Source organism: Aquimarina sediminis (genome assembly GCF_002895435.1).
GTDB classification, from domain to species: domain Bacteria; phylum Bacteroidota; class Bacteroidia; order Flavobacteriales; family Flavobacteriaceae; genus Aquimarina; species Aquimarina sediminis.
This window is the reverse complement of sequence record NZ_POYJ01000009.1, coordinates 115,343-230,685: the sequence shown is the minus strand read 5'-3', so window position 1 is coordinate 230,685 and position 115,343 is coordinate 115,343. Positions and strand designations below refer to the sequence as shown.

Below are 115,343 nucleotides of genomic sequence, written 5' to 3'. Positions count from 1 at the left end.
TTACGATTTCCATCATCTGTAAAGAAAATAATAATTTCTGTTTCATCTCCTTCAAACAGAGTACCATCTCCTTGTATAACTTTATCAATAGGAACACTTGGCATAAGTTGACTATCGGCAATATAAGTTTCGTTATTATAGATCACCGTAAGTTGATATGAGGTATCAAATTCTGGAATAAAACCTGTAGCATCAGGAACATAAAATCCTGACTCCCCCGATTCGACAAAATTAATCACCGCATTGGTCGTAAGATTAGTGATAAAAACAGTGGCATTACTTACAGTAGGAATATCTGTATCAAAAAAAGGAGCTGATAATGTGAGTTTTACACCGCCTTCTATAGTGGCTGGATTTTCATTTAGATACAACTCGAAAGAAGCATCAATTACTAATTTGGGTTTTCCATTAGGGACGTCTACATCAACTGTATCTTCACAACTTGTTAATGTGATAAATGCTAGTAGTATATAAATTAGCTTCTTCATTTTTTAGAATTTAAAATTGTAAGTTACTGCAGGTATGATCCCAAATATTGAAGTTCTTACAGCTTCATTTACATAGGTGTCTTTATTTCTGGTAAAGTTAATTGATGCAGCGTTTTTACGATTGTATAGATTATAAATGCTAAAGACCCATTCTCCCTGCCATTTTCTGTTTTTATTTTTTCTGGGTGTTAATGTAGCTGAAATATCTATTCTGTGATATGATGGCAAGCGCTCACTATTTCTTGGTCCATCAAATATAGGAACAGTGAGTCCTCTGTATTCAAATTGCCCGGTAGGATAATTGGTAGGTTGCCCAGTCTGAAATAGAAAATTTGTAACAAATTTCCATTTCTTGTTGAGTTCATAACTTCCGTTAAAAGATATGTCGTGAGTTTTATCGTATGGAGTACTATACCATTGGTTATTATTAATCCCAGGTTCCTGTGGGGTTCTTCCTGGGGTTTTTTGTTCTGATTTGGATAATGTATAGGCTAACCAGCCTTTAAACTTTCCTTCATTTTTTCGTAATAGAAGTTCTAAACCATAGGCACGAGCTTTTCCGCTTAAAATATCTTGTTCGATAGCATTATTAGCAATTAGATTAGCACCGTCTATATAATCGATACGGTTTTTAATATCCTTATAAAAAACTTCGGTCTCTAATGTATATTCATCATTGTTAATACTTTTGAAATACCCTAATGCATATTGATTGAGTAATTGGGGTTTGATATATTTTCCACTAGGAGTCCAAACATCTAAAGGAGTAGGGGAACTGGTATTCGATAGTAAATGTAGGTACTGCGCCATTCGATTATAACTGGCTTTTATAGAGGTGTTATCATTAAGCACATATGCGAGAGCTATTCTAGGTTCTAGATTCGTAAAAGTCTTAATTTTATCACTTCTACTAAAACTTTCTGTGCCTATAGGTTCTGCAGCTTCATAGATTTGAAGCTCTTCATTAAACAGAAGTGGAGTATCATTCTGGTAGCTATTGAGTTCATTTTGCCCAAGCCTGATAAAATTACTAAGCCTTAAACCATATCGAAGTGTTAGATTGTCTAAGATACCATGCTCTGCATCGATATACGCTCCAAATTCATTAGCGTATTTATCAATAAGTTTTTCTCTATTGATTCCAGAATCTTCTCTATTGGGTTTTATTTCTCCGGGATTAAATCTAAGATAAATGTTATTCACCCCATAATTAAGCTGAAAATTATCGCTTAGATAGTGTTTCAGGTCATATTTTAGATTAAAATTTCTGATGCCAGAATCCCATTCGAAGCCTACAAAATCGAGTTCTAAGCCATAAAAGTAATCAGAGTATATCATTGAGAGATTAGAGAATAGTTTGTCTGAAAAAAGATGATTCCATCTTAGATTTAACACTGTATTTCCGTAGATGTTTTCAAAACTTTCATTTATGCCAAATACATCTCGTCCAAAATATCCTGATAGATAAAGGTTGTTGTTTTTATTGATTTTATAATTTAATTTTGTGTTCAGATCATAAAAAAAAGCGATGTTATTATTATCAAATAGCGGTAAAAATAGATGTGCATAAGAGGCTCTTCCACCTATTAGGAATGCACCCCGATTTTTTACAATAGGTCCTTCTGCCAATAATCTACTGGACACAGCTCCTAATCCTCCATTCATTCTAAAGTTTTTGCTATTCCCTTCTTTTTGATAAATATCTAATACAGAGGATACCCTGCCTCCATATTTTGCAGGGATTCCTCCTTTGTATAGTTTAATATCCTTGATTGCATCTGGATTGAAAACCGAAAAGAAACCAAAAAGGTGAGAAGAGTTAAAAATAGTTGCTTCATCAAGTAAAATAAGATTTTGGTCAGCCGACCCTCCTCTTACATTAAAACCAGAAGCTCCTTCACCACCACTAGTAACTCCGGGTAATAGAATAATTGATTTAATAACATCCGCTTCTCCCAAAACAACTGGAATTTGTTTAATGGTTCCTGCAGTAAGCTTATTAATACTCATTTGTGGGGTATTGATATTTAGCTTTTCCGGTTTTTTTGTAATAACTACTTCATCAAGGGTTTCTGAGGATTCAATAAGTTGAATATTTAGCTTTTTGTCTTCTTGTAGATCGATCTCTTGTATATTGTCTTTGAAACCTAGATAACTAGCTTGCAATTTGTATGTTCCCTTAGGTAAAGTTATCGAGTAAAAACCATATTCATTAGAGACGACACCTTTTCCTATTTCTGGAAATAATACTGTTACTCCAATCAGTGTTTCGTTACTGGATTTTTCAGAGATGACACCACTTAGAGTAAATTTTTCCTGACCAGATAGAAGGGAAGAGTACCCTAAAAATAGAGTACATACAAGTACAGTACTTCGAGAAATATATTTTTTCAAAAGCGAGCTTTTTAATAATTAGCACCAATAATGTAGACTGTAAAGGAAGAAATATGTTATGAGTTCTACAATTAATTTATTGTTAATTCTCAGCTACTATATTAATTGCATTAAGAAAGTTTATATTTCTAATATCTTTTTTGGCTTTAATTTTTGTACTGATCAAAACTCTATTCTGTAATTTAGAAGAGGTATTAAATTTAATTGATACTCTAGACGATATGTTCTTGTATAGGGATCAAATACCTGCCTGTCTACATTATTTCTGTTCGTTAGGTTTTGTACATCTAATGAGATAATATGTGCAACTTTGGGTCTATTAATTCGATAGTAGACACTGGTATCTAGACGCAGGTAGTCTTTAAACTGAATTGTATTTCTTTGAGTTTCCAGCAATCTAATGGATCCTGATTGATCAAAAACTTCTAGATCCACAGGTGTTCCTCGCTTTCCTCCGTTTAGAAGTACTTTGGCATTAGCTCCAATGATATTATTGCCTGTATTTCCTACAGAAAATTCTTTACCTCCAACCACATTAAATGTATAATTATAGTTATATCTACTATTGTACCAATTGCCGTTTGCAGCTTTATATTTGGAATTAAAGAATGAAGCTGTTGTTAAAAAATAATATTGTTTGGAGAAAAACTTTTCAAAAGTTAGTTCTAGTCCATAATTTCTTCCTTTACCAGTATCAGTCAAAGCCCGATCAATGAATTCTCCATTAATAAAGGAATCTGTACTATTTGGGTCGGCTACGATAGCTACTTTATTAAGATCTTGGTAATACGCTTCAATTTTGATATGTCCATTTTTAATGATACGCCAGTCATATCCAAAGATGTAATGAGTAGCTCTCATCAAATCGAGTTCTTCATTGGGGGTTATTATATTCCCTTGGTTATCTTCTGTTTTTACAAAATACTGGTTTAGTGGCATTCGTCTAGAGTGGATACCTACTCCTGCGCTTAGTGTATGCTTTGGGGTTATTTTATACTCTATTCCTGCTCTTGGTTCGATTGTAAAATCTTCGTTGATGGAGAAATATGTACTATGAAACCCAAAGGTCGAAGATAGTTTTTTATTAAATCTGTATTTAGCTTGTGCAAAAGCTTGGATCATAGTACCATTGCCTTCTTCATTTACCATAATATCCTGTATGTTATTTCTGACATTGTCTCCAAATACATCATAATTCAGGTAACTTAGAATAGCTCCTGTTTTGAGTGTTGCTTTTGGATTAAACTTATTGGTAAGGTTAAGGTTGAAACGCAAAGCGTTGTTTTTTAATAAATCTCTGTCAATTGATGAGATGTTAGTATCTGTATTTGTTCTGGTAAATTCATAATCACTTTCATTACCGGAGTAGGATAATGCGGCATCAAGAGTACTTTTGTTGCTTAAGAAGTGTTTTAGGTTTATTCCTCCCATATAGGTTTTGGAATTGAATTGTTCATTTTCTGTTAAGGTAAAAGAAACTTGTTCTTTGTTATCCTGGTCATCATTGCTAATCCCTCCTATACCCCAGATAGATACATTTGTTTTACTGCTTATTGGCAGATTTATTTTAAAGGATAAATCCTGAAATTCGGGAACACTGTTATCTGATACTTCTATAACTTCATTAAGAAGTGTAAGTGTAGAATATCTATAATTTACAAGATAGGATCCTTTGTAATTTTTACTGAAAGGACCTTCCAGAGAAAGATCAGCGCCCAAAACACCTAATTGGAATGCATATTCTCCTTTGTTGGTATTACCACTACGTAAGTTTATATCAAAAACACCAGATAAAGCATTACCATATTCTGCGGGGAAGGCTCCAGTAAAAAAATCTGATTTCCCTAGCATATTAGTACTAAGCAAGCTCACTGCTCCAGGGGAATAGCCTTCTTCAGAGAAATGGTTTGGCTCCGGGATTTCTACTCCTTCAATTTTCCAGAGTAATTGATTAGGAGCGTTTCCTCTAATTATAATTTCATTTGTAGCATCATCAGAATTTGTAACTCCTGCAAATGATAGCGCCATACGACCGGGGTCACTAATACTGGCAGGAAAACGCTTTGTTTCTTCGACGCTAAAGGAGCGTGCACTCACTGTAGCTAATCTATTATTGGGTTTTATATTATCCTTTGGAGCAATCAACAGAACCTCATTAAGTTGCTCTAATGATTCTACCAGACGAATGGTTAGGTCAATTTCTTTTGCTGATCCGACTAGTACTTCTGAAATAAAAGAGTCTTCATAGCCCAAAAAGCTACAAATAAAGGATTGACGCCCTACAGGCACTTTCTCTAAGGTAAAGAAGCCTCCTTCGTCTGTAATAGTGCCTTGCACAGGATCAATATTTAGTAATGTAATGGTTGCGCCTAATAATGGTCTGCCTGTAGTTGCATCAAGAACTTTTCCTTTTACAGTCTGAGTGAGTGTTTGTGCGGTTGTAGAAATTGTTAATGATAGTAGTATTAGAAAGAAATAGTTTTTTTTGAGTATTGGTTTCATACAGAGATATTTAATTGTTGGTTTTACTAAAAATCATATTTTTAATTAGGATTTTGATTAATTAACGTGTCCCATATCTCTTCTATTGAGTGATTGATTTTATTATCAAAATCACCACTAGTATTGGTCATAAAATAGTATCCTCTGTTTTTTATGGGATCAAAAAGAGAGATAGTTCTTATTCCTGGATCTCCGCCATCATGACCAATTGTTCTATTATCATAAATATCCCAAAAAATACCGCCTTCGGCTTCCTTAATTTCATTGTGTTTTGTTTGAAAGCTAAACATCTCTTTGTAGGATGCTTTAGATAATAATTTGCCATTACCATGATATCCCTTTAGCATTTCTATTAGGTACTTGCTAAAATCAGAAGTATTGGTTATTAACCCGCCATCTGCTTTTGTGATCAAAGAATATTGAGGAACTTCAAAATCTTTAGCGTAATATAAGGTAGCGTGATTTTGCATATTTACTTCGTTAAATCTCCATCCTGTTGCATCCATTCTTAGGGGGTCAAAGATGTATTTTTTAGTATATTCTTCATAAGATATACCAGTTGCACTTTCTACTACAAAAGCTGCAAGTGCCGCTCCGATATTACTATAGTTATATTTTTCTCCTGGAGGATTTTCTAAGAAATTTCCTTCAGAATACCATTTGCCCGATGAAGATAGTACATTTTCAAAAAAAATGGATTCATCTAATTTTATATTAGTTTTAATTAACTCTATAATAGGCTGGTAATCTTCTGGATAAATAGTAGGATCTACTCCGGTAGGGTTTTCAAAAACATAACTTTTATAATAGACTTCTCCGTCTGTAATCCCAGAGGTATGAGTTGCCAGATGGCGTACTGTAATAGGTTTTTGAGGATGATAAGGATGTATGATGTCAAAAGGTAAATAGGTATTGATATTTGTATCCAAATCGAGTTTGTCTTGTTCGACAGCTTTCATTACGGCCAAGGCGATGAATGTTTTGGATATTGATCCAATGTTTTGGATTGTATGTTTTGAGAATTTTTTGTTTTTTTCGATATCTGCATATCCAAAAGAATTTTGATAACGAATTTTATTATTGTCTACTATTGCTACAGAAAATCCAGCTAATTCTGATTTTTCATATAATTCTTTTAATTCGATATGAGTAGTTAGTATATCATCATCTATTTGGCACGAAAATAATAGTATAAGAATCAGTAAAGAACTTACTTTTTTCATTTGTTTATGGTTTAAAGGTTTTAAGAATGTATTTTTTATAAACGTCTCATAGTCAAAGACAATAAAAATTAATAAGGGTTGCTTATGGCATAATTTTTTATGATTTTTTTTGCAAATAGAAAATTGGTATGAATATTATATAATTTAAGAGAAGAAGTGATTTGATATGAGCTTAACGTCTAGCAATACATTCAGATCTACTACAGTAACCTCGGATACTCTACAGCAGATTTTGAACTCTTCGCAGTAACTATAAATTAACTGCAGTAACTTCAAATGTTTCACAGAAACTTCAGATCGATGACAATAACTTCGTACATGCGACAATAATTTCGGACTAGCTACAGTAACTTATAAATGGGCAACAGCTGCTATGGATGTTTCACAGTAACTTCGAGTGTTTTACAGTAAGTTCTAAATGCACCACAGGAGGTTCTAATGCATAATTTGGATAAAAAAAGAAGCCACACCTTTTATATAAAAGGCATGGCTTCAGAAGTATAGAAGAAACACGTACTCTCCTAAAAAAACATTGCTTTGTTATTGAAACGTATAACTGGTAGTATTTACCTGGGTTAATCTAAAATATCCAAAGGCATAGTTACTTGGTTTTGTGGTATTGGTACAGTTACCTTTTAGTGGGGCTGGGATAGTACTAAAGGGACCACCATCACTTTCTGCCTGATCAATTAACAAGCTGATGTAGTTGTAGTATCCTTTTGATATTCCGAACAACTTAATATCTACAATATCCCCTGGCTTAAACTCATCTTGATTTATATCTTCATCTTCATATTTTGAATATTCAAGACTCATTCGGTTTCCGTTTGTAAATTCATCAGAATCATAATACAATTCTGGTAAAAGATCTCCACGTTCTCTAAACTTGGCGAAGTAATAATTCTCTTCGTCTTCGGGGTCATCATATTTTAAATTAACTTCTAATATTTCGTCTCCATCAAACTCTTCTATAGATTGAAATACTTCTGCAATATCGGTAACGGGCATCATTGTTTCTTTGGCAATGTAGACTTCGTTATTATAGATTACTTCTAGTGTATACGATTGGTTTAATACTGGAACAAAATTAGTAGTGGTATATTCTCCATTATTTTGATCTATAAATATAAATTCTGTACCATTATTGTCATTGGTCACTTTTACTGAAGCTCCTGTTACATCATTATTGATTACTTTATCAAAGTACTTGGTTGATGTGGTTAGTTTTATGGTTTGATTATTTCCAATTGTTCCTTTTTCCCAATCTAATGAGGCCTCTATAACTAATCTAGGTGGTGCATCTGGAACATCTACATCAATAACATCTGTGCAGGATGTAAAGGATATGCCTATTATTGTTAATATGATTTTTATATATGTTTTCATTTTTTTAGAATTTAAAGTTGTAGGTTATTGATGGTACGATTCCGAAAATAGCTGTTCTTGTAGCTTCATTAGCTCCTGTTTCTGCATTTTGTCCAAATGAGATAGATGCAGCATTTTTTTGATTGTATAAGTTGTATATACCAAACACCCATTCGCCTTTCCATCTTCTGTTTGGTTTATTATTAGGTCTATAGGTTGCTGAGATATCTAACCTGTGATACGCTGGCAATCTATCAGAATTTCTTTGAGAATAACTGGCTATTGATAATCCTTCATATTCATACTGTCCATTAGGGTAGGTAACAGGTCTACCTGTCTGGAACACTAGATTAGAGCTAAATGTCCATTTGTCATTTAGTTTATATATACCTGTAAGTGAAACATCATGTGTTCTATCGTGTGGGGTATTGTACCAATCACCATCATTGATCCCTGGTCCTTCGACATTATCTCCCAGAGTTCGTTGTTCTGATTTAGATATTGTATACGCTAGCCAACCGGTAAAATCTCCTTTGTTTTTACGTAGTAATAATTCTACGCCGTAGGCTCGAGACTCACCATTAAGTATTTCGGTTTCTATGTTATTTTGCCCTATTAGATCTGATCCGTCTATGTAGTCTATTCTATTCTCGATATCTTTATAGTACGCTTCTACTTCTAATGAATAGACATCGTCGGTAAAATTTTTAAAATACCCTAGTGCGTATTGATTGGATAATTGAGGTTTTATGAATTTTCCACTGGGTGTCCAAACATCTAGTGGAGTTACCGATATTGTATTTGATAAAAGGTGTATATATTGAGCTGTTCTGGAGTATCCAGCTTTTAAGGATGAGTTTTGCGTTAATTGATATGATAATCCTAAACGTGGCTCGAAATTTCCAAAACTTTTTATAGTCTCACTTTTTTTGTAAGATGTAGTTCCTATTTCTGTTCCTTCTTCATAAATCCCCAAAGCACTGTTATACACTACAGGTTGACCATTTTGATAATTAGACATTGCTTGTCCTCCTAATCTAGAAAAAGTACTATAACGCAAACCGTATTGGGCAGTAAGTTTTTCTGTTATTTTGTGCTCAGCGTTTACATATGACCCTGTTTCAAAAGCTCTTTTTTCATCTAATTTTAGAGGATTAATTGGCGAGGTTGGGCTGGTAGGTTCTACTTGTCCTGGATCAAAATTGTAGTATACACCACTAACTCCAAAATCTAATTTGAAATTATTGCTTACATAGTATTTAAGATCATACTTAAGGTTATAATTATTAATAGAAGATACCCAATCAAACTCGGCAGATTCTATAGTTAAATCATAATCATATTTGCTGTATATAAGTGATAAATTAGAAAAGAGTTTATCATTAAAAATGTGATTCCACCTTAGGTTACCAGATAAGTTACCATAACTACTTTTGAAGTTTTTTGAGAAGTTAAAAAGGTCTCTTCCAAAATACCCTGAGAGATATAGTTTGTTTTTTTCACTTAGTTTATAGTTTGTTTTTAGGTTGAGGTCATAAAAATTAACTTTACTGTCTTTGGTGTCTTCTGATAACCCCATGAAGAGATGTGCATAAGATCCTCTACCTGCCACTAAGAAAGATCCTTTTTTGTTAAACATTGGTCCTTCTATAGCTAATCTACTGGATATTAAACCAATACCTCCTGTGAGTCCTATTTGCTTACTGTTTCCATCTTTTTGGCGAACGTCTAGGACAGATGATACTCTACCTCCAAATTTTGCAGGGATTCCTCCTTTATATAATTTGACATCTTTTATGGCATCTGCATTAAAAACAGAAAAGAATCCTAATAAGTGAGAGGTATTGTAGATTATGGCTTCATCTAATAAAACAAGATTTTGATCTACAGCGCCTCCTCTAACATTAAATCCACTGGAGCCTTCTCCAGTATTGGTTACTCCAGGTAATGTTTGTATAGATTTTACAATATCTACTTCACCGAGTACAACAGGAATTTTTTTTATGGTTTCTGATTTTAGTTTGGCAACACTCATTTCGGGCTTTTTGATATTGATTCGCCCGGTTTCTTCTGAGGTAATTATTATTTCATCTAGTTGTTCTGATGATTCGGATAGTTCAAAATTTAATTTTTTATCGCTGTTCAAAGTTATTTCTTTGGCAATATCAATATACCCCATATAAGAGATAATAAGTGTATATACTCCATCTGGAGCGGTGATAGAGTAAAAACCATATTCATTGGTTACTACTCCTATTGAGGTGTCTTTAAGAAAGACAGAGGCTCCAAATAATGTTTCTCCATTACGTACATCATTTATGGTTCCGCTAATGGTATGCTTTTCCTGAGCGGATAAGAGTGATGTAAAAAAAATAAGTGCAAAAAATGCTTTTTTCATTTTGATTATTAGTTAAAGGTTTTTTGATTTAGTGATGTAAAAGGTTTGATCTAATTGATTAAAAAAAATAAAAATTAAGCAATAAGAGTCCTATCAAAGTATTTTAAATACCTGATTATTAGTTTCTTGTGTATTGTTGTAAAATGTGGTTTATTTAAAAAATGTAAAGAAGTAGTCTTTACTTAGTGGTTGATATTAGCTTTGTTTTTAGATCATTAGTTTATCCTATAGGGGATCCCCACTGAAAATTAACAGGAAGCCATTCTTCATTGGATATCGTATCATTTTTTGTTAGCGTGTTTTTCTTGAGGTATACCTGATTGTCTTCAGAAAACACATATATAGCGTTCAATTTTTTCTTAAAGTTATGTTTTGGCTTATTCATGATTTGGTAACTTTTTTTTATAGCGATTTCTTCCCAGGTTAAATACTCCTAATTTTAGACCAAAACCGGCAGAAAAACCATTAATATTTGTAATGGTATTAGCAAATGGGAAATTTACTTTGCTCGAAAATCTATATTTTATTCCGGCTTCTATTTGAACATATCTAGAGATATTATATAGTGCATTTATACCAGGTTCTAAGACAAATATGGCGTCCCAGTGTTCATCCTGGTAGCTTTCGTATTCTTCATCTTCCCACTCGGTATTAATATATCCTGTTGCACCACCACCTATTAATACGGGAAATGAAAGGTTGACTTTTGCTTTACTAAAGAATATTGGCTCTAAATGAAAACCTGAATAAACAGCTGCTAGATCTGCAGTATTTGAAGAAAAAACTCCAGGTGTATTTTGATCAGAATACAATCCTTTTGTTACAAGTCCGATTTCAAATTGTTGATTGGCTACATAAGCGACTTTGAGTCCTATGATAAGAGCGTCTTCATCTTGGATTTCTCCATATCCGGTATGTAGTCCTACATAAACACCATGTACGATGTTTTTGCGGTCATTAAATTCTATATAATCTTTAGAATCCTGTGCTATTCCCAGATTAACACAGCTTACTAGGGTAATAAGTATTATAGTTTTTACGTGTTTCATTATACTTTATTTGTTGTTTTCATTGACAAGTTAAACTTGCGATAGTTGCATGTACTATGCTTTTATAATGTTAAATTTTTCATAATAAAGATTAGTTAAAGAAAAAAATAGTGAATTGTTACTCTTTTAAAACAATAACTCCTTTTTTACCTGTGATCTGAAAAATTCCTAAAGAATTACTAGTGCCATAAGTTGCACTGATATTTCTAATTCTTCTTCTTTTGTCGATTACATCTGTTTTTATGTTTGCAAATGATTTTGGTACTCGTAATAGTCCTTGTTCTAATGAGGCATTAAAATCAAATGATAAACCGGTAATATTTATACTTAGTTCAGATGATTCTTGGTCTATAGTAATATTGGTGTTAGCTTTTTCAATTTTGGATATCCAAACATCTGCTACTTCCATAGAAAGGTTAATGTTGTCATATACCGTACTTAGATTCATATTACTAAACATTAGTTCTCCATTGATGCTTCCTGTCTTTTCGATAGCTATCTGATCTTTACTAGAGTGTATCTCTAATGATGCTACATCTTCAATTTTTACTAGTGTTCCGCTGCTACTTATTTTAAGGTCTTTGGATTTTTCGATATCTATTTCTCCATTTTTGGAGCGTATATTTCCGTAAGTGATAGATTTAGTTTTCAGTTTTCCAAATTTCATCTCTATACTGGCATTATTAAGGCTTTTGTTTATCCACATATTTCCGTGTTGTATATTGGCTTTTAATTTACCATCCCAGTTGCTTATTATAATATCTCCAAACTTGTTTGTGATATTTATCTCGGCATTAGAAGGTAGGTAGACAGTATAGTCTATTTGGATATTGCCTTTGTCAAAATCAAAAGGATTTGCCTTATTAAAGAATTTGGTAAAGACACTATTATCCTTTTCTTCAATTATAGAGATAATGCTTATAAAATCTTCTGTATTTTTAAACTCTGGATGAATTCGTTTTAATAGCTCGAGAGCATCTTCTTTTTTCTTTTTAGTAACTTGTATTTTTACATCAATTTGTGTGTGTTTTTTCTCCCATCCATTGATAATAACATTTCCGTATTTGTTTACTAAATGTAATTCTCCTGCATTGGTTAAAGAATATGTTTTTTCAATCTTTTTTGATACTTTTTCCTGTGCCCATGAGTAATTTATGGACAGTAGCGGTATAAGTATGAATAAAAGATATTTATAAAATGTAACTTTCATTATCATTGGATTTTTTGGAATCATTAATCTGTTTCAACAAGTTCTCGATCAACTCGATTCTCTTTTTGTAGTTATTAACAATGGCTTCTAGAATAAATTCATTGTTGAGGTTTTTTGCCATTTCTAGTTTTAGAGTATTGTATTCTTCATCTAACTCATCCATAAAGGACAAGAACTCTTCTTTATCTTCGGGTTGTAGTTTAGGATTGTTTTTTACTAATTGTATTTGAAAAGATACTAGGTCTTTATAGTATGTATCAATATCTCGTAGTTCTTGATGAACAATGTTGTTTTTAGAGTTATGATTAAATGTTGCTGTAATAAAAAGATTTATAGTAGTATACGTCCCTATTAAGATTAATATACTAGCTGCTAATTTTAACAATGGAGATCTCCATAGGCGAATGGTCTTAGGATCTTTATCTAAACTAGACTCGATATTATTCCACATTTTGGATCTATCCGCTTTATGTTCATCGAATACATCTTTGTTTTCTACTATGTATTTTTCAAAATCGTCCATATTTATAATGTATTTACAATTTCAATTAGTTTTTTCTTTGCTCTATGGTATTGCGACTTAGAGGTAGAGGTGGTAATACCTAATATCTCTGCGATTTCTATATGATCGTATCCTTCAATAAGATAGAGGCTAATTATTTGCCGATATCCGTTTGGAAGAATTTTAATACCATCTTTTATTTTATTAATATCATTTGATACTACCGGATCATTTACTTCTTCACTAATGTGATATTCGTGCTGATCAAGCGGTGTGATCGGTATTTTTTTTAATTTTAGATGATTTATACTTTTGTTGATGACTATTCTTTTTAGCCAAGAGCCAAAAGTGCTTTCATATCTAAAAGATTTTATATTCTTAAAGGCTTCAATAAAACTTTCTTGTACAACATCTTCTGCATCTTCTTTTATACCTAGCATACGCATACTAATATTGTACATGGCATCTACATAGAGCTCATATAGCTGGTATTGCGAATTCCTATTGCCAGACTTGCTTTTTTCTACAAGATCTTTATGCGTATAAAGAATATTGGTTTCCAATTAGTTTTACTTGATTTTGAATTTCCTTAAATGTACTTTTCTTTTCTAGTTATTACTATTGACAATTCAAAAATAAAAGGGTTGCATGAAAAGAAAATTATATTCAAAATTTATTGAAGAAATGTGTTTTTTACTTAAAAAGCCTGTAAAATTAAATCTTACAGGCTTTTTTTATAAGGTTATAAAGCTATTTAAGCTTCAATAATGGTATTTAGTGTTTTGCTAGGGCGCATTGCCTGAGAAACCTTGTCAGCGTCTGGCCAGTAATATCCTCCCATATCAACAGAATTACCTTGTGCATCATTTAGCTCGTTAATAATGGTTGTTTCATTATCCGCAAGTTGTTTTGCCACAGTTGCATACTCGTCTTGTAATTCTTTGTCTTGAGATTGTTCTGCAAGTGCCTGTGCCCAATAAAGTGCTAAATAAAAATGACTACCTCTGTTGTCTAGTTCATTTACCTTTCTTGAAGGAGATTTTTTATTTTCCAGAAATTTGATAGTTGCCTGATCCAATGCTTCTGCTATTAAAGTAGCTTTTGCATTGTTGTTTACTTCTCCTAGATGTTCCAGAGATACAGCAAGAGCTAAAAATTCTCCCAAAGAATCCCATCTTAGGTGCCCTTCTTTATTGAATTGTTGTACGTGTTTTGGAGCAGATCCTCCTGCACCAGTTTCAAATAAACCTCCACCATTCATTAGTGGTACTATAGAAAGCATTTTTGCACTGGTACCTAATTCTAGAATTGGGAAGAGATCGGTGTTGTAATCACGCAATACATTTCCTGTTACAGAAATAGTATCTTTTCCTTCTTTTATTCTTTCTAAAGAAAAGCGAGTAGCTTCAATAGGAGACATGATTCTAATATCTAATCCTGTGGTATCATGCTCTGGTAAGTATGTATTTACTTTTTTAATCAACTCGGTATCATGTGCTCTGTTTTCATCTAACCAGAAAATGGCTGGGGTATTGGTAGCCTTTGCCCTGTTTACAGCAAGTTTTACCCAGTCTTTTATGGGAGCATCTTTAGTCTGGCACATTCTCCAGATGTCACCTTGCTCTACAGAGTGTTCTGTTAAAACATTTCCAGAAGCATCTACAACACGAACAGTTCCATTTCCTTGAATTTCAAAAGTTTTATCATGAGATCCATATTCTTCGGCTTTTTTGGCCATAAGCCCTACATTAGGAACGGTTCCCATTGTAGTTGGATCAAAAGCTCCGTGTTTTTTACAAAAGTCAATAGTTTCCTGATATATTCCGGCATAACTACTATCAGGGATTACGGCTTTGGTATCCTGTGTATTACCTTGTGCGTCCCACATTTGACCAGAGTTACGAATCATTGCAGGCATAGAAGCGTCAATGATAACGTCACTAGGAACGTGTAAATTGGTAATTCCTTGATCAGAATTTACCATAGCCAATTTTGGACCTTTTTCGTAGCAAGCTTGGATATCAGCTTTTATTTCTTCTCTTTTGGCGTCAGGGACTTTCTTAAGCTTATTGATAAGGTCTCCAAAGCCATTATTTATTTCAACTCCGATTTCTTCAAGAACAGCCGCATGTTTTTTAAACACATCTGCGAAAAACACTTCTACTGCATGTCCAAATATAATAGGGTCAGAAACCTTCATCATTGTAGCTTTCATATGTAAAGAAAACAATACATCTTTTTCTTTGGCATCTGCGATTTGCTCTTTTAAGAAAGTAATAAGAGCTTTTTTGCTCATTACCGTTGCGTCTATTACTTCACCTTCTAGTAGGGAAATTTTTTCTTTTAAAGTAGTCGAACTTCCATTTTGATCTATAAATTCGATTTTTACATCTCCTGCATTAGTGATAGTAACAGATTTTTCGTTAGAACGAAAATCACCACTAGCCATAGTAGCAACATGAGTTTTAGAATCCGAACTCCAAGCTCCCATAGAGTGAGGATTTTTTCTTGCATATTGTTTAACAGGCTTAGGGGCTCTACGATCAGAATTCCCTTCTCTTAAGACAGGGTTTACAGCACTACCTTTTATTTTGTCGTATCGTTTTTTGGTTTCTTTTTCTTCATCATTTTCAGGATCTTCTGGGTAATTAGGTAAGTCAAATCCTTGAAGTTGTAACTCTGCGATAGCAGCTTTTAATTGTGGAATAGAAGCACTGATATTAGGGAGTTTAATAATATTAGCCTCTGGCTTTTGAGCAAGTTGCCCTAATTCTGATAGTGCATCTGTTTGTTTTTGTTTATCTGTTAATTTTTCGGGAAAACTAGATAAAATTCGAGATGCAAGAGATATATCTTTTGTCTCAATATTAATATTTGCTGTTTTTGTAAATTTCTTGACAATTGGAAGAAAAGAATATGTAGCTAAAGCAGGTGCTTCATCAGTTTTGGTGTACACAATTTTTGAGTTATCAACTCCCATATTTTTGGTTTTTGGATTAGGGAGCTTAAGGTTTTTTGTAAACCAGATAAGTAGTAGGCGCCCTAATTTTGTTATACTATATTATGTAAGGAAATAATTAGTCGTTTAATTTTTCTTAGACAAACAATATTGAGTGATCTTATTGAAGATGTACAATATTAAGAATATCATAGAATTTCCGAGCGCGAATATACAAATATAGGAGCCTAAATGCAACCTGTTGATTGTTAGTTTTGAGTTAAAGGATGCTGAATTATAATTTCTTAAAAAAAGGGGTAGAAAAAATATAAGATGAAAAAAAAATAAACTTTTTTTGATGATATTCTTAAAATAAAAAGCCATATCAAGAATACGAGTATTTTGATATGGCTTCATCAGAAATAACTTTTTGCGTTAGCTGTTTTACCCGCTATTAAATAAAAACTTTCGTTGTTTATAACGTAATTGTTATTTCCAATCTAAGTAGATTTATATTTACCAAACAATAATCTGAATAAATATAATTTCTACTCATACGACTATTTCGAATAAATGTGTTTCTAAATTACCTTGGTAATTTTTCAGTTTTTTACTCAGATAGTCTAATACCATTTACAATTAAAAAGGTGTCAAAACTTAATTTTTTCTTTCAAATTTCATTTTGAAATGATTCCAAAGTAAAGCCCTTAAAGTGATTTCAAGGATGTATCTAAAAAAATAACTTTCGTCTTATATTTATTTTAATTATAAATAGAATTTAATATGTTCAAAGAACGTTTGTTTAGATCATATAGCTAGGAATCCTTGTGTCACCCTATTACTATATGTAATTCTATATAAATATAAGAAAAATTGACTAGTTGACCTTTAAATCTTATTGTATTAGTTATCAACCTGTTGTAAACAAAGGTTGTTAACTTTTGTTCATAAAAAAGACCGCCATTTGGCGGTCTTTTTTGACTTGTAAAAAGAAATCGGAAATTAGCTTCTTTTTTCTTTGATACGTGCTTTTTTACCTGTAAGTTCTCTAAAGTAGAATATACGAGCTCTACGAACTTTACCTCTTTTGTTAACTTCAATTTTTTGAAGCGCTGGTAAGTTTACAGGGAAAATACGTTCTACACCAACTGTTCCAGACATCTTTCTGATTGTAAATGTTTCAGTAGATCCAGAACCTCTTCTTTGGATTACAACTCCTCTAAAGAACTGTGTACGTGTTTTGTTTCCTTCTTTAATCTCGTAATAAACAGTAATAGTATCACCTGCAGCAAATTCAGGTAACTCTTTTCTTGTAACAAATTCGTCTTGTACGAATTTTACTAAATCTTCCATTTTTGATATAGTTTCTGAGTTTTATTAAAGCAACATTCACGATTTTCGCCAGAGGTTGGTCTAATCAGGATGCAAAAGTAATTATTATTTAATGATTTACAAGCTTTATTCAACTAAAAATTAAGAGTTATTCTTTTGCCAAAATATAAATTGAATATCTAAAGAAACTATATAGTTTTGAAAAGAGATTAAGGGAACTATAAAAAAAAGATACTTGCATTTTCTTTTAAAAAACGAAGCGCTTTAGAAATTTGAACCTCTACTGTTCTAATAGAAATATCTAGTTCTAAAGCAATATCCTTATATTTCTTTTTTTCAAATTTACTTTTTATAAAGATTTCTTTGCAACGTGGAGGAAGTTTTTTGATGAGAGCATTTACTTTTTTTAAGTTGGCTTCATACTCATTTTCTTTATCAAAGTGTATCTCAAATATGAGATCCCACTGTATTTTGTCTAAAAAATCTAATCTAACTTTTTCTTTTTTTATGTGTTGTAAGAATCGATTATAACAGGATTTGAATAAGTAACTTTTTAATGAAGTGGTAATTAAAATTGTACTTCTTTTTTCCCAGATATAAATAAAAGTCTCCTGAACGATATCCTCAGATAATGAGTAGTCATTACTTAGTTTAAAAATATAATTGCATAGCCAATTGTAGTATTTAGAAAATAAATACTGGTAGGCAATTTCATCTCCTTTTTTTAGTTTTTTAAGTAATTTTTCCTCAGACATTTACTAATGAATAGTTGTCAAATCTAATAAAAATTTAAAATTACATAAGGGTTTTTTGTAAAAATGTTATCTAAGAGTTAAAATGATGATATATGTTCAAAATGAACTTTTTGATAGATAAATACATAAAAGAAGAAATCTCTACTGAAGAAAGGAGGGAGCTAAAGAGGTGGGTTGAAGAAAGTGAAGATAACTTAAGTTACTTCAGAAAATACTTAATTGAAAATAATGCTTATGACTTAAAAGAGTTTGATTCTGAATTGGGATATCAAAGGTTTTTGAAAAGAATAGAGGAGAAAAGAAAAAGCAAAAATAAGTTTGTGGTATTTTATAAATATGCCGCTATGTTTATTGGACTTGTAGCTGTTGGATATTTAATTAGAACGGGGTTTTCGGATACTACTAATACGAAAACAACTCTTACCAATATAAGTACAGATAAATTAAATAATGAGAAAATCAGAATAAAACTTGCAGATGGTAGTATAAGAACATTTAATGATGGTGATGATGAGGTTCTAACGAATGACAAAGGTGAGATTGTAGCCTCTAAAAATGAAGAGACTATTGATTTCACTTCAGATATTATTTCTGAAACTGTAGAATTAGTCTATAATGAAATATCTATACCAAAAGGTAAAACTTTCAAGATAAAGCTATCAGACGGAACTATGGTGTGGCTAAACGCTGGTTCAAAACTACGTTTTCCGGAAAACTTTGCTAGTGCTTCGGGCGAAAGAGTTGTGTATTTGGATGGAGAAGCTTTTTTTGATGTAACTACAAATAAAAACAAACCGTTTATCGTAAATACGAATGAAGTCAATATTCAGGTTTTGGGAACTCAATTTAATGTGTCAAACTATGATACTGATAATGCTATAGAAACGACACTTGTAGAGGGTGCAGTAAAAGTATATGAAATTGATACTCCAGAACATCAACTTCAACTTACGCCAAGTTATCAGGCTTCATTTAATAAAGTGAATAGCTCTCTGGTAAAAGAAAAAGTGGATACTTCAATATATACCAGTTGGATGAAAAATAAACTAATAGTAGATGGGTTAACATTTTCTCAAATCTTGAAAAAACTGGAACGAAGCCATGATGTTGCCTTTATAAATAATGCTAAAAACTTAGATCATGAAATGTTTAAAGGAGAATTTAGAAATGATCAAAACATAGAAACTATTTTAAAAACAATATCCTTAAGTACACCTTTTATATATGAGATAAATCAAAATACTATTACAATATCAAAATAAAGAAAGGAAAGTGCAGCAACACTTTCCTTTTGGATGACCATTAAAAATTAAATTTTAACAATCACATTACATTTCAAAATTATGAAAAAAAGTAATCATTATTATGGTTTTCTGTGTGAAAACTATGATAAAAAAATGGCAAGCTTAAGAATGAAATTATCTTTGATTTTCATTTTTCTACTAATTTTGCAACTTTCTGCAAATACTGTATGCTCACAGAGTAAGATTGAGTTTACTTACAAAAAAGTTCCGCTAAAGAAGGTTCTAGACGAAATCAAATCTCAATCAGACTACGATTTTTTTTACAATGTTAAAGAAGTTAATGACTCTAAGAGGGTGTCGTTTAGGGCTAATAATGAAACCATTATTGTTGTTTTAAAAAGATTGACACTACAAGAGGGTTTGGTATATAAGATAAATGGGAAACAAATTATTTTGACCAAGAAGCCTTTATTTGATAAACTTTCTAAACCAGAAATACAAAAAAGAGAAATAAAAGGTACTGTCAAAGATAATAATGGAGCACCGCTGCCAGGAGCTAATATTTTGATTAAAGGGACAGATATAGGAACACTTACAGATTTTGACGGAAATTTTTCTATAGAAGTACCCGAAGGGAATACTATTTTGGTTGTTTCTTATTTAGGCTTTGCTACAGCAGAAATTGATATTACGGGTAAAGATACTATATCGGTAAGCTTGAAAAATGAGGCAGATCAATTAGATGACGTTGTTTTAATAGGATCCAGGTCTAATGTAGCACGAACCAATGTAGAAAGAGCAGTTCCTGTAGATGTATTGAGAACAGAAGATCTGGTATCAACTGGGCAGACAGAGTTAGCTCAACAAATTCATTTTCAGGCGCCTTCGTTTAACTCTACCAAGTACGGTATTGTTAATGTAACGTCTTATGTAGATCCTGCCACACTTAGAGGATTAGGAACAGATCAAACTTTGGTGTTGATTAATGGAAAAAGAAGACATCAATCTGCTGCATTAAATGTGAACCGTGTGGTGGGTAGGGGCTCTGTAGGAACAGACCTTAACGCCATACCATCTGCTGCAATAGAGCGTATTGAAATTTTAAGAAATGGAGCTGCTGCTCAATACGGCTCTGATGCAATAGCGGGTATTGTTAATTTGGTACTGAAAAAAAGTACAGAAAAGAACTCTCTGGCTGCCAAAAGTGGAATTTCGTCAAGAGGGGATGGTGCTGTTTATGATGTTTCTGTTAATCTCGGAAATAGGATAGCAAATAAAGAAAATAGTTATTTGAATACTACGTTTTGGTTTCATCATAATGATGAGACAGATAGAAAAGACAGATATACAGGGTTTGTTTTTGACAGAGATGATGCTGCAAATGATGAAATTCTAATTCAGCAAAATGGTTTTGACAGGGATAATGATGTTGAAACGCAGTTTGGTCAATCACGAAACACCATGGGAGCAATCTTTTTTAACGGAGCTTATCCTATTAGTGAAAATTGGGAAATTTATGGATATGGAGGATTGTCTCATAAAAAACTATTGTCATTCGGTTTTTTTAGACAGCCAGGGCGAGTAGAAAGAGCAGTTCCAGAAATTTATCCTTTTGGATATTCCCCTTTGTTTCCGGCAACTTCTACAGATGCACAAGCAACTATGGGAATTCAAAATGACCTTAGGGATGGATGGAATTTTGATTTAAGTATTACGTATGGAAAAAACTGGCTAGCTACCTATGTAGAAAATGGTGCAAATGCTAGTTATGGGATTTTTACTCCAACCGAATTTTACTTAGGTAATAATAATTTTGGTCATACTTCTGTTAATTCTAGTATTTCGAAAACATACCATGATTTGAACTCATTAAAATCTTTGACACTTTCCTTTGGTGCAGAGTATAGAAATGAAGAGTATCAAATTACTACTGGTGATAGAGTGTCCTATTCTCAAGGTCCTTTTGCAGATGTAGGAGAGTTTTCGTCAAGCGGTAAAATAGGTTTTTCTCCCAGAGAAGCTGTGGATAAGAATCGTTCTAGTTTTGGAGTGTTTGCAGATATAGAGTCTGATATTTCTGATATTTTGTTAGTAGGAGCAGCCGCCAGATTTGAAAATTATGATGGTTTTGGGTCGAATATTTCTGGAAAAGTAAATGCAAGGGTAAAATTTACAAAAAATCTATCGTTAAGAGCTTCAGTAAACAGGGGGTTTAGAGCTCCTTCTTTACACCAGTTGAATTTTAGTGCAAATGATCCCCAATTTGGAATTAATGCAAGTGGAGAGGATGATTCTATTAATATTTTGCATATTCGTAATGATGACCCTGTAGTTGCACAACTTGGTTATGGCGATCTGGATGCAGAAACTTCATTAGATTTTAATGTTGGATTAACAGCAAAGCTTGGTCGTAAGTTTTTGTTTACACTCGATGCATATCAGGTACAGGTAAATGATCGTATTATTATTTCTGAGTCATTAGATGTCAATGATGTTGGGCTCCCTGAGTTGTTTACTGAAGAAAATATAGCTGAAATACAGTTTTTTACCAATGCTGTAGATACCAAAACCGCAGGGGTAGATTTTGTAGGAACATATACCGAGAAGTTTGGAGCTGATAATGATAAAACGCTTAATACCACACTTTCTGCAACTTTTAATCAAACAGAATTTGATAGTGAAATTAGAACTTCGACACAACTACAACAATTAGGAGTGACAGAAGTAGTAGGAGATAGGATGCAGGGGTTGGTAGAAGTGGCGCAGCCAAAGAGTAAAATCATTTTATCTCTTGATTACAAGTCTAAAAGATTTTTTACCAATCTAAGATTTACAAGGTTTGGAGAAGTGTCTGATGTAGATTCTAGAGATGATAATGGCGATTTTCAGGTTAAAGATCCTAAAATTGTAACTGATTTGTCTTTGGGTTTTAATTTTTCTGAAAAAATAAGCTGGAATGCTTCGGTAAACAATATTTTTGATGCCTTTCCAGATAGGAACGAGTTTGGGGGTACGTTTAATGGTCTTTCTCCTTATGGTCGATCTACAAGCCAGTTTGGGGTTATGGGTACATTTTTTAGTACAGGTTTTAATCTAAACTTTTAATACAACTGTAATTTAAAGAACTAATATTCTGACTCATGTAATCTGTCTAATGATTTTTGAGTCAGGGTATTTATAAATACTATTTTATGAATAGAAAAAAAATAGGGTTGTTTTCTGGGATAATTATTTTTATTGTTTTTTTGATACTTCCTATACCTGAAGAATTAAGTAGAGAAGCTATGATAGCCGCAGGTACGGCACTCCTAATGGCAGTATGGTGGCTTACAGAAGCAATTCCGGTTTTTGCTACTTCTTTTGTACCACTAGTATTGTTTCCATTATTTGGAGTTTTAAAATCGAAAGAAGTGGCATTAAGCTATGGGCATAATTATGTACTTATGTTACTTGCGGGTATCATAATAGCAAAAGCTATAGAATCGCAAAATTTACATAAACGAATTGCTCTTTTAACAATTAATCTAATAGGAGTAAACAAGAAAAAAATAATATTAAGTTTTATGATTTCTACAGCTTTTTTATCCATGTGGATAGCAAATGTGGCTGTTGCACTTATGATGCTTCCTATTGGTTTATCAGTAATTAAAAAAGAAGAAACAGATGATAGAGACTCTGGGTTTGGATTGGCATTAATGATATCTATAGCTTATGCAGCAAGTATAGGAGGGATAGGGTCATTGATTGGTACTCCTCCCAATTTGGTTTTTGCCGGCATTATAGAATCTTTGTATCCTGAAGCACCACAAATAACATTTTCTGACTGGATGCTTATTGGTTTGCCGCTTACTATAATTTTATTGCCTATTACATGGTTATATGTTATTAAGTTTTTTAAAATAAAAGGGGAGATTCCAGGATCTGTAGGTATAATCAAGGATGAGTTAAGTAAACTAGGGAAGATAACATCTGGAGAAAAACGGGTTATTATTGTTTTTCTAGTTACTTCTATCGGATGGATTTTTAGAAAAGACTTACTATTTGGAGATTTTATACTTCCTGGTTGGGGGTCTTTATTAGGAGTTTCTTCTTATGTGCACGATGCTACTATAGGAATGCTGGGGGTTTTGCTTTTGTTTTTAATTCCTAATGGAAATGAAAAAGAAGTTAATATGCCTAAGAAAGCTCTAATTTCTTGGAAAGAAGCCGAAAGTGTACCTTGGGGTGTAGTGATTTTGGTTGGAGGTGGTTATGCAATTGCAAAAAGTTTTGTGAGCACTGGATTGGCAGAGTGGATTGGGGGGCAGGTAACAGTTTTAGAAAATACGCCTACTTTACTTATTGTTTTTTTAGTAGTACTGGCAATAACATTTCTTACAGAAATAAATTCTAATACTGCAACGGCAAATATATTTATGCCTATTCTGGCAACTGTAGCGATAGCAAATTCGACACATCCATTTTTGTTAATGATTCCGGCAACATTTGCCTGTTCATGTGCTTTTATGCTTCCTTCTGGTACCGGTACTAATGCTGCTATATTTGCTAGTGAGAGAATTACAATTCCGCAAATGGCTAAAACTGGGTTTTTGATGAATTTTATAGCGATACTTATAATTACCTTAATTTCATATTTGATAGTGGTACCATTACTTGATCTTGGGCAGTTGCCAGAATGGGTGAAATAATAGGCTATAAGTTTTGTCTAATTGTTTGAATAAGATCTAAAAAGCAAACCTTTTTATCAAACTAAGCTTGTCGAAGTTGTGTACTACAATTAATCTTTGACAGGCTAGGTTGGTAATTTAGTTTTGAATCTGATTTTTAGACTTTCTATTTGGTATAAATCTATTTAATAGCTGCTATAATTTTGGTTTAACCATTACTACTTTATTTCAGATAAGATGGTGAAAGTGGTATGAATTAAAACATTATTCATCTAGCAAATCGGGTCTTCGATCTTTTGTTCTTTGATAAGCTTGTTCTTCTCGCCAAGTTTCAATTTTAGGAAAATTACCCGAGGTTAATACTTCTGGTACCTTCCAGCCTTTGTATTCGGCTGGTCTTGTATAAATAGGAGGTGCTAATAAATTATCTTGAAAAGAATCGGTTAGGGCAGAAGTCTCGTTACCCAAAACCCCAGGGATAAGTCTTATGATTGCATCACATAGAATTAGCGCCCCAAGTTCTCCACCAGATAATACGTAATCTCCAACAGATATCTCTTTGGTTATAAAATGATCTCTTACTCGTTGGTCTACTCCTTTATAATGACCACAAAGAATAATCAGATTTCCTTTTAATGATAATTGATTAGTGATGCTTTGGTTTAGAGTTTCACCATCTGGAGTCATGTATATTACTTCATCATATTCTCTTTCAGACTTTAGTTTAGATATACATTTATCGATAGGTTCTATCATCATAACCATACCTGCTCCTCCACCAAATTGATAGTCATCAACCTGTTTATAGTTGTTGTCAGTGTAATCTCTAAGGTTGTGAAAATGTACTTCTACTAATCCTTTTTCTATAGACCGTTTCATTATAGAGGCTTCAAAAGGACTTTTTAGAATATCAGGGACTACTGTAATAATATCTATGCGCATCTTGTGTTAATTCTTTGTAGGTGCAAAGATGCAAAAGAATATAGTAAAAATCTAGAAAATTGGCTTACTTAGCTCCAGCTTTACGTTGTTTGTTGATTTCATCTTGTAGCTTACGCATTACTTTTTGTTCTCGCTCTAAAGCTCTACGTCTATGTTCTTCAAATTCTGCTTCAGTTTCTGCTAGTGCTTTTCGAGCTTGTACTGTTATTGCGTTACTGTTTTTATATTTATATACAAAAAAGCCAAACAAAGCTAAAAGAATACCAATAATAGACCACATAATAGTTTTATAGCTGCCTTTGGTTAATGCTGCTATTCCTAAAAAGTTAATACTATCTTTCTCTTGAGTAACGGTAGAAAGGTCGCCATTTGTTTTGGCAAGTGATTCTTCTAATCCAGAGATAGTTTGTTGTTGTTCGGCAATCTTTAGATTAGTAGTATTTAATTTAGATTCTAGTGTTTTAAGAGTGTCTATAGTATTGGATTTAAGTTTGTTTAACCAAACAAGTTTAACTACTTTATACTCTTGGTATTTTCCTGATTTTTTTATCACCACATCAAATTGATCCTGGATCTTTTCTTGCCTTAAAGCCTCAGTTACGGTTACATTATCCTCTTGCGCATATGTAGTTTCAAAAATGGATATGATTAGGGTTAAAGCTATTAGGTATTGTGATAATTTCATGTTATTATTCTTAATTTAATGGTTGGATACGGTATCCTTATGATATCGCGATAGTTAGTGGTTAATGAGTAACTAAGTTATTTTATAGTATAAGGAATTATGTATATCGTTTCTTTTTGGTTATTATTTTCTTCTGTAACGGTAATAAATGTACGATATTGTGGCTAATTTGAAAGTTTTTTTTACAAGAATTTCAGTAAAAGCAGATTGAAGGTTAATTGATTGATAATTAATTTTTTACATGTTTGTAAAATGAATTTCGAAAAGACCATTTTTGATTTACATAATATCAATATAACAAAAAGTCGTTATTATATAAATAACGACTTTTTTGTTTTTGTAAAAGTAAGGATACTAGTAGTATGTAAAACGCCTTACTTTGGCGATATATTTTGATAACCTTATAACTTGATGACTATACCCATATTCATTATCATACCATACATACAATACAGCGTTGTGTCCTTTTGGATCAACAATTGTTGCGTTACTGTCATATATAGAAGGGGCAGAAGAACCTACAATATCACTAGATACCAATTCATTGTCTAATGAATATTTGATTTGTTCTACAAGGTTTCCTTCAAGTGCATATTTTTTAAGTATGGCGTTCATACTTTCTTTAGAAGTTTTCTTTTCTAAGTTAAGGTTTAGAATTGCCAGAGATCCATTTGGTACAGGAACTCGAATTGCATTTGAGGTTAATTTTCCTTCAAAACTTGGTAAAGCTTTAGAAACAGCTTTTCCTGCTCCAGTTTCTGTAATTACCATATTTAGAGCTGCAGCACGACCTCTTCTGTATTTTTTGTGCATGTTGTCTACCAAGTTTTGATCATTGGTATATGCATGTATAGTCTCAAGATGACCATCAACTACACCAAAACTTTCATCTACAGCTTGTAAGATAGGAGTAATAGCGTTGGTGGTACATGAAGCAGCAGAAAAAATATTTACCTTATCAGGGTCATGTTCTTTATGGTTAACACCATGTACGATATTAGGAATGCCTTTTCCTGGTGCTGTAAGTAATACTTTGTCTATTCCTTTGGCAGCCAAATGTCTGCTTAATGCTTCTTTGTCTCTAAAAGCCCCAGTATTATCTATAAGTAATGCATCTTGGATGCCATAAGATATATAATCTATATCTTCTGGGTTATTAGCGCTAATGATTTTAACGGTGGTTCCATTTATAATAAGTGAACTGTTTTCTAAGTCTGTTTCTACTGTGCCAGCAAAATCTCCATGTACAGAATCACTACGTAGTAACGAGGCTCTTTTTTCTAATACATCTTGCGTTATAGCTCCACGAGTAACAATTGCTCTAAGCCTTAATTGACTTCCTTTTCCAGTAATGGTCATTAATTCTCTGGCTACCAAACGTCCAATTCGTCCAAAACCATAAAGTACCACATTCTTTGGAGAAATAGGTTTAAACTTCTTGGCGTCTTTTAGTTTGTCTTGCACAAAACCATTGATAGAACTGTACTCGTCACTTGCTAAGTGATACTCATAGGTGAGTTTACCGATATCTAATTTTGATGGCGGCAAATTCATTAGTTTAATTGCCTGTGCAATTTCTACAGAATCAAAAATTGAAATTGGTTTTTGTACAAATTCACCTGCGTACTCATGTAGATTGATAATCTCACTTACATTTTTATCAATTAACTGATTACGGAAAAGTACTAATTCGATAGAATTATCATACCATAGATCGCTTACAGTCTTTATAAATGCTACTGTTGCACGACGTCTGTCTGCCTGAAAGGCTAATTCTTTCTCATAAACTTCGTTAGAGCTCATAGTGTGTTGTGTTTAAAAGTCTTGAAATTTCGTGCAAAAATATATATTTCAAACGTTTTCGTGAAACCTTTTGTGAAAAAAAATCCCATTACTTTTATAATGTAATGGGATAATGGTGTTGTGCCTATATTTTTTAATGACTATTGAAAAACAAATTCTCTTTTCTGACCATTTCTGTCTACTAAACTAATAGTAATATCCTCGTCTTTATATTTGCTTTCAATGATGTTTTTTACATCAAGAACGTCTTTTACTTTTTTACCATCTATTTCACTTATAATAAGACCTTCAAGATTATATCTTTTCATTCTGGAACTTAATGCCTTACTAATAACCACCCCATGATCAAGTTTAAAATTCTTTAAGTAACCTTTTTTGGGGTTCATAACTTCTACTCCTACATCATCAATGTTATACTTCTGAATTTCATATTTGGTCAACGTGACAGGAAGTGTTAATTCTTTTTTCTTTCTTAAGATTTTGACATTAATAATATCTTTTGGTCTTTTACTATTTACATAACCAGTAAGATCTGAAAATTTTCTTATTGGTAGACCGTCTATTTCTTTTATAACATCTCCTTCTAAAATCCCAGCTTTTTTGGCTCCACTATTTTCTGTTACAGCGGCTACAAAAACACCTTGAGAAACAGAAATGTCATATTGTTCCATCACTTTTGGGTTTATAGTTCCTCCTTGTATGCCAATAATTCCTCGTTGTACACCTCCAAATTCGATAATGTCATCTATTATCTTTTTTGCATTATTAGAAGGAACTGCAAAGGCATACCCAACATAGCTTCCTGTTTGAGAAGTTATAGCAGTATTAATACCTATCAATTCACCTCTTACATTTACCAATGCACCTCCACTGTTTCCTGGGTTAATTGCAGCATCAGTCTGTATAAAAGATTGAATTTTATTATCTAATTCATTTAAATCTCTTGATTTGGCACTAATAATTCCTGCGGTAACTGTAGATGTTAGATTAAAGGGATTACCTACTGCCAATACCCATTCTCCAATTTTTGCAGAATTAGAATCTCCAAAAGGAATATAAGATAACTTTTCATCCGCATCAATTTTGATTAATGCAATGTCGGATTGTGGTGCGGTGCCAACTACCTCTGCTTTATAAGATTTGTTGTTGTTTAGTGTTATTTCTAAGTCGGTTGCACCTTCAATAACGTGGTTGTTTGTTACAATATAACCGTCCTCAGTAATAATTACTCCAGATCCTGCACCTTGAATTCTTCTTTCCTGAGTTCCTCCATTTCTAAAAAACTCCATTAAATTTCTAGGTGTACGCGAAACTCCGTATTGCTTAACATGTACTACAGCATTTACTGTTTTTTCTGCTGCTACTGTAAAATCAATACCTGCGTTAGATGCATTTGTATTGGAGTTGGTAAGTGTATAATTTGTAGGAACTAGGTTCGGTTTGGTTTCAGTTTCGTGAACCACTATGGCTTCAGGCTCTAAAAACATTTTATATGCTCCTAGAGTAAATACTCCAGCCAGAATAGCTACGACCATTAAGCTCAAAAATCTTTTCATTTTCTTCTCTTTTTTTGTTTGATTTAACTAATACTAGTCTAATAGACTGTCATTAACTTTTAAAATTACAATTATAGTATACTTTTTTTATGTTATTTAACTCACAATTAACAACGGTTTTATGTTTACATTCTTTGTACCTTTGTCGGTATAATTGAAAGAATAATGACCCTTACTTTTTATAAATACCAAGGCACCGGGAATGATTTTGTAATCATTGATAATAGAGAGTCTATACTCTCCAAAAATAATACCAAATTATTTACCAAGCTTTGTGACAGAAGATTTGGAATTGGAGCAGATGGTTTAATGCTTTTAGAACTTCCTGAAAATGAAGGAGATGATTTTACTATGGTGTATTTTAATGCCGATGGTAATGAAAGTTCAATGTGTGGTAATGGGGGGAGATGTTTGGTCGCTTTTGCTGCCTTTTTAGGTGTTATTGATAATAAAGCAACTTTTACCGCGATTGATGGAAAACATCAGGCGGAGATCAAAAATGGTCTAGTGCATTTGCAAATGCAAGATGTTTCAGAAATAGAAAAATATGACACCCACCTTTTTCTTGATACAGGTTCTCCTCATCATGTTGCTCTGGTAGAGGGACTTGATGATTATGATGTTGAAAATATCGGTAGAAAAATCAGAAATGACGCCCCCTATTTTGAGGAGGGAAGTAATGTTAATTTTGTTGAACATAAGAATGAGGATGTATTTGCTGTACGTACTTATGAAAGAGGTGTAGAAGATGAGACATTATCCTGTGGAACTGGAGTTACGGCTGTTGCACTCTCAATGCATGCCACAAAACTAACAGATAAAAATGTAATTAATATTGATACTTTGGGTGGAGAGTTAAAGGTTACTTTTGAGGAAGGGGAAAAAGGATATGAAAATATTTTTTTAATAGGCCCGGCAGAACAGGTCTTTAAAGGGGAGTATACATGGTTACACTAAAAGGAGAAAATATTTACTTACGTGCCCTTGAGCCAGAAGATCTTGATTTTATTTATATTGTAGAAAATGACGAGCAAATTTGGGAAATGAGCTCTACTCAAACCCCGTATTCAAGATTTTTAATTAAACAATATCTGGAACAAGCTCACAGAGATATTTATGAAGTGAAACAGTTAAGAATGGTTATATGTTCTAATGACCATGCTGCCTTGGGGTTGATAGATTTGTTTGATTTTGACCCTAATCATAATAGAGCTGGAGTAGGGATTTTGGTAGCAGAACAAGAGAATAGAGGAAAGGGGTACGGGGCAGAAGCTCTGGAGCTTATTACTAATTACAGTTTTACACATCTCCATTTGCACCAATTATATGCGAATATCTCTGAAGATAATATAACAAGTATTAAATTATTTGAAAACAAGGGGTTTAGCAAGGTGGGAGTAAAGAAAGAGTGGAATCTGGTGAAGGATACTTATAAAGACGAATTTTTATATCAATTAATATATGTACATTAAAAAAATACTATTAGCTATAGCATTATTAGGTTTGATTGCAGGAGGTTTCTTTGCATATTATATTTATCAAGCCGTTTTTTCTCCTAATACTAGTTTTGAAACAAAGACGACTACGGTATATATACCTTCAGGAGCTACTTATACAGAGCTTATCGAAATTGTTAGCCCAGTGGTAAAAGATATTTATAGTTTTGATAGAGTAGCCAGAAAGAAAGGGTATATTGATAATATCAAATCAGGGCGATATATTTTGTCTAAGGACTTAAGTAATAATGAAATTGTAAATGTCTTGCGTAGTAAAAATTCGCCTATCCAGATTAGTTTTAATAATCAAGAAAGGTTAGAAAATCTAGCAGGTAGAATTGCTACACAGATCGAAGCAGATAGTCTTTCCTTATTAGAAGAGTTTCGTGATGAGTCATTTTTGAAAACAAATGGTTTTACGATTGAAACTGCTTTGGCAATGTACATTCCAAACAAATATGAGTTTTTTTGGAATACATCTGCAAAACAATTTAGAGAAAGAATGTTGAAGGAGTATAATAGGTTTTGGAATGATTCGCGCATTAAAAAGGCAAAAAAAATTGGTTTGACTCAGAATCAGGTTACTACTATAGCGTCTATTGTACAAAAAGAAACCGCAAAAGTTGATGAGCGACCCAGAGTTGCAGGAGTGTATATGAACAGATACAATAATAATTGGAAGCTAGGAGCGGATCCTACTGTTATATATGCGCTTAAAAAACATCGTAATGATTGGGATATAGTAATAAAACGAGTTTTGTATAAAGATTTAGAACTTGATAGCCCATATAATACTTATAAATATGCTACACTTCCTCCTGGCCCAATAGCAATGCCGGATATTTCTTCGATAGATGCTGTTCTTAATTATGAAAGGCATGAATATTATTTTTTTGTAGCTAATGTTGAGAATTTCGGATATCACAAATTCGCTAAAACACTAAATCAGCATAATCGTAATAAAAAACAGTATATAGACTGGATTAATAAACAAGGCGTAAAACGATAATCTCGACTTCTTTTTTTGTAGGAAAAAAAGAAGCTTTTATTCTTTATTTGTGCAAAATAATATGAACTTATTAACAAAAAGGTGTATTCTTGTGTTAATTATCTACTAGTTTTTCTTTTCATTTTTGATCGACAAAGATGCTTAGTTTGACGTTTAAGTGTCTTTAAGTTGACTTTTTTAGCGAATTTTAACTGTTTTTACCCTCTTTAATCTGTGTAAATTGCTGTAAAGCAGTGTTATAATTATTTTAACACTTAAGTCTTTTTGGTTAAAAAAAAAGACGTATATTTGCACCGCAAAAATTTAAGTAGTGGGGGACATCTTTTTTGATGACTACTTAGAAATTTTTTATATGATAAAGAGGATAATAGGATTATCTATATTACTTACAATTGGGGGCGTGCTCCTAGTGAGTTTTACAACAAAAAAAAGTATAGATCTTGCTTCTTATAGCACGGCTGGATTAGATCTGTATTATGTAGCACCTAATTTTAATGAAATAGAGGATGGAGGTACATTTGTTTCTCCAGAGCTAGGAAAATCTTATGTAGGGTTCAAGGAGGCAGTTGCTTTTAAAGAATCTCGAGGTGATTATGGTGTTGTTAATCAATTTGGTTATTTGGGAAAATATCAATTTGGTAAAGGAACATTAGATTTGTTAGGTGTTAGGAATATTAGTAAGAATGATTTTCTTAATAATCCTAAACTTCAGGAAAAAGCGTTTTACGCGAACTTATCTAGAAATAAATGGATTTTACGTAGGGATATTAAATGGTCTGAAGGAAAAAGAATAAATGGAGTGGTAGTGACGGAGTCTGGTATTCTTGCTGCTGCTCACTTGTCTGGTCCGGGTGCGGTAAAAAAATATTTGCGCAGCGGAGGTGTAGAAGGGTTTTCTGATGCTTTTGGTACTACGATTAGATATTACATGAAGCGATTTGGTGGCTATGATACTTCTTTTGTGGTTCCTGACAGAAAGGCTAAAGTAGTTTTGTTGTAAAATTTATTACGTTAGTCTCTTTGGATAATGTAGATTGTAGGTCTTTTGTGTAGGTCTATTTCTGCTTTTTTCCATTCTTCGATAGTCTTAGTGACAATGAATTCGGTAGTTAATGTGATATCACATGCGATACATAATCTTGTATTCGTGTTTAATATTGATTTGAGGTCTTCGAACATTTTGTCGTTCCTGTATGGGGTTTCGATAAAAATCTGAGATTGATTTTTTTCTAGAGATGTTTTTTCTAAACGTTTAATGGTGGATTTTCTTTCATTTTTGTCAATAGGGAGATAGCCGTTAAAGGTGAAATTTTGTCCATTCATTCCGCTACTCATCATGGCAAGCAATATTGATGAAGGTCCAACAAGAGGGGTTACTGGGATTCCTTTTTCATGAGCTATTCTAACTACTTCTGCGCCAGGATCAGCAATTCCTGGGCATCCTGCATCTGATAGTAAACCTATAGATTCTCCATTTAGACAAGGTGTTAGGTAGTCAGGTATCTCAGAAGGGTCAGTGTATTTATTAACGGTGTTTAAGATGATGGAGCGTTGTGATTTGCTTGGGCTAACCTTTTTTATAAATCTTCTTGCAGGTTTTTCATTTTCTACAATATAATGGTTCACTTGCTCTAATACCTTTTTGATTGATATTGGAAGTACTTCTAAGGGGACATCATCTCCTAATCGAGTTGGGATTAGGTATAATTTTCCTTTGGGATCTAGGGGTTTAAACTCCATAGGTTTATTTTATGACTAGTTTTTAAGTTTTTTTAGGTTAATGTAATTATCAATCTTAAAACTGATTTTAAGATCTAAGAACGCTGTTTTTTTTGTGTTATTGACTAAAATAGCATTATTTTTTTTATTGATGTACATTATAACGCTATTATTTGTGATGATATTATCTGCTTTGAAAAAAGAAAAATAGGTGTTATTGTTTTAAAATGATTTTTGGACTCCAGCAAAACTTTTAGAAGTTATTTGCTTTCTTTAAGTTTTAAAACAATGTTGTCACAGGCTTTGTCTAGCATTTGGAAAACGTCTTCAAAACCTTGATCTCCACCAAAATAAGGGTCGGGTACATCAAGATTGCTATTAGGGTGAAGTTCGTTAAGGATTTGTTCTACTTTATTTTTGTCTTCGCTTTTGTCCGTGAGGGCTACGATATTTTGATAATTGGATCTATCCATTGCATAAATGTAGTCATACGCATTAAAGTCACTTGTTTTGAATTGAGCTGCTCTTTGATCAGTGATATCTATACCATTTTTTTTTGCAATATCGATAGAGCGTGGGTCGGGTTTGTTTCCTATGTGATAGCCGCTGGTGCCGCATGAATCGATTTGATAATGATCTAAGTCAAGTTTGGATTTTAGTATGCCTTCTGCTAGGGGGGATCTGCAGATATTACCTAAACATACCATTAGTATTTTGATTTTCATGTGTGTTTGTTTTTATGGAAATCACATGTAACCTTAAGAAGATAAAAATGGTTATTTTATGTATTCTGTTATTTTGTCTTAGTTAAGATTATAGTGTAAGCTTTTTTCCAAGGTCTTCTACGTATTTTCTAAATTGTTTATCTGTAGATGATAGGTTGTCCACTGTTTTACAGGCATGAAGAACGGTGGCGTGATCTCTTTTTCCTATTTGTGTTCCAATGCTGGCTAGCGATGCTTTGGTTAGTTTCTTGGCAAAGAACATAGCAAGTTGACGAGCTTGAACAATGTGGCGTTTTCTGGTTTTGGATTGTAGGGTTTCTACGTCCATTTGGAAATAATCACTTACTACTTTTTGGATATAATCAATAGAAACTTCGCGCTTAGTATTTTTTACATAGTTGTCTACTATGGCTTTGGCTAAATCTATAGTGATATCCTTTTTGTTAAAAGAGGAATGAGCTATTAATGATATGATGGCTCCTTCTAGTTCTCTAATATTGGTCTTAATGTTATTAGCAAGAAACTCTACTATTTCTTCTGGCATTTCAACACCATCTCGATATAGTTTATTTTTTATAATAGAAATTCTGGTTTCAAAATCGGGTTGATGTAATTCAGCCGATAATCCCCATTTAAATCTAGAAAGTAATCGTTGTTCGATGTCCTGCATGTCAACAGGAGCTTTATCACTAGTAAGGATTACTTGTTTCCCGTTTTGGTGTAAGTGATTGAAAATGTGAAAAAAGACATCTTGTGTTCCTGCTTTACCTGATAATAACTGAATGTCATCAACAATAAGCACGTCTATAATCTGGTAAAAATGAATAAAATCATTTCTGTTGTTCTTTTTTACAGATTCTATGTATTGTTGAGTAAATTTCTCAGCAGAGATGTATAAAACAGTTTTTTCTGGGTAATTGTCTTTGATGTTTACTCCGATTGCATGGGCTAGATGCGTTTTTCCTAAACCAACACCTCCAAAAATAAGTAATGGGTTAAACGAGGTGCCGCCAGGTTTATTGGCTACAGCCATTCCTGCAGATCGAGCAAGTCTATTAGAGTCTCCTTCCAGAAAATTTTCAAAATTATAACTAGGGTTTAGTTGAGATTCTATTTTGACATTGCGTATTCCAGGAATAACGAATGGGTTTTTTAACTCAGGGTTTTTGCTTTTTATAGGTACATCAACCTCTTGCGAGTTAACAGGAGTGCGATTAGCACTTGGTATTTTTTCTGTAAACGGCTTTTTGTTGCCGTAGGTGTTTTCCATTTTGATTACATAAACCAATTTAGCACTTTCTCCAAGTTCTCGTGTAAGAGATACTTTTAGAAGGTTTACATAATGTTCTTCTAGCCATTCATAAAAAAATTTACTAGGAACCTGAATGCTCAAAGCGCTATCTGTAAGTTTTACAGCTTTAATTGGTTCAAACCATGTTTTAAAAGCTTGAGGTGTTATATTGTCTTCTATAAAAGATAAACAACTGTCCCAAACTGATTGCGCGGTTACATTCATTCTTACGGTTAGATTTACTTTTTTTTCTGTTAAGATACTAAAAAGAAATTGTTGAAAAACTCCTTACTGATTTTGCTTGACAAATATGTGAACAAAAAATGTAAAAAAAAAACGATTTAGGGGTTGAATATTAATTATTTTTTTTGCATAATTTGATCTTTCGATATCCAATTCGAGAAATAATAATTTATTTTTAAGACTATGCCAATTACCTCAGAAACCTCCTTAAAAGTTCGATACTCAGAAACAGATCAAATGGGGGTGGTGCATCACGGTAACTACCCACAGTACTTAGAGTTAGCTCGAATTGACTGGTTGTCTAAATTAGGGGTCTCATATAAAACAATGGAAGAGAATGGTGTAATGCTTCCGGTGTTTACATTAGATCTTAAATTTAAGAAATCAGCTTTCTTCGATGAAGAACTAATTGTCAAAACTACACTAAGGAAAATTCCTACAGTTAAGATAATTTTTGACTTCGAAATTTTTAATAACATGCAAGAATTGTTAACAATTGCATCTGTGACCTTGGTTTTTGTTGATAGTAAAACAAGAAAACCAATTCAATGTCCTTCCTATTTAATTGACAAAATAAATAACTATTAATTCTCTAATTGTTTAATTTCTATTTCATACAACGGGGAAAAAATGCCTTTTATTTTATCTACGATCTTTTTTCTTACAGAAATATAAATTTTACAATTTAATGAGAGGTCCTGTTTGGTGATAGAAAGGTTATTTTCTTTGATAATTCTCATCACCTTATTCATGTCTTTGTATTCAAAAATAACCACAAAATCAATGTTGATGGTTTTTTCGATTATAGTGGATGCCTGTATTGCTAGACTTGCAGTTGTACGATATGCATTGATTAAACCTCCGACTCCTAGTTTTACCCCACCAAAATATCGTACGACTACAATTAAAACATTGGTTATGTCTGATGATTGAATTTGTCCATATATAGGTTGACCTGCAGAATTAGACGGTTCTCCATCATCATTACTGCGATACTTTATGTTTTCTGTTCCAAGTTGCCATGCATAACACCAGTGTCTTGCAGAATGATGTTGCTTTTTAAGCCTTTCTATAATGGATTTAACTTCTTTTTCTGATGTTATAGGGAAGGTGTATCCAAAAAATTTACTGTTTCTGTCTTTAAAGAGAACCTCTTCTCCGGGAGAATCTATTGTTTTATATGTGTCTTTGATATCCAAATAAGAGTGGTTTATATCGAGAAAGCTACTAAAATAATACTTAATACCGCTAAAGAAATACCGATCCAGTTTTTTGGGATCAATTTTTCTCTAAAAAAAATGATTCCGGCTAAGGTAGAAACCAAAAGCACAGCTACATTATTAATAGTAAAAACTGTAGAGCTGTCCATACTATCATGACGTAATGCATTTATCAAAAAATAGATTGAAAAATAATTTGGGATTCCTAATCCTATCCCTGCAATAATGTTTTTTAATGAAATTTCAAAAGTTCCTGTTATGGCTTTATATAGTAAGGTGAGAATACCTATTAAGGCTGCGAATCCAAAAACAGAGGCAGAGAAAATAGGGATGTCATTTTTGGCTACATAGTGTGTTTCTAAAAATTTAATACTAGTGTCAATAATTCCACTTCCAATAAAAACTAATATTGGGAATATTAGGTTCTTTTTTGTTATGGGAATTCCTGAAGTATTTTTGGTAGAGGTCAGGTACACCGCTACAAGTGCAATGAGAATACCAATTACCTTGATAACACCTGTGCTTTCATGGTAAGCTATGATTCCGAAAACAATTGGTATGACCAAGCTCATTTTGGTAGCAACAGCTGCTACAGAGAGACCATTTTTTTGTGTGGTTATGGCCATTAAATTAAATACGGATATAAAAACCACTCCCAAAATTATAGTGCCATAAAACCATCCTTCTTTGGGTATGGATATTATATCAATAGGTTCTGAGTACGCTATTATCCCAGAAAAACAAGCTACTATATAGTTAATGATAATGGCTTGTAATGTATCTATGTTATATCTGTCAAATAGCTTGAAGATGACAAAAATCAAGGAGGAAGCTAATATGCTAAGAACCAAATAGATCAAAATAAATTAGATTTTGTAGTGAACAGATTTGTAACGTCTTCTGTTTTAGGATCATTGTTCCAGGTGTGAATCCCTAATGCTGCTGCTGTATCTGTGTTTTCTTTTGTGTCGTCAATAAACAGTGTTTCTGTAGGGTTGAGTTTGTTTTGTTGGAGAACAAAATCAAAAACGCTGGTTCCTGGTTTTCTTAAGCGTATTTCGTGCGAAAGATAAAAAACATCAAAGCAAGATTTAAACTCTTCAAAAAACGGCACATTTTCTTTTATCCATTTAATGTGCAATTCGTTGGTGTTACTTAATAGAATTAGTTTATACTGTTTTTTGGATGCTAGCTTTTGAATAAATTTAAGTCGATGTTCTGGAAAATCTAATAAAATAGCATTCCAGGCATTAATTATCTCCTTTTCTGAAGCTTCTGGTAGTAGTTTGTGAAAAGCATCAATAAATTCTGGGGTAGAAAAGTTTCCTACCTCATATCGTTTATTGATTTTTTGTATTTCTGAAACAGGAGAGATTTCTCCAAGTTTTAAAAATTCTCTTTCTGTAGCGGGTTTATCTAAATTGATAAAAACATCTCCAAAATCAAAAATTATAGTCTTAATCATTATGATATGTCGTTAAAGTATCTTTTTTAAATTTTTCTTCTGAAATTAAATGTCCTTGGTGGGTGGGGGCTTTTATTCCGGATCCAAAAATAATACTTCCTTTAAAAACCCTTGCCTCATCCCAAATGTTTTTATCAATAAAAGATTGTAGGGTGTAGCTTCCACCTTCTATAATTACAGATTGGATATTGTGTTTGTAAAGAATATCGCAGATTTCTTTTGTGATATCATTTCTATAATCCACAATTTCGTAGATAAGATTTTGGTGATTTTCTTTTTTGAATTTTTCTTGGGTAATCACAATAGTCTTTACTGTATTGTCTAGTATATTAGAATCAACAGGGGTTTGTCCTGATCTATCTATGAGAATTCTTATTGGTTGTTTCCCTGACCAATCTCTAATGGTAAGCTTAGGGTTATCTTTTATTGCGGTTTGATTGCCTATCAAAATAGCCTGTTCTTCTGCTCTCCATTTATGGACAAGTTGTCTGGAGTATGTGTTAGTTATCCAAACCGGTTCTCTTTTTTGGGTAGAAGCCGGAGCGATATAGTTATCAAAAGTTTCTGCCCATTTTAGAATAACATAAGGACGTTTTTTGTTGTGAAAAGTAAAAAAACGCCTATTTAGTACTAAACACTCTTTTTCTAATACACCTACAACTACGTCGCAACCGGCATTTATTAATCTTTGAATCCCAGCTCCTGATACCTTTGCAAAAGTGTCTATAGTGCCGATAACGACTTTTTTGATTCCCTTTTCTATGATGAGATCACTGCAAGGAGGAGTTTTTCCATAATGACTACAAGGCTCTAGGCTTACATATATTGTAGCTTCTTTTAAAAGAGAGGGGTTGCTTACAGAAGCAATAGCATTTACTTCGGCATGAGGTTTTCCTGATTGATAATGCCATCCTTCTCCAATAATACTGTTGTTGTGTACTATTACGCTGCCTACTAAAGGGTTGGGGTAAGTTGTTCCTAGCCCGTTTTTGGCAAGTTGTATGCAACGTCTTATATATTTTTCGTGTATTGTCATTTTTGCAAATAGCAAAAATAAGTAAAACTATGTGTTTTATGAGGTATTGCTAATGTCTAGTGTTGATTAATTATCTTTCTAGTTCAAACACATATTTTATAGTTCCCTTTTTTTGAACTTTTTTAGGATTCCATTTGATACGAACTATTTGAGTTTCATCCGAAGGGAATATTTTTTCATTTACACCATGTATTGCAATAAAAACTACACATTTGGAGAAATAACCTTTTTCTACATGATCATCAATTGAAGATATTTTAAGAACGATTTCATTGGTGCCGTTTTTGATAAGCTTTTGGGCTTTATTATTGCTTGTGCTGCTTCCTGGTTTTGTAAATTCATGAAGCTTTTTGCCGTTTAAATAGATTTTTCCTTCTACTCCTTGACTTGTTTTGGCTTCAAGTTGGTAATATTTGAATGGTTCTTTTTTTATTGGAGTAATTTCAATAATTTCAGGTTTGCTTTGACTAAAGGAATTTGTGGTGGGAACAAAAAACATTATCAAAATAAAGTGTTTAATCAATTTTTTCATTTTGTTTTCAGTTTATCTAATAGGATAATGATGCGTCCTGACTAGAGGTTGTGTTGTTGATTGACTATGGGGTATTCAAACTTTTATGTTAATTACAAATATCTTTACTATCAATAGGAGTTGAATCACTGTTTTCAGTGAAAAATTACCAAGTTGCAGGTGGGATTGTTATTTTAATCTCACCATTTGTTCTTTGTCGATTGAGTAAGGGTAAGAGAAACTTCCTAAGTGGTATTTTATAGCGCCTTTATATCTTATTTTTAGTGAATCGGTTTGCACTACTTTTAGGATGCTACCGAGAAGATTATTTTTATTTTCTTTGTATACTTTGGAGAGTGAAATTGTGCCTTCTAAGGGGATAGAAAATTCGCTTTTTTGAGGAACCTTAAATTCTTGAGAAGAAACCGTTCCTACATCAATGTTATCCACAAAAATATGCATATCATCTATTGAAAGTGTTCCTCTTAAATTATTTGGATTGTTAAAAACAGCATCTGCATTGAGGGTTATATTATTGAGGTCGATATTTTTAACTTCAATGTTGTCAACGTATTCGAATTTTAGTTTTTTAGAAACAGAACAGTTTGTGGTAAGTATAAATATTGTTGATAATAATAAAAACTTCTTCATTGATTTCTGATTAGATTTGACGTATATTTCAATACCCTTTTTAGAACTAATTTAATACTCAAAACTAAAATCATAGAAATAGTCAGATTTGTGTTTTGTAGTAAAACAAAAGTAAGGTTTTTAATATAATGAGCGATCTGAAAATCCGACCAATACAGTTAGAAGATAATAAAGCAATTGCTAAGGTGATACGTGATGTTTTGATAGAAATGGGAGTCCCAAAAGTTGGTACTGCATATGAGGATAAATCGTTAGACAGCATGTTTGAAACATATAAGCAACCAGGGATGGGGTATTATGTTGTTGAAGAAGGTGGTAGGGTTTTAGGAGGAGCGGGTATAGCGCCTTTAGATGGGGTAGAGTCTATTCGGGTTTGTGAGTTGCAAAAAATGTATTTTTTACAAGAAACTAGAGGTAAAGGGATAGGTTTTAGAATGATCAATAGATGCCTTGACTATGCAAAAAAAGAGGGGTATACTAAATGCTATCTAGAAACGATGCCTTATATGGAAGCAGCTAGGAAGTTGTATAGAAAGGTAGGTTTTAAGTCGCTAGAGGAGCCAATTGGGAATACTGGACATTATAGTTGTCAGGAATGGATGATCAAAGATTTGTAATTTAAAAATAAACTTCACATTGAAGATAAAAGATCTTAGAGATAGTTTTGTAAGCTCATTGTCAGGGATTTATGATTCTGAAGAAGTATTATCTCTTTTTTATATGTTAACAGAAGAAATTCTGGAGCTTAGAAGAGTCGATGTAGCTATACATCTTAATAAAAAACTTTCGGCTGAAGAGAAAAAAAAGTTTGATAAAGCAGTAAAACGTCTCAAGGATCACGAACCAGTTCAATATATAATTGGTAAAGCTGATTTTTATGGAGTAACTTTTAGGGTGACCCCTCATGTGTTAATTCCCAGACCTGAAACTGAAGAGTTAGTGGATTGGATTATAAATGATCAAGCTAATGCTAAAGATTCAATTTCGATATTAGATATAGGTACCGGAAGTGGTTGTATTGCAATCTCATTGGCTAAGAATTTGCCTAAAGCAAAGGTGTATGCAATTGATGTTTCTGCAGAAGCAATAAATGTTGCTAAGGAAAATGCAAGTAAAAATGAGGTAGATGTAACGTTTGTTTTGACAGATATTTTGAATACAGAAGAGCTGTTTCTGAAATTTGATATTATTGTTTCTAATCCTCCCTATGTAAGAGAATTGGAGAAAAATGAGATGAAAGCTAATGTATTGGATAATGAACCTCCACAGGCTTTATTCGTTTCTGATGATGCTCCATTGATTTTTTATAAAAAAATCACCCAATTGGCAAGAAAAAAGTTAAAGGAAAACGGTGTGTTGTATTTTGAGATTAACCAATATTTGGGTGAGGAAACTAAGAGTATGATTGAAGCTAAAGGGTATACGACGGTTATAGTGCGTAAAGATATGTATAACAATGATAGAATGATAAAAGCTTCGGTGAACTAAAAAAACTAAATATGAATAGACTTACATCGATATGTGTATTTTGTGGAAGTAGTGAAGGAAATGATACTAAGGTTATTTCTGAAGCAATATTATTGGGAGAAAAATTGGCAAAACAACAGATTACTTTAGTGTATGGAGCCGCCAAAATAGGGATAATGGGTAAAGTAGCTCAAGGGGTATTACAACATAAAGGGAAAGTGATTGGAGTGATTCCTGATTTTTTAAAACAAAAAGAGGTTGTTCATTTAGGATTACATGAGTTAATTACTACATCAAACATGCATGAGCGCAAAATGAAAATGCAGGAGTTTAGCGATGGTTTTATTACATTACCAGGTGGGTTTGGGACATTAGAAGAATTGTTTGAGATTATAACATGGTCGCAATTGGGCTTGCATCAAAAACCAATCGGGCTTTTGAATATAGGAGGGTTCTATGATGACCTGTTGGCGATGTTAGAAAATATGGTAAGACGAGGTTTTTTGAAAATGGATAACTATGAGTTACTTCTTGTTGATAATGATATAGATCGATTATTAGAAAAGATGAAAACCTTTAAGCCAGCACAAGTTCCAAAATGGTTGAAGCTAGATAGAACTTGAAAATTAAGTCAGTTATACGATCAAAATATTACAAAAGAATAAGACATATTGTTTAGATGAATACAGAACAACATATTAATCAATTAAGAGAAGAATTAAGACAGCATAATTATAATTACTATGTGCTTGATGCAGCAGTAATAAGTGATTATGAGTTTGATATGAAGCTTAAAGTATTACAAGAATTAGAAGAAAAACACCCGGAGTTTTATGATTCTAATTCACCGACACTCAGAGTAGGTGGTGAGGTAACCAAGAACTTTGAAACCGTAGTGCATGAAGAACGAATGTATTCTTTGGATAATTCATATTCTCGAGAAGATTTGACAGATTGGGAAAAACGAATTAGGAAACTAGTTGATGGAGAGATAAAATATACTTGTGAGCTTAAGTATGATGGAGCTTCTATAAATCTTACTTATGAAGAAGGTGCTTTGGTAAGAGCTGTAACTAGGGGAGATGGTATTCAAGGAGATAATGTGACTACTAATGTAAAAACAATCAATACGGTTCCATTAAAGCTAAAGGGAGATTTTCCGGCGAAGTTTGACATTAGAGGAGAGATAGTCCTGCCTCATGAGGGGTTTATAAAAATGAATGAAGAGCGAGTTGCAGCAGGAGAAGAGCCTTATGCTAACCCTCGTAACACAGCTTCAGGTAGTCTTAAGTTACAGGATAGTAGTGAAACTGCTAAACGCCCTCTGGATTGTTTATTGTATAGTATAAAAGGAAATAAACTAGGGATTACTACTCAATACGAAAGCTTAGGAAAAGCAAGAGATTGGGGGTTTAAAGTTCCATCAGAATCTAAACTGGTAAGCTCAATTGATGAAGTTTTGGAGTTTATAACCTATTGGGATGTCCATCGTCATGATCTGCCTTATGAAACCGATGGTGTGGTGATAAAGGTAAATGATCTTCAGCAACAAGAAGAACTTGGGTATACAGCAAAAGCTCCTAGATGGGCGATGGCATACAAGTTTAAAGCAGAACAAGTGTCTACTGTTCTTCAAGAAATAACATACCAAGTAGGTAGAACGGGAGCGATTACTCCTGTGGCTAACCTAGAACCTGTATTACTTGCAGGAACTACTGTGAAGAGAGCTTCTTTGCATAATGCAGACCAGATAGAAAAACTTGATATTAGAGTTGGAGATACTGTTTTTGTTGAAAAAGGAGGAGAAATAATCCCTAAGATTATAGCGGTTGATTTTCAAAAAAGAGCTCAAAGTCTACAACCAACTTTATATATAACCGAATGTCCAGAATGTCAAACTACCCTTAAGCGTAAAGAAGGTGAAGCGCAACATTATTGCCCTAATTACAAAGGGTGCCCTCCTCAGATAATAGGGCGTATTCAACATTATATTTCGCGAAAAGCAATGGATATCGAAGGGCTGGGTGGAGAAACAGTGGCTTTATTAGTTAAAGAAGGTTTAATAATGAATTATGCTGATCTCTATGAGTTAAAAAAGGAGCAGGTGATTCCTTTGGAGAGAATGGCGGAAAAAAGTGCAGAAAACCTTGTTGCGGGAATAGAAAAATCTAAAAAAATCCCTTTTGAACGTGTTCTGTTTGCATTAGGAATCAGATATGTTGGAGAGACTGTCGCCAAAAAATTAGCAAAACACTACAAGTTTATTGATGCAATTATTACTGCATCAGAAGAAGAATTAGTAAATGTTGATGAAATAGGTATTAAGATTGCACAAAGTGTAACAGAATTTTTTGCTTCTGAAGAAAATAAAATTTTGATCGATAGGTTAAAGCAGTATGGTGTGCAGTTAGAAGTTTCTGCAGAAAAACTGGCAAATCAAACCGATACTTTACAGGGGCAAACATTTGTGGTTTCGGGAGTGTTTGAAAAAGTATCACGTAACGAGCTTAAGAAATTGATAGAAGATAATGGAGGGAAAATATCTAGTTCAATTTCTTCAAAAACTTCTTTTATTGTTGCAGGTGATAAGATGGGACCTAGTAAATTAGAAAAAGCAAAGGCTTTGGAGATTCCTCTTATAAGTGAAGATGAGTTTCTTGATAAAATAAAATAAAGATCAGTTTTTTTGGGTTAGAGTGTATTTTTTTGCTTCAGAAAGATAGGTCTGTGTTGATTGAATTCAAAGTGTAAATAGCATCGTAATAATTCTTTTTTTATTCTGATTAAAATTTCGACATTTTGAACTTGATGCAATAGCGCTTGTTTAATCTATCATTTTTTACTGTTTTTTCTTTTAAAATATTTGATTTTCAATTTTATCTCTTTGTTGCTAGTTTTTTTGTAAAACGTGTATAGGACAATTTTCTGTTATTCTAAAATTTAGTATCTTGTCTAAGGGAAAAAAGTTATTTAATTGTTTGATAAAAATATATAGAGGTAGTTGTATAATTTCTGAATAAATACCTGGTGTAAAGTAGGGCAATAGAAGTTGTTGCTATGCTTCAGTTTGTTATGCCTTTTGCTTGATAGTTTTTGTTCTTAATTAGTGAATTTGTGCAAAATCTAATACGATTATTACTTTCTGTATGAGGCAATATGTCACTGTGATTTTTTTTGTGTTATCACAGAATACATTGTTTGTTTTTGATTCAAAAGATCTGACAGTTTTTGATTTGTATAAAAAAGAAGTAACTCTTGAGCGTAGAGAAGTTAGTATATCAATTGTTTTACATTACAGGGATACTTACTCTGATGACTTCTGTTTTTGCAGATAGACTTATTGTTGTTTTTAAACCTCTCGTTGTTGTTGCATTATGTGTTATATATCTGATAAAGACAAAACAAAAAAACTATTTGGTAATAGTAACCATGCTTTTGATTATGGTTATAGAGGTGCTGACTGCTAAAGATTTTGTGAAGTATTTTAGGGTGCTTAATATTCTTCTTTCTGTTTATTATATCCTTAATATTGTTTTGTTATGGAAAAGTTTTAAAAGAATTAAAGTTCGTCTTAAGAAAATTTTTACAATTCAATTGCTAATTACAATGGTACTGATTGTTTATGTTTTGTTTTCGGTGGCAGATTTGATTTTACCTCAAGTGCATGATGATGGAGTATATCTGTTTATTCTTATTGTTTGCTTTACTGTCTTTATAGGAGTGTGTTATTATATTTATCTGAATAGTAAAACAGTAGTGAGTTCTTCTTTAATGGTGGCAGCTTCTTGTTTTTTGATTGTTAATATTATTACAGCACTTAATAGTTTATATGTTTTTTTAGAGGTATTTGTTCTAATAGCTAACTTTCTTCAGATTTCCGGACAATATTTTTTAATCAAATTTTTTATCGAACAACAATCTTTAACTCCTGTTAATGATGATTACTTGTGAAAATAAAATATATTATAGTCAAAAAAACCTGCCTATCTATGGCTCTTAAATACTTTAAAATCTTTTGAAAAAAACAGATTTCACATACTTGTTTTTCTATATCTCTTTTTTAGCAGTTATATGTGCTGTTTTGTTTTTTGATAAATGGGTATTAGTGTATGTCAAGCCAATTGTACCTCTGTCATTAGTTTTTATATATTTAAAACATGCCAAAAAACCTGCTTTTTTGTTTGTAGTATGTATGCTTTTAATTATTGTCACCGACATTTTTATATCTCTGGACTTTGCTAAGTACTATACGGTTATTGCCCTGCTGATTTCTCTTTTTTATGTACTATGTATTCTTTTGTTAAAGAGGTTTATCTCAAAAGGAGATGTAAATTTAAAAACACTATTGGCAGTGCCGGTCATACTGAGTACAGTTTTGATTGGGTATTTAGTTTTTTCAATTGTAGATTTAATTTTGCCCAAAATGACTAATTCTATTGGGTCTATGATTTTAATAATAGTTAGTCTTCTGATGTTTGTTGTTGTTTGTTTCTTTGTTTATGTCGCAGATAAATATGAGAAGTTGATTTACCTTTTTATTGCAGCTTGTTGTACTTTGTTTGTAGATGCACTTTTGCCAATAAATGAATTGTATTATTATAGTACTGTGTTTACTGTGCTCATAAATATCACAGAAATATTAGGGATTTTCCTGTTTACCGTTTTTTTTATTGAAACAAAACCAAAGAATAAAAAAGAATTTGACGATAAATATTTTTAGATTTAACAAAAATTACTATGTTGTTTAATTATTAAACTTTTCTCTTTTTCTTGAAGAGTACCAGATGATTTTAAATTGTAAAATAGCTACATTTGTGGCTTATTAATTTTTTTAATAAATGATTTTAAAAGGCCTTAAGAGGAATGCAATAAAAAAAAATATAGAAACGCATTTAGGAAAAAGAAATACTGATCAAAAAATTTCTAATCTTAAAACACTTGCTGTTCTTATTGACGCATCCCAATCTATTAATATTGTTTCGTTATTGAAACTAGCAAATGAATTAGGGGTTAAGTCAGAAAAACTAAAAGTATTAGGCTATAAAGAAGATCATAAAGACGTTGTAGATGATAAGGATGCTGCTTATTACAGCGACAAAAGCTTTGGAATGAGCGGTGCTGTAAAAAGTAATTCTTTACTTGATTTTATAAATGAAGATTACGATGTCTTGATTAACTTTTATGAAGAAGATTCGATAGAGTTAAACTATGTAGCTGCAGCATCAAAAGCCAAATTTAAAGTTGGTTTTGCGGCTGTAGACAACCGTATTAATGACTTAATTATTGGAGCTACTACTAATGATACAAATCTTTTTATATCAGAACTTAAGAAATATTTAAAAATTTTACAGATTATATAGCATGAGTGATTTTCTTAGAGGAACAGGAGTAGCATTAGTAACTCCTTTTAATAAAGATGGATCGATAGATTATAAAGGAGTTACATCATTAGTTGATTTTTGTATAAAAGGAGGAGTAGAATACCTTGTGGTACTTGGAACTACTGCTGAATCGGCTACAATTACTAAAGAAGAGAAAAAGAGTTTAATAGCACATATTATAGAGGTGAATGATAAAAGACTTCCTCTTGTTATAGGTGTTGGTGGAAATGATACTGCAGCGATTATTGATGAAATTAAAGAAGTGAGTTCTTTAGATTTTGCGGCAATATTATCTGTGGTTCCTATGTATAACAGACCTAGTCAAGAAGGGATTTTTCAGCATTACAAAAGTATTAATGATATCACACCATTACCTGTTTTGTTATATAATGTACCTTCGAGAACAGCTACGAACATGACTGCAGAAACGACATTGCGCCTTGCCAAATTAGACAATATTATCGGTATAAAAGAGGCGGTTGGAGATTTTACCCAAGTTCTTAGAATAATAAAAGATAGACCAGAAGGGTTTTTGGTAATTTCAGGTGATGATGCATTGGCATTACCAGCTGTGGCTGCTGGTGGAGACGGTGTAATAAGTGTGATAGGGCAAGGATTTCCAGAAGAGTTTTCTGAAATGATACGGCTTGGGTTGTCAGGGCAAACAAAAAAAGCATTCGATACTTTTTATAAACTTCTTCCTGTTTTGGATTATGCTTTTGAAGAAGGGAATCCTGCCGGAATAAAAAATATTTTAAAGGTCAAGGGAGTGTGTGAAGATAATCTTCGTTTGCCGTTAATTCCTGTTTCTCAGGATTTAGCAAAAAGAATAGAAGAGTTTGTTCAGAATTAATAGCTTTCAGAAGAGATGGCTAAAAAAGTAAAAGATCCAGGAGTAGGTAAGTCTTCAAATAGATACGCCAAACGGTTTATCAATCAAGATGGTTCTTTTAATATAAAACATGTAAATAGACCAAGCTCCTTGTCAGAAAGTTATAACTATTTAATTAGTATTAGTTGGACTAAGTTTTTCTTGTGGGTAATCCTAGGGTATACTCTGATTAATTCTTTATTTGCAATAATCTATACATTTTTAGGAATATCAAATATAACAGAATCAACTGGAGATGTTTTTAAGGATTTCCTTAATGCTTTCTTTTTTTCTGCTCAGACAATTACCACTGTAGGGTATGGTGCGATGGCTCCCAAAGGTGTTATTTTTGGAATTATATCTTCTTTTGAAGCACTTATAGGATTATTAAGCTTCTCATTTATTACAGGGCTATTGTATGGTAGGTTTTCTAAACCAAGAGCAAATATTAGGTTTAGTAGTAGTGTAGTAGTAAGAAAGCATAATGGGATGGATTGTATTATGTTTAGATTGATGAGTAGAAGTGCTAATGTGATGATTCGTCCTAAAATAGAAGCTACATTAGCGCTATCTCAGGAGGATAAGGGTAAAAAATTTGTGAACAACTTCTTTAGTCTTAAGTTAGAGCGAAATTCAATCACATATTTGCCAACTACTTGGACTGTTGTGCACCCTATAGATGAGTTGAGTCCGCTCAAAAAAATTGATAGAGAAGAGTTACAAAACTTAAAAGGAGAAATATTAATATTAGCAAGTTATTATGATGAATCCTTTGCTCAGGAAGTTCATCAAGTACATTCATATGTTTTAAAAAATCTAAAAATTGACCAACGTTTTGTTCCAGCATTTCATTATGATGATGAAGGGCATACAATTCTGGATCATAATAACCTTGATAAAACTTTTGCCAGTAAATCCAGTTGATACAAAAAGACAACTTTTAAGAATGTTAAAAATAATTAGATCCTGCAACACCTTCCTAATTGTGTAGTTATTGAAATGAACCTGAATTGATGTGGTAGATGTATACCAAATTATTAATGAGGGTAATTCTACCTGTTTATACGGATAATAAATAAAGACAGATGAATTGAATGAACTAAAGTTTTTGTAATACGGCAGAAATATATACTTTTGCCAGATGTTTTTTTAAGATATGAAGAGATTATTGTATTTGCTTGCTGTTGTATTATTATTAGGCTCTTGTAGTGAGTATCAAAAAATAGTAAGAGGCGAGGATATAACTGCAAAGTATAAGACTGCTGAGGATTTGTATAAAGAAGGAAAGTACAAAAAGGCTTTACGGCTTTTTGAACAGATAGTTCCTTTGTATAGAGGTAAGCCACAGGCAGAAAGAATTATGTACTACTATGCTGATACATATTATCAGTTAGAAGATTATTACTTGTCTGGATATCAGTTTGAAAGATACGCTAAGTCCTATCCCAAAAGTGAGAAAAGAGAGGAAGCATCATACAAAGGAGCCAAAAGTTATTATCATCTTTCTCCAAGATATAGTTTAGATCAAGAAGAAACAACTAAAGCTATAGAAAAGCTTCAGGCTTATATTAACGAATATCCTGAAAGTGAAAACTTAGAAGAAGCAAATAAATTAGTAGCAGAACTTAGAACGAAGAAGGAGAAAAAAGCTTACGAAATAGCAAAACAGTTTCATCATAGAGAGAACTATAAAGTTGCGATTTCAGCATTTGACAATTACCTTGTAGACTATCCTGGATCATCCTTTAGAGAAAAAGTATTATATTACAAATTAGAGTCTGAGTATTTATTGGCTATAGGTAGTTATGAAAGTTTGGTAGAAGAGCGATTAAATGTAGCTCAAGGGTATTATAATAGTTATAAGAAATACTACAAAACAGAAGGAGAATATCTAGAGAAGGCAGATGAATTAGGAGAAGATATTAAGACAAGATTAGAAGAATATAAATAGAAAATAAAGTAGAAGATGGATTTGAAAAAAAGCAATGCGCCGGTAAACACAACTACTATTGATAAGAACCGTATTGATCAGCCAACAGATAATATATATGAGGCTATATCGGTAATATCAAAAAGAGCAACTCAGATTAATACAGATATTAAGAAAGAGCTTCTAGAAAAATTAGATGAATTTGCTACATATAATGATAGTTTAGAAGAGATTTTTGAAAACAAGGAGCAGATCGAAGTTTCTAAGTTTTACGAAAGATTACCTAAACCTCATGCCTTGGCTGTGCAAGAATGGTTAGAAGGTAAAATCTATCATAGAAATACGAAAAAAGACACAGAATCTCTATAAGTTTATGTCTGTTTTAAGCGGTAAAAAAGTTTTAATAGGTATCACCGCTGGAATTGCTGCTTATAAAACAGCAAGTTTGGTTCGTTTGTTTGTTAAGGCGAGTGCAGAAGTAAAAGTCATAATGACTCCTGCTGCCAAAGATTTTGTAACACCGCTTACTTTATCTACTTTGTCTAAAAACCCCGTGCACTCATCTTTTTATGATGAAAAAGATGAGAATGCTGTATGGAATAACCATGTGGATTTGGGGTTATGGGCAGATATTATGGTTATAGCTCCTGCTACGGCAAATACATTATCTAAAATGACTGCCGGGGCTAGCGATAATCTGTTGTTAGCTACATATTTATCTGCAAAGTGTCCTGTGTACTTTGCTCCAGCAATGGATTTGGATATGTACAAACACCCATCAGCTAATAATTCTTTTGAGAAGCTACAAGAGTTTGGAAATATTATGATTCCTTCAGAATCGGGTGAGCTGGCAAGTGGTCTTGTCGGGCAAGGACGAATGGCAGAACCAGAAACTATTGTAGAGTTTATAGCAAAAGATATTTTAAAAAAACTACCATTAAAAAATCAAACCGTTTTAATAACCGCTGGTCCTACTTATGAAGCAATAGATCCTGTTAGGTTTATAGGTAATCACTCTAGCGGAAGGATGGGTATAGAGTTGGCAAAAACTGCGGCCAATTTAGGAGCCCAGGTAAATTTGGTTTTGGGGCCATCTTCTCTTAAGGTTGATCATGCACTTATTAATGTCGTTAATGTGTTTAGTGCAAAGGATATGTATGAAGCCGTTGTATCACTGTATGATAATTGTGATATAGCAATCGCATCTGCAGCTGTTGCAGATTATAGACCTAAAAATATAGCAAATCAAAAAATAAAAAAGAAAGACACAGAGTTTTCTATTCAGTTAGAGCGAACCGATGATATCCTGAAATGGATGGGAGGACAGAAGCAAAAACAATTTTTGGTAGGCTTTGCTTTGGAAACTGAAAATGAAGAAGAGAACGCTAAGAATAAATTAAAAAGTAAAAATTTAGATTTAATAGTCCTTAATTCTCTTAATGATAAAGGAGCAGGCTTTAAAGGGAAAACAAATAAAGTAAGTCTAATTAATCATAAATTGGAGATTAAAGCGTTTGACTTAAAAGCAAAGTCAGAAGTTGCACAAGATATATTTAATGAAATTAACACATTAAAGGATGAATAAGTTATTTCTTGTCATAATACTTATAGTTGGTTTAAATGGTAATGCCCAGGAGTTTAATGCTACTGTGGCTGTAAATGCGGAGCAAACAGGAAATCCTAATTTGCAAGTATTTAAAACCTTAGAGCGTTCATTAACTGAGTTTATTAATAATACAAAATGGACCGCTGTAGATTATCGTACCGAAGAAAGGATCAATTGTAGTTTCTTTATTACAATAAGTAGTTATGATAATGATGCTTTTTCAGCAACTATTCAGGTGCAAGCATCTCGACCTGTATATGGATCTGGTTATTCTACTACTATCTTTAATGTAAACGATAAGCAATTTAACTTTGATTATTTGGAGTTTCAACCGTTAAACTATAACCCAAATAGTTTTGAGTCTAATTTGATTTCTGTAGTCGCATTCTATTTATACACAATTTTAGGGGTAGATGCTGATACTTTTGAGTTAAATAGTGGAACTCAGTATTATCAAGAAGCCAAAAATATTGTTAGTAATGCACAAGGTAGTAATACCTTGGGGTGGGCAAGAGAACAAGATCCAAATAGATTTAGACTTAATGACGACCTTCTGTCTGGAACTTATGAAGGGTACCGAAAAACAATGTACACATATCATAGAGAAGGATTAGATGTGATGCATAATAACCTTAAAAAAGGTAAAGAAACTATTACTGAGGCAATGAAGCCGCTTCAGGAAATGCATAATACAAGACCTAATTCGTATATAATGAGAGTATTCTTTGATGCTAAAGCTGATGAGATTTCTAGTATCCTTTCTGGTGGACCTTCAGTGAATATTGCCAAAACCATTGAAATTCTTAATAGAATAGCACCTACATATGCAGAAAACTGGAAAGATATAAAGTTCTAGGAAGGTTTTACTCCTACAATAGTATGAAGGTGTTGTTAGTTAAAAAAAATTGAAACTTACAGATGTAATCTTTTCAAAACTATAGTATCTTTACTTTTTTAAAAACTTTTAAATTTTTTCTATCCTTTGTTAAGAGGTCTTTCTATAAAAAACTTCGCTTTAATAGAAGAGTTACAAGTATCATTCGATTCTGGTTTAATTACCATTACAGGAGAAACTGGTGCAGGTAAATCTTTATTGTTGGGTGCTTTAGGATTATTAATAGGAAAAAGAGCAGATCTTAGTAGTGTAAAGGATAACTCTCAAAAATGTGTAATAGAAGGGGTTTTTGAGATACAAAAATACGATTTGACTTCTTTTTTTGAAGAAGAATCACTTGATTATGAAGATCAAACCATAATCAGGCGAGAAATTCTTCCTTCAGGGAAATCAAGAGCATTTATAAATGATACTCCTGTTACTTTGCAATCACTCGCTTCATTAGGAGTTAGATTAATAGATATTCATAGCCAACATCAAACATTAGAAGTTACTTCTAATGATTTTCAATTTGAAGTATTAGATGCACTGGCAGGAGCAGATCGAGAGATTAAATCATATAAAAGAGGTTTAAGTTTATTAAAAGAAAAACAAAAAGAAGTAGATAAACTTATTGCTAGTCAGGAAGAATTTACAAAGGAGTATGAATACAACGCTTTCCTTTTGAAAGAACTTGATGAAGCAAAACTTAAACCTGATGAGCTTCCTGCGCTTGAAGAGCAATATGAGCAACTTAATAATATTGAAGAGATTCAAGAACGATTGTCGAGTTCTATTTCAATTGCTTCAGGAGAAGAAATAGGAGTTTCTGATCAGTTAAATACTATTAAAAATAATATATCCAAAATAGAAACGTATTCGGGTCAGTTAAAAGAGCTTTCTCAAAGAATACAGAGTATTTATATAGAATTAGATGATATAAATGTATCATTAGTAGATGAGTTAGAGAAGTTAGAGGCAGATCCAGAGCAATTGGAGCGTACAGGCGAACGGATACAATTATTACATAATTTGCAGGTAAAGCATAGTGTTTCTAGTGTAGAAGAATTGATCGTTTTACAAGGTGTATTACAAGACAAAGTTTCTAAGACAGAATCTCTCACTGAAGATATAGATAAGCTTAAGAAAGAAATAGCTACTATTCAATTGCAGTTGGATGAAGTAGCAGAAAAGATTCATAAAAAAAGAAACAAAGCTCTTCCTCGATTAATAAAAGAGTTAGAAAGTATTCTTAAGGCTTTAGGAATGCCAAATGCTACATTTCAATCTTCTTTAGAATTGCAAGAAAAATATTTATCCAACGGGAAAGAAATATTAGAATTTTTATTTTCTGCTAATAAAGGAGGAACCTACGGAGAGCTTAAGAAAGTAGCGTCTGGAGGAGAGTTATCCAGAATTATGATTGCTATAAAGTCTATTCTATCTGGATATGCACAATTACCCACCATCATTTTTGATGAAATTGATACTGGAGTATCTGGAGAAATTGCGCATAAAATGGCAGATTTGATGATGAGTATGAGTAAAAACTTACAGGTTTTTAGTATTACTCATTTACCACAGATTGCGGCTAATGGGCAGAATCATTATAAAGTCTATAAAGAGGATGTGCAGAATACTACTGTTACTCAACTTAGATTGTTAAGTGATGAAGAACGAATCAAAGAAATAGCCGAAATGATAGGTGGTAAAGATATTTCTGATTCTGCGTTAACTCATGCAAAATCACTATTACATTCTGCATTGGATTAAGAGGTGAAAGAACTTGCTTTCTTATATCAGTAACCCAAATTTATCTAAGTAAAGTACTTATCATAGATAGAGTTAAAGGTTAAGTTCGTATTTGAGGTTTCTTGATTTTATAACTGAGTATTTTATCGATTAATAGCAATATAATACGACAAAAGGTGTGTTTTTTTATCGATTTTAACACTTTTTGCCAGATTTGTGAGTTTTTATTTTGTAGTTTGCGTCAGTAGTCCCAAATCTACAGCCCCCAAATTATGAAATTACCTATAAGAGTTGTCTGTATTGCTTATGTAGCAATACTATTGTTTTCGTGTTCGCCAGAAAATATTGAAGATAATATAAGTTCTACGGATAAGGAATTTGTCGTTCCTGAAGTTAAATCAATTGAGATTGAAATTTTAGAATTAATAAACAGCTATAGAGTTTCTCAAGGTTTGAATGTTTTAGAATCTTTAGATATTGTAAAATCTCAAGCATATACCCATACAGATTACATGATCAAACAGAATAATATGTCGCATGATTATTTTCATGAGCGTAAATCATATCTTATTGCTAATGCTGGAGCAAGTAAAGTAGCAGAGAATGTAGGGTATGGATATTCTTCGGCTGAATCTGTTGTTAATGCTTGGCTAAAAAGTGATAGCCATAGACGTACTATAGAAGGAGATTATACAGAATTCGATATTTCTGTAGAACAGAATAAGGAAGGAGTATTATTTTTTACTAATATTTTTATTAAAAGGTAGTGTTGGTTATATTGATTTGAGGTGTATTTTGATTATAGGTAGTCATTAAGGATTAAAAACACCGATCGCCTATTTTCTTCATGCTCTTTTTCTGTGCAGGGTTGTCCCTTCGTAATTCCACATTTGTTTAATAATTGAGATTCTCCATAACCTATAGCATTGGGTATTCTATCAGGAGAAATTCCTCTCGACAAAATATAATCTCTAGTAGATTTAGCTCGCTTATTAGATAGTTTTAGATTGTATTTATTGCTTCCTCTACTGTCTGTATGCGATTCGATATTTATAACCATTTTTGGATTGTCCTTCATTACGTTAACAATATTCTCTAATTCATATGCGGCATCCGCACGGATATTATGTTTGTCAAAGTCAAAAAAGATAGGATTGACCACTATTTCTTTTTTTATGATTAAAGGTGTTAGATGCATATCTATTTTTACTTCATTTTTATCAACTGCTGTTGTAAAAAAAATCTTAGAATCTGATCTATAGTTGGATTTTGTAGCAAGTAAGGAATATTTTTTACCACAGGATATTTCTTCAAAAGTATATGTGCCATTTTCATTTGATGTTGTAGTAGCAATAATTTTACCCGTTTCATCAATAAGTTTTACGACGACCTTTGGTAGTATTAGTAAGGTTAGTTTATCATATGTTACGCCAGTTAGTATTTGTTTGCATTTATACCAATCAAAAGCGTAAATATCATCACCTCCTTTGCCTTCAGATCTATTAGATGAGAAATAACCAGAATGATCAGAAGGATCTATAAAGAAAGCAAAGTCATCACTACCACTATTAAAAGGTGCTCCCATGTTTTTAATAGTCACTTTTTCATTCGTTCTTTTTTTTAGGATATTAGATTTGTAGATATCCAAAAAACCAAGATTAATATGACTATCAGAAGAAAAGTATAACGTAGAATCTTCGGCAACAAAAGGAAATACTTCTCGCCCTGGGGTGTTGATTTCACCTCCCAAATTTTTAATTTCCCCAAAAGTACCATTATCATTAATAGCTACTTTATATAGATCAGACTGCCCAAACCCACCTTTTCTGTCAGATACAAAATATAGAGTCTTTTCATCTGGGCTTAGTGCGGGGTGACCTGTAGAGAATGCTTTGTCATTAAAAGGTAATTCTTCAATTGCGGACCATTGGTCATTTTGAAGTTTGGCTCTGTACAACTTTAAGTTAGAGTTACCTCCTTTGTCATAGGATGTTTTTTTTCTTTTGTTAGTATTGTTTCGGGTAAAATAGAGTGTTTTTCCATCCTTTGTCATTGCCAGTGCTCCTTCATGTTCGTTTTTTAAATTTATAGTATTCGATACAAGAGGAATGATGTTGCTAACTACAATAAGAGAATCGATTCTATCAATTTTTGATTGGTATATATTTAGGTAAGGCTCTCCATTCCATTTGTATATTTTCTTTTTTCCTGTAGTACTGTCATCTATTCTTGATGATGAAAAATAAAGGTTTCTGGTTAACTCAAATCCACCAAAATCTGAATATTCACTATTTGATTCTAAATTAGTCACACGAATATGAATATCTTTTGGGGTAGATAGTTCTTCAAATTTTTCTAGGCTTATATCTTCAAAATCGTTAGCGTATCTACTGTCTTTCTGTAGGGATTTAAATTTTTGAAGCCATTTGTTGGCTTCAGTGTACTTGCCCATACTACGTAAAATCTGAATGTATTTGAAAATATACTCTGGATGTGTTTTGTTGTGTTTAGTTACGGCTTTGGTATACCAAAAATAAGCCTCTTTAGAATTAGAATTATTATAATAACAATCACCGATTCTAGATAAGATATGTTCTGTACTGTCTTCTTTTTTCAAAGCTTCTTTGTATAACTCTGCTGCTTTTATGTATGCAAAGTCTCTGAAATACTTATCGGCAACTTTTACTTTTTGGCAATAAACAAGAGAGGAGAATAATAATGTGAGTATTAAAGAAGTTCTATTTGTCATGCTAGTATAATTAAAAATACCGAGGAGATTTAACGCGTTTTTCGTTGAATAATTCATACAAAAGTAATATTTCATGAGTACCCCCTAGATAGGGTCTTATGTCAGATATAAAATGTTCATAGGCATAACCGACTCTAAATTGCTTTGATACCTGAAAATCTGCTAAAGCTCCAATTGAGGAAGTATATTCGTTGTACCTGTACGATCCACCTAACCAGAATTTTTCATAGAATAGGAAGTGGGCATTTAAATCAATAGAAATTGGTGCGCCATTAGTAGCTTTTAGAAGAGTTGATGGTTTTAGTTTAGTGTTAGTAGAGAGGTTAAAAACATACCCTCCTGTGAGGTAGTAGCTTATGCGTTCTAAAGCCACGTATTCTACAGAAGATGTTTCGGTAGTATGGTTGTTATCAGTGTTTAGTATTCTGGGGGCAGATACCCCTAAGTACCATTTGTTTGAATGAAGGTATAAGCCAGCTCCAATATTAGGATTCCATCGATTGGAATAATTTCCAAAAAAAGGATCTTGGGTAACTTCTGGGTCATTTAAAAACTCCTGATCCAGATTATAATTGGTAACTCCACCTTTTAGTCCAAAAGCTAATTTAGAACTATCGGTAAGGTTGATAGAGTAAGAAAAATCACCATAGATATATAAGTAGTTTTCAAAACCAGGAGCATCTCGTATTATGGATAATCCAACTCCTACTTTTTCATTCTGTAACGGGGAGTGTATTGATAATGTTTGTGTTTCTGGTCCTCCTTGTATAGCGGTCCATTGACTTCTATGTAGACCTACTATGCTCAATGTCTCTCTGCTTCCTGCATAAGCAGGGTTTATTGATACGGTGTTAAACATATATTGTGTAAACTGAGGTAACTGTTGCGCTAAGCCGATAGAGCTAATGCATAGTGTTAGTAGTGCTGTTATTTTGTTTTTTACAATCCCCATCATCAATTCCTTTTTATTTTGTTCCAATGTATAGTGGTGAGCTAAATGGTTTTAGACCGCTATTATTAATGGTTACTATATAATAGTATGTACCACTTGGTACTTGATTAGCTGACCCTAAAGAAGATCTATGTACGGTTCCGTTCCAATCGTTTTGATAATCATTAGACTTGTATACGATTGCTCCCCAGCGATTAACGATTTTGACATCTACGACGTATCCACAATTTTCAATACCATTCACCGCAAAGTATTCGTTGTACGAATCTCCATTAGGGGTGATAACTTTTGAAATTTTGATAGTATCTTCGCCACAGGAAAACACTCCACATCTATTGTGTATTTCTATCGTTGTTTCTAGAGATGCTATACAAGCCGAACTATCATTGGTGTAACGTAGTGAAATGATTTCAGAATCATCTTCATTTCTTAGTTCTATGCTTAAGGGATCAAAAAAATGATCATCAAGTATAGTTGCGTTTCCTGATGTAATTTCCCAGGTACCGTTAATATCAAAATCACTCTCAAGTAGATCAAATAGGTCAAAGATTTGTGATTCTGTTTCATCAAGAATACATAGGCTTATATCGTTTATAATTTCGATATTGTTTTCTATTGTTACTTTGGCAGATAGTTTAGTTTCATTGTTACAATCATCAGTTACGATGTATTCTACGATTAGGATACCTTTGTTTATGTTGTTTGAGTCATAGTCAGAAGTAATTACGACTGTTGTACCATCATTGCAATTGTCGATTGCACAGCTTTCTAATAAAATAATGTTATCATCATTCCATTGATCAACAATTTCTTCAATGTTTGTTGTAGTACACTGTAGTGTTATATCTTCAATTAGACACAGAGTTAGATCTGGAGGAGTAGAATCCTTAAGTGTAAGAGTGGCTGTTAAAGTTGTAGTATTTTGACCGTTATCAGTAATGGTATATACTACTTCTATGTCACCACCCAGACCACAGGAGCTATTAAAATTATTAAAATCATAATTAGATGTTATTTTTCCAGTAAAATCTGAGTTACAGATGTCAGTAATACAGGATTCTAATTCTGAAATATTATTTGCATTCCAGATGTCGGCTATAGTTTCATTGTCTGTTCCATTACATTCGATTATTTGATCTGTAACATTGCAATTTGTCAAATCAGGAGGGGGGCTGTTAGAAATGGTTATATAAACTGTAGCTTGGTCACATGCTGAAACAGGGGAGTTGTCATCACATACTGTATATACAAAACTATCTGTGCCTGAATATCCAGAATTAGGGGTGTAAGTAAAGGTTCCATTTGTATTAAGAATTAAGGTTCCATTATCAACATTATTTTGAGGAGTAGTATTTACAATTTGTGCGTCATCTTCTGGGTCAAAATCATTATCTAATATGTTTCCATTTATTTCCTGACATGCAGAGAAATATGCATCATCATTAGCAAAAGTGGTGTTACACTGGTTGTTGAGCACTGTGATGACAACAATCGTTGCGTCGCATAAGGCAGGGGTGCCATTATCACAAATGGTGTATAAAAAAGTGTCATTACCAATAAACCCATTAGGAGGAGAATAGGTGTATTTGCCATTATAAGGATTTATAGTCACTAAAACCCCTTCAATGGAGCTTACAGTTGTTGTTGTAACTGTGATTGGATCGTTATCCGGGTCAAAATCATTTATTAATACATTGCCGTCTACTGCAATATTCATCTCGGTAATTGCAGTGTCTGGGTTAGCAATTGGAGGTTTGTTTTCAGGATTTTCTACTGGTAGTACTTCTATATAGACATTTGCCGTGTCGCAGGCAATAGGGGTGCCATTATCACATATGGTATATTCAAAAGAATCCTCTCCTATAAAGTCTAGAGGAGGAGTATAAGTGTATATTCCTGTGTTTGGTTCAATAGTTAGAATAACTCCTTCTGTTGTCGTTATTGTTGTGGTGGTTACGGTTTGCGTATCTCCTTCAAAATCTTTGTCATTGGTCAATACATTGCCTGAAACAGGAGTGTTGATAAAAGTATTATTAATATCTGTTATGGCGTTGGTACAATTAAAAGAAATTGTTGCGCATGCCGTAGAGGTACAATCATTAGCATCCTTAATAAGGATAGTATAGTTTCCTTTAGTAAGATCAGCAAAAGTTTCACTTATTTGATAATTGACACCATTATCTATAGAATACAAATAGGGAGGGGTGCCACCAGTACCTGTGGTTGTAAATTGCCCTGCACCATTACAACTAATATTTGTAACAGAACTAATAGAAACAGATAGGGGCTCAATAGGTTCGTTAATAGTAATAGAACTTGTAGAAGTGCAATTTGAAGCATCTGTAACAATTACTGTGTATGTTCCGGCGGTCAGGTTGGTTAAATCTTCACTGGTAGCGCCATTACTCCAGGCAAAAGTATAAGGAGGAGTTCCTTGGTCGACTGTTAAATCAATTGCTCCTGTAGCTTCACCTTTACACAAAATATGAGTTGTAGTATTGGTAGTTTTGAGGTTACATGTATTTAAGCATTCAATATCAATACTCTTGGTTATTTGTGCTCCGCTGGCATCGGTTATGGTCACGCTATGTGTACCGCTAACAAGAAATTTTGCTATGGCTGTATTTTGATTAAATGCGGATGGGCTCCATTGATATGTGTAACCAGGTTTACCTCCTGAGGCAACTGCTTTTGCTTTCCCATCGCAGCATTTTCCAATAATGGTGGCATCTTGTATTTTAATGATGGTAAGATTTAGTGGAGAAAGAGGTGTGGGATTTGTACTCAGGGTTATTGTATCCTTTTTTAATGCAGAGTGGCTATAAGCACATGTGCAACAAGAAAAAAATATGAGAATACCTATAACAAAGATGATTCTCTTGGTAAAGAGACTTGATAGAATAGATTTCATACGCAACAAGTTTTTATTAGTTTATTAGAAAAAGCCCAGTTTTTTTACTTTAATAATTCAAAAAATAAAAACATGTGATGGTTGTGGTTAAGTAGTCTGGTAATTTTGTTTTCATAATAGCATAAATTGATCAATTGTTGACTACATACTAAATTCCTTCTAACGTCCGAAAAGAATATTGTTATGTTCTTGATGATTAGCAACCTAATTGCATCAATCAAGAAACAAGGGTATTCTTTTTAGACAATCAAAAAAAATCATCGTAGAACAATCTTAATTAATTATTTAAAAGATTCTAAGGGGGGACGATATTTGCTACACAATACTTTTTCTAAGGGGAGAAATAGTATACTACATCTTGGGGAGGTTTATTTTTAGTAAAATACAATTACTAAAGTTTACGTCAAATCAAGGGGATTGTAAAAAAAACAAACTTGATGTATAATGTATTATATCAAATATAGGTTATATATTAATAAAAATCAACTAATTAGCTTCTTAATTTGAGTTGATTGAATTTTTAATTAAAATCTATTTTACTCTTAATTTATTTATATTTTTTTGTTAAAATATTCTTAAAACATAACTTGAGATTTATTTTAGGTATTTATAAAAATCAGGAGAATCGAGATGTTTTATTATGGAAACAATTAAATGTATTTAGTTATTTATAATGCATTATAAGATTAGAGGAGTATAAAGTTAAAAGGCTTTCTGTAATTTAGATTTTATAAGAGCTAAACTAAATTCTATTTTGATTGGTTGTGATTTGGGGCGTTTTATTATCTTTACCGCTCGTATAACCATACTTTAATTTATAATTAAATGTCATACAATTTATTAAAAGGTAAAAGAGGAATTATTTTTGGGGCACTGGATGAAAACTCCATAGCCTGGAAAACAGCAGAGCGTGTTCACGAAGAAGGTGGAAGCTTTGTACTTACCAATGCTCCAGTCGCTATGCGAATGGGAGCCATAAATACTCTTGCAGAAAAGACTAATGCTCAGGTTATACCTGCGGATGCTACTTCATTAGAAGATCTGGAAAACCTTATAGAAAAATCAATGGAAATTTTGGGAGGTAAATTAGATTTTGTCCTTCATTCAATCGGGATGTCTGTAAATGTAAGAAAAGGACGTCATTATACAGATCTTAATTATGACTGGAGTCAAAAAGGATGGGATGTATCGGCTCTTTCTTTTCATAAAACAATGCAAACCTTATATAAAAAGAAAGCAATGAATGAATGGGGAAGCGTTGTGGCATTAACCTATATGGCTGCACAAAGAGTCTTTCCTGATTATAATGATATGGCTGATAACAAAGCATATTTAGAGTCTATTGCTCGTAGTTTTGGATATTTTTTCGGAAGAGATAGTAAGGTAAGAGTAAATACAATTTCTCAATCCCCAACGCCTACAACTGCAGGAAAAGGAGTAAAAGGCTTTGATGGATTTATAGAATATGCAGATAAAATGTCACCGCTAGGAAATGCAACTGCTGCAGAATGTGCAGATTATACGCTGACATTGTTTTCTGATCTTACGAAAAAAGTAACACTTCAAAATCTATATCATGATGGAGGTTTCTCTAACATGGGAGTAAGCCAGCTTGTTATGGATAAGTTTGTAGAAGAAGAATAGTAAGAGCTATAAAAAACTAATAGTATAAAATATAAAAATCCCATTCTTAATTGGTAATGGGATTTTTTGTTATCTACCTTTGTGATATGGAAATGTATTTTTCTTTTATCGTACCCGTGTACAACAGACCAAATGAGATTCGGGAGTTGTTAGAAAGTATGATGGCAATGGATTATGCTAAGGCATATGAAATTGTTATTGTAGAAGATGGATCCTCTAGTACTTCTGAAGAGGTTATTAAGAGTTTTGACAATAGTTTGTCTATAAGCTATTATCAAAAAGAGAATACAGGACCAGGTGATTCTCGTAATTATGGTATGCAAAAATCAAAAGGAGATTACTTTATTATTTTGGATAGCGATGTCATATTGCCAAAAAACTATTTGTCTAAAGTAGAGCAGTTTTTATCCACTACTTTTGTACACTGTTATGGTGGTCCTGATGATGCCCACCAAAGCTTTACAAATCTTCAGAAGGCAATAAGTTATAGCATGACATCTTATTTAACTACGGGAGGGATTCGAGGAAGGAAAAATACATTGGGTAAATTTCAGCCCAGAAGTTTTAATATGGGATTGTCAAAAGAAGCTTTTCATGCTTCAAAGGGATTTGGGAACATACACCCTGGAGAGGATCCTGATTTGACTATTAGATTATGGAAATTAGGATATGATACTGCCTTAATTCCTGATGCTAAGGTGTACCACAAAAGAAGGATTTCTTGGAAAAAATTTTATATCCAGGTTAATAAGTTTGGACTCGTTAGACCAATTTTAAATCAATGGCATCCTGAGACCGCTAAATTAACCTATTGGTTTCCTGCTTTGTTTTTAATCGGTGTATTGTTTTCGGTTTTATGTTTGCTTTTTGGTATTTGGTATTTTATAGCTTTACTTGTTGGGTATTTAGGGTTGATATTTATAGGAGCAACTTTAGAATATAAAAACATTTCTATCGGCTTTCAATCAATTCTGGCAGTCTTGATACAATTTTATGGTTATGGAAAAGGATTCCTAAAATCTTATTATTATATTCATCTATTGAAAAAAGAGCCTGAAAAACAGTTTAAAGCATTGTTTTTTCAAAATAAATGATATGCCAAACAGGATAAAGAATAAATTTTCTCTAAAAAGGAATAACGTTAAAACCTTTTTATTTTTTCTATTATTTACTTCATTGCTCTGGTTGTTTGTTCAGTTTTCTAAAAACTATACTCAAGAAGTAGAAGTCGCTATACGGTATACTAATATCCCAAAGGGTAAGATTTTTAATAACGAAAGTGACCAAACTTTACGAATGCTTCTTAATGGAAATGGCTTCAGGTTAATGAGTCATAACTGGGAAAAAAGAATGTTGGAGTTTGATGTTACAGAAGCAGTACTCAATACAGAAAATCAATATTATTTTTATGTCAATAAAGAATCTTCTATTTTGAAGAAAAAACTGGATTTTAAAGGAAGAATATTGTCATTGCAGAAAGATACCTTAAGACTAAAGCTGGATCTGAATCTTGAGAAAAAAATCCCTGTTGTTATAAAGCAAGAAATTCAATATGCCATAGGGTACGGAAGTGACAAAGGGTTAGTAATTTCTCCTGATTCTATACTAATAAGTGGTCCTTCTCAAGTAATAGATACAATTAGTGATATAAGAACAGAAAATCTTAAGTTAGAAGGGTTAAATGTTAATTATGATTCTGAACTAAATATCAATATAGAAGAATTACCAGTAACAGCAAAAGTGGTTCCTTCAAAAGTAAAAGCTAATATCTTAGTTAGTAAATTTACAGAAGGAAACCAAAGAATTCCTATAACTATAAACAATGTTCCCGAAGGAGTGGAAATTAAGATTTTTCCGAAGGAAATTTCTATTGTTTATAGAGTAGGGTTGGATAAGTATAATGAAATAAGTCCTAGAGATTTTATGATAGTTGCCGATTATGCAAAAGTTTCAGAAGAGAGTTCTTTTTTAACTTTAGAATTAGTTGATCAACCAAAATCGATTCATGATGTACGTTTGCAGGTAAAGCAGGTTCAATTTGTAGTTCTAAAATAGTGTACAATATGAAAGTAGTAGGTCTAACAGGAGGAATTGGTAGTGGTAAATCTACAGTAGCCAAAATTTTTGAACAATTAGGGGTTGCTGTTTATATTGCAGATGATGAGGCAAAACGTCTAATGAACGAAGATGAATCAATAAGAAAACAGATTATTACATTGCTTGGTCCCAAAGCTTATAAAGAAGGAAAACTAAATAGAGCTCATATAGCGAGTATTGTTTTTAATGATAAGATAAAGCTAGAACAGTTAAATGCAATAGTTCACCCTGCCGTAGCTACCAATTTTAATTTATGGAAAAAAGAACAAAAAGGAGATTATGTGGTGAAAGAAGCTGCAATACTCTTTGAGAATGATGGTTATAAACAGTGTGATTATACAATTCTTGTTTCGGCACCATTAGAAATAAGAATTCAAAGGGTTTTAAAACGAGATAATACAACCAGAGAAGATATTCTTTCAAGAATTAGCAACCAATGGGAAGATGCTCAAAAAATTTTATTAGCCGATTTCGTTATATATAATATAGATTTGAAAGATACTAGTAGTCAAGTGTATAGTATTCATAATGAAATATCCTCTTGATACCTTTGTAATCCTTGTCTTTCATTTTGTTAACATTTGGTTAAACCCTAAAGTAGCTAAATGTTAAAGTCTTATTTTTGATTTATGAATAAAAGGTTATTCGTGTTGCTAATAATCCTGATGAGTTTGTCGTTAATTGGGATTATTTTTGTTCAGGGATACTGGATTAACAACACAGTAGAGAATAATGAAGAACAATTTTCTTTTAATGCTAAACAGATACTGATCTCTGTATCCAATAGAATTCAATACAGAGAATTTAAAGAAATGTTTTATCCATTACAAGAAGTTTTGGATAGTGTTGATGAACTTGATAATAAAACAATACGTCAGCTCCTAAATATTAGTATAGATAATACGACAAAATCATTTGCTTATGCAAATGGTATATTAGATGAAGATTATAAACTATCCTCATCTTTTATAAACTTAAATATTGATACGGTACGATTAAAAAATATTTTGAATCGTAATACCGATTCATCATCTGGGGATAGAAGAAGTACTTTTGTTAAAAAGAATTCTAAATCCAAATTGGAAAGATTGAGAGGGTTAACCGATCTTCAAAGAAGAGATTATGAGATATTAATAGGAGATATTGCAAGTTATATACCTATCCATAGAAGAGTGCAAGAGAGAGAGGTAGAATTCTTATTAAGAAAAGAATTAGAAGAGAGAGATATAAAAGTAGACTTTGAATATGCTATTTATAGTAATGCTTTAGCAACCAAAGTACGTTCTGAAGATTTTAGTTTGGATTATCCAACAACATATGCGATACCACTTTTTGTTAATGAACAAGGTGTGAGTGAGTATCAACTGTATGTTAATTTTACTGGAAAAAAGCAATATGTGCTTTCAACCATCAAAGGAATGGCCATATTATCGATAATATTTACATTGATTATCGTTGTAGCTTATTCTAGCGCTCTGTCACAGTTAATGCAACAACGACAGATATCCCAAATTAAAACGGATTTTATTAACAATATGACACATGAACTAAAAACTCCAATTGCTACAATTAACTTAGCGTTAGATTCTATCAAAAACCCTAAGATAAGTAGCGATCCAGAAAAAGTTCAACGTTATATGTCTATGATCCGCGAAGAAAATAAGAGAATGCATGCTCAGGTAGAAAATGTATTAAGGATATCTCAATTAGAAAAGAATGAACTTAATATTAAAAAGGATAGACAAGAGTTACATGATATAATTGAAGATGCTGTAACACATGTGTCTCTGTTAGTAGAAAACAGGCAGGGATATATAAAAATGCATCTGGGAGCTCTTAAAACATCTGTATTAGCTAATGATAGTCATTTGACTAATGTGGTAGTGAATATTCTGGATAATGCAATTAAATACTCAGAAGGAGAACCTAAAATTGATGTATATACAGAAAATGTAAAAAATAGTATAGTCCTCAAAATTCGTGATCAAGGAATTGGAATGAGTAAAGTAGCACAAAAAAAGATTTTTGAAAAGTTCTTTAGAGAACATACAGGAGATCTTCATAATGTAAAGGGGCACGGATTAGGACTAACTTATGTAAAAAGAATTATTGATGACCATCATGGTCAAATATGGGTGGAGACCGAAAGGGGAAAAGGTTCCACATTTATTATTAAATTACCGTTAATATCTTAAAATATGGAAACAGAAAACAAAAAGATTTTGCTTGTAGAGGATGATCCAAACTTCGGAACAGTTTTGAAGGATTATCTAGTAATGAATGATTATGATGTTGTGCATGCTAAAAATGGTATGGAAGGCTTCGAAAAATTTAAAAAGGATGATTATGATATGTGTATCCTTGATGTAATGATGCCTTATAAAGATGGATTTACATTAGCAAAAGAGATAAGAGAAAAAAATGAAGAAGTGCCAATCATTTTCTTAACAGCAAAAGCAATGAAAGAAGATGTTTTGAAAGGCTATAAAGTTGGAGCTGATGATTATCTTAATAAACCATTTGATAGCGAAGTTTTATTGATGAAAATACAGGCGATTATGCAACGTAAGAGCACGGAGTCTGTAGCTGATAGCAAACAATTCGAATTTAAAATTGGAGGTTTTCATTTGAATTCAAAATTACGCTTCTTAACATTTAAAGAAGAAGATCCAATTAAACTCTCGCCAAAAGAAAATGAACTTTTACGTTTATTAGCATTGCATCTTAATGATTTGATGCCTAGGGAGCTAGCCTTAACAAAAATATGGAGAGATGATAATTATTTTACTTCTCGTAGTATGGATGTATATATTGCAAAGCTTAGAAAGTACTTGAAGAAAGATGAAAACGTAGAAATCCTTAATATTCATGGAGAAGGATTTAGATTAGTAGTAAGGAACGAAGAGTCCTAAAACAGTATAACGGTAACTAAACACCTTATAAGTTCACTACGATTGTTTTCGTAGTGAACTTTTTTTTATATGTTTTGCAATAGTTTGAAAATCCTCTTTGTAGTCAAACCATTTGATCTCTGTGTCTTTCTTAAACCATGTGAGCTGTCTTTTGGCAAAACGACGGGTGTTTTTCTTTATTTCAGAATAAGCAAAATCTATATCCCATTCATTATCGAGATATTTAAAGATTTCTTTATAGCCAACAGTATTCAAGGCGTTTAAAGATTTATATGTATAAAGGCTTTTTACTTCATCAATAAGACCTTCTTTTGCCATTAGCTCTACTCGCAGGTTGATTCTGTCATAAATGATCTCTCTTTCTGCTGTAATTCCTATTTTAATAATATTAAAAGAGCGTTTCTTTTTTGGTTTAGTAAGAAATGAAGAATAAGGTTGCCCACTGCCAATACATACTTCTAAGGCTCTCATTACTCTATGTGTGTTTTTAATATCTACTTCATTGTAATATGTAGGATCTAAAGATTTTAATTGTTCTTGTAGATGTTCAAGCCCTTTGTTATGGTACTCCTCAAGGATTTTTTCTCTAATTGCAGGGGCAATTTCTGGGAAATAATCTAATCCTTTGGTCACTGCATTTATATATAAACCAGATCCTCCTATAAGAATTGCATAATCATTAGTTTTAAATAAATCATTGAGTTTATTTAAAGCATCCTTCTCAAAATCACCTACACTATAATCATCTTTGATACTTCTATGTTGAATAAAATGGTGCGTTGCTTGTTCAAGCTCTTCTGGAGTTGGAGCAGCAGTGCCAATACTCATTTCTTTATAAAATTGCCGACTATCTGCAGAAACAATTTCACAATTAAAATGTTTTGCAAGCAGAATGCTTAAACTGGTTTTTCCAATAGCGGTTGGTCCAACGATTACAATTAAATTTTTATTCATTGTCGATCTGTAAATCTTCTCCACACTTATGACAGAATTTAGCATTATCAGCATGCTCACTTTCGTTACAATGGCTACAAGATTGGGTATTTAGATGAATTTTGTTGTTTTCGAAATGATTAGAGTATTCCGCACTTACTATGCCTGTAGGAACAGCTATAATCCCATAACCCATAATCATAATAATTGCTGCAAGAAACTGTCCAAACGGAGTAACTGGGGCAATATCACCATAACCAACAGTTGTCAAGGTTACTATGCACCAATAAACACTTATAGGAATACTTTTGAAGCCGCTTTCTTCACCTTCTACAATATACATAACGGTGCCTAAGATGATGCATAAAACTAATACAGCAAATAAAAAGACCAAGATCTTTGCTCTACTATCTTTTATTGCTTTAGCTAGTTTGTTGGATTCTCCAATATAACGCGAGATTTTTAAAATTCTAAAAACCCGAAGTAATCTTAATGCTCTAACAGCAAGAAGAGCACTTGTGCCTGTAATAAAAAATGAGAGATATAATGGTAAAGTTGACAAGAGATCTATGATGCCATAAAAACTAAAAATATAAGAAGAAGGTTTTTTAATAGAAACAATTCTGGCAATATATTCAAAAGTAAAAAAAATCGTAATTACCCATTCTGCATAATTTAGAAACTTGTATGTGTTTTCAGATAAGCCTTTTACGCTTTCGGTCATCACAAAAATGATACTTAAGACAATTAATATTAGAAGAACGATATCAAATATTTTTCCGACAGGAGTGTCAGCTTCATAAATGATACTGTGTAGTTGATCTTTCCAGGTTTTGTTTGATAAATTTTTGCTCAATTTTATTGATTTTGAATAAAAGTACTAAAAAAACTAATGAATCCTTTTTACGGCGATTAATGAGTCATTTCCTAAAGTGACTATAAGATTGAAAAACTCTTTTAAAACATCATAATATTCAGATGGGTAATAAGAGGAATCAAATGTTATTCTATGATTGATAACTAATTTATTATTACCAATTTTTTGAAAACTAATCACTGCTAGTCCTGAATCTTTTGGTAACGTATATGCTTTTTTTTGAGGGATATCAATAAAATCAAATTTTTCTGATAATTCTATAGTAACGAGGTAGTTGTACGAATCTTTATAGCCGAAATCCACAGGGTATGTTCTTTGGTTTAGTTTAAAAGGGTTTTTGTTGAAAAAAGCAGTTGTAAAGGGTTTAATGTAAAAAACACTATCGATTTCGGTAATACTTCGAGTAAAATTGAACTTAATCTCAATAGGTTTTTCAAAATTGGTCTGATTATTAATGTTGATATCACTTATAGATATTTCAGGGTTTTGATTTTTAATTTTGTCTAAAAAAGCACCACTTCCAGATTGATCTATTTCTTTTCTTTTGGAGTAAGCGTGATATCCAGAATAAACTTGTTTTGATTTACCTATTAACTCTAATTTATCATTTAATACGAGATCTTCTTTAAAAAAATGAACAGACCGCTTGCTAGGCGTTATATCGATCCAAGAACTCCCGTTTTTAAAATCTAATAACCTTCCATATTGATTCAGGCATCTAAAAGGGATTTCTCCAAAGGCTAAGCAGTTCTCAGTAGCATCCAGAAGATAAGAGTTTTTACCAAGTGATAATTGTACTATAATATAATTGAAATCAGAAATTACAGGATGAATTTTTGTAGCATAACCATTTTCTCTTGTTGATAATAAAACAGGAAGGACTTTGAATTTTTGTTGTTTCAGAGTGTTGTGTAGTAGTATATTGATATCGTTTACATTACCCACTTTTTCTTTTATGACCTTGCTGATATTACCATTTTTAAAAATCCTATTTTTCTTATTCCATTTATAGTTATTTGTAATATATCTATATATTAATTTTGCTTTAGAGATGTCGTTTGGCATACTTTGTATGGTATCAGGGAGAATGTCTTTAGCAGCGCTTACTTTTTTTAGTTGTATACCAATTGTAGCTTCCTTTTTGAATTTAGCATCGACGTTTTTCCAGGTCTCAGTGAATTTTTTGTTAATCCCATCAAAACCTTTAAATTCCTTCAATTCATAATCTATTCTAGAGAAATAATTCTTTTTTGCCGTCATGTATTTTTCCTCTTTAAAAGCAGGGATGTTTTTCATAATATATTTACTATGTGAGCAGTCAGCATAACCTCCTCTAGATACTTCCAGGCATTTTTTAATAATATTGTTTTCTTGATATTCTAGTTTTAGAACTCCTATTAATTTTATGTTATATAAATAATTTCCTGGTAGGTCAGCAATATATTCACTATATAATTTTGGAATATCGTCTTGAAAATCCCATCCATTAAACTTGAACATAAAAGGAGATTCTATTTGATATTGGTAAGTAAGAACAGACCCTGGTTTTAGATTAGGGAAAGTGAATTTTACTAAAGTATAATTCTCATTGTATTTTTCGGTATAAATATTTTTATTTTCAATTTTTGTTTTGGTGATCTTACCGTTTTCTAGGTTATAGGTATACGCAATTAATTTCCTAAATAATTCTTTGTCATTTTTGTTTTGATACAGAAATACATTTATGGTAGCATTGTCAAACCCTTGTTCGTTAATGATTTTTACTTTGGCTTCATAATCGGTAAGTAGGTTATAGTTTCCTCCGTTTTCAACTCTGCTATATCCTTTTTCGTAGATAAAGAAAGCGTTAGCAGTACTGTCTTTCTGATATGTGTTATTTTTTAAGTCCAAAAGACTGACTTTCATGTCAGGATTAATCTTTTGGGCAGAGGTAATTAAAGAAAAAGAGATTAAGATTAAAAAAGTAATGGATTTAATCATTTTTTGGTAGTTTGATAACCTTTAGTCTTTTGTGTGTGCGTACATAACTTTGAATAATATGCTGAGCGTCCCTATTATGGTTCATGGGGGTAATGATAGAGCGCAAAATATCAATATTATTGATTTGGTGATTGAGATTAAAATACCCAATACCTTTAAACCTTCCTTCTTCAATCAAGATAAAGCTTTGTTCATCAATATCTCTTCCTTGATCTGTAATAATCATATTTTGGCTTTGAAAAGAATTATTAGAAATAAAATCTTGTGCCCTAAAGTTATATTCTTCTACAGGTTCGTTATAAATACAAGCGCCTAAGCATTGTTTTATGGTATAATTAAAACAATGACTTTTACTACTATCTAGACCCATTAATTTTTGACATAGATTGTATTGTTCTGCCCATCCATGCATACAAGATTTAGCTTGTTGTCTATTAGAAAAAGTGGTAATACTTACTTTGCGATTATCAGCTTTTTCTACTTTAAAGTTTATATAGCCATTTTGGTCAATAAACTGATATAATGCATGGTCAAATTTGGTTTTACGCAATGCTCTGTTGTACCTAGGTTTATTTCGTTTTATTTCTTCACTCTCTTTGAGTAAGGCTAAAAGCTCGCTTCCAGTAATTTCATAGGTTACACTTACAACTTCTTCCTGTATTCTCTTAGACTTTCTATTGTCGTTTGTAAAATGTTGGTTGAGGCGTTTTTTTATGTTTTTGCTTTTACCAATATATATGATTTTTCCATCTTCGCGATGCATATAATATACTCCTGTAGCTATTGGAGCTTCTTCAATGAGTTTAAGAAGTTTATCGTCTACCTGCCTTTTGGTTTCTGTACGAACGGTTTCAGTAATTATCGTTTTTTCTACGTCTTTTGTAAGTAATAATTTAAATAACTTTACTGTAGCCAGAGCGTCACCATTGGCTCTGTGCCTATCAGAAAGAGGAATGCCAAGTCCTCTAACCAGTTTGCCCAAACTATAAGATTGTTGGTCTGGGATTAATTTTTTGGAGAGCTCAACAGTACACAAAGATTGCCGTTCGAACTCAAATCCTAATCTAGAGAATTCGGTTCTTAAAATTCGATAATCAAAACTAGAGTTATGAGCTACAACTACACAGTCTGTTGTAATCTCAACAATTCTTTTGGCTACTTCATAAAATTTGGGTGCATTGCGAAGCATTTGATTGTTTATCCCAGTAAGATTAGCTACAAAAGGTTGTATTGGTCTTTCGGGATTGATAAGGCTTATAAATTGATCAATAACATTGTGACCATCAAACTTATATATAGCAATCTCGGTAATCCCTTCTTCATTGTATTTTCCTCCGGTAGTTTCGATATCTAAAATTGCGTACATATATAATGTCTGTATCTCTATTGTTGTTTTTTTGGGGTTTTAAGGGCTTTAGGTTATTAACTAACTATAATTTCTAGCTCCAAATATAGAACTTCCTATTCTAACCATTGTACTTCCACATTCAATAGCTGTTTTATAATCTCCACTCATACCTATCGATAGGGTTTTGAGTTGAGGGTATTTTGGTTGCAACTTATTAAAAAAAGTTGATATTTTGTTAAATTCTGCTTGTATCTGCTCCTTATCATTAGTAAAAGTAGCCATCCCCATAAGACCTTGAATGCTAATATTTGTCAAGGTTTTAACTTCTTCATTATCCAATAGAGTTATTGCGTCTTGTTCGGATAAACCAAATTTACTTTCTTCTTTTGCAATTTTGATTTGTAAAAGACAGTTAATAATTCTGTTGTGCTTTTTAGCTTGCTTGTTGATCTCTTTCAGTAGTTTGTAACTGTCTACTGCATGAATGAGATCTACAAATTCGGCCATGTATTTAACTTTATTGGTTTGCACATGTCCGATCATATGCCAGCTAATATCTTTTGGCATGATGTCCCATTTTTCTGTCAGCTCCTGAATTTTATTTTCACCAAAAATACGTTGACCAGATTTGTATGCTAGCATCAAATCAGAAACAGGTTTGGTTTTGGATACAGCTACAAGTGTTACTTCTTTGGGAATAGAAGATTTTATACTGTGAAGGTTTCTCTCGATATCATTCATAGTTTGCAAAGATATCTAAAATCATTTTTTATTGTTATTGATAATGTATATTTAGTTTATCTAACAGAACACTTAATCATAGAAAGGAATTAATTTCAACTATCTGTTAAATAGGTGTCTAAAAAGTAACAAGGATTTTAAAATTCATAAATAGTAATTCCACTTCTTAATTTAGGTTCAATATACGTGCTTTTGGGAGGCATGGTTAATCCTTCATCTGCTATTTTTTTTATTTCTTCGACAGAAGCAGGAAAAAGACCAAAGCCTACTTTAAACTCTTTATTATCTACTCTGCTCTTTATAGATATAATATCATTCTTGCCGTGAGAATATTCTATACGAGTATCAGTACGAAGGTCTTGGATACTTAGAATAGGTTTTAATACAGTTTTATATAAGATCTGTGCATCGAGCTCTTCTAAGGCATTTGTAAATTCATAAGACGTTTTTCTTAGGTATAAAGAATAGAATTCGCCATCTAGATACATACTAAAATGATGTGATTTTGAAGGTTTGTACGCCTCGATCCCTCTGTTTTCGATTCGGAACCATTCATCCAATTGTATAAGAAACTCTTCTTTAGTTAGTCCATTAAGATCTTTTACTAGTCTGTTAAATTCATAAATTTTTAGATCAGATTCCGGTATTAAATAGCTCATAAAGAAGTTGTAAGCTTCATCTCCTTGATGATTGTTGTTATTTTCTTTTAGATCTTGAGATAATAAATATGATGAAGCAGAGCGATGATGACCATCTGCAATATATATCGTTTCTATGGCAGAAAAGGCATTTTGTATACTAAGAATAGATTTTTCATCATCTATTTTCCAAAGATAGTGTGTGTCCCGATTGGTGGTAGTGAACTCATATTCTGCTCTAGCCTGGACAGTTTTTGATATAATTGCTGCAATCTCTTCATTGTCGGGATAGGTAAGTAATACAGGTTCTGCATTAAATCCTACAGTCTTTAAATATTCTTTAAAAGTATTTTCGCGATATTCAATAGTATCTTCATGCTTTTTTATAACATCATTTTCATAATCTTCAGTACTGGCAGCTGCTATAATTCCACAAAATGTTTCCTGTTCTCTATTTACAATCTTGTATACATAATATGATGGTCTATCATCTTGCATAAAAATATGATCTTCTTTAAACTCCAGATACCTATTGCGAACTAGTTTATATCGTTCTTCTCCTGCTATTTGTTTTTGGTATTTATATCCTGGATTTACAATATGTAAGAAAGAATAGGGATTATAATCCATTCTTGAGTCTCGCTCAAAAGGAGTGTAGCTCTGGTATGATCTGGATGCAACCAGATTTACTTTATCTCTTGTGGGGCGAATAGCCTTGAATGGATTAATTTTTGCCATTAATTTTTGTTTATAAATTTAGTAGGATCTAGATACCCATTAGTATTTTTGGAATAGCCAGCGCCAATATCCATAAAGATATTATCTCTAATTTCGAGATGTAGGTGAGCTAAATAGATCCCGTCAGCATTACCAATAGTAGCAATTAAAGCTCCTTTTTTTACAAACTCGCCTTCTTTTATTAGAATTGATTGACAATGAGCGTATAAGGATTCATAATAGTTGCCCTTGTATTGATGTATAATTCTAACCACTTTGCCCCAGCCTCCTTTAATATCTTTGGCAGAGGAAATATAACCATTAGATATCGCATAAATAGGGTCTCCTAGGTCTGTATTACCGCCATTGAGCCCATTCCAATCATCGCCCAAATGATCATTCTCTCTAAATTCTTGGGCATTATAGTAACCTTTGGCATTTGGTTTCCCTACTGGATAATCAAAACTGGTTGAAATGAATTGTGAATTTTTCTCAAAAAGAGAGTCATATTTCTGATATCGATTTTGGGTTTCGTTACTATTTACGCTAGATTTTATAGTGTTATCTATTAAGCCAGGTGTCTTACCTCTATTTTGACAAGACAATAGAGTCAAAAAAGCGACCAATACCAGAAATCTACTCATCTAAAATACAATTTTCAAAAAATTACATTCTATAAAAACTGTTGAGATACCTTTTCTGCTTTTCTGCTTTCAGAATAATCATAAAATCCTTCACCACTTTTTACACCAAGCTTACCAGCCATAACCATATTGACAAGTAGTGGGCAAGGAGCATATTTAGGATTTTTGAAACCGTCATACATTACCTTAAGAATAGAAAGACAAACATCAAGACCAATAAAATCAGCTAATTGTAATGGTCCCATTGGGTGAGCCATGCCTAATTTCATTACCGTGTCTATTTCATTAACTCCTGCAACGCCATTATATAATGTCTCTATAGATTCATTAATCATTGGCATAAGGATACGATTAGCTACAAAACCTGGATAATCATTTACTTCAACTGGAACTTTTCCTAAAGTCTTAGACATTTCCATAATGGTATTGGTTACTTTATCAGAAGTATTGTATCCTCTAATAATTTCTACCAACTTCATAATAGGTACAGGATTCATAAAGTGCATTCCGATTACCATTTCAGGACGATCTGTAACTGCAGCAATTTGAGTAATTGATATAGATGAGGTGTTAGAGGCTAAAATAGTATCTTCTGGACATGCATCACTAAGTTCTTTGAAAATTTTTAATTTTAAATCTATGTTTTCGGTAGCTGCTTCTACTACAAGTTCAGCATACTCTACACCATCTTTAATATTAGTAAAAGTAGAAATATTAGACAGTGTTGCTTCTTTATCAGCTTCTGATATTTTTTCCTTAGCAATCATTCGATCCAAGTTTTTGGTGATTGTTGCTAAGCCCTTATCCAAAGACTGTTGAGATATATCTATAAGTTGAACCTTAAAGCCTTTTTGAGCAAAAGTATGAGCAATTCCATTTCCCATCGTTCCTGCGCCGATTACTGCTATATTTTTCATATGTGTATTGTTTATTTGGATGTGTTTGTATGAATGAATTTAGTTTTTAATGGGCAAAGCAATCAATAATTTTTAACGCTACCTCCAGTGCTTTTTTTCCTTGTTTTAAGGATACGATAGGTATAGTGTCATTTTTTATAGCCTCAGCAAATGTGTCTAATTCATCTAATATGGCATTGTTAGATGGAACATTTGGATTGTCAAAATAAATTTGCTTTTTAACCCCTTCTGCATTTTGAAGAATCATCGCAAAATCATCTGGTTTCTCTGGAGCATCTTTCATTTTTACAACCTCACATTTCTTCTCAAAGAAATCTACAGAGATATAAGCGTCTCGTTGAAAGAATCTCGATTTTCTCATGTTCTTAAGCGAAATTCTACTAGCAGTAAGATTGGCTACACAGCCGTTTTCAAATTCGATACGTGCATTTGCAATATCGGGAGTTTCACTAATTACAGAAACACCACTGGCACTGATGTGTTTAACCTCTGAGTGCACAACACTTAGTATCGCATCAATATCATGAATCATAAGGTCAAGAACAACAGGAACGTCGGTTCCCCTTGGATTAAACTCTGCAAGTCTATGCGCTTCAATAAACATTGGATCGTCTATTTTGTCAGCAACGGCAGTATAGGCGGGATTAAATCGTTCTACATGACCTACCTGTCCTTTTACATTATAGGTGTTTGCTAAATCAATCAGTTGTTCGGCTTCTGCTACAGTATTTGTAATCGGTTTTTCGATAAAAACGTGTTTCCCTGCAGATATTGCTTGTTTAGCAACTTCAAAATGAGCGAAAGTTGGGGTTACAATATCCACTACATCCACGGCATCGATTAATTCTTCTACAGAGCTGAATAGTTGGTAACCAAATTCTTCAGATATAGACTTCGCTTGTGTTTCACTAGCATCATAAAAACCAACTAGGTCATAGTTTTCTGATTGTTCTAGAAGACGTAAATGGATTTTTCCAAGGTGTCCCGCACCGAGTACTCCGGCTTTGAGCATAATTCAAGATTTTACACAAAAATAGTATTATTTATAAATTTTGAATCTTAATTGTATCTAAAATGCAAAATTTTAGTTTTGTAAAGAAAATTGTTTGCTAATCTTTAAAATGTTTATGTAATTTTATCGACCTAAATAACCCTTAGAAAAGTGAAAGATACCCTTAGACATGCCGGAAAAAGAAAACAATTAGTAGATATCTTGATTCAAAAAGGAATTAAGAATAAATCTGTACTGTCAGCAATAAACAAAATACCGAGGCACTTGTTTATGGATTCTAGTTTTGAAGATCATGCATATCAGGATAAAGCATTTCCTATTGCTGCAGATCAGACTATCTCTCAGCCGTATACTGTAGCGTTTCAAAGTGAATTGCTAGAGGCTAATAGGGGAGATAAAGTCCTTGAGATTGGAACTGGTTCTGGATATCAAACGGCTGTTTTGTGTGAATTGGGGTTTAAGGTGTATAGTATAGAGAGACAAAAGGAATTGTTTAAAAAAACCAAACTGTTTTTGTCTAAACTTGGATACAGACCAAAACACTTATCTTTTGGAGATGGGTATAAAGGATTAACAGAACATGCTCCTTATAATGCTATTATAGTAACCGCAGGTGCACCATATGTTCCAAAACCACTATTAAGTCAATTGCAAATCAATGGTCGTTTAGTGATCCCTGTGGGGGATAATAAGCAGATTATGACACTTTTTATTCGTAAAAGTGAAACAGCATTCGAAAAGCATGAGTTAGGAGAATTTAGATTTGTTCCTTTGTTAGAAGATAAGAATTAATAAAAGATTTATATTGAAAAAGATTGAAGTTGTTTTGATATTAGGTGCAGTTTTGGGCATTTTGTTTTTTGTCTTAAATTATCCGTTTGGTGCTATTATTACAATAATTTCTCTTTTAACACTATCATGTATATACTTCTATTTTGGTTTTGCGTTATTTAATAGGGTACAATTTCTAGATATATTTAAAAAAAGTTCGTTTACAGGAATTTCTACTGTTAGCATTTTGGGGGCTATTGGAGCAGGGGTTGCGCTGTCAATTGTTTTGGTGGGTATACTTTTTAAGATATTTAGATGGCCCTTTGCAAGTCAAAACCTTTTAATTGGAGGAATAATGATATCTGTTATTTCTATATTTAGTTTTGTTAGGTTCTTAAAGAATGGGAAAAGGGTTTATAAAGAAATACTTGTAAGGTCTCTATTATTCGGGTCGATTTGCGGAGTATTGTTATTTCAACCTAACTATTTGTTTATAGAATTAAAATATTCTGATTACCCCGATTATATAGAAGCGCTAAAAAAATCAGAAGCAGATCCTGATAATGTTATTTTGCAAAACAAAGAACAGGAAGAGTATGACAAAATGAAAGAACAATGGATGGTCAATAAATAAAGCTACAATCTTTTTTATTTATAATCCTTTTTTATACGATCCAAGGCTCTTTTATTATCTCTATCCTTAATAGCTTCCCTTTTATCATACATTTTCTTACCCCGAGCAAGAACAATATTAAGTTTAGCCAATCCACGATCATTTATAAATAATCGAGTTGGTATAATTGTTAATCCAGAATTTTTTACTTCTTTCTCTAGTTTTTTTAACTCCTTTTTATTCAGTAATAGTTTCCGTTCACTTTTTGGATTGTGATTAAAATAGGTCGCATGAGAATACTCTTCAATATGCATATTGATCACGAAGAGTTCGTTGTTATTAAACTCACAAAAACTTTCTGCAATGTTGGCTTTGCCTTCTCGTATGGCTTTAATCTCGGTGCCGGCAAGTTTAATTCCTGCAGTATATTTATCAAGAAATTCGTATTCGAATTTAGCCTTGCGATTTTGGATGTTTATTTTATTTGGATTCATGTGTAGATATTCGAAATACTTTAAGATACAAAAATACAAAGCTTTCCTGAAAGAAAGCTTCGTGATAAAAACGAATATTTAAATACTTTTAAAGTTCTTGAAATTGTATTGTAGAAATCTTACCGTTAGCATCGAGTTGCAAATCCATTCCTAAATTCGCTTTATCAAATACTGCAGTATAGCTATTAACTCCTTCTGCGGTCTCAATAAAGGTTATGTCGTTTAGATTTCCAAATTGCTTATAGCAACCTTTTACAAAACGAGCGACACCTTCTTTGGTCATAGTTTCCTGCATTTCTGTGGTGTACATGTCAAAAATTGCATCTGTATCTTGGGCATTAAATTGTTTTTGAAAAGCTTTGGTAGCATTTTCATACGTAGAAGCATCTTGAGCTAATACAAATTGTGTTGTAAAAAAAACTAAAAGCAGGACTATATATTTCATAGCATTGATATTGAGGTTAGGAATTGCAAAATAATTATCTTTTTTTTAATTCTAGAACATTATTTGCTAATTGATGATAGTTTTGGGTATAAAACCAGACTAGTTTAGTAAGTAAAAGATCAAATTCTCATCTGATAAATAGGTAATTATGTTTGTTGTTTAGTTTAACAAAATTGTTACAATTATTGATAAGAGAAATATTATTTTCGTTTTTTAAAGCTATTATTATGCAACGTTATTTTATAATTATACTGTTTGTTTTTGCTTCTTTTACTATGACCTTTGCTCAGGTTTCTACTCAGGAAATAGTGGATAAAGTAATAGAAACAGCAGGTGGATCCAGATATGATAATGCAATTATGCATTTTACCTTTAGAGGCAAACAATATAGTAGTAAAAGGGGGGAAGGAGTATATCAATTGGCAAGGACTATTGATGGTCCCAATGGATTAACTTATGATGTTATAAGCAACTCAGGGTTGAAACGTACTATTGAAAATTGCCCAGTTGAAGTTAAGGATTCTTTAGTAACAAGAATTAGTGATGGTGTAAATTCGGTGCATTATTTTGCAAATCTACCTTATGGTCTTAATGCTCCCGCGGTACGTAAAGAGTTAGTTGGAGAATCAGTGATTAAGGGCAAATCATATTATAAGATTAAAGTAACCTTTGATCAAGAGGGGGGAGGTACAGATTTTGAAGATGAATTCTTGTATTGGATACAGAAGGAGAATTTTACAGTAGATTATCTTGCTTATAAATATGCAGTTAATGGAGGAGGAATACGATTTAGAGAAGCTTATAACCCAAGAATAGTGAATGGAATACGATTTGTAGATTATAAAAACTATAAGACAGATGATCTAAGTATACCATTATATGAACTCGATAAATTGTTTGAAAAACAACAACTAAAGCTACTGTCAAAAATTGAACTAAAAGATATTTACGTTTATCTTCAAAGAGATTGTTGTTAACCCGCAGTATGATCTTTTGTCCCTGCGTGCAAATCAAGAGATTTAGGTGCTGTTATAAGCCCCATAAAGTTCAAGTTAATTTAGTGTTCTCAAGCAATTCATATTGAATTAGTTTAAACTTTATGGAGCTGTCTCTTTTTGTAAAAGAAGAATTATTTATTTATGTTATTAATTGTTTTGATTAAAAATAATAGAATTATTTTCTCCTGATTGTAGTAATGTGTTGGACAACCCTTTGCCGGATTGAGAGTTAATAATGCTATTAGAGTTTCCGATTTGGCTGCTGTTAATAATATTTAGTTCACCATTCTGATTACTCTCAATATTGTTTCCTGTTCCCTCTTGAGTATTAAATATCAAATTACCATTTCCTTCTTGACTTTGGGTAATGGTATTATTAGCTGACAAGAGACTGTATCTGCCTTCTTGTAACGCCTCTGCAGAATTGTTGTCTCCGATTTGAGTTTGTTTAATTACATCATTAGTCCCACCATATTGTGTAGCTTTAAGGGTGTTTTTTGACCCATTTTGAGTTTGTTGAACTACGTTGTACATGCCACTATATTGTTGTGCTATACTGCTGTTTTTTTCTCCACTTTGAATTTGATCTATTTTATGACCATAGCTATCTTCTTGAATCGCATGAATGCTATTGTTATTTCCTTCATTTTGAGTTTGACTGATATAATTTGCTTCTCCGATTTGTACAGAGGTAGCATTATTTTTTTCACCTCCTTCCTGTGTGGTAGAGATAGTGTTTTTTTGCCCTGTTTGAGTTTGTGAAATAACATTAAAAACTCCAAGATTTTGTTTTGCTGTTGCAGAATTGTTGTCTCCGGTTTGAATTTGAGAGATTGTATTAGCACTTCCGCTATTTTGCTCGATCTTTAATAAGTTTTCTTTGCCGTCTTGTATTTGAGAAATTTGATTCGTATCCCCGCTTTGTATTATTGTAGAGGTGTTAGATATACCAATTTGTTGTGTATCAATGTTATTAGTGAAACCTGACTGAGTTAGATTAATGGAATTGTATTCACTTATTTGATTTGTTGTTACATTATTAAAACTTCCGGTTTGTAAGGTGTTAATAGTATTCTTTCCTCCATCCTGATGTTGGTTAATAGTATTAGAAAGCTCACTCTGTGATACAACAGCAGTATTATCCCAACCTTTTTGTTTTTGAAAAATTTTATGATTACTACCATTTTGGATGATGTCTGCCTTATTGAAAACATCATTTTGAATTTGAGAAACAGTATTTGTGTTTCCATTTTGCATAATACCTGCTATATTACCTGTACCGGTTTGGTTTTGCCTAATATCACCTAAGTTTCCAGAAGAGTTGATAGTAGCTATATTGGTTACGCCATCCTGCGTTTGACTAATAAAACTTGTACCAAAACTAATTGCTTCTGCACTATTAGCTTCTCCATCCTGATTTTGTTTAATAATTCCACCTACAGAAAAGTTTTGAAAAGTAGCGGTAGCAATATTATCTACTCCATTTTGTGTTTGTTCAATGTGATTATAATAGGAACCAAAGCCTTGCGTAGCTTTTACAGTATTTTGATTTCCTGTCTGGATCTGGTTGGTTTTATTGTAACCTCCCATTTGTAATACATATGCATTGTTTCGGTTTCCGGTCTGAACCTGCGTAATGATTCCGTCTAAAGAAGGTTCTTCACTTATTCCCTGGATGACTTCTGAAGAGTTTTCGTTTCCAAATTGAGTTATTTTTAAGGTTTTTGGGGTACCATGTTGAGAAATGTTTATTGTATTTAATTTACCAGATTGATTAATATCATTTGCTTCTGATTGTGCGAAAATTGAAAATAAGCTTAGCATTGCTAAACAATTTAAAAATACTTTTTTCATGATTTGGTTTTAAAAGGATTAAATTATGTTGCTTGAGTTGTGTTAAATATTAAGGATAAAAATTGGAAGTTGTATATACTCTAATGATTGGTGTTTGAGTAAATAATAGAATTATGCAGGGGTAGTTTTTTGCTAATCCTAAAGTATTGCTTTTCTAGGTTTTTCGATGAAGTGTTTACTATCAGAAAATTTTAGCATTTATAATGTCGGATATTTCTTTCGCATGTTTTTGACTAATCCGAGATAGAATTTTTGTGGTATACGTTGTGAGTAATACGAGTTGTTAATTATCTTAGGCTTAATAAATGGTATACAGGAAGAATATGCGTCTGATTTAGTTTATAAGTAAAGGAGGGAAGGAGTGTAGTTGTTTGTATAGTTTTCCAGTTTTAAGAATTTAGTACATGTAGTCGTGTTAGTACTGGCTTAATTTTGATGATGTTGGGGGGCATTTAATTAAAACGAAGTAGTGTATCAGTAATTACATCGCCAGTAATATTTATAATAAATACTTTACCATATATTTTTTCATCTATAGAATGGTACTTTTTTTTGCCAATAATTTTGTTCACAAAAGATGGTGTTGTGTTACTGTGTCCTACAATGACAGTGATTTTTCCTTTTGTGTTTTTTTGGAAATCAGGGCTGTTTAAATTTTTTGGGTTGTATAAAATAACCTCTAAGTTTTTACTTTTTGCAATAGGTTCAGCTGTTTTTTTTGTTCTAATATAATCTGTTGAATATACCATATCTACAGGTACATCAGCGAGCATTTTTGCCCAATTTTCTGCACGATTTTTTCCTTCTTTAGTAAGTTCTGGATTTCTGTTTTCTGGGTTGCTAAGATCTTTTTCTGCGTGCCTAATAAAGAAATAGGTTGTTGTTTCAGGTTGTTTTGATCCAGTGCTTTGTGCAGATGAGGTTAGTGATAATAGAAAAATAGATAATAGTACTACGTATTTCATTACAGATAAGTTTTTAAAAAAATACCAGGTACAAAATAAGTAATAACATTATAGTTACAATACTTATTTTATACCTGATTAAATTATTCTAGCATTCCCATTTGCCAAATAACGACAATCATAGATATAATAGCTATGATGAAAAAACCTATATAAATATAGGAGCTTCTCTTTTTATGAGAGGAGCCTAGATCCCCAGAAGATTTCATACGGCCTAGTTTAGTGGTTGTATTTATATAAGACGGGCAAAAAATGAAATTGTTACACTTTTTGCGGTTTTAATTGTAAAATTCTTTCTTCAAAGGTATTTGCAGCTACAGGTTCATGAACATTTTGAAATAATTCCATCAGTCTTTGATCGTGATTCCATCGTTTTTGTTGTAGCAGATTAAAATGCACAAAGGCACTCCATAGAACTGCCTTAAGCTCAGTTTTGTCATGGTTCCACATTCTGATCTCTACGCATAATTGGTTTTCGGTGTATCGTATGAGTTGAGAGTCAATAATAACCTTTTCCATTAGTAAAGCCGGTTTTAAGTAAGCAATCTGATTTGTACCTACAACCCAACTGATACCTTGAGTTTTTGCTAATTTAAAAATATCGAGATTGTAGAATTTGTCAATCTGATCCTCTCGAGCATTGATCATGTAGTTAATATAGGCGGCATTATTAAGATGATTGAATGGGTCGCAGTCCTGAAACCTTACTTTGGCGTTGCTTTCTAGTACTTTTGGTAGTTGCATATTTAAATAGTTATAATAATATACCAAACGGTATATTATTGATTAAAAAAAATGATTATTGTTTTAATTCTTTATCAATTATACTATCAATTTGATCCATGGTTTCTAATAAATAACTTCTGTCTTCCATGGTATGAGTCATAAAAATTGCGCCAATTATCATGGTGTATAGTCTTTTTGAATAGAGCATTGAATCTATGTGCGGATTTATCTCTTTATATTCTTGACCTGCTTCGATAATCTTGGCAAGATTACTTTTGATTTTAGTTATTGTATATTTTACACGATCAAACAACAAAGGGTTTTGATGTTTGGCGTCTACTCCCATGTTAAGAACGGGGCATCCGCCTAACTCTTGGCTATAATCGTAGTAATTTCTATAAAAATCTGTGATCAGAAAAAGTTTTTCGATGGGAGAACTACTTTTGGCTTGATGATCCCTAATACGCCTAAGCATATTTTTTACAGTGGTATCAAATGCGGCAATAGCGAGCCCTTCTTTATTTTTAAAATTACCATAAATTGCACCCTTCGTAAGCCCAGTTGCCTTAGTAATATCACTCAGGCTAGTTGCTGCATATCCATTTTTATTAAAGATAGGAGCCACTGTTTGGATTATAAATTCTGTAGTTTGTTCAGATTTAGTAAGCATAAAGCTAGAAATAAGATCAAATATATAAAAAAAATACCAATCGGTATATGTATTTTGAAAATAAACTCTAAGTTTAATTACTTATCTTAAAACTAAAGGGTTAGAAAATCAGTTGTGACCTAAATTACCATAAATCATATCTAAAGCTCCTGTTTTTGTAATACCTTTAGGAAGATTACAAGCGTCTTCAATTTTCATTTTTTGAAATTTAAGTAAAAGGTCAAATTTATCAAGAGCATTTTGAGATTGATCGCAATCTATATTTATATTTCTTACGTGATTTGTTTTTATCTTTTTTGGACTATTACTTCGGTTTTTATAATCCTTAAATTGGCATTTTATAGCATTCCTGTCTTTAAAATAAAAGCGCTCTTCGAGAGTAAGTGTTACATTTACTAATTTACGTTTACCAGATCGAGTTCTTTCATAGTCTTTATACCATATATCGTGTGTGGCATATTGAAAGATTAATTGATCATCCCATACATAGTATTCATCTTTATATTTTACATGACCTTGGCTATAGGTATGTATAACATGTTTTAATTCGTTACCGTTATAATAAAAAGTAAGAGATCCTTCTCCTAGCGTTTGATGGCAAGAATAGTCGGTATGGTGTTGTCTAAGTGTGTTAGCATCTACTAATTCCTTAATTAGCTCAAACTTATTTCTAATATCAGATAGGACTTCCTTTCTACTTTGGCAAAAGGAGATGAATGAGGTTAAAAGAAAAACAAATACAGTGGTTGGTTTCATTGCTAGCGCAATGTACTTAAAACCTCGTTTTTTTCTGTATTTAGTTATTAACCGTTGTAGGAAGAATTTTGTTAATATCTACGGTAAAACCGTAATTTATGCAGTTTAACAAAATTTGATATTGTTGATTTGTTGTTAAAAAAATAGGGTAATTAACCATATTATTAGATTAATTACCCATTTTATGTATCAAAATCGATTTTACAATTTAATTATGAAACTAAATCTACTTGATTTCTAAAGACTAAATTGTTATCAAATTCATCAAGTAGAATAGTACTTTCTGTTGTGATTTTTCCTGCTAAAATTTCTTTCGATAGTTTGTTTAAAACTTCTTTTTGAATAGTTCGTTTAACAGGTCTTGCACCAAATTCGGGTTGAAAACCTTTTTCAGAAAGAAACGATATAGCTTGCTCTGTTGCTTCTAGAGTGATATGTTGTTCTTGAAGCATTTTTGACACAAGTTTTAATTGAAGTTTTACAATCTCGTTTATATTTGCCTTTGTAAGAGGAGAGAACATAATAATGTCATCTATTCTATTTAAAAACTCAGGACGGACGGATTGTTTCAATAATCCTAGTACTTCAATTTTTGCTGCTTCTATAGCGGTATCCATATCTTTGATGTTTTCAAATCTTTCCTGAATAATATGACTTCCCATATTACTAGTCATAATTATAATCGTATTTCTAAAATCTGCGACTCTACCCTTATTGTCTGTTAACCTACCTTCATCTAGTACTTGTAATAGAATGTTAAAAGTATCAGGGTGGGCTTTTTCAATTTCATCCAATAGTACAACAGAGTATGGTTTTCTTCGTACTGCTTCGGTTAATTGGCCGCCTTCGTCATATCCTACATATCCTGGAGGTGCTCCAACTAGTCGACTTACAGCATGACGCTCTTGATATTCACTCATATCTATTCGGGTCATGGCGCTCTCGTCGTTAAACAGATACTCTGCCAGTGCCTTTGCTAACTCTGTTTTTCCCACTCCGGTGGTTCCTAAAAAAAGGAATGATCCAATTGGTTTTTTTTGATCTTGTAGCCCTGCTCTGCTTCTACGTACAGCATCACTAACAGCTTGAATAGCTTCAGGTTGCCCTACTACTCGTTTTTGGAGTTCTTTTTCTAATATTAGTAATTTTTCGCGCTCACTTTGAAGCATTTTGGTTACAGGTACTCCAGTCCATTTTGCAACTACTTCAGCAATATCATCATTAGTAACTTCTTCCTTAATAAGGGATGATTTACTTTGCTGCTCATTTAATTGTTTTTGCAATGCATCTAAGCTTTCTTGAGCCTCTTTTATTTTACCATACCTTATTTCTGCTACTTTTCCATAATCTCCGTTTCGTTCTGCACGTTCTGCTTCCAGTTTGTAGTCTTCAATGTCAGTTTTAGTATTCTGTATTGCATCTACCACTTCCTTTTCACTTTGCCATTTTGCGAAAATCTCATTACGATCTTCCTTTAGGTTTGCAAGGTCTGCGTCAAGAGCTTTTAATTTTGTTTCATCATTTTCTCGCTTTATAGCTTCTATTTCAATCTCTAATTGCATTATTTTTCGATCAAGGACGTCAAGCTCTTCTGGTTTTGAGTTAATTTCCATTCTCAATTTTGAAGCTGCTTCATCAATTAGGTCAATAGCTTTATCTGGCAAAAATCTATTGGTTATATACCGTTGGGATAATTCTACTGCAGAGATAATTGCCTCATCTTTTATACGTACTTTATGGTGTGTTTCATATTTTTCTTTAATCCCTCTAAGAATAGAAATGGCACTTTCTGTATCGGGCTCATCGACAACAACTTTTTGAAAACGTCTTTCAAGAGCTTTGTCTTTTTCGAAATATTTCTGATATTCATCTAGTGTTGTAGCACCAATTGCACGTAGTTCTCCTCGTGCCAAGGCAGGTTTTAGAATGTTTGCTGCATCCATTGCTCCTTGACCACCGCCAGCACCCACCAGGGTATGGATTTCATCAATAAATAGAACGATATCTCCATCACTTGTGGTTACTTCTTTAACTACTGATTTAAGGCGTTCTTCAAATTCGCCTTTGAATTTGGCGCCAGCAATCAGAGCCCCCATATCTAAAGAGAAAATCTGTTTGTCTTTAAGGTTTTCTGGGATATCACCAGCGATAATTCGGTGTGCTAACCCTTCTGCAATTGCAGTTTTACCAACACCGGGTTCGCCAACAAGCATGGGGTTGTTTTTGGTTCGGCGAGAAAGAATCTGAAGCACTCTTCGTATTTCTTCATCTCTGCCAATTACAGGGTCTAGTTTTCCGTTTTCTGCCATCTCATTAAGGTTTTTTGCATATTTACTTAATGATTGGTAGGTGTCCTCTGCGCTTTGTGAAGTAACTCTTTCTCCTTTTCTTACCTCATTTATAGCTTCTTTTAGGTGTTTTTCTGTTACCCCTTGATCTTTTAGTATTTGCGCAATTTTACTTTTGGATTTAAATATTGCAATAACCAGATGCTCGATCGATACGTACTCATCGTTCATTTTTTTTGCAATGATGCTTGCTTCATTAAGCGATTTTCCAGCCTCTCTTGATAGTTGTAGCTCTCCTCCCGAAACTTTTGGAAAGCTATCCAGTGTACTATCTAGTACCTGTTGTAAAAGTGTAATATTAACATTTAGCTTTTTTAATAAAAAAGGAAGCACATTTTCATCAATACTAAAAATGGCTTTGAAAATATGCTCATTTTCTATTTGTTGGTGACCAAAACCTTGAGCAAGTTGCTGTGCCTGCTGTATGGTTTCTTGCGATTTTATAGTGAAATTATTAAAATTCATAATCTTTCTTTTTGTTTTTTGTAGTGAAGGATCAAATAATATTCCTAAAGGAAAGAAGTGTCAAAATGTCTTGGTTTTACTTGGGTTTGCTGACTTTTTGGCTTAGTGTAAAGTTAAGGGTTTTGTAACGACCAATACATGATTATAATCAATTTTGAAATCAATTGATTAAGTTTGTAACATATTTGGATAAAATTAAAAAATGGGAATATTAGGTAAGTTGTTTGGGTCAGAATCAAATGAATCAAAAGAAGAAAAACAGGCTTTGCCATGGCAGGAATTAACCTCTATCGAGCAATTAGATCGAATTGCAGAGGCTTCTATTGCTAAAACGCAAGCTATTTTTAAGCATTCTACTCGTTGTGGTATTAGCAGGATGGTAATACGTAATTTTGAAAGTAGTTTTGATCTTGAAGAGGGGCAATTAGATCTTTATTACCTTGATCTGTTGAACTATCGTGATGTATCTGCTGAAGTTGCTGCCAAATTTCAGGTATTGCATGAATCACCTCAATTTATAGTTATCAAAAACGGTAGTGCTGTGCATCATGCTTCACATAGTATGATTACTCCGCAGGTGTTGCATCAGTATATCTAAAAGATATCTTTACTTTTTTCGGCAAGGAATGGACACATTGTTTTTTCTGTGGTTCTTGATTCATACATTTTGATGAATAGAAGTGTAGACATTTTTCTAGCTCTTCTTTTAGCGATTTCGGCATTTTCTCCTTTAAATAAAGCATCTAGTGTTTCTATCCAAAGGTTGAGCCATGTGCCAAAGTGCTTTTGGTTGATCGTTCCATTAAAATTTTTATCTACTTCTTGATGTACTTTGATAGGGTTTCCTTTGTATTTGACAACAAACAGTAGGTTGGTTTCCCAGAAATCGGTTAGTCGTTCTATATGTTTGTCCCAATCAGTGATCGACTTGGTAAAAAAGGGACCAAGATCTTCTTCTTTTCTTATTTTTTTATAGAAAGTGGAGACCAGCAGGAAGACGTCATGTCTATTAAGAATGTCATTTTTTGCCGAATTTTTCATGAGATGAGTATAGGTGTTTACAAACTAATAAAAAGTAATATTGATGAGTATCAGAATACTATTGATTAATAAACTTGCAATAAGTAAATTAAATACAAACTTGGCTTTCATTTGAGCAAGGATAGATGCATTGAATACCATGCATACGATCACACAAAGAGATAGTTGTACTACCTGTGAGAACGATCTATCCTGCATTAGAATATACATTGCGGCAACAGAACCTAAACAACTTGAAAGAATGATCATTAATGGAATATATGCCATATACAATTCCTTAAAATCTTTTAATAGCTTTGAATACATAACGAAGTTTTTTTAGTTATTCAAAGATATTTCAGAGGTAGGGTACTAATTTATGATCCTAATCATAAAGAAATGTATACAAGAATTAACGATAAACTTTTCTGTCTTTAATGAATAGTTCTCCTTTTTGTTCTAGCTTTTTGATACTTCTTATCACGGTCTCTACACGCAATCCAGTAAGGTCAGCAAGTTGTTGTCTTGTAAATTCTACTTTGTATACATCAGATTCTTTGGTGTCTTTTGCATTATTTTTTTTAAAATAATCGAGAATTCTTAGTATACGATGTTCTGGCTCTTGTGTAGATATTTCAGAAACCATAATTGCTTTATAATGGAGTCTTGAAGCAAGAGTGCTTGTAAATTTGTGGTGAATTTTTGGATTGTCTTCGAGGAGTTTTATAAACTTTTCTTTGGGTAATTGCCAGACTTCAGAATCAATAATAGCTTCTGCATTAGCAGGGTACTTAAAATCTGAAAATAGTGGGGGCTCACCAAAGCTCTTTTCTTTTGCAAAAATCCCTTGTATATACTCTTTTCCTTCTTGATTATAATTATTCATTTTAATTTCACCAAGATGCACCTGGTAATAATACCTTGCCATAGATCCTTCATGAAAAAGGAACTCACCTCGCTTGTATTTTTTTAGTACTGCCCCCGAATTAAGTAATATATTGTCATCGATCATACTTAAAAAATATATGCTATTAATCTATTATATATTGCAAAGATAAGGTCTGTTTGCAATCAAGGTTAGTTAAAGCGATATTTGGTGATAATACTTTTTAACTTATTTTTTAAATCTTCACCAGAATCATATACCATTTGTTCATTAGAAGGAAATGGCATTGCTCTTTGTCCAAGATAACCTAACAAAGCATCTTCTAGGGCACGTTTATCACCATTATAATTTGCATAAATGTGTTGAAAAACATACTCGCTAGCAATAGGGAATGCATCCATAAGTTGTTTTGTTCTTAGGTTTCTGTATTGAACATTTCCAACAACATTTGCAGCTTTAAATTGGGTGAATTCATAATATTCGCAGCGCACTTTAACCATTTTATCAACTTTTACCTTTTCGCCTTTGTCATCTACAACAATTTCATCATTTTCATCCAAAAGGTATTCCCATCCATCTTTTACCAGTCTTTCTTTTTCTAATTGACGTTCTTTTATTTGTTCTGGCGATATGTTAATTTCTCTAAGTTCTACTTCCATTGCATAATCATAACCAATTGATCTTTGTGGTTGACTGTGATAGACTGTCCATAAATCATTAAGACCGTAGGTGCCAAAATTAAGTAAATCACTTTCTAGTCTTTTTGGGATGATTACATCTGTCCTGTTTTTCATGGTTACCCGCACAAAATCAGTTCCTTTTACGTGAGCTTCATCTATAAGTGCTCTGGTGTTTTTGTAATTAGGAGTAATTTTATCCAAATATATTAAGTCATCATATACTGCTCTATACTCTACTTTTCTTTTTGCCGAAGTTAATAGGGTTTTAGCATTATTAAACAGGTATTGAGAAAGTTGGTCTTTGGTGTCAATAATTTTCTGATTATAATTATTTATAGAGAATCTGGCATCGCGACCTTCTTCAACAAGATATAGCGGTAACAAAGGTTTTATACGCTCCTGTCTATCTCTTAGGGATAGATAAGTATTATAGATACGTTCTAGGTTAGCAGGATTCCCTTCTTTTTCTAAATAAACAACTGCATTTTTATCTCGATCGATAGCTTTGGCATATGCTTGTTCGAGCATTAGGATATAAGGTTGTTTTCCTTTTTTTCCTTTATTTGTTTTAAGTTTATTTAAAGCAATATTTATTGCCTGGTCATAATTTCCTGTGTTAAGAGCTTTTTCAGTTTTCTTAACACTACTACAAGAAGTAATAATTGTAGTCATAAATAGTAGGTGTAGTAGTTTTTTCATATCAATTTTGTTTTGATTTGGGTATTAAAAACAACTTTAATGCCAAAAGATAATAAAAAAACCTCGAAATCATTTTTTTCGAGGTTTTATAATGTTGCGTAATTCTTTATTTTTTAAATACCGGAAGTAATTTGGTAGAAACTTCACCAAAACCAATTCGTGTTCCATCTTTCTCACAATACCCTCTCATGATCACGGTATCATTATCATCAATAAATTTGCGACTACCACCTTCATCGAGTTGTACAGGTTTTTCTCCTCGCCAACTAAGTTCTAACATCGATCCGTAAGAACCAGGAGTAGGACCTGACAATGTTCCGCTACCCATTAGGTCTCCAGAGTTAACAGGACATCCATTTACAGTATGGTGAGTAAGTTGCTGTGCCATATTCCAGTACATATACTTAAAATTACTTTTGGCAACAACAGTTTCTACAGCCTTTTCTGGTTGGATAGAGACTTCAAGGTTTATATCAAAACTCTTTTTTCCTTTATATTGTAAATAAGGAAGTTGTTCTTTTAATGGTTTAGGTCCTTCTGTTCTATAAGGTTCTAATGCATCAAGAGTTACGATCCATGGTGATATTGAAGAGGCAAAGTTTTTTCCTAAAAAGGGACCAAGGGGTACATATTCCCATTTTTGAATATCACGGGCACTCCAGTCATTAAAGAGTACCAGACCGAATATATAATCTTCTGCTTCTTCAATGGGGATAGATTCTCCCAGTTGATTTGCATCAGTAGTAATAAAAGCCATTTCAAGTTCAAAATCTACTAACCTTGAGGGACCAAAAATAGGATTTGTATCACCTTTGGTTAGCTTTTGACCTTGCGGGCGATGGACAGGGATACCAGATGGAATCACAGAACTACTTCGACCATGATAGCCAACGGGCATATGAAGCCAGTTAGGAAGCAATGCATTTTCGGGATCTCTAAACATTTTTCCAACATTTGTAGCATGTTCAATACTACTATAGAAGTCTGTATAATCGCCAACGGTTACGGGTAGTTGCATTTCGATTTCATCCAAAGAAAATAAAACCTCCTTTCTGTGCTTCTCATTATTTTTTAACGTGCTGTTTTTTGCGTCAAAAATATCAGCAATTCTATTTCGAACTAATCTCCATGTTTTTTTTCCATCAGAAATAAAATCATTTAAAGAGTCCTGTAAAAAGATATCATCAGTTAATGGAATTCCTTCAAAATATCCTAATTGATGAAGTGCTCCAAGATCAATTGCTGTATCTCCAATTCTAGTCCCTATTGTAATAATATCATCACGGGTTAAAAATACACCAAAGGGAATATTTTGTATAGGGAAATCAGTATTATGAGGTGTTTCAATCCAAGTTTTTCTATCTGGATAATTTGCAGTTATGGGCATTATTGTTTTTTTAATAAGTTGTTGTAAATCGTATGATCAAATATATAATTTTCGAGTGGTTAAAACTTTTTAATTATGTGAAAAATATTTAAAATAATGATAAGATATGTTATTACGGCAATAATACCAAGGGAAGACTACTCATTTGTATCATTTTTTTTGAGTATATAAGTTTTCTATATGATAATTGGATTCAACCGATGCGAAATTATCAGTGATATATGGAAGGAATCATTAATTTAAAAAAAGAACAGTATTATACTATTTATTAGCTTGTATTTGCGTCGATTTAATGAATGTATTTCCTATTTTTACGCCTTTATTAACAAATTATCAATTGCATGCAACGCGACGAACAAATTTTTGATTTAATTCAGGACGAAAAAGAACGTCAAATCAACGGATTAGAACTTATTGCTTCAGAAAACTTTGTGAGTGAACAAGTGATGGAAGCTGCTGGGTCAGTACTAACGAATAAATATGCCGAGGGGTATCCTGGTAAACGCTATTATGGAGGATGTGCCGTAGTAGATGTTGTAGAACAAATAGCTATTGATCGAGCAAAAGAATTGTTTGGTGCTGCATATGCTAATGTGCAACCTCATTCTGGTTCACAAGCAAATACTGCTGTATATCATGCATGTCTTAAACCAGGGGATAAAATTCTTGGTTTTGATCTTTCTCATGGAGGTCATTTGACTCATGGCTCACCAGTGAATTTTTCGGGTAAATTATTTAAACCTGTTTTTTATGGTGTAGACAAAGAAACAGGAAGATTGGATTATGATAAAATTCAGGAGATTGCTACTGCAGAAAAACCACAATTGATTATTGCTGGAGCTTCGGCTTATTCGAGAGAGATTGATTATAAGAGATTTAGAGAGATTGCGGATAGTGTAGGAGCAATTCTTTTTGCTGATATAGCACATCCTGCAGGATTGATAGCTAAAGGTGTGATTTCTGATCCAATACCACATTGTCATGTGGTAACTACGACTACACATAAAACTTTGAGAGGACCAAGAGGAGGACTTATATTGATGGGAGAGGATTTTGAAAACCCTTTTGGAATTACTTTAAAGAATGGGAAGAAACGCATGATGTCTTCTTTGTTTGATAGTGCTGTGTTTCCTGGAAATCAGGGAGGACCACTAGAGCATATTATTGCAGCAAAAGCAATCGCTTTTGGAGAAGCATTAACCGATGATTTCTTACATTATATTGTACAGGTAAAGAAAAATGCAGCTGTAATGGCTCAAGCATTTGTAAAGAAAGGATATGAAGTCATTTCTGGAGGGACAGATAATCATATGATGCTTATCGATTTGCGTAATAAAGGAGTGACGGGTAAGCAGGCCGAAGAAGCACTAGGAGTTGCAGAAATTACTGTTAACAAAAACATGGTTCCTTTTGATGATAAATCACCATTTGTAACATCAGGAATCCGTATTGGAGTTTCAGCAGTGACAACTCGTGGATTAAAAGAAGAAGATATGATAGTTATTGTCGAATTAATCGATAAGGTTATCCAAAATGTGGAAAATGAAGAAAAATTGCATGATATCGCCGATGAGGTTAATGCAATGATGGCAGATAAGCCTTTATTTGTAGGATAATACGATCTAAACATAATATTAAAACGCATTGTACTGCTTTTGTACAATGCGTTTTTGTGTAAAAAAAACACATATAATGTATAGATAAAATTTTGTTCAAATAGAAAGACGTATCATAGAAGTTAGTTGGATCTAAAGAAGTAAATTTGAATAATTTTGTTGTTAAATAAAAAAACTAAATAACACAGGGTAAATGAAAATTAGAGTTACAGGAGTTGTAATTATTGGGATTATTGCTATACTTATGGGATGTAGAAAAGTAGAAACCAAATCAACAGAGAACAATGTTGAAACAGAAAGTCTACCCATAAAAGTTGATCAACAAACAATCAAAAATAAAAAGGATAGTATAGCAGTTATCAAGGTTCCTGATATAAGTGGACGTTATGATCTGGTTGAAGGATATGGTATTGATCCAGAAAAAATACATGACTATACAATCTATAAAGGAATATTGATAGTTAACCGTATATCTGATAATGAGTTTGGCTATGTTAAAGTGATTAAACGTCACCCATATAGCCCTATAGGTGCGTCTGGAATTTTTACTTTTCATAAGAATCAGTTCTATAGAAAGGAAATAGATCACTCAAAAAATAAAATATATCACAACCTATATTGGAAATTAGTACAGAAAGATAGCTTGCTGGGGATTATCGAATATGCTTCAAATATAACCACTTATGGAGCTTGGAAAATAGCAGACCCTGAGGCAAATGTTTATATTTCACTTCGTAAAACGTTGAAAGAAGAAGAAAAAGAATATGCTAAGTTTTATGATAAAATATATCATGACTCAGAATTTACCGGTAGAGATGAATTTATAGAGTATGCTACTGGAAAAAAGCATACAGAAAATGATTCTATCTTTTGGGAGAAATGGGATAGATACAACAAAATTAGTGATTCAGGAATATAGTTCCTCTTTTTTAATAGAGGTTACAGAAGAATTAATTTCTACAATTATAATTACTTATGTTGAAAAGATGTAGTGCATTCTTTTTGAAATAAAAATGGCTTCATAGTTAAGAATGGTTCCAGTTTTCTGCATCATCACTATCATTAGGTGAAAGTCCTATTATATCACCATCTGTATTTACTCCTAAACCAACAACTGTTCTGTTTACATAATTAAAATAACTTACTACCTGATTTATTTCCAAAATTTCTCCGTCAGATAAATTTTGCTCTCTAAGTGTATGGATATTCGATTCTGTAATAGTATGATGTGATAGTGTTAATTGTTTAGCATATTGAAGCCCTGCCAAATATTGATATTTAAAGTGATCCTGTAATTTGTCATTTACCAGACAAGCAATAATTTCCTGAAATCTAGAATCATCGTTAATCAATCTTTTTAATCCTATCGAGTGATGGTCTACACAGTAACTACATTGATTTAAATTACTAACATACACTCCTAGGGTTTCCAGATACCATTTGGGTAGTGTGTTGTTAGAATTATGGAGCACATTTTTATACAATCCCATATGCCCTACAAGTGTATGCGGTCGTAAACTATGGATAGATAATACATTATCTATATTGTTGTTTGGACCTTTAATCCGGTCATACATTCTTTTTAACTGTCCGGTAGCATCTTTGTATGATATTTCTTTAATCCAACTCATTATAGCAAAGTTTTTTACAGTGTTTCTCAAATGTAACAGAAACTATTGAAAATATTTAAGGTGTTATCCGTTTTTTATTATTTCATAAAGAGAGCAACGTTTCAAACGATCGTTATTTAATAATTTAGGATGGTCAAAGGAGTGAACTCGTTGCATTCCTATCTTTTTCATAATCAGTTCTGATTTTATATTGGCTTCTGGAGCAACAGAATATATTTTTTCTAATCCAATTTGATCAAAACCAAAACGCAAACATGCTTTAGCACCTTCGGTGGCATAGCCTTTATTCCATACACTTTTTTTAAGTCGCCATCCGATATCAATAAAGGGACCCATCTCATCCAAATACGTTTGTTCTGATAAACCTATAAAACCTATAAACTCATTAGTTTCAAGGATATCAACGGCAAAATAACAAAACCCTTTTTCGGTAAGCATTTTTTGCATTCTGGCGATAAAAGCTTCTGTTTCTTCTTTTGAGGGTTTAAAAGGAAAAAACTCCATTACATCGTCATCATCGTTAATTTGGGCTAAAGGCTCTAAGTCATCGGATGTCCAGTTACGAAAACCTAAGCGTTGGGATCGAAATAAGTAATCTTGCATTACATTAAAATTTTAGTTTCCTTCTTCAAAAACAGCACTTTCATATGCTCCGATATCAGGAGCAGTTGCATTACGAGGAACCCCCAAAATGTCAGTTCCCATAGTAGGAGTAGAAGCTTTGCCGTTGGCAGCCGAGTTTTCACTGATGTTCAGTATGTTTTTGAATGGTGTTTTAAATTCGGGTTCTTCGTTTAGTATAACATTTTCAAATAAGTCTGTATTCGTAAAGTCATATAGAGAATTACCATTAAATTGATCTCCTGTGTCATTAAATCTAATCAAACAGTTTTTAAAATTATAGTTAAAAGCTGTTCCTTCTATTTTACTAAATAATAATTCTAGCTCCTGATTACCATATATGATACAGTTAGAAAAATTGGCTTCTATCAAGTCGGCTACGACTACATCTGTTTCATTTACTTTCAAGTTATTATCAATAAGTACAGTTGGTAATTCTCTAAATCCACTCCCAATACTCGAATAGTTTGTAAAGGTACAATGATCAAAGTTATAAGAGCCTCCTAAGGAGCAGTTAAGAGATACCTGACCAGCATTGTTAATGACAAGGTTTTCGCCTAAAATAGTACCGGTACGAGCTAGAAGACCAACATTAGAACTGTTATAAATCTGAGAGTTTTTAATAGTAAGTGTAGGATCAGTACCACCATCATTAGAATCCATAAGGATCCCTACTGTAGCATTCTTTATAGTTGTATGATTTATAGTATGTCCTGTACTTCCTGCAGTAAGCCAAATTGTACCCCATTGTCCTGGTAGATCACTAAACCCGGGTTCTAAGCGATCTCCTTCAAAAATCACTTCATTTTCTAGAAGTTCAGGATCGGTACTTAATTCTCCATTGATAGCAAGTGTACCACCATTGGCGACAATAATTCCAGAATTCGCATGAAAATGCACTCGGACACCTGCATCAATTGTTAACGTTTTTCCACTAGGTACAGCTGCATATCCATAAATTACATAAGGTTTTTCATTGGTAAAGTTTAATTGCTCATCCTTTAAGAAAAAACCTTCTATTCTAATTTCATTATTCTCATCATCAAGACCAAGTAATAAGGTTTCCGGTTTACCAGTCATAGCATCTCGCGAAGGGAATAAAAAGGAAGCATCTTTTATAAGAGTAACCAAATCTACATCTTGCTGATTTCCGGAAGGATCAAATAAAACTCTGTCGGTGTATAAAAATTCAATATCCGCTGTCTGATCAGTAATATTAGTAGTTGTTTCTACAAAAACAAAAATACTGTCTTTAGCCAATACCTGAATATTTTCAAAAGACTGCCCTGGGATTCCATCTACATTAAGTCGATAGTTAGAGTTTTTTCCACGCTCTAAAGCTATAGAAGGAATAGTAAAATCATCATTAGTATGATTATATACTTTAAAACTATAAGTACTCGAACCGATATTGGTAAAAACAGTATCTAGGAATAGAGTGTCAGTAGAAAATTGCAGATTTCCTGTACTGGGTTCTGACTCAAAATCATTACGACAGGAACTCCATAAAATTAATACTAAAAGCAAAAATGGAATAAATAGATAACGCATAATTATATCAAAAAGGTCTTTAAGAATAAATAAAGTATCGATGCTGCAAAGTAGCAAAGATTTTTGTTTTTAAAGGTTTAATGATCTCATTCTTTCATTAAACGATTCATTGGTCGATTAAAGTATAACTTTTTGATTGTTCTAATATTGCTTTTTAATAAAAATTTGATAAGATGAGTGCTTCTGTAAGAAGTAAAACATTTGTACATTTGCTATTCATAATTAATACGCACAACATAATAACCTATTATGAGTACATATGATGTAGCCGTGATTGGCTCTGGACCTGGTGGATATGTGGCCGCAATTCGATGCGCACAACTAGGTATGAAAACCGCAATAATCGAAAAATATTCAACACTTGGAGGAACTTGTCTTAATGTAGGGTGTATTCCTAGTAAGGCATTATTAGATTCTTCTCATCACTATGAGCATGCCGTAAAGCATTTTGCAGATCATGGGATTGAAATTCCGGGAGATGTAAAAATCAATCTCGAAAAAATGATTGCCCGCAAACAGACAGTTGTAGATCAGACCTGTGATGGAGTGAGTTTTTTGATGAAAAAAAATAAAATAGATGTTTTTGAAGGCGTAGGAGCTTTTAAAGATGCTACTCATATTAATATAACCAAAACTGATGGTGCTGTAGAAACTATAGAAGCAAAAAATACCATTATTGCTACAGGTTCTAAACCATCGACCTTACCTTTTATTAAAATTGATAAAAAGAGGATAATTACATCTACCGAAGCTCTAAAGTTAAAAGAGGTGCCAAAACACCTTGTTATTATTGGTGGAGGTGTAATAGGTTTAGAACTTGGACAGGTGTATCGACGACTTGGTGCTGAGGTTTCTGTAGTTGAATATATGGATAGGATTATTCCTGGAATGGATAAAGCACTATCTAGAGAATTACAGAAAGTAATGAAAAAACAAGGAGTAAAATTATATACTTCTCATAAAGTAACAAGTGTAGAGACTAGCGGTAAAGAGGTTACCATTACTGCTGATGATAAAAAAGGAAATCCAGTAGAGTTTAAAGGCGATTATTGTCTCGTATCTGTAGGACGTAGACCTTATACAGATGGATTAAATGCTGAAGCCGCAGGAGTAAAACTTAATGATAGAGGACAAGTAGAGGTTAATGATCATTTGCAAACAAGCGCTTCTAATATTTATGCAATTGGTGATGTAATAAAAGGGGCAATGTTAGCTCATAAAGCTGAAGAAGAAGGAACATTTGTAGCCGAAACTTTAGCAGGGCAAAAACCGCATATAGATTATAATCTAATCCCTGGAGTAGTTTATACTTGGCCAGAAGTTGCCGCAGTTGGTAAGACAGAAGAAGAATTGAAAGAAGCAGGTGTAAAGTATAAATCTGGACAGTTTCCGTTTAGAGCACTAGGAAGATCCCGTGCTAGTGGAGATTTAGACGGTTTTGTAAAAATACTTGCAGATGAGACTACCGATGAGGTATTAGGAGTACATATGATTGGAGCACGATGTGCAGATCTTATTGCCGAGGCTGTTACCGCTATGGAGTTTAGAGCATCTGCAGAGGATATTTCTCGCATGTCTCATGCACACCCTACTTTTACCGAGGCAGTAAAAGAGGCAGCATTAGCAGCTACAGATAATAGAGCATTGCATGTATAAATGTTAATGTATAATTCATATATAAAAAAGTCACTTTAATCAAAGTGGCTTTTTTTATATCCCTTCTAGTCTTCCTAATACTTCAGATTTATAATTTCTACTAATTGGGATGGATTTGTTTATCAAAACAATTTCTTCATTAGAAAACGAATCTATTTTTTCAATAGAAATAATATAGGATCTGTGGGTTCTCATAAATTGCTTTTGAGGCAACTTAACTTCAATATTACTAATAGTTTCTCGCGAGGTTATTACGATCGAATCACAATAAATCTTAATATAGTCACCATAACTCTCTATATATACAATGTCAGAAAAATTTATTTTTTTCATTCTTCTATCTGATCTTACAAAAATGAACTCATTAGTATTAGTTTCAGTCGTTTTAGTGGATTCTATTTTGTGATATATTTTAAAGTAATTGTTAAGAGCATTTAATAGTCTTTCAAAAGAAATGGGTTTGAGCAAGTAGTCAACAGCATGCAAATTAAATCCGTCTATGGCGTATTCTCGGTATGCTGTGGTAAAAATAATTTTTATAGATGTATTAATAGATTTTGCAAAAGAGATGCCAGAGATATCTGGCATATTGATATCTAAAAACACAAGATCTATATCGTGAGTATTTATACAATTGAAAGCCTCTAGAGCACTGCTGCATACTGCTTTTATCTCAATTCGATCAATTTTTGATAAATGATCTGCTATAATATCTCTTGCAGTAGGTTCATCATCAACTATAATACAGGATATTTTGGTGCTCATTTAAAAGTTTTTTGAAGTTTTGAGAGTTAGATCTACCGTATACCAATTTTCATTTTTTGAGATTTTTAAGGAATGGCGATCCTTATATAAGAGTAATAATCTTTTTTTGATATTCGATAATCCAATACCTTCTTTATTGTCGTCTTGGTATTGCAGAATAGAATTACTAATGGTAAACTGTATTTCATCATTACGATATTTTAGTTTCATGATAATAGACAATTTTTGATTTCTGATTTTTCCATGTTTAAAACTATTTTCTACAAATGGAATTAATAGCATGGGAGCTATTTGAATAGAATCATCTATATCTTCAAAACCTATGGAAGCATCTAGACTATCGCTGAATCGCATTTGTTCTAATGAGACATAATCTTCAATATGATCGAGTTCTTCTTTTAAAGAAACCATTGGTTTATCTACCTGGTATAATAGGTAATCCAAAAGATTAGATAACTTAAGAATCATTTCGGGTGTTTCTTCAGACTTTTTTAAAGCAAAACCATACAATGTGTTTAAAGTATTGAATAAAAAATGAGGATGAATCTGCATTTTTAGATATTGTAGCTCTTGTTCTTTAAGCTTTAACTGTGTCTCGAGGATTTTATGTTGTAATTTTTGATTTGTAGAATTCGATTTATAATTATGCTGTACTAAGCTAAAAGCACTGGCCACAAATACTACAAAATAAACCGCAATAAATAAAAATAGTGGACTACGAGTCATAGGAGCCATATCGCCTAATTTTGTTGAGGATAAAAAAATCAATCCATAAAAAAGGAAATAACAATAAAAAAGGCAGAAATAATAATGGTATAAATACAATAAAGTATAAAAAGAGAATACTTTTCTTGCAAAAGATATTTGGGGATAAGGAGGTTAATTACAGTGTAAGTAGTACCTATGGTTACTGGCATTAAAAATAGGGAGAAAGAAAAAACGTAGTTGATGTTTTCTGTGTTATGTCCAAAAAAATATGTGTAACAAAATAAAACGACTACCCAAAAGGTAGTATGTAATACTAATGTTGCAATTTTCTTAAGTATAAATTCTTTTGAGATCATATAATGATACAATATCCGTATTTTTTATTTTTGATATATCATTTTTGAGATGAATCCCCTTTTTAAACCCTTATTTGACAGTATTTAAAACCTTTTTGCAAAAGAGAGGCATAATTATGTTTAAAAGAGAACTGATTTGGTAGATGGGCGAAAAAAAATATATAGAACAATATCTGATGTTAGTTTTGGGTATGTTTAATCTAAATAATAAAAATCTATGATGTTGTTAACCTTTATTTTGGTACAAAACCATTCTTTTTTTGCTCATATCCTTCATTTATTACATGATGGGGGTTTGTTTTTTATGCTTCCTATATTAGTATCTTTTTTCGTGATAATTTTTTTGATTATAAAAAATGGATTAATAATAAGAAAAAAGAAAAAAAGCTCTGCAAAACAGATTAAGTTAATTAACTCAATTGGTCTTATGATATTGGTGTGGGGAGTATTAGGGCAATTATTGGGATTGGTAGAAGCATTAGATAGAGTAGAGATGCTTGATGATGTTTCTACTGAAATATTAGCAGTAGGTCTTAAACTATCTTCTCTACCTACAATATTTGGAAGTTTTGTTTTTGTGATTTCGAGAATAGCAACTATTGTGTTTGTTTGGTTTGAAAAAGAAGTATAAATACCTTTTTAAAAACCTGTTTAATATTATTTAAACAGGTTTTTAAAATGTAGTAATACTATTAGATCCTAGCCTGATAGGTGTATAAATCAAAGTATCTTCCTTCTGAAGCTATTAATTCATCATGTGTACCGCGTTCTGCAATTTTTCCAGATTCTATTACCAAAATCTGATCTGCTTTTTTAATAGTACTTAATCTGTGGGCTATAACAAAAGTGGTTCTTCCTTTCATTAACTCATTAAGGCTTTTTTGGATCAAAGCTTCACTCTCTGTATCCAGATTAGATGTTGCTTCATCAAGGATTATGATTTTGGGATCTGCAAGAATAGCTCTTGCAATAGCAATTCGTTGTCGTTGCCCTCCTGATAGTTTTACTCCTCGTTCTCCAATTAATGTTTCTAATCCATCATCAAAACGATCTGTAAATTCGTTTACATACGCAGCTTTGACGGCTTTTTGTAATTGCTCTTCACTAGCATTGGGTCTGGGGAAAAGTATATTTTGCCGTATAGAACCTTCAAACAAGAATTCATCTTGTAAAACAACGCCCAGATTACGGCGAAAACTGTTTAATTTCACTTTAGAAATATCATGACTATCGATGGTGATACGTCCAGATTTTGAGTTTAAAAAAGTAGCTGATAATCCTGCAATGGTAGATTTTCCTGAACCAGAGCTACCTACCAAAGCTGTTACAGAGCCAGCAGAGGCTTTAAAGCTGATATTGTGTAGTACATCTTTACCTTCTTCATAAGCAAAAGATACATTGTCAAAAATAATATCCCCTTTGATATCTCCTAGTTCTATAGTGCGATCCTCTATTTCCTCTTCAGGAGTCATGTTCATCAGTTCTTCAGTACGATCCAAACCAGCTAATGCTTCAGTCAGTTGGCTTCCGATATTACTCATCTGTACAATAGGTGCGATCATAAAAGCCAAATACATGGTGAATGATAAAAATTGACCAGGAGTCATGCTTCCTTCCATCATATAATAACCACCAATCCCCATAATACCAGTAGAGGCAATTCCTGCTAATAAAAAAGTAGAAGAACTCGTCATTAGAGCAGTAGCAGTAAGGCTCTTTTTTACATTTTGAAACAAACGATCAACTCCTTTTTCAAATATTTTATTTTCTTGTTCTTCTGCTCCAAACCCTTTAATAACACGAACGCCTGCCAAGGTTTCTGTTAATCGTCCTTTTACCTGTGCATTAATTTCTCCTCTTACCCTAAAAATAGGGCGGATGTATTTAAAGGCTTTTAAGGCTACCAATCCAAATAATGAAACAGGAACCAGTACAAATAATGTCATCCATGGATTAATACTAATGAGTAAACCTACCGATACGATTGCAGTAAAAATACCGCCAACCATTTGAACCAATCCTGTACCAATTAAATTTCGAACCCCTTCAACATCGCTCATAATTCTGGAAACCAGAGACCCAGATTTAGTGTTGTCAAAAAAACTGATGGGTAAGGAGAGTACCTTTTTTTGTACTTGTGCTCTAAGCTCTGAGATTAGATATTGAGCCTGAACACTTAATATACGGGTCAATAAAAAAGAGGTCGTTGCCTGTACTAGAATTGCGACCCCTACAATAAGTAATAACTCGTATAATTGTGCCATATCTTTACTAGGAACCACGTCGTCTAATAAAGTCTTGCTTTTCCAGGGTAGAATAAGCCCAGCAATTCGATTAAAGACAATCAAAACCAAACCTATGAATACTAAGTTTCTTCTAGGCCAGATAATGGTCTTAAAAGCCTTGACCATAGAAACTTTTGGTTTCTTTTTATTCTTAGATGTTTTAGTTTGAAATTCTCTCATTTTTATTTGTTGTTTGAAACAAAGATATGGTATACTCCAAAAGCTCTTGTCCACCATAGGCTCCATGCCCTGGGATTACAATTTTTACTTCGGGATAAGTTTCTTTAATTTTAGAAACTGTATTAGACCACTCTTGGGTGTTAGCATCTCCCAGATATCCTTTTTTTGCTCCCTTTGATTTAATCAAACAGCCTCCAAAAAGTATGTTTTCATTAGGGAAATAACTAATGATGTTATCAGAAGTATGACCTTCTCCATGAAACATGTTAATTACATTTTTCTTTCCGACTTTTATATTTAGCTCAGTGTCAAATCCTTTTTGAGGGATATTGTTGTTTTGTGTTTTAGCCAAACGTATAGTCTCATTTCTGGCGTATGAAGGTATCTTTCTTTTGTGAAACTCCTCTAATCCACCCAAACAATCATCATGAAAGTGTGTAGCAACGACTCCTTTGATTTCAGATTTTAAGTTATTCTCAATCCAATTTATTAATGTGGCAGATACAGAATCATTTATGGGAGTATCGAATACTAAAGCTTCATTATTATCGATTACAATCATACCGTTACAAGGTACTTTTCCAAAACTTTCGGTATCTAGATACGATGTATGTATATAACTGTTCTTACTAAGTTTTGTGATTTGAATCTCTTCGGAAATGTTAAATGTGTCTGGAGTAGAGACTTTGTTACATGATATAAAACATAGTAATCCCACTAAATAAAAAAGTAGTTTAACAGAGGTTTTAATCGTTTTTTTGTGGTTGGTTTTTGCGTTTTTTGACATAATTAACCGCTAAGATATAAATACTTGCGGGTATGGCGACCCAGATTAATTCACTTAACAATACTTTAATTCCCCAAATGCTAAAAAACTTACTGGCACCAATTGGTGAGACCTGAATTGGTCTCCAGGGTAAAAAGTAGCGCAAATCATTAAAAGGAGAGAAAAAGGCAATTCCTAATCCTCCTGTGGTCATAGCATCTAAAATACCATGAGAAGCTGTGCAGATAAAGAAATACAAAACTAGTGCTACCCCAGTTTTTGTAAATGCTTTTTTGCGATAAAAGATAAGAGTGATTAGTATCCCTAGAAGTAGGGCAAATAGTAATGAGTGCGAAAACCCTCGATGACCCCAAAAATCTTCATAAGCAATGCCGAATTTAAAGCCAATAACATCGGCATCAGGTAAAACAGAGCACAGAATACCGAGTATCCATAGCTTTTTGGTGTATAACTCTTTAGAAAAACTTTTGCCAAGGGCATAGGCGGTAAATCCGTGTGCAAAAATAGAAGCCATGTATACTATTAGGAATTTTTATTACTTTTTATACTTTTTTTGTTTTGCTTCTTGTTTCGTACATAGATTAATTTTGATCTCCCTTTTGTGGCTTCACGTTGCTCGATTTCAAAGTTTTTAATCGATTGAATTAGAGGTGTTAATTTTTGGAAACCATAGTTTCTAGAATCAAAATTAGGTTGTTTTTTTTGTAAAAGACTTCCTACGTCACCAAGAAAAGCCCACCCATCATCATCCGCAAGATCAGATATAGTATAAGAAATTAGTTTTATATCTTTTGATGTTATTTTATCTACATTACTTTTTACGACAGGTACATTTTCTGTAGTGTCAGATTCATCTTCTTCGGCTTCGTGTTTTAAGATTTCTAGATATATAAACTTATCACATGCTACTATAAAGGGATTAGGAGTTTTTTTCTCTCCTATTCCGAAAACTTTCATTCCTGCTTCTCTTAGTCGTGTAGCCAAACGAGTAAAATCACTATCACTGGATACGAGGCAAAAACCATTTACTTTTTCTGAATAAAGAATATCCATGGCGTCGATGATCATAGCAGAATCTGTAGCATTTTTACCTTTGGTATATCCATATTGTTGTATAGGCGTTATTGCGTTTTCTAAAAGAATTTTCTTCCACTTTGTAAGATCAGGTTTGGTCCAGTCACCATAAATTCTTTTTATAGTTGGATTGCCATACTTGGCAATTTCTTCCATCATTTCTTTTACGTATGTAGATGGGATATTATCACCATCAATTAATACTGCAAGATTTAAATCCATAGAAAAAGCGTTATATGTTTTGTTTGAATACGTATAGATGTATGAGTAGGAAAATATAGTTTTAGTAATACGTTATTTTCTTCTTTTTTTATTCTTTAGATTAAAGGTTTTATCTCCTTTGGTTTTTGGTTTTTTGTATTTTTTCTTGATTTCTCTACGGTATGAGCCTCCTAGGTTTACCTTTTTGTTTTTTTCTTTTTTCTCATGAAAAGAAGCGCCAACCTCGTCATTAGGACGTTTATGAGGGTTGTTGATTTCTTTTATTTTTGGTTGCTCTTCGGGAGTTAATTGATCTGAGATTTCTACATCATGAGGTAGATCTAGTTGCTCGATTTTCATCTCCATCAAATTTTCAATTGCATCCAGATATTCCTGTTCTTTTTCGGTAGTTAAAACAAAAGAAACTCCTTTTTTTTCTGCACGACCAGTTCTACCGATGCGGTGCATATAGTTTTCGGGATACTCTGGTGTATCGAGATTAATAACCTGACTAACATTTTCGATATCCAGTCCTCTTGCCATTACATCTGTAGCAATAAGTATTCGATTTTCTCCATTTCTGAATTGCTCGATACTTCGTAATCGGTAGTTCTGAGTTTTGTTAGAATGGATGATACAAATCTCATCGTTATATTTTTTTTCTAATTGCTCAAATAATCGATCTGCAATTTTCTTATAACCAACAAAAATAAGTGTTTTGTGATACGTCTCTTTATCAGAAAGTAGTTGTTCTAACACATTAACTTTTGTATAGAAATTAGGAACCTTGTATCCAAACTGTTTAATATTATCGAGAGGGGTTCCGCTTTTTGCAACAGATATTTTTTGAGGAGTAACAAATGTTTCAGAAATCATTTGATCTACTTCATCGGTCATTGTAGCAGAAAACATAATATTTTGACGTTGTTTAGGAAGAATATCAAAAATATTCATGAGTTGATGTCTAAATCCTAAATCAAGCATAACATCTACTTCATCAATAACTAGTTTTTGTATCGATTTTAGCTGTAATACTCTACTTACTGCAAGGTCATACAAACGTCCAGGAGTTGCTACAATAATATCCAAACCTTCAGAAACGGCTTGTTTTTGTGTGTTGATATTTGTACCACCATATACTCCCGTTATTCTTACGTTGATATAGGCAGAGAGTTTTTCGATTTCCTCAACTACCTGTACCACAAGTTCTCGAGTAGGTACTAATACTAGTACTCTTGGATTTTGTTGTACAGAATATTTGAGCATTCGTAAAATCGGGAGCATATACCCATAGGTCTTACCTGTACCCGTTTGTGCTATACCAACAACATCTTTGCCAGACATAACCGGAGAAAAAGCTTGCTCCTGAATAGGAGTAGGGGTCTCGAAGCCCATATCATCAAGGGCATTAAGAAGTTGTGTGCTTAAGTTTAAATCTCTAAAAGTCAATTTGTTTATTTTTGATGCTACAAAGGTAGCCTTATTTTGGGACTGTATGCTTTTTGATTACTTTTGATTTTTTAATACACTATTCCATGAAAAAAATCCTTGCATTTGCTGGCTCTAATAGCAGTACATCGATTAATCATAAGCTTGTTGAGTTTGTGGCATCCCAGATAAGTGAGCATCAAGTGCGAATTATTAGTTTGATAAATTATTCTGTTCCTATGTATAGTGAAGATGAAGAGAAGAATAATGGTTTTCCGGGGATGATAATGGGATTAAAACATGATATAGCAGATGCAGATGCTTTGATTATTTCTGTAAATGAACACAATGGTAGCTGGGGGGCTTTTTTTAAGAATATAGTGGATTGGCTATCTAGATTTGATAGAAATTTTATGGAAGGGAAGAAAATATTATTGATGAGCACTTCTCCCGGAAAAAGAGGAGGATTGAGTTCATTGGAATATGCAAAGAGTGTTTTTCCTCGATTCGGGGCAGAAATTGTAGAAAGTTTTAGCTTTCCTTCTTTTTATGATAACTTTTCGACAACATCAGGTCGGGTGACAGAAGAGACACTTTTATTGGGATTAAACGAAGTTCTCAGTACTTTTGCGCATCAAATTTGAGGAATACGTGCGACATGTTCAACAATATATCATAGAAAAACCTTTAGAGTTTAAAACTAAACTACTGTACTGGGGACAGCAATTCGATGAAGCTATTTGGCTGGATTCTAACCTTTATGAACAACAATATTCTAGTTATGATGCTGTATTGGCAATAGATGCCTTTACAGCAATTAAGACAGATTATCATAATAGTTTTGAGCAATTAAAAGAATATCAGAAATTAACTTCAGACTGGATTTTTGGATACCTTTCTTATGATCTTAAGAATGATACAGAGGATTTGGTTTCAGAAAATCGAGATGAGCTTCATTTTCCGGATTTGTATTTCTTTCAACCAAAAAAAATTTTTCTGTTGAAAGAGAATACTCTGGAAATGCATTATCTAAGGATGGTAGATGATGAGATAAAGGAAGATTTTGACACTATTTCTACTCTTTCGATAGAAAAAGAAGCTAAAGCCAATCAGACCAAAGAGCCCTGCGGGAAAGTGAAAATTAGTCTAAGGATTACCAAAGATGTGTATAAAGAAAAAGTAAATCAAATGCTTGCGCATATAAATAGAGGTGATATTTATGAAGCTAATTTTTGTCAGGAGTTTTTTGCAAAAGATAGTTGTATTGACCCTTTGCAGACCTATCATCACCTCAATGATATCTCAAAACCTCCTTTTGCCACCTTTTTCAAGATGGATCAACATTATTTATTGTCAGCTTCACCAGAACGATATCTAAGAAAAGAAGAGGGTAAGATTATTTCTCAGCCCATAAAAGGTACAGCAAAAAGATCTATGAATGTAAAAGAGGATGAGAAGCTAGTAACGGAGCTAAGGAATGACCCCAAAGAACGATCAGAGAATATAATGATTGTTGATCTGGTACGAAATGATTTGTCCAGAACCGCCACAAAAGGTTCGGTTGTGGTCGAAGAATTATGCAAAGTCTATTCTTTTGATCAAGTACACCAGATGATATCTACAGTAGTGTCAGAAATTGATCCAGAGATATCTCCTGTAGATGTAATCAGAACTACATTTCCTATGGGGAGTATGACAGGAGCCCCTAAAATTTCTGCAATGCAAATTATTGAAAACCTAGAAGAATCCAAACGAGGATTGTATAGCGGAGCGATTGGGTACTTTACACCAAAAGGAGACTTTGATTTTAACGTGGTTATTCGAAGTATCCTTTATAACGAAGAAAGAAAATATATCTCTTATACCGTTGGAGGCGCTATTACGGCAAAATCTGACCCCGATAAAGAATATGAAGAGTGTCTACTCAAGGCAAAAGCAATGCGAGAGGTGCTAGAAGGAATGTAATTTGTGTGAACTTATAACTGAAGTTAAAAAGATATTGCCTTTGTTTTAATACGCATGCCATTTGCTTATGATTTTTTAATTTATTGAAAATCAGGCGTATATCCGTTTGTAGTCGGATAGATTAGCTCTGCAATGGTTGCAGAGGGTCTTGTTGTCATGACGAGAGCTTCCGCAAACGATGTAAAGCCAATTGTCGTAGTAGTGATTCCTTCCGCAAGTGATGTAAAGTCGATTGTTGGTGCGACGAATAGATCAGCAAGTAATGTAAGGGCAATTGTTGTGATTTAGATTGGTATTGCAACTATTGTTGAGTAAGGCGTTGCCAAAAAAAAGCCATGAAAGTCTGTCACACAAGTTGGTGTTTGATTTGGGTGCAATAGTATATTTATGTGGCTTTTAAAAGCTTTTTGGTTCAGATAAGAGATCTTCTTTACAACATTAGTTTAAGAGATTATCTTATGTAATTGATCTCAGAATCAGATAAGATTTCTTCTAAAACTCTTTCTTACATTAATAATAATCTCCTTGACTTCTTGAGCACTTATTTCTTTGATAGTAGCGATCTCTTTGAAGTTTAATTTTCCAAAAACAAAAAGGTCGATGATTTTGGATGTTTCCATAGGAAGCCAGCTATAGAATTTACCTAGCAGTTTTTGTTTTCGATATTCTGAAGAAGGCTCAGAATCAATAACCTTAAGCATATCAGAATCTCTATCATTATAGATAAAACTCTGTTTGTCTTCAGAGTTTTGATGATAACAAATATCATCTAATTCTTCATTCATAACAAGCTCATTATCTGCTTCTACAGTATAATTCTCCTCAAGTTTTTCGAGTTCCTTTTTTAGAAAATAGTTGGTACTTATATTTTTTTGGTGCCATCCTTCTCGAATATACAATTCATCAATAAGTTCATCTGCTATTTTAAAAAGGGTAAGCTCTAGTGATAAAGTGTCAATTTCTATATCGAGACCATCTTGATATAGCTTTACTATTGCATCATCAATTAGACCATTAGAGCAATACATGTTTTGAGGTAAAATACCTACACTTTCGGCAATATATAATCTATGTTTTACATAAGGATGCAGGTGGGGAACTATGGATAATAATTTTTTACTAAATTCTCTTTGATCATCAGCCCCATAATATTTTTGTAATTCATTTGTCCTGTTCATCGATCTGTGATTTAAGAGTTCTTTTCTAAAAATAATGAAAACAAATTAATTTTAATGTTAAAAAGCTGACAATCAGTATGTGAATGGCTTTTTTTAAAGGAAATTGCCGTAGCAATTCAAAATCGTATATTTGAACAATCAAAAAACCTCCCAATTCAGAGTCTGTTGTTACAAGAGTTTAAGGATCATATTAAGACTAATCTTTCATTTCTTTCAGGAAGTAAATTGCTAATTGCCTGTAGCGGAGGGATGGATAGTGTTGCTCTGGTAAAACTATGTCATTTATTAGGTTTGGAATCGGGTATAGCGCATTGTAATTTTAAATTGAGAGGTAAAGAAAGTGATGAAGATGAAAAATTTGTTACCCAATTAGCAGAGCAGGTTAAGTTTCCTTTTTTTGTAACTCATTTTGAAACTGAAAATTATGCTAAGAGTAAGGGTTTGTCTATTCAGATGGCTGCCAGAGAATTGCGTTATGATTGGTTTGAGAGTTTAGCCTTAAAGCACAGATTTGAATATATTCTTACCGCACATCATGCAGATGATAATCTAGAAACTTTTTTGATAAACCTCTCTAGAGGTACAGGAATAGATGGGTTAACTGGTATACCAGAGGTTAATAAGATTTTTGTGAGACCACTTCTTCCATTTTCAAGAGATAAAATCTTAGAATTTGTAAAAAAAAATAAACTAGCTTGGAGAGAAGATAGTAGTAATAGTGATACGAAGTATTTACGAAATAAACTCCGACATGGTGCTATCCCTGATTTAAAATCTGCAAACCCTCAGATATTACAAAATTTTAATACCACTTTAGAATATTTAAAACAAGGTAGTGAGTTTATCAAGAGTCAGGTGTTTTTCCTCAAAAAGGAACTGTTTGAAGTTTTAGAGAATGACTGCATAAAGATTAGAATAAGTAAATTAGAAGAGTTCGGTAATCCCAAAAATTACCTATATTTTTTGTTAAAAGAATATGGGTTCAAAGCTTGGGATGATATCGCTCAAATAGTTACTGCGCAGTCAGGAAAACAAGTGTTTTCTGAAACACATAGATTGGTGAAAGATCGTGGAGACCTACTGTTAAGTCCCGTTTTAGAAGGGGTTTTTGATAGAGAATATACTATTCCTGAAGCAGAGAGCATGCAAATGATACCTTCAGGAACGCTTAAGTTTAAGATAGTAGATGAGATATCTAATGTTGATCTCAAGACCATTTATGTAGATAAAGAAAAGTTAAAGTACCCTCTGACTGTAAGAAAATGGAAAGAAGGCGACTATTTTTATCCCTTGGGAATGAAAGGTAAAAAGAAGTTGAGTAAATATTTTAAAGATGAAAAACTCTCTTTACTAGCCAAAGAAAGAGTATGGTTATTATGCTCTGCAAAAGAAATTATCTGGATTATTAATTATAGAGCAGATAACAGATTTAAGATAATGCCCCAAACAAGACAAATATTAAAAATTACTATAGCCTGATGCGTTACTATATACTACTATTAACTACTGTATTATTTTCTACGTCACTTTTTTCACAAACGTTAGATCCCATTAAATGGAAAGCTAGTGTAGAAAAGGAAGGAGAAAATGAATTTGTATTGTATTTTGAAGCTACTTTGGATAAAGGATGGCATTTATATTCTCAGAATGAGTCAGATAGTGATGAGATAGCCCCTATGCCAACAGAGTTTACCTATAATAATACTCCAGAGACTTACATTCTTGTTGGTGAGACTATTGAGCCAAAAGGTATAGAGAAGTATGATAATATCTTCGAGATGAATGTTAAGTCTTTTGAAGATAAAGTTACTTTTTTTCAAAAGATAAAACGGATTGATAAAAATCTAGAAAACATCAAAGCAGAAGTGTTCTTTTCAATTTGTGATGATGAGAGGTGCTTGGCTCCTGAGACTATAAATTTTGATATCAATCTTGCAGGAAAAGCTATTGAAAACAAAGGAGATTTATCCAGTATTACGGCAGATGACAAGCAAAAATCAGAAGCATTACATATCGATATAAAAGGATGGGATACTTTTCCTACAGAACAGGTAGAAAAGAAAAGTTATCTTAATATTTTTATTTTAGGGTTTTTGGGCGGGTTAATAGCATTACTGACCCCATGTGTGTTTCCTATGATACCCCTTACAGTCTCTTTTTTTACTAAAGGAGCTAAGGATCGAAAGAAAGGAATGTTTAACGCCATATTGTACGGTTTTTTTATCTTCATTATTTATATTCTTTTAAGTCTACCTTTTCATTTATTAGACTCATTAGATCCAGAGATATTAAACAATATCTCAACTAATGTGACACTCAATATTATCTTCTTCGTTATTTTTATAGTCTTTGCAATATCCTTTTTTGGGTATTTTGAAATTACGTTGCCTGCATCATGGAGCACAAAATTAGATAGCAAAGCCACCAGTATAGGAGGAATTGTAGGAGTCTTTTTTATGGCGCTTACATTAGCATTAGTATCTTTCTCATGTACAGGTCCTATTTTGGGATCATTATTAGGAGGCTCTTTGAGTAGTGATGGAGGAGCAATACAGCTAAGTTTTGGAATGGGAGGATTTGGATTAGCTCTTGCTTTACCATTTGCTTTATTTGCTTTATTTCCAAATTGGTTAAACTCATTACCCAAAAGTGGTGGATGGTTAAATACAGTAAAAGTTGTCTTAGGATTTATCGAATTAGCCTTAGCATTTAAGTTTTTATCAAATGCAGATTTGGTAGAACACTGGGGTGTTCTAAAACGAGAGATATTTATAGCTATCTGGATTATTATCGGTACTGGTATGGTCTTATATCTTTTCGGAAAAATACGATTTCCACATGATGATCCTTTACAGAAATTAAGTAAGGGAAGAAAGACTTTGGGTGTTATTACCTTAGCTTTTGTTATCTATTTAATTCCTGGGTTAACCAATACGGTATATGCCAATCTAAAATTACTTAGTGGATTTCCTCCTCCATTATTTTATAGTATTTATGAAAAAGAAGCGCATGGACCGTTGGGGCTAAATGCATATACAGATTTTGATGAAGGGGTTAAAGCTGCCAAAACTCAAAATAAGCCTATTATGGTTGATTTTACAGGATGGGCATGTGTAAACTGCCGTAAAATGGAAGAACAAGTATGGAGCCATCCGGAAATAATTGATGTCCTCAAAAACAAATATGTTCTAATCTCTCTGTATGTAGATGACCGTAAAGAACTATCTGAAGATGAACAATTCAAGTTTTTAAAACCTGAAGGCAGGATTAAAGAAATTAAAACTGTAGGGGATAAATGGGCAACATTTCAAACACTAAACTTTAAAAACAATTCTCAGCCCTATTATGTGTTACTTGATAAAGATATGAACCTACTTAATCATACGACTGCGTATACTCCTGATACTAGTGAATATCTAAAGTGGCTACAGATCGGGTTAAAGAATTATAAGAGATAAAGCTCATACAAAATCATGTTAAGGGATAACGTATCCCAGGATTTAAGTTGTTAAAATCTCCTTAAAACAAGCCTGCTCGCAAGACCATTTTTTTATCTTCCGCGATAAACTAAATTAAAACGAATGCGATCAGTCAGATTTATTCTTTTAAGGAGTATGTTGCTTTTGTACACTATTACTGCATGCTCCCAAGAAAGAGGTTCTTATAATGTAAAGGATTATTATACCAAGAAAGAGGTAGATATTGTAATGAGAGATGGTGTAAAATTGCATACCACAATTTATTCTCCAAAAGATACTTCAAAAGAATACCCTATTCTAATGCAACGAACCCCCTATAGTTCGGTGCCTTATGGTCCTAAAGAATTTAAAGATAAAATTGGACCTAACGAATTTTTGATGAAAGAGGGTAATATTATTGTATACCAAGATGTGAGAGGACGATGGATGAGTGAAGGAGTATATGATAACATGAGAGCATATATCCCTAATAAAAAGGGAAAACAATTTGATGAAGCTAGTGATACATATGATACCATTGATTGGTTGGTTAAAAATGTGGCAAATAATAATGGTAAAGTAGGTACATGGGGGATTTCTTACCCGGGATTTTATGCTACTTACTCTTTATTGGATTCACATCCTGCCTTAAAAGCAGTATCTCCACAAGCTTGTATTGGCGATTTCTTTTTTGATGATTTTCATCATAATGGAGCTTATCTATTGAGTTATTG

The 115,343-nt window shown here is 32.7% G+C and carries 106 protein-coding genes (2 of these 106 running past the window's edge); 43 read left to right on the top strand and 63 right to left on the bottom strand.

Going from position 1 to position 115,343, the window contains the following annotated elements; genetic code table 11:
• The 14 genes from C1X07_RS18390 to C1X07_RS18330 all read right to left on the bottom strand — a co-directional run.
• Nucleotides 1-488: the 5' portion of a DUF4249 domain-containing protein gene (locus C1X07_RS18390; protein ID WP_103071503.1), read on the bottom strand. 331 nt of this gene lie to the left of the window's left edge; the window shows 488 of its 819 coding nt (coding positions 1-488); the start codon lies at nt 486-488; the stop codon falls past the left edge of the window.
• Between the two features lie 3 nt (nt 489-491).
• On the bottom strand, nt 492-2,882 hold the full coding sequence (locus C1X07_RS18385; RefSeq protein ID WP_262494921.1) for a TonB-dependent receptor: 2,391 nt from the start codon (nt 2,880-2,882) through the stop codon (nt 492-494).
• A gap of 162 nt (nt 2,883-3,044) precedes the next feature.
• A complete protein-coding gene (locus C1X07_RS18380; RefSeq protein ID WP_103071502.1) occupies nt 3,045-5,384 on the bottom strand; it encodes a TonB-dependent receptor in 2,340 nt (779 codons plus the stop codon).
• Between the two features lie 41 nt (nt 5,385-5,425).
• Nucleotides 5,426-6,607 carry a serine hydrolase domain-containing protein gene (locus tag C1X07_RS18375; protein WP_103071501.1) on the bottom strand — a complete coding sequence of 394 codons (1,182 nt, stop codon included), beginning with the start codon at nt 6,605-6,607 and terminating at the stop codon, nt 5,426-5,428.
• Between the two features lie 540 nt (nt 6,608-7,147).
• Nucleotides 7,148-7,993 (bottom strand): DUF4249 domain-containing protein, encoded by an 846-nt coding sequence (locus C1X07_RS18370; protein ID WP_103071500.1) that lies wholly within the window; start codon nt 7,991-7,993, stop codon nt 7,148-7,150.
• A gap of 4 nt (nt 7,994-7,997) precedes the next feature.
• The gene (locus C1X07_RS18365) at nt 7,998-10,370 is read right to left on the bottom strand and encodes a TonB-dependent receptor (RefSeq protein ID WP_103071499.1); all 2,373 of its coding nucleotides are present in this window, start codon (nt 10,368-10,370) and stop codon (nt 7,998-8,000) included.
• A gap of 220 nt (nt 10,371-10,590) precedes the next feature.
• Nucleotides 10,591-10,755, bottom strand: coding sequence for a hypothetical protein (locus C1X07_RS25080; RefSeq protein WP_164914195.1), 165 nt, complete (start codon nt 10,753-10,755; stop codon nt 10,591-10,593).
• Entirely contained in the window at nt 10,748-11,419 is a 672-nt protein-coding gene (locus tag C1X07_RS18360) for a hypothetical protein (protein WP_103071498.1), read from the bottom strand. Before C1X07_RS18360 ends, C1X07_RS25080 begins: the two co-directional genes overlap by 8 nt.
• Before the next feature lie 118 nt (nt 11,420-11,537).
• Nucleotides 11,538-12,629: a hypothetical protein gene (locus C1X07_RS18355; protein WP_128755320.1), complete on the bottom strand. Its 1,092-nt coding sequence runs from the start codon at nt 12,627-12,629 to the stop codon at nt 11,538-11,540.
• Complete coding sequence (locus tag C1X07_RS18350; RefSeq protein WP_103071496.1) at nt 12,610-13,152, bottom strand: hypothetical protein; 543 nt, start codon at nt 13,150-13,152, stop codon at nt 12,610-12,612. The genes C1X07_RS18355 and C1X07_RS18350 overlap by 20 nt, the downstream gene beginning before the upstream one ends.
• 2 nt (nt 13,153-13,154) lie before the next feature.
• Nucleotides 13,155-13,694 (bottom strand): RNA polymerase sigma factor, encoded by a 540-nt coding sequence (locus tag C1X07_RS18345; protein WP_241507283.1) that lies wholly within the window; start codon nt 13,692-13,694, stop codon nt 13,155-13,157.
• A gap of 191 nt (nt 13,695-13,885) precedes the next feature.
• Nucleotides 13,886-16,111 (bottom strand): NADP-dependent isocitrate dehydrogenase, encoded by a 2,226-nt coding sequence (locus C1X07_RS18340; RefSeq protein WP_103071495.1) that lies wholly within the window; start codon nt 16,109-16,111, stop codon nt 13,886-13,888.
• A 960-nt stretch (nt 16,112-17,071) separates the two neighbouring features.
• On the bottom strand, nt 17,072-17,422 hold the full coding sequence (rplS, locus tag C1X07_RS18335) for a 50S ribosomal protein L19 (RefSeq protein ID WP_103071494.1): 351 nt from the start codon (nt 17,420-17,422) through the stop codon (nt 17,072-17,074).
• A gap of 197 nt (nt 17,423-17,619) precedes the next feature.
• Nucleotides 17,620-18,156 carry an RNA polymerase sigma factor gene (locus C1X07_RS18330; RefSeq protein ID WP_103071493.1) on the bottom strand — a complete coding sequence of 179 codons (537 nt, stop codon included), beginning with the start codon at nt 18,154-18,156 and terminating at the stop codon, nt 17,620-17,622.
• 92 nt (nt 18,157-18,248) lie between these two features.
• Between C1X07_RS18330 and C1X07_RS18325 the strand changes: the two genes are divergently transcribed.
• The 3 genes from C1X07_RS18325 (at nt 18,249) to C1X07_RS18315 (ending at nt 24,088) form a co-directional block, all read left to right on the top strand.
• Complete coding sequence (locus tag C1X07_RS18325) at nt 18,249-19,418, top strand: FecR family protein (protein ID WP_103071492.1); 1,170 nt, start codon at nt 18,249-18,251, stop codon at nt 19,416-19,418.
• Nucleotides 19,419-19,499: 81 nt separating this feature from the next.
• Nucleotides 19,500-22,505, top strand: a complete 3,006-nt coding sequence (locus C1X07_RS18320; protein ID WP_103071491.1) for a TonB-dependent receptor — start codon at nt 19,500-19,502, stop codon at nt 22,503-22,505.
• An 86-nt stretch (nt 22,506-22,591) separates the two neighbouring features.
• Nucleotides 22,592-24,088 (top strand): SLC13 family permease, encoded by a 1,497-nt coding sequence (locus C1X07_RS18315; protein ID WP_103071490.1) that lies wholly within the window; start codon nt 22,592-22,594, stop codon nt 24,086-24,088.
• 243 nt (nt 24,089-24,331) lie between these two features.
• Here the strand turns inward: C1X07_RS18315 and trmD are convergent, their stop codons facing one another.
• The 4 genes from trmD to C1X07_RS18295 form a co-directional block, all read right to left on the bottom strand.
• Nucleotides 24,332-25,009: a tRNA (guanosine(37)-N1)-methyltransferase TrmD gene (gene trmD, locus C1X07_RS18310; protein WP_103071489.1), complete on the bottom strand. Its 678-nt coding sequence runs from the start codon at nt 25,007-25,009 to the stop codon at nt 24,332-24,334.
• A gap of 64 nt (nt 25,010-25,073) precedes the next feature.
• Nucleotides 25,074-25,694 carry a tRNA (guanine-N1)-methyltransferase gene (locus C1X07_RS18305; RefSeq protein WP_103071488.1) on the bottom strand — a complete coding sequence of 207 codons (621 nt, stop codon included), beginning with the start codon at nt 25,692-25,694 and terminating at the stop codon, nt 25,074-25,076.
• A gap of 354 nt (nt 25,695-26,048) precedes the next feature.
• Nucleotides 26,049-27,497 (bottom strand): glyceraldehyde-3-phosphate dehydrogenase, encoded by a 1,449-nt coding sequence (locus C1X07_RS18300; protein ID WP_103071487.1) that lies wholly within the window; start codon nt 27,495-27,497, stop codon nt 26,049-26,051.
• Nucleotides 27,498-27,637: 140 nt separating this feature from the next.
• Entirely contained in the window at nt 27,638-29,053 is a 1,416-nt protein-coding gene (locus C1X07_RS18295) for a trypsin-like peptidase domain-containing protein (RefSeq protein WP_103071486.1), read from the bottom strand.
• A gap of 165 nt (nt 29,054-29,218) precedes the next feature.
• Here C1X07_RS18295 and dapF point away from each other — a divergent pair, with 165 nt between their 5' ends.
• The 4 genes from dapF to C1X07_RS18275 all read left to right on the top strand — a co-directional run bounded on the left by dapF (nt 29,219) and on the right by C1X07_RS18275 (nt 32,558).
• Nucleotides 29,219-30,010: a diaminopimelate epimerase gene (gene dapF / locus C1X07_RS18290; protein ID WP_103071485.1), complete on the top strand. Its 792-nt coding sequence runs from the start codon at nt 29,219-29,221 to the stop codon at nt 30,008-30,010.
• Nucleotides 29,998-30,525 (top strand): GNAT family N-acetyltransferase, encoded by a 528-nt coding sequence (locus C1X07_RS18285; protein ID WP_103071484.1) that lies wholly within the window; start codon nt 29,998-30,000, stop codon nt 30,523-30,525. The genes dapF and C1X07_RS18285 overlap by 13 nt, the downstream gene beginning before the upstream one ends.
• Nucleotides 30,515-31,558: an endolytic transglycosylase MltG gene (gene mltG, locus C1X07_RS18280; protein WP_103071483.1), complete on the top strand. Its 1,044-nt coding sequence runs from the start codon at nt 30,515-30,517 to the stop codon at nt 31,556-31,558. The genes C1X07_RS18285 and mltG overlap by 11 nt, the downstream gene beginning before the upstream one ends.
• A 352-nt stretch (nt 31,559-31,910) precedes the next feature.
• A complete protein-coding gene (locus C1X07_RS18275; RefSeq protein ID WP_103071482.1) occupies nt 31,911-32,558 on the top strand; it encodes a peptidoglycan-binding protein LysM in 648 nt (215 codons plus the stop codon).
• An 11-nt stretch (nt 32,559-32,569) separates the two neighbouring features.
• Here the strand turns inward: C1X07_RS18275 and C1X07_RS18270 are convergent, their stop codons facing one another.
• From C1X07_RS18270 to dnaA, 3 genes are all read right to left on the bottom strand, one after another.
• Nucleotides 32,570-33,298, bottom strand: a complete 729-nt coding sequence (locus C1X07_RS18270; RefSeq protein ID WP_103071481.1) for an SAM-dependent methyltransferase — start codon at nt 33,296-33,298, stop codon at nt 32,570-32,572.
• Between the two features lie 239 nt (nt 33,299-33,537).
• Nucleotides 33,538-34,002, bottom strand: coding sequence for a low molecular weight protein-tyrosine-phosphatase (locus C1X07_RS18265; protein ID WP_103071480.1), 465 nt, complete (start codon nt 34,000-34,002; stop codon nt 33,538-33,540).
• A gap of 88 nt (nt 34,003-34,090) precedes the next feature.
• Nucleotides 34,091-35,518, bottom strand: a complete 1,428-nt coding sequence (dnaA, locus tag C1X07_RS18260; protein ID WP_103071479.1) for a chromosomal replication initiator protein DnaA — start codon at nt 35,516-35,518, stop codon at nt 34,091-34,093.
• Nucleotides 35,519-35,719: 201 nt separating this feature from the next.
• Between dnaA and C1X07_RS18255 the strand changes: the two genes are divergently transcribed.
• Complete coding sequence (locus C1X07_RS18255) at nt 35,720-36,124, top strand: acyl-CoA thioesterase (RefSeq protein WP_103071478.1); 405 nt, start codon at nt 35,720-35,722, stop codon at nt 36,122-36,124.
• On the opposite strand, the gene C1X07_RS18250 is transcribed toward C1X07_RS18255, so the two are convergent.
• The 6 genes from C1X07_RS18250 to C1X07_RS18225 form a co-directional block, all read right to left on the bottom strand.
• The gene (locus C1X07_RS18250) at nt 36,121-36,735 is read right to left on the bottom strand and encodes an IMPACT family protein (protein ID WP_103071477.1); all 615 of its coding nucleotides are present in this window, start codon (nt 36,733-36,735) and stop codon (nt 36,121-36,123) included. The genes C1X07_RS18255 and C1X07_RS18250 overlap by 4 nt on opposite strands.
• 11 nt (nt 36,736-36,746) lie before the next feature.
• A complete protein-coding gene (locus C1X07_RS18245; RefSeq protein WP_103071476.1) occupies nt 36,747-37,616 on the bottom strand; it encodes an EamA family transporter in 870 nt (289 codons plus the stop codon).
• Entirely contained in the window at nt 37,613-38,221 is a 609-nt protein-coding gene (locus C1X07_RS18240; protein WP_103071475.1) for an HAD family hydrolase, read from the bottom strand. The genes C1X07_RS18245 and C1X07_RS18240 overlap by 4 nt, the downstream gene beginning before the upstream one ends.
• Nucleotides 38,214-39,257: a bifunctional diaminohydroxyphosphoribosylaminopyrimidine deaminase/5-amino-6-(5-phosphoribosylamino)uracil reductase RibD gene (gene ribD, locus C1X07_RS18235; RefSeq protein ID WP_103071474.1), complete on the bottom strand. Its 1,044-nt coding sequence runs from the start codon at nt 39,255-39,257 to the stop codon at nt 38,214-38,216. The genes C1X07_RS18240 and ribD overlap by 8 nt, the downstream gene beginning before the upstream one ends.
• Before the next feature lie 70 nt (nt 39,258-39,327).
• Complete coding sequence (locus C1X07_RS18230; protein ID WP_128755319.1) at nt 39,328-39,789, bottom strand: hypothetical protein; 462 nt, start codon at nt 39,787-39,789, stop codon at nt 39,328-39,330.
• Between the two features lie 168 nt (nt 39,790-39,957).
• Nucleotides 39,958-40,419 (bottom strand): hypothetical protein, encoded by a 462-nt coding sequence (locus tag C1X07_RS18225; protein ID WP_103071472.1) that lies wholly within the window; start codon nt 40,417-40,419, stop codon nt 39,958-39,960.
• Between the two features lie 128 nt (nt 40,420-40,547).
• On the opposite strand from C1X07_RS18225, the gene C1X07_RS18220 reads away from it, so the two are divergent.
• The 15 genes from C1X07_RS18220 (at nt 40,548) to C1X07_RS18150 (ending at nt 55,067) form a co-directional block, all read left to right on the top strand.
• Nucleotides 40,548-41,036 (top strand): GNAT family N-acetyltransferase, encoded by a 489-nt coding sequence (locus tag C1X07_RS18220; protein WP_103071471.1) that lies wholly within the window; start codon nt 40,548-40,550, stop codon nt 41,034-41,036.
• 19 nt (nt 41,037-41,055) lie between these two features.
• Nucleotides 41,056-41,907 carry a peptide chain release factor N(5)-glutamine methyltransferase gene (gene prmC / locus C1X07_RS18215; protein WP_103071470.1) on the top strand — a complete coding sequence of 284 codons (852 nt, stop codon included), beginning with the start codon at nt 41,056-41,058 and terminating at the stop codon, nt 41,905-41,907.
• Between the two features lie 11 nt (nt 41,908-41,918).
• Nucleotides 41,919-42,509 carry an LOG family protein gene (locus tag C1X07_RS18210; protein ID WP_103071469.1) on the top strand — a complete coding sequence of 197 codons (591 nt, stop codon included), beginning with the start codon at nt 41,919-41,921 and terminating at the stop codon, nt 42,507-42,509.
• A gap of 56 nt (nt 42,510-42,565) precedes the next feature.
• On the top strand, nt 42,566-44,560 hold the full coding sequence (gene ligA / locus C1X07_RS18205) for an NAD-dependent DNA ligase LigA (RefSeq protein WP_103071468.1): 1,995 nt from the start codon (nt 42,566-42,568) through the stop codon (nt 44,558-44,560).
• Between the two features lie 581 nt (nt 44,561-45,141).
• Nucleotides 45,142-45,837 carry a hypothetical protein gene (locus tag C1X07_RS18200; RefSeq protein ID WP_128755318.1) on the top strand — a complete coding sequence of 232 codons (696 nt, stop codon included), beginning with the start codon at nt 45,142-45,144 and terminating at the stop codon, nt 45,835-45,837.
• A 64-nt stretch (nt 45,838-45,901) separates the two neighbouring features.
• Entirely contained in the window at nt 45,902-46,606 is a 705-nt protein-coding gene (locus tag C1X07_RS18195) for a hypothetical protein (protein ID WP_128755317.1), read from the top strand.
• A 118-nt stretch (nt 46,607-46,724) separates the two neighbouring features.
• Nucleotides 46,725-47,246 (top strand): DUF6913 domain-containing protein, encoded by a 522-nt coding sequence (locus C1X07_RS18190; protein WP_241507282.1) that lies wholly within the window; start codon nt 46,725-46,727, stop codon nt 47,244-47,246.
• Nucleotide 47,247: 1 nt separating this feature from the next.
• Complete coding sequence (gene dapA, locus C1X07_RS18185; RefSeq protein ID WP_103071465.1) at nt 47,248-48,120, top strand: 4-hydroxy-tetrahydrodipicolinate synthase; 873 nt, start codon at nt 47,248-47,250, stop codon at nt 48,118-48,120.
• A gap of 15 nt (nt 48,121-48,135) precedes the next feature.
• Entirely contained in the window at nt 48,136-49,062 is a 927-nt protein-coding gene (locus C1X07_RS18180; RefSeq protein WP_103071464.1) for an ion channel, read from the top strand.
• A 232-nt stretch (nt 49,063-49,294) separates the two neighbouring features.
• Entirely contained in the window at nt 49,295-50,089 is a 795-nt protein-coding gene (locus C1X07_RS18175) for an outer membrane protein assembly factor BamD (RefSeq protein ID WP_103071463.1), read from the top strand.
• Nucleotides 50,090-50,104: 15 nt separating this feature from the next.
• Entirely contained in the window at nt 50,105-50,437 is a 333-nt protein-coding gene (locus C1X07_RS18170) for a DNA-directed RNA polymerase subunit omega (RefSeq protein WP_103071462.1), read from the top strand.
• A gap of 4 nt (nt 50,438-50,441) precedes the next feature.
• Nucleotides 50,442-51,653: a bifunctional phosphopantothenoylcysteine decarboxylase/phosphopantothenate--cysteine ligase CoaBC gene (gene coaBC / locus C1X07_RS18165; protein WP_103071461.1), complete on the top strand. Its 1,212-nt coding sequence runs from the start codon at nt 50,442-50,444 to the stop codon at nt 51,651-51,653.
• Complete coding sequence (gene porD, locus C1X07_RS18160) at nt 51,646-52,530, top strand: type IX secretion system protein PorD (protein ID WP_103071460.1); 885 nt, start codon at nt 51,646-51,648, stop codon at nt 52,528-52,530. The genes coaBC and porD overlap by 8 nt, the downstream gene beginning before the upstream one ends.
• Before the next feature lie 126 nt (nt 52,531-52,656).
• Nucleotides 52,657-54,321, top strand: coding sequence for a DNA repair protein RecN (recN, locus tag C1X07_RS18155; RefSeq protein WP_103071459.1), 1,665 nt, complete (start codon nt 52,657-52,659; stop codon nt 54,319-54,321).
• Nucleotides 54,322-54,572: 251 nt separating this feature from the next.
• The gene (locus C1X07_RS18150) at nt 54,573-55,067 is read left to right on the top strand and encodes a CAP domain-containing protein (RefSeq protein ID WP_103071458.1); all 495 of its coding nucleotides are present in this window, start codon (nt 54,573-54,575) and stop codon (nt 55,065-55,067) included.
• 32 nt (nt 55,068-55,099) lie between these two features.
• Here C1X07_RS18150 and C1X07_RS18145 read toward each other — a convergent pair whose 3' ends face one another.
• From C1X07_RS18145 to C1X07_RS18135, 3 genes are read right to left on the bottom strand one after another with little or no spacing between them, the layout of a single operon-like run.
• Complete coding sequence (locus tag C1X07_RS18145; protein ID WP_103071457.1) at nt 55,100-57,049, bottom strand: OmpA family protein; 1,950 nt, start codon at nt 57,047-57,049, stop codon at nt 55,100-55,102.
• 10 nt (nt 57,050-57,059) lie between these two features.
• Nucleotides 57,060-58,001 (bottom strand): PorP/SprF family type IX secretion system membrane protein, encoded by a 942-nt coding sequence (locus C1X07_RS18140; RefSeq protein ID WP_103071508.1) that lies wholly within the window; start codon nt 57,999-58,001, stop codon nt 57,060-57,062.
• Nucleotides 58,002-58,014: 13 nt separating this feature from the next.
• Complete coding sequence (locus C1X07_RS18135) at nt 58,015-60,912, bottom strand: Ig-like domain-containing protein (protein WP_103071456.1); 2,898 nt, start codon at nt 60,910-60,912, stop codon at nt 58,015-58,017.
• An 825-nt stretch (nt 60,913-61,737) separates the two neighbouring features.
• Between C1X07_RS18135 and C1X07_RS18130 the strand changes: the two genes are divergently transcribed.
• From C1X07_RS18130 to C1X07_RS18105, 6 genes are all read left to right on the top strand, one after another.
• Nucleotides 61,738-62,556, top strand: a complete 819-nt coding sequence (locus C1X07_RS18130) for an enoyl-ACP reductase FabI (protein ID WP_103071455.1) — start codon at nt 61,738-61,740, stop codon at nt 62,554-62,556.
• Nucleotides 62,557-62,642: 86 nt separating this feature from the next.
• Nucleotides 62,643-63,650 carry a glycosyltransferase gene (locus tag C1X07_RS18125; protein ID WP_103071454.1) on the top strand — a complete coding sequence of 336 codons (1,008 nt, stop codon included), beginning with the start codon at nt 62,643-62,645 and terminating at the stop codon, nt 63,648-63,650.
• Between the two features lies 1 nt (nt 63,651).
• Complete coding sequence (locus C1X07_RS18120) at nt 63,652-64,611, top strand: CdaR family protein (RefSeq protein ID WP_103071453.1); 960 nt, start codon at nt 63,652-63,654, stop codon at nt 64,609-64,611.
• 8 nt (nt 64,612-64,619) lie between these two features.
• On the top strand, nt 64,620-65,198 hold the full coding sequence (gene coaE / locus C1X07_RS18115; protein WP_103071452.1) for a dephospho-CoA kinase: 579 nt from the start codon (nt 64,620-64,622) through the stop codon (nt 65,196-65,198).
• An 84-nt stretch (nt 65,199-65,282) separates the two neighbouring features.
• The gene (locus C1X07_RS18110; protein WP_103071451.1) at nt 65,283-66,848 is read left to right on the top strand and encodes a sensor histidine kinase; all 1,566 of its coding nucleotides are present in this window, start codon (nt 65,283-65,285) and stop codon (nt 66,846-66,848) included.
• A 3-nt stretch (nt 66,849-66,851) separates the two neighbouring features.
• The gene (locus C1X07_RS18105; RefSeq protein ID WP_103071450.1) at nt 66,852-67,565 is read left to right on the top strand and encodes a response regulator transcription factor; all 714 of its coding nucleotides are present in this window, start codon (nt 66,852-66,854) and stop codon (nt 67,563-67,565) included.
• 36 nt (nt 67,566-67,601) lie between these two features.
• Here the strand turns inward: C1X07_RS18105 and miaA are convergent, their stop codons facing one another.
• The 9 genes from miaA to C1X07_RS18060 form a co-directional block, all read right to left on the bottom strand.
• Nucleotides 67,602-68,519, bottom strand: a complete 918-nt coding sequence (miaA, locus tag C1X07_RS18100; RefSeq protein WP_103071449.1) for a tRNA (adenosine(37)-N6)-dimethylallyltransferase MiaA — start codon at nt 68,517-68,519, stop codon at nt 67,602-67,604.
• Nucleotides 68,512-69,354 (bottom strand): ion transporter, encoded by an 843-nt coding sequence (locus tag C1X07_RS18095; RefSeq protein ID WP_103071448.1) that lies wholly within the window; start codon nt 69,352-69,354, stop codon nt 68,512-68,514. Before C1X07_RS18095 ends, miaA begins: the two co-directional genes overlap by 8 nt.
• 33 nt (nt 69,355-69,387) lie before the next feature.
• On the bottom strand, nt 69,388-71,355 hold the full coding sequence (locus C1X07_RS18090) for a DUF3857 domain-containing protein (protein WP_103071447.1): 1,968 nt from the start codon (nt 71,353-71,355) through the stop codon (nt 69,388-69,390).
• Nucleotides 71,348-72,721, bottom strand: coding sequence for an exonuclease domain-containing protein (locus C1X07_RS18085; protein ID WP_103071446.1), 1,374 nt, complete (start codon nt 72,719-72,721; stop codon nt 71,348-71,350). The genes C1X07_RS18090 and C1X07_RS18085 overlap by 8 nt, the downstream gene beginning before the upstream one ends.
• A gap of 60 nt (nt 72,722-72,781) precedes the next feature.
• Nucleotides 72,782-73,444, bottom strand: a complete 663-nt coding sequence (locus C1X07_RS18080; protein ID WP_103071445.1) for a YggS family pyridoxal phosphate-dependent enzyme — start codon at nt 73,442-73,444, stop codon at nt 72,782-72,784.
• A gap of 137 nt (nt 73,445-73,581) precedes the next feature.
• A complete protein-coding gene (locus C1X07_RS18075) occupies nt 73,582-74,820 on the bottom strand; it encodes a DUF1015 domain-containing protein (protein WP_103071444.1) in 1,239 nt (412 codons plus the stop codon).
• Nucleotides 74,820-75,443, bottom strand: coding sequence for a M23 family metallopeptidase (locus C1X07_RS18070; RefSeq protein WP_103071443.1), 624 nt, complete (start codon nt 75,441-75,443; stop codon nt 74,820-74,822). Before C1X07_RS18070 ends, C1X07_RS18075 begins: the two co-directional genes overlap by 1 nt.
• Before the next feature lie 29 nt (nt 75,444-75,472).
• On the bottom strand, nt 75,473-76,360 hold the full coding sequence (locus tag C1X07_RS18065; RefSeq protein WP_103071442.1) for a 3-hydroxybutyryl-CoA dehydrogenase: 888 nt from the start codon (nt 76,358-76,360) through the stop codon (nt 75,473-75,475).
• A gap of 46 nt (nt 76,361-76,406) precedes the next feature.
• The gene (locus C1X07_RS18060; protein ID WP_103071441.1) at nt 76,407-77,372 is read right to left on the bottom strand and encodes a Gfo/Idh/MocA family protein; all 966 of its coding nucleotides are present in this window, start codon (nt 77,370-77,372) and stop codon (nt 76,407-76,409) included.
• 150 nt (nt 77,373-77,522) lie between these two features.
• Between C1X07_RS18060 and C1X07_RS18055 the strand changes: the two genes are divergently transcribed.
• Both C1X07_RS18055 and C1X07_RS18050 read left to right on the top strand, forming a co-directional pair.
• A complete protein-coding gene (locus C1X07_RS18055; RefSeq protein ID WP_103071440.1) occupies nt 77,523-78,164 on the top strand; it encodes a protein-L-isoaspartate(D-aspartate) O-methyltransferase in 642 nt (213 codons plus the stop codon).
• 13 nt (nt 78,165-78,177) lie between these two features.
• Nucleotides 78,178-78,777, top strand: a complete 600-nt coding sequence (locus C1X07_RS18050; RefSeq protein ID WP_103071439.1) for a hypothetical protein — start codon at nt 78,178-78,180, stop codon at nt 78,775-78,777.
• A gap of 14 nt (nt 78,778-78,791) precedes the next feature.
• Here C1X07_RS18050 and smpB read toward each other — a convergent pair whose 3' ends face one another.
• Both smpB and C1X07_RS18040 read right to left on the bottom strand, forming a co-directional pair.
• Entirely contained in the window at nt 78,792-79,250 is a 459-nt protein-coding gene (gene smpB, locus C1X07_RS18045; RefSeq protein ID WP_103071438.1) for an SsrA-binding protein SmpB, read from the bottom strand.
• A gap of 88 nt (nt 79,251-79,338) precedes the next feature.
• Entirely contained in the window at nt 79,339-79,695 is a 357-nt protein-coding gene (locus C1X07_RS18040; RefSeq protein ID WP_103071437.1) for a DUF3887 domain-containing protein, read from the bottom strand.
• Nucleotides 79,696-79,922: 227 nt separating this feature from the next.
• Between C1X07_RS18040 and C1X07_RS18035 the strand changes: the two genes are divergently transcribed.
• On the top strand, nt 79,923-80,672 hold the full coding sequence (locus tag C1X07_RS18035; RefSeq protein ID WP_103071436.1) for a DUF6503 family protein: 750 nt from the start codon (nt 79,923-79,925) through the stop codon (nt 80,670-80,672).
• A 168-nt stretch (nt 80,673-80,840) separates the two neighbouring features.
• Here the strand turns inward: C1X07_RS18035 and C1X07_RS18030 are convergent, their stop codons facing one another.
• The 6 genes from C1X07_RS18030 to clpB form a co-directional block, all read right to left on the bottom strand.
• On the bottom strand, nt 80,841-82,547 hold the full coding sequence (locus tag C1X07_RS18030; RefSeq protein WP_103071435.1) for a hypothetical protein: 1,707 nt from the start codon (nt 82,545-82,547) through the stop codon (nt 80,841-80,843).
• Nucleotides 82,548-82,999: 452 nt separating this feature from the next.
• Nucleotides 83,000-83,512 (bottom strand): SixA phosphatase family protein, encoded by a 513-nt coding sequence (locus C1X07_RS18025; protein ID WP_103071434.1) that lies wholly within the window; start codon nt 83,510-83,512, stop codon nt 83,000-83,002.
• 261 nt (nt 83,513-83,773) lie between these two features.
• Nucleotides 83,774-84,256: an acyl-CoA thioesterase gene (locus tag C1X07_RS18020; protein ID WP_103071433.1), complete on the bottom strand. Its 483-nt coding sequence runs from the start codon at nt 84,254-84,256 to the stop codon at nt 83,774-83,776.
• Nucleotides 84,257-84,311: 55 nt separating this feature from the next.
• Nucleotides 84,312-84,908 carry a TetR/AcrR family transcriptional regulator gene (locus C1X07_RS18015; RefSeq protein ID WP_103071432.1) on the bottom strand — a complete coding sequence of 199 codons (597 nt, stop codon included), beginning with the start codon at nt 84,906-84,908 and terminating at the stop codon, nt 84,312-84,314.
• A 108-nt stretch (nt 84,909-85,016) separates the two neighbouring features.
• Nucleotides 85,017-85,664, bottom strand: a complete 648-nt coding sequence (locus C1X07_RS18010) for a hypothetical protein (protein WP_103071431.1) — start codon at nt 85,662-85,664, stop codon at nt 85,017-85,019.
• A 212-nt stretch (nt 85,665-85,876) separates the two neighbouring features.
• Complete coding sequence (clpB, locus tag C1X07_RS18005) at nt 85,877-88,477, bottom strand: ATP-dependent chaperone ClpB (RefSeq protein ID WP_103071430.1); 2,601 nt, start codon at nt 88,475-88,477, stop codon at nt 85,877-85,879.
• 202 nt (nt 88,478-88,679) lie between these two features.
• Here clpB and ytxJ point away from each other — a divergent pair, with 202 nt between their 5' ends.
• Complete coding sequence (gene ytxJ / locus C1X07_RS18000) at nt 88,680-89,075, top strand: bacillithiol system redox-active protein YtxJ (protein WP_103071429.1); 396 nt, start codon at nt 88,680-88,682, stop codon at nt 89,073-89,075.
• On the opposite strand, the gene C1X07_RS17995 is transcribed toward ytxJ, so the two are convergent.
• From C1X07_RS17995 to fahA, 5 genes are all read right to left on the bottom strand, one after another.
• On the bottom strand, nt 89,072-89,518 hold the full coding sequence (locus tag C1X07_RS17995; protein ID WP_103071428.1) for a group III truncated hemoglobin: 447 nt from the start codon (nt 89,516-89,518) through the stop codon (nt 89,072-89,074). The genes ytxJ and C1X07_RS17995 overlap by 4 nt on opposite strands.
• Before the next feature lie 24 nt (nt 89,519-89,542).
• Nucleotides 89,543-89,824, bottom strand: coding sequence for a hypothetical protein (locus C1X07_RS17990; protein ID WP_103071427.1), 282 nt, complete (start codon nt 89,822-89,824; stop codon nt 89,543-89,545).
• An 85-nt stretch (nt 89,825-89,909) separates the two neighbouring features.
• Nucleotides 89,910-90,509: a Crp/Fnr family transcriptional regulator gene (locus tag C1X07_RS17985; RefSeq protein WP_103071426.1), complete on the bottom strand. Its 600-nt coding sequence runs from the start codon at nt 90,507-90,509 to the stop codon at nt 89,910-89,912.
• A 65-nt stretch (nt 90,510-90,574) separates the two neighbouring features.
• On the bottom strand, nt 90,575-91,762 hold the full coding sequence (locus tag C1X07_RS17980) for a hypothetical protein (protein WP_103071425.1): 1,188 nt from the start codon (nt 91,760-91,762) through the stop codon (nt 90,575-90,577).
• A gap of 106 nt (nt 91,763-91,868) precedes the next feature.
• Nucleotides 91,869-93,149, bottom strand: coding sequence for a fumarylacetoacetase (fahA, locus tag C1X07_RS17975; RefSeq protein WP_103071424.1), 1,281 nt, complete (start codon nt 93,147-93,149; stop codon nt 91,869-91,871).
• A 341-nt stretch (nt 93,150-93,490) separates the two neighbouring features.
• On the opposite strand from fahA, the gene glyA reads away from it, so the two are divergent.
• Nucleotides 93,491-94,765, top strand: coding sequence for a serine hydroxymethyltransferase (gene glyA / locus C1X07_RS17970; protein ID WP_103071423.1), 1,275 nt, complete (start codon nt 93,491-93,493; stop codon nt 94,763-94,765).
• A gap of 193 nt (nt 94,766-94,958) precedes the next feature.
• Nucleotides 94,959-95,684, top strand: coding sequence for a hypothetical protein (locus C1X07_RS17965; protein WP_103071422.1), 726 nt, complete (start codon nt 94,959-94,961; stop codon nt 95,682-95,684).
• 106 nt (nt 95,685-95,790) lie between these two features.
• On the opposite strand, the gene C1X07_RS17960 is transcribed toward C1X07_RS17965, so the two are convergent.
• The 3 genes from C1X07_RS17960 to C1X07_RS17950 all read right to left on the bottom strand — a co-directional run bounded on the left by C1X07_RS17960 (nt 95,791) and on the right by C1X07_RS17950 (nt 98,568).
• A complete protein-coding gene (locus tag C1X07_RS17960; RefSeq protein ID WP_103071421.1) occupies nt 95,791-96,396 on the bottom strand; it encodes a carboxymuconolactone decarboxylase family protein in 606 nt (201 codons plus the stop codon).
• 63 nt (nt 96,397-96,459) lie between these two features.
• Nucleotides 96,460-96,999, bottom strand: a complete 540-nt coding sequence (locus C1X07_RS17955; protein ID WP_103071420.1) for a GNAT family N-acetyltransferase — start codon at nt 96,997-96,999, stop codon at nt 96,460-96,462.
• Nucleotides 97,000-97,011: 12 nt separating this feature from the next.
• Nucleotides 97,012-98,568 carry a right-handed parallel beta-helix repeat-containing protein gene (locus C1X07_RS17950; RefSeq protein ID WP_103071419.1) on the bottom strand — a complete coding sequence of 519 codons (1,557 nt, stop codon included), beginning with the start codon at nt 98,566-98,568 and terminating at the stop codon, nt 97,012-97,014.
• A 249-nt stretch (nt 98,569-98,817) separates the two neighbouring features.
• Between C1X07_RS17950 and lpdA the strand changes: the two genes are divergently transcribed.
• On the top strand, nt 98,818-100,224 hold the full coding sequence (gene lpdA / locus C1X07_RS17945) for a dihydrolipoyl dehydrogenase (RefSeq protein WP_103071418.1): 1,407 nt from the start codon (nt 98,818-98,820) through the stop codon (nt 100,222-100,224).
• Between the two features lie 54 nt (nt 100,225-100,278).
• Here lpdA and C1X07_RS17940 read toward each other — a convergent pair whose 3' ends face one another.
• The gene (locus tag C1X07_RS17940; RefSeq protein WP_103071417.1) at nt 100,279-100,989 is read right to left on the bottom strand and encodes a LytR/AlgR family response regulator transcription factor; all 711 of its coding nucleotides are present in this window, start codon (nt 100,987-100,989) and stop codon (nt 100,279-100,281) included.
• Nucleotides 100,990-101,724, bottom strand: coding sequence for a sensor histidine kinase (locus C1X07_RS17935; RefSeq protein ID WP_241507281.1), 735 nt, complete (start codon nt 101,722-101,724; stop codon nt 100,990-100,992). It abuts the gene before it with no gap.
• Nucleotides 101,725-102,270: 546 nt separating this feature from the next.
• Here C1X07_RS17935 and C1X07_RS17930 point away from each other — a divergent pair.
• Nucleotides 102,271-102,684 carry a MotA/TolQ/ExbB proton channel family protein gene (locus C1X07_RS17930; RefSeq protein ID WP_103071416.1) on the top strand — a complete coding sequence of 138 codons (414 nt, stop codon included), beginning with the start codon at nt 102,271-102,273 and terminating at the stop codon, nt 102,682-102,684.
• A 61-nt stretch (nt 102,685-102,745) separates the two neighbouring features.
• Here C1X07_RS17930 and C1X07_RS17925 read toward each other — a convergent pair whose 3' ends face one another.
• The 5 genes from C1X07_RS17925 to C1X07_RS17905 form a co-directional block, all read right to left on the bottom strand.
• Nucleotides 102,746-104,518: an ABC transporter ATP-binding protein gene (locus C1X07_RS17925; protein WP_103071415.1), complete on the bottom strand. Its 1,773-nt coding sequence runs from the start codon at nt 104,516-104,518 to the stop codon at nt 102,746-102,748.
• Nucleotides 104,499-105,305, bottom strand: coding sequence for a subclass B1 metallo-beta-lactamase (bla, locus tag C1X07_RS17920; RefSeq protein WP_103071414.1), 807 nt, complete (start codon nt 105,303-105,305; stop codon nt 104,499-104,501). The genes C1X07_RS17925 and bla overlap by 20 nt, the downstream gene beginning before the upstream one ends.
• Nucleotides 105,265-105,819, bottom strand: coding sequence for a metal-dependent hydrolase (locus tag C1X07_RS17915; RefSeq protein WP_103071413.1), 555 nt, complete (start codon nt 105,817-105,819; stop codon nt 105,265-105,267). Before C1X07_RS17915 ends, bla begins: the two co-directional genes overlap by 41 nt.
• A gap of 8 nt (nt 105,820-105,827) precedes the next feature.
• Complete coding sequence (locus C1X07_RS17910) at nt 105,828-106,601, bottom strand: NYN domain-containing protein (RefSeq protein ID WP_103071412.1); 774 nt, start codon at nt 106,599-106,601, stop codon at nt 105,828-105,830.
• Between the two features lie 72 nt (nt 106,602-106,673).
• Nucleotides 106,674-108,029 carry a DEAD/DEAH box helicase gene (locus C1X07_RS17905; protein WP_103071411.1) on the bottom strand — a complete coding sequence of 452 codons (1,356 nt, stop codon included), beginning with the start codon at nt 108,027-108,029 and terminating at the stop codon, nt 106,674-106,676.
• Nucleotides 108,030-108,115: 86 nt separating this feature from the next.
• On the opposite strand from C1X07_RS17905, the gene C1X07_RS17900 reads away from it, so the two are divergent.
• The 3 genes from C1X07_RS17900 (at nt 108,116) to C1X07_RS25405 (ending at nt 110,261) form a co-directional block, all read left to right on the top strand.
• Complete coding sequence (locus C1X07_RS17900; RefSeq protein WP_103071410.1) at nt 108,116-108,652, top strand: NADPH-dependent FMN reductase; 537 nt, start codon at nt 108,116-108,118, stop codon at nt 108,650-108,652.
• A 7-nt stretch (nt 108,653-108,659) separates the two neighbouring features.
• Nucleotides 108,660-109,973: an aminodeoxychorismate synthase component I gene (gene pabB, locus C1X07_RS17895; RefSeq protein WP_103071409.1), complete on the top strand. Its 1,314-nt coding sequence runs from the start codon at nt 108,660-108,662 to the stop codon at nt 109,971-109,973.
• Nucleotides 109,974-110,129: 156 nt separating this feature from the next.
• Nucleotides 110,130-110,261 carry a hypothetical protein gene (locus C1X07_RS25405; protein ID WP_262494920.1) on the top strand — a complete coding sequence of 44 codons (132 nt, stop codon included), beginning with the start codon at nt 110,130-110,132 and terminating at the stop codon, nt 110,259-110,261.
• A 188-nt stretch (nt 110,262-110,449) separates the two neighbouring features.
• Here C1X07_RS25405 and C1X07_RS17890 read toward each other — a convergent pair whose 3' ends face one another.
• A complete protein-coding gene (locus tag C1X07_RS17890; protein WP_103071408.1) occupies nt 110,450-111,151 on the bottom strand; it encodes a hypothetical protein in 702 nt (233 codons plus the stop codon).
• 165 nt (nt 111,152-111,316) lie between these two features.
• Here C1X07_RS17890 and tilS point away from each other — a divergent pair, with 165 nt between their 5' ends.
• From tilS to C1X07_RS17875, 3 genes are all read left to right on the top strand, one after another.
• On the top strand, nt 111,317-112,630 hold the full coding sequence (tilS, locus tag C1X07_RS17885; RefSeq protein WP_103071407.1) for a tRNA lysidine(34) synthetase TilS: 1,314 nt from the start codon (nt 111,317-111,319) through the stop codon (nt 112,628-112,630).
• A complete protein-coding gene (locus C1X07_RS17880; RefSeq protein WP_103071406.1) occupies nt 112,630-114,609 on the top strand; it encodes a protein-disulfide reductase DsbD family protein in 1,980 nt (659 codons plus the stop codon). The genes tilS and C1X07_RS17880 overlap by 1 nt, the downstream gene beginning before the upstream one ends.
• Before the next feature lie 123 nt (nt 114,610-114,732).
• Nucleotides 114,733-115,343, top strand: the start of a protein-coding gene (locus C1X07_RS17875) for a CocE/NonD family hydrolase (protein WP_103071405.1). The gene runs 1,240 nt beyond the window's last position; the window shows 611 of its 1,851 coding nt (coding positions 1-611); its start codon is at nt 114,733-114,735; its stop codon lies beyond the right edge, outside the window.

Coding starts and splice junctions, on each gene's coding strand:
- C1X07_RS18080 (WP_103071445.1), bottom strand. CDS start 73,444: ATGAATGATATCGAGAGAAACCTTCACAGTATAAAATCTTCTATTCCC.
- C1X07_RS18065 (WP_103071442.1), bottom strand. CDS start 76,360: ATGAAAAATATAGCAGTAATCGGCGCAGGAACGATGGGAAATGGAATT.
- dapF (WP_103071485.1), top strand. CDS start 29,219: ATGACCCTTACTTTTTATAAATACCAAGGCACCGGGAATGATTTTGTA.
- C1X07_RS17940 (WP_103071417.1), bottom strand. CDS start 100,989: ATGAGCACCAAAATATCCTGTATTATAGTTGATGATGAACCTACTGCA.
- C1X07_RS18270 (WP_103071481.1), bottom strand. CDS start 33,298: ATGGAGTTTAAACCCCTAGATCCCAAAGGAAAATTATACCTAATCCCA.
- C1X07_RS18140 (WP_103071508.1), bottom strand. CDS start 58,001: ATGGGGATTGTAAAAAACAAAATAACAGCACTACTAACACTATGCATT.
- C1X07_RS18170 (WP_103071462.1), top strand. CDS start 50,105: ATGGATTTGAAAAAAAGCAATGCGCCGGTAAACACAACTACTATTGAT.
- C1X07_RS18220 (WP_103071471.1), top strand. CDS start 40,548: ATGAGCGATCTGAAAATCCGACCAATACAGTTAGAAGATAATAAAGCA.
- C1X07_RS18120 (WP_103071453.1), top strand. CDS start 63,652: ATGCCAAACAGGATAAAGAATAAATTTTCTCTAAAAAGGAATAACGTT.
- C1X07_RS17930 (WP_103071416.1), top strand. CDS start 102,271: ATGATGTTGTTAACCTTTATTTTGGTACAAAACCATTCTTTTTTTGCT.
- C1X07_RS25080 (WP_164914195.1), bottom strand. CDS start 10,755: ATGAATAAGCCAAAACATAACTTTAAGAAAAAATTGAACGCTATATAT.
- C1X07_RS18130 (WP_103071455.1), top strand. CDS start 61,738: ATGTCATACAATTTATTAAAAGGTAAAAGAGGAATTATTTTTGGGGCA.
- C1X07_RS18025 (WP_103071434.1), bottom strand. CDS start 83,512: ATGAAATACGTAGTACTATTATCTATTTTTCTATTATCACTAACCTCA.
- C1X07_RS17950 (WP_103071419.1), bottom strand. CDS start 98,568: ATGCGTTATCTATTTATTCCATTTTTGCTTTTAGTATTAATTTTATGG.
- C1X07_RS18295 (WP_103071486.1), bottom strand. CDS start 29,053: ATGAAAAGATTTTTGAGCTTAATGGTCGTAGCTATTCTGGCTGGAGTA.
- C1X07_RS18175 (WP_103071463.1), top strand. CDS start 49,295: ATGAAGAGATTATTGTATTTGCTTGCTGTTGTATTATTATTAGGCTCT.
- C1X07_RS18015 (WP_103071432.1), bottom strand. CDS start 84,908: ATGCTTACTAAATCTGAACAAACTACAGAATTTATAATCCAAACAGTG.
- ribD (WP_103071474.1), bottom strand. CDS start 39,257: ATGACAATACACGAAAAATATATAAGACGTTGCATACAACTTGCCAAA.
- C1X07_RS18105 (WP_103071450.1), top strand. CDS start 66,852: ATGGAAACAGAAAACAAAAAGATTTTGCTTGTAGAGGATGATCCAAAC.
- C1X07_RS18135 (WP_103071456.1), bottom strand. CDS start 60,912: ATGAAATCTATTCTATCAAGTCTCTTTACCAAGAGAATCATCTTTGTT.
- C1X07_RS18060 (WP_103071441.1), bottom strand. CDS start 77,372: ATGCTCAAAGCCGGAGTACTCGGTGCGGGACACCTTGGAAAAATCCAT.
- C1X07_RS18380 (WP_103071502.1), bottom strand. CDS start 5,384: ATGAAACCAATACTCAAAAAAAACTATTTCTTTCTAATACTACTATCA.
- fahA (WP_103071424.1), bottom strand. CDS start 93,149: ATGCCCATAACTGCAAATTATCCAGATAGAAAAACTTGGATTGAAACA.
- C1X07_RS18285 (WP_103071484.1), top strand. CDS start 29,998: ATGGTTACACTAAAAGGAGAAAATATTTACTTACGTGCCCTTGAGCCA.
- C1X07_RS18075 (WP_103071444.1), bottom strand. CDS start 74,820: ATGGCAAAAATTAATCCATTCAAGGCTATTCGCCCCACAAGAGATAAA.
- C1X07_RS17935 (WP_241507281.1), bottom strand. CDS start 101,724: ATGGCTCCTATGACTCGTAGTCCACTATTTTTATTTATTGCGGTTTAT.
- C1X07_RS18355 (WP_128755320.1), bottom strand. CDS start 12,629: ATGAAAGTTACATTTTATAAATATCTTTTATTCATACTTATACCGCTA.
- C1X07_RS18150 (WP_103071458.1), top strand. CDS start 54,573: ATGAAATTACCTATAAGAGTTGTCTGTATTGCTTATGTAGCAATACTA.
- C1X07_RS18085 (WP_103071446.1), bottom strand. CDS start 72,721: ATGTACGCAATTTTAGATATCGAAACTACCGGAGGAAAATACAATGAA.
- C1X07_RS18375 (WP_103071501.1), bottom strand. CDS start 6,607: ATGAAAAAAGTAAGTTCTTTACTGATTCTTATACTATTATTTTCGTGC.
- C1X07_RS17890 (WP_103071408.1), bottom strand. CDS start 111,151: ATGAACAGGACAAATGAATTACAAAAATATTATGGGGCTGATGATCAA.
- dapA (WP_103071465.1), top strand. CDS start 47,248: ATGAGTGATTTTCTTAGAGGAACAGGAGTAGCATTAGTAACTCCTTTT.
- C1X07_RS18275 (WP_103071482.1), top strand. CDS start 31,911: ATGATAAAGAGGATAATAGGATTATCTATATTACTTACAATTGGGGGC.
- C1X07_RS17955 (WP_103071420.1), bottom strand. CDS start 96,999: ATGCAAGATTACTTATTTCGATCCCAACGCTTAGGTTTTCGTAACTGG.
- glyA (WP_103071423.1), top strand. CDS start 93,491: ATGCAACGCGACGAACAAATTTTTGATTTAATTCAGGACGAAAAAGAA.
- dnaA (WP_103071479.1), bottom strand. CDS start 35,518: ATGAATGTAACCGCGCAATCAGTTTGGGACAGTTGTTTATCTTTTATA.
- C1X07_RS18040 (WP_103071437.1), bottom strand. CDS start 79,695: ATGAAATATATAGTCCTGCTTTTAGTTTTTTTTACAACACAATTTGTA.
- C1X07_RS17910 (WP_103071412.1), bottom strand. CDS start 106,601: ATGGATTTAAATCTTGCAGTATTAATTGATGGTGATAATATCCCATCT.
- C1X07_RS18265 (WP_103071480.1), bottom strand. CDS start 34,002: ATGAAAATCAAAATACTAATGGTATGTTTAGGTAATATCTGCAGATCC.
- coaE (WP_103071452.1), top strand. CDS start 64,620: ATGAAAGTAGTAGGTCTAACAGGAGGAATTGGTAGTGGTAAATCTACA.
- C1X07_RS18360 (WP_103071498.1), bottom strand. CDS start 11,419: ATGAAACACGTAAAAACTATAATACTTATTACCCTAGTAAGCTGTGTT.
- C1X07_RS17990 (WP_103071427.1), bottom strand. CDS start 89,824: ATGTATTCAAAGCTATTAAAAGATTTTAAGGAATTGTATATGGCATAT.
- C1X07_RS18230 (WP_128755319.1), bottom strand. CDS start 39,789: ATGAAAAAATTGATTAAACACTTTATTTTGATAATGTTTTTTGTTCCC.
- C1X07_RS18210 (WP_103071469.1), top strand. CDS start 41,919: ATGAATAGACTTACATCGATATGTGTATTTTGTGGAAGTAGTGAAGGA.
- rplS (WP_103071494.1), bottom strand. CDS start 17,422: ATGGAAGATTTAGTAAAATTCGTACAAGACGAATTTGTTACAAGAAAA.
- C1X07_RS25405 (WP_262494920.1), top strand. CDS start 110,130: ATGACGAGAGCTTCCGCAAACGATGTAAAGCCAATTGTCGTAGTAGTG.
- lpdA (WP_103071418.1), top strand. CDS start 98,818: ATGAGTACATATGATGTAGCCGTGATTGGCTCTGGACCTGGTGGATAT.
- C1X07_RS18370 (WP_103071500.1), bottom strand. CDS start 7,993: ATGAAAACATATATAAAAATCATATTAACAATAATAGGCATATCCTTT.
- C1X07_RS18350 (WP_103071496.1), bottom strand. CDS start 13,152: ATGGACGATTTTGAAAAATACATAGTAGAAAACAAAGATGTATTCGAT.
- C1X07_RS18330 (WP_103071493.1), bottom strand. CDS start 18,156: ATGTCTGAGGAAAAATTACTTAAAAAACTAAAAAAAGGAGATGAAATT.
- mltG (WP_103071483.1), top strand. CDS start 30,515: ATGTACATTAAAAAAATACTATTAGCTATAGCATTATTAGGTTTGATT.
- C1X07_RS17960 (WP_103071421.1), bottom strand. CDS start 96,396: ATGAGTTGGATTAAAGAAATATCATACAAAGATGCTACCGGACAGTTA.
- C1X07_RS18090 (WP_103071447.1), bottom strand. CDS start 71,355: ATGATTAAATCCATTACTTTTTTAATCTTAATCTCTTTTTCTTTAATT.
- C1X07_RS18010 (WP_103071431.1), bottom strand. CDS start 85,664: ATGAAACCAACCACTGTATTTGTTTTTCTTTTAACCTCATTCATCTCC.
- clpB (WP_103071430.1), bottom strand. CDS start 88,477: ATGAATTTTAATAATTTCACTATAAAATCGCAAGAAACCATACAGCAG.
- C1X07_RS18365 (WP_103071499.1), bottom strand. CDS start 10,370: ATGAAAAAAGCATTTTTTGCACTTATTTTTTTTACATCACTCTTATCC.
- C1X07_RS17915 (WP_103071413.1), bottom strand. CDS start 105,819: ATGGCTTCTATTTTTGCACACGGATTTACCGCCTATGCCCTTGGCAAA.
- C1X07_RS18125 (WP_103071454.1), top strand. CDS start 62,643: ATGGAAATGTATTTTTCTTTTATCGTACCCGTGTACAACAGACCAAAT.
- miaA (WP_103071449.1), bottom strand. CDS start 68,519: ATGAATAAAAATTTAATTGTAATCGTTGGACCAACCGCTATTGGAAAA.
- C1X07_RS18240 (WP_103071475.1), bottom strand. CDS start 38,221: ATGATTAAGACTATAATTTTTGATTTTGGAGATGTTTTTATCAATTTA.
- coaBC (WP_103071461.1), top strand. CDS start 50,442: ATGTCTGTTTTAAGCGGTAAAAAAGTTTTAATAGGTATCACCGCTGGA.
- porD (WP_103071460.1), top strand. CDS start 51,646: ATGAATAAGTTATTTCTTGTCATAATACTTATAGTTGGTTTAAATGGT.
- C1X07_RS17900 (WP_103071410.1), top strand. CDS start 108,116: ATGAAAAAAATCCTTGCATTTGCTGGCTCTAATAGCAGTACATCGATT.
- C1X07_RS17980 (WP_103071425.1), bottom strand. CDS start 91,762: ATGAAAAAACTACTACACCTACTATTTATGACTACAATTATTACTTCT.
- C1X07_RS17995 (WP_103071428.1), bottom strand. CDS start 89,518: ATGAAAAATTCGGCAAAAAATGACATTCTTAATAGACATGACGTCTTC.
- trmD (WP_103071489.1), bottom strand. CDS start 25,009: ATGCGCATAGATATTATTACAGTAGTCCCTGATATTCTAAAAAGTCCT.
- C1X07_RS18300 (WP_103071487.1), bottom strand. CDS start 27,497: ATGAGCTCTAACGAAGTTTATGAGAAAGAATTAGCCTTTCAGGCAGAC.
- C1X07_RS18145 (WP_103071457.1), bottom strand. CDS start 57,049: ATGACAAATAGAACTTCTTTAATACTCACATTATTATTCTCCTCTCTT.
- C1X07_RS18070 (WP_103071443.1), bottom strand. CDS start 75,443: ATGAGTAGATTTCTGGTATTGGTCGCTTTTTTGACTCTATTGTCTTGT.
- C1X07_RS18030 (WP_103071435.1), bottom strand. CDS start 82,547: ATGAAAAAAGTATTTTTAAATTGTTTAGCAATGCTAAGCTTATTTTCA.
- C1X07_RS18325 (WP_103071492.1), top strand. CDS start 18,249: ATGTTCAAAATGAACTTTTTGATAGATAAATACATAAAAGAAGAAATC.
- C1X07_RS18110 (WP_103071451.1), top strand. CDS start 65,283: ATGAATAAAAGGTTATTCGTGTTGCTAATAATCCTGATGAGTTTGTCG.
- C1X07_RS17880 (WP_103071406.1), top strand. CDS start 112,630: ATGCGTTACTATATACTACTATTAACTACTGTATTATTTTCTACGTCA.
- C1X07_RS18225 (WP_103071472.1), bottom strand. CDS start 40,419: ATGAAGAAGTTTTTATTATTATCAACAATATTTATACTTACCACAAAC.
- C1X07_RS18190 (WP_241507282.1), top strand. CDS start 46,725: ATGATTTTAAAAGGCCTTAAGAGGAATGCAATAAAAAAAAATATAGAA.
- ligA (WP_103071468.1), top strand. CDS start 42,566: ATGAATACAGAACAACATATTAATCAATTAAGAGAAGAATTAAGACAG.
- C1X07_RS18305 (WP_103071488.1), bottom strand. CDS start 25,694: ATGAAATTATCACAATACCTAATAGCTTTAACCCTAATCATATCCATT.
- C1X07_RS18315 (WP_103071490.1), top strand. CDS start 22,592: ATGAATAGAAAAAAAATAGGGTTGTTTTCTGGGATAATTATTTTTATT.
- smpB (WP_103071438.1), bottom strand. CDS start 79,250: ATGAATCCAAATAAAATAAACATCCAAAATCGCAAGGCTAAATTCGAA.
- C1X07_RS18180 (WP_103071464.1), top strand. CDS start 48,136: ATGGCTAAAAAAGTAAAAGATCCAGGAGTAGGTAAGTCTTCAAATAGA.
- C1X07_RS18340 (WP_103071495.1), bottom strand. CDS start 16,111: ATGGGAGTTGATAACTCAAAAATTGTGTACACCAAAACTGATGAAGCA.
- bla (WP_103071414.1), bottom strand. CDS start 105,305: ATGTCAAAAAACGCAAAAACCAACCACAAAAAAACGATTAAAACCTCT.
- ytxJ (WP_103071429.1), top strand. CDS start 88,680: ATGGGAATATTAGGTAAGTTGTTTGGGTCAGAATCAAATGAATCAAAA.
- C1X07_RS18320 (WP_103071491.1), top strand. CDS start 19,500: ATGAAAAAAAGTAATCATTATTATGGTTTTCTGTGTGAAAACTATGAT.
- C1X07_RS17985 (WP_103071426.1), bottom strand. CDS start 90,509: ATGATCGATGACAATATATTACTTAATTCGGGGGCAGTACTAAAAAAA.
- C1X07_RS18255 (WP_103071478.1), top strand. CDS start 35,720: ATGCCAATTACCTCAGAAACCTCCTTAAAAGTTCGATACTCAGAAACA.
- C1X07_RS17965 (WP_103071422.1), top strand. CDS start 94,959: ATGAAAATTAGAGTTACAGGAGTTGTAATTATTGGGATTATTGCTATA.
- C1X07_RS18020 (WP_103071433.1), bottom strand. CDS start 84,256: ATGCAACTACCAAAAGTACTAGAAAGCAACGCCAAAGTAAGGTTTCAG.
- C1X07_RS18035 (WP_103071436.1), top strand. CDS start 79,923: ATGCAACGTTATTTTATAATTATACTGTTTGTTTTTGCTTCTTTTACT.
- C1X07_RS17925 (WP_103071415.1), bottom strand. CDS start 104,518: ATGAGAGAATTTCAAACTAAAACATCTAAGAATAAAAAGAAACCAAAA.